Here is a 110,322-nt window from a genome sequence, read left to right as displayed (position 1 = left end):
GTTGTCGCGAATGGCGCGCTCGGCGGCCTCGATACTGATGCGCTGGAGTTCGGCGGTGGATTTCTCCAGCGTTTCGATGTCGCGGGTGCTGAAGCGGTAGTGCGCGGACTCGTCCCAGTAGAGCTGGCCGTCGATGGTGTGGTAGGTGAGGCCGAGGGATTCAACCTGGGCCTGCCAGTCGGCGCGGGGGCTTTGGGTGATGCGTTTCACAACAGATCAGGAGCCGGAGAAGTGGCCTGAGGAATATCCGGTGTGGCCGAAGCCGCCGCGGCTGGTGTAACTGGAGCCATGAGAGGAAGACGAGGGTGCGAAAGCGGCGCGTGTGGCTGTCGCCTGACTCTGTGGCACTCCATTGTGGACGGGCGCTCCAGAAGGCTGGAGTGCGTAGTCCTGAAGGGCAGGCGGCGCGGTGCCGGGCCTGGCAGTGCTAGTTGGCTGGGAAGAATTCAGAGGTGCTGATGTGCCTGAAAAAATGGGGCCGGAGCGATAGTAGGAGGACGAGGATGAGTAGGCTTGGGTGCTGTGATAGCGTGACCACCTGCCGCAGCGGTAGTAGCCCCAGCGCGAGTCGTAATGATCGTAGGGGTAGGGAAACCAGCCTGAGCATGGCTGATGGTAGTAGCCGAGCTGGGGATCGTAGGCGTTGTGCGGAGGTGACTGGTATGAAGTGTCATATCCTGCCGCAAAGGCGGGCAGGGTGGCACGCATGGCCGGGCTGAGAGAGCCGGGGGGCAGCACGGCGGTGCTGTGGACATTGACAGGTCCGGCAGCGGGTGTGCGATGACAGCGGGTGGCCGCCAGGCTCACTCCTGCGAGCGTCAGGATGATGACGTTGCTTCGTTTCATGAATGAGGCGGGAAATGCCTAGCTGCTCATGGCTGCCGCCAGGATTAGCGAGACGCCGATGATGACGCTGCCCGCGAGGATGGCGGCGGCGATGTTCTTCTTTTCGAAGATTTCGCCGTGGAGATCGCCGGGGGTGAGCTTGTCGAAGAGCTTGTAGCCCAGGATGGTCATGAGGATGCCTGCGAGACCGAAGATGAGGAAGAGCTCAAGGCCGTGGGCGATGGAGTATTCGGCAAGGACGAGATGTGGGAGGGAGGGCATGAGTGTGGGCTTGGGATTGGCAGGGGATGGCTGAAGAGAGGGTGAGTGGTGAGCCTATGAAATGAACGCGGGCGGGGAAAAGATAAATTACAAGGCGAAGGGATTTTTGTCTGGGAGGGGGGCGGGCCGTTAGAGTCGCTGAAGGGCTGTGCGTCGGGGAGCAGCGAAGGTGAAGGCTCATTCGAAAGGACATAAAGGACAGAAACGACTGAAAGGACGCAGCGCTCCACGATAGATGGATATTTGGGTGCTGTTCCGTAAGCCCTGGCGACGAGGTATTCGAAGGGGGCGTATAGGTGGGTGCTTTCAGGTATGTTGTGGTATGCGCGAGCCGGCAGGCCTTCGAAAGCGGTAGCTCCGATGCAGGCTTGCGCCGTGCATCTGCGCGACCGCACTCCTTATCAGAGTGCTTGGGGTGGATACTCGACTTTTACCAGGTAGAGGCCGCAGGCGGGTGCGGTTTGGTTGCTCTGAGGGGCGGTGGGATCGGTGAGGAGGTTGGCGAACCATTCTTTGGGTTCGCGGCCGCGGGCGACGTGCATGAGGCTGCCGACGATGAGGCGGACCATTTTGTAGAGGAAGCCGTCTCCGGAGAATTCGAGTTCGATGAGGTCGCCGGTTTCGCGCATTTCGGCGCGGTGGATGGTGCGGGTGGTTTTCTCGGTGCGCTGGCGGCGCTCGGTTTCGGGCATGTCGCCACGATTGGCGGAGAGGCGGACGAAGTTGTGGGTGCCGACGAGTTTTTCGCAGCACCAGCGCACGGCATCCAAATTGAGCGGGCCGTAGACGTGCCAGGCGCGGTCTGCCTCAAAGGGGGAGAGCATGCGGGGGCGCCAGATGCGGTAGCGGTAGGTTTTGCCGATGGCGTCAAAGCGGGCATGGAAGGCGGGCAGGCATTCCTCCACATTCAGAATGCGGATGGTGAGGGGGAGGCAGGCATTGAGGGCGTGAGCCCAGGCCTCGCCGCTCATGCGGACGGTGTCGGGGACATCGCAGTGGGCGGTCTGGGCGAGGGCGTGTACGCCGGCGTCGGTGCGGCCGCTGCCCTGCACGTGAGTGATGATGCGGGTGGCTTTGCGGATGGCGGCGTTGATTTCATCCTGCACGCCGCCGCCGCCTTCCTGGCTCTGCCAGCCGCGCCATGGGGTGCCGCAGTAGGCGAGGGTGAAGCGAAGGCGTTTAAATCCTGGCTCAGGGCCATGATTTTTACCGGCCTTACTTTCGACGTCGCTTCGGCTCATCGGTCCATGAGAGTTCGTATGACTCGTCGGGGAGCAGGAAGCCGGCGGGACCGCGCTGCTGGTTCAAATATTCTTGAAGGATGACTACGGCCGCGAGCTGATCGACGATCTCGTTGCGCTCCTTTTTGCCGGTGATGCCGGCGCGGGACATGGAGGCCTCGGCCTCGACGGAGGAGAGGCGTTCATCGACGAATTCGATGGGAACTTCATGCTGCAGTTCTTTGCCGAGGCTGAGGGCGAATTTTTCCACACGCTCGGCCGCGCTGCCTTTCTCGCCGCTCATGCGGAAGGGCATGCCGATGACGATTTTGCCGATGTGCTTTTCCTTCACGACACGGGCGATGGCGCGCTCGGGTTCGTGGCTGGCATCGATGGTTTTGAAGGGACTGGCAACGATCTCGGTCTCGTCACTGAGGGCGAGACCGATGCGGACGGTGCCGTGATCGATGGCGAGGATGCGGGGCATGGCTGGATGCTAGTTTCTAGATGCTAGATGCTGGATACCAGAGCCAGAGCCAGAGCCGGATGCGGATTAGCGGAGTTCTTGAGGGAGGCCATCGACGATCTTTTTGATGTTCTCGGCCTTGCTGCGGGTGGCAACGAGGAGACCATCTTTGGAGGCGACGACGATGAGGTCCTGAACGCCGATGAGGGCGACGTGCTGGCCGGTCTGAGTGAAGACGATGTTGTTGGTGGCGTCCTGCTGAGAGAGGGCGCAGTTGTGCTGGTTCCCATCTTCATCGGACTTGAGGTAGCGGCCGACGCTGGTCCAGTTGCCGACGTCGTCCCAGTCAAAGGTGGACTCGATATTGAGCACGCGGGAGGCGCGCTCCATGAGGGCGTAGTCGATGGAGAGCTTGGGCAGTTTGCCAAACTGGCGGGCCACGGTGGCGTTGAAATCCTTTGAGCCGCGGAGTTCGGAGATGAAATCCGCGAGTACCGGGCAGTGACGGCTGAGCTCGCTGAAGATGGCGGGAATGGTCCAGATGAACATGCCGGCGTTCCAGAGGAAGGTGCCCTGGCTGATGAAGTGCTCGGCGAGATCGGGATTGGGCTTTTCACGGAAGCGGGCAACCTCCCAGACGGGGAGGTCATCGAGACCGCCGATGCTGGCGCGGCGGCCGCGCTCGACGTAGCCGTAGCTGGGGCAGGGCCAGGTGGGGGTGATGCCGACGGTGACGAGGCTGCCGCTGTTTTCGGCGGCGAGGGCGGCATTGGAAAGCACGCGCTGGAACTGGGCGTGGTCTTTGATGAGATGGTCCGCCGGCAGCACGATCATGGTGGCGGTGGGGTCACGTGAAACGACCCAGCCGACGGCAAGAGCGATGGCTGGTGCGGTGTCGCGCTTCTCGGGTTCGGCGACGATGTTTTCCGGGGGAAGGTCTTTGACCAGCGCACGTACGGAGGCCTCCTGCTGCTTGTTGGTCAAAATGAGGATGTTTTCCTTGGGCACAAAGCCGTCCAGGCGCTCGATGGTGAGCTCAAGCAGGGTTTTTTCTCCGAAGAGCTTGAGGAGCTGTTTGGGCAGGGCATCGCGGCTGATGGGCCAGAAGCGCTGGCCGCTGCCTCCGGCTAAAATAAGGGCGTAACGTTTTTTGGATGCGGCTTGGGACATGTGCAGAGATTTTGAATAGTCAGCCATCCCTTAGCCGGAAAGCCTTATGCGGGCAAATTCCTCTTTGGTGATTCTCGCGGAGAGGTTATGGTAAAGCATGCAAGAGAACACCTCCGCCCCCGGCTACGAAACCTATGCTTCACTGATCGCCCCTGCCGCCGCGGGATGCGCACTGGGCATCTTGTTTGGCCGGGGTATGCGCCGCGGCTCGTCCAACATGATCGCGCTGACTTTGCTGGCTGCGAGCGCTGCGATCGCAGCTCCCGTGATCACTGAAATCGTCCAGCGTACAGCCAATCGCCCAGGCAGCGAGCGAGGCAGCCGCCGGAGGCTGGAAGGCATTCGCAACCACGGCATGCCTGATGGCGATGTGGGCGAGTTTTTTGCGGATCCGCCGGAGTCGTTTGGCAACAAAAGCCGGTGAGACGGCCTCTGTTTAATCCGTCCTTTTTGGGCTGAAAAAGTGCTCCCCTAGGCTCGGTGTGGGAGCTGCATTTTGAATGGATGTTTAGGTGTGGGACGTGCTGAACGGATGCGTCCTAGGCCCGAGGCAGGGCCGATTTGGGGGCATGAATGGCTCATTCACTTTTGCAGGCTGGCTCAGGCGGGCGGGGACGACGCTGCTGCCTCTGCTGGCCGCGTCCTGCCTGAATGGGGGAGGGAGATTTCAGAAAGAGATGTGCGAAGGGCCGCCGCTGAGTGATGAGCCGCTCAATTATTGGCGGGCGTCTGACGGGGTGGAGGTGCCCTGCTGCCGCTGGCTGCCGCCGAGAAATGTGAAACGGAAGGGCATTGTGATCGCGGTTCCCGGAATGGATGAGGGATCTGACGACTGGGGACAGCTGGGCAGGCACCTTTCGGCACGGGGATATGAGGTGTATGCGAGCGACCTGCGCGGCCAGGGACGGGATGTGAACTGTCCGGAGCGGGGAGACTACCACCGATGGCAACGATGGGTGGAGGATGTGAATGAATTTGCCGCGCTGGTCCGCGGGAAACGGAGCCTGCGGGTGGCCTACATGGGGCACAGCCTGGGTGGGATCGTGGCGCTGCACGCGGCCGCTTCCGCCGAGGGGCGCGGGCCTGACGCGCTGGTGCTGTACGCGCCGGCTTTTGTGCTGGCTTATCCTCCATGGTTTGCACGCCCGGCGGTGACGCTGGCCAAGGTGGCGACTTTGAACTGCTGCCGTGTCACAGGACCAGCGGTGTTTAAGCTCATCGGCCGGAATCTGGTGTCCAATGTTGAGGACGAAGCTGCGTGGGAGAGATCCAGCGACAGGATGCGCAAAGGGATGTCCATGCGCTACGTCCTGGCATGCCTGGATGCCGGGAAGCATGCGCGGGACCTGCCAGGCCAAGTGACGGTTCCCGTGCTGCTCGAGTACGGCGGAAGCGATGCCACGCTCTACATGTGCGGACGCAGCCCGAGAAGCCTCTGCGATATGTTTCAGTCTCCGGACAAAGAACTCTGGTGGCACCCAGACCGTGAGGCGAACCACGACATGGTAAATGACCGCCTGGTGCGGAGAGAGATGCTGGACAAGACGTATCTGTGGCTGAATGACCGACTGCCAGCGGGAGCTGCGCAATGAGGAAGGCGGAGCCGTGGCTCAGCCGGCGGAGTTCAGGCGGATGTTTTGGAGAAGTTCGGTGAGGTGGCGCTGGGCGCGTTGCACCGGCTCTTCTTCACCAAAGGCGAGCTCGAGAACCTGGGTCGAGTGGTTGATCCGGCTCTCCAGGGCTTCATCCTCGCTGTCGTGATCGAGGGTGTCCGCGGCATCTGCCAGCATGATGAGACGTGTCTGCCAGTCGCAGGAACGGAGGCGCTTGAGATGCAGTTCGGTATCCTCCTCCGTCTCGTGGCTGAGTCGCTCGACGCGGGTGGCAATCTGGCGGCCAAACTGATCGCAAAGCTCCTCAAAAGAGACCTCGGATTTGTCCATCACATTTTGGAGAAGCGCCGTGGCCAGGACTGGAGCCTCGGGGCAGTGATAGCGGGAGGCGATGGTGAGAGCCACGCGTGTAGCCTTGGCGAGAGAAGGGGGCGTTTCACCTCTCGGGACTTCAGAAGCATGGACATGGGCTGCAAAGGCGGCGGCTTTTTGCCATAGAGGCTGGGTGATCGCCTCGACGATGCCTTCCTGCTGTTGTTTCAGCTGCTCGTCCAGAAGTGTGGCCATGAAGTTCATACTTCGTGTTTTCGCAGGGCCGGGACATTGCGGATGTAGGGATCGAGATGAGGTAAGCGTAGGGTGTGATATGGACGCTGCAATTTGTTATTGTTCTTCCGATATTTAACAGAACTGATGTCGCGATAGTAAGCGCTCCTATTTTCCAAGGCCGCGGCGCAGGGGGGGCGGTGAGATCAAACGCGAGAGGCGCGCCAGTGGTGACCGCGTGTCGTTTGTGGCCAGAGAGGGAGCGGTGGCCCGTCCTTCGCTCTTCGAGCTATGGAGGGCATTTTTTGCCGCTAAGGCGGCGGAAAATGGCGGAGAGGGTGGGAGAATACCCAAACGCCGTCTTTTCCTTGGAAATCAAGGGCTTAGGCCCGTGACATCGTGAATCAGTGTGCCGCTTCGGTGTGACACTGCAACCGTTTTGTGACTTGCTCACTCACTCGCGCAAGGGAGCACGCTTGGGCTTCGTCTGCTTTGTGTTCAAAACGAGCGGCGTTTGCAGCGTAACGGCTTCTCTTTCGGCCTTGGCATCTTCTTCCCGCTGGCGCTTCTTTTCCAGAATGATGCTGCCCAGCTTCTTGAGCAGTTCGGCAATCCCCCGCTGTCTCTTCATCCGAATCAAAACCTCAGGCGTTACGTCGGGGTCAGGCATCCAAGGCTTCGCATCTGACACGGCATGTTCATGGTGTTGCTGTCTGGCGAAGTCTTCCGGGAACCGTCGTTCCAGCATCCATGCTGCGGCCCGCCAGTCGCGCTTTGCCGCGTCACAGATGGATGAAACATGCACCTGCATGGCGACGGCTTGAGATTGCCGAAGTTGCTGGTAAAACTGGCAATATTCAGGCGGGGCACTTTCATTCTCTCCCCGCTTTTGCCAATGATTGAGCGTGTCGTATGACATGCCCGCGACTGCGGCAGCTTGCTTGAGCGGCATTCCCTGTTCAATCGCCTCCAGAAGCGCGGCTTGCCTAGTGGGGTTCAAAAGCGTGGGTCTGCCGGGCTTTTTGGCAGGATTCTTGGGAATGTAAACGGGCTTGGGCATGGTGGGGCATCAGGCGATGTTCAATGCCCGGAACTACCATACGCAAAGCCAAACCAAGGCACGGAGAGGATAGCACGGTGCCCCCCTCGATTCAAAGCATGTATGCGCCGCAAAAAAGGACGCTCTGACTAGTGGCAGATCAGGCTTCCCGGCAAGTGAGCACCGGTTGCAACAAGGGGGCTTGAACACATGTGCGAAAGGAAGGCTTTTTAGGTGGCATTGTCGAGACGCTTCAAAAGGCGGTGAACTGATGTGCTGTGCCATTGCTTGCCTTGCGGGGTGGCAATGCCACGAGCATTCAACGCAGTGGCAACTTCACGAACGGCGGTGATGCCTTCGGATTTGAGGGCTTCAATCGTGGCCTCCAAGTTGTGTGCTGTCTTCACAGCTTGCTCGTGATTGGCCTTGCCCAGCTTCGCACCGTGTTTGCCCAAGACCACGCCTCTTGCCTTGGCACTGGCGAGAGCGGCTTTGGTGCGGGAGGAGATGGCACGTGCTTCCTCTTCTGCGACGGCGGCGAGAATTTGCACCGTGAGGCGGTTAGCGGTCGGGTTGTCCACTGCCAAGAACTCAATCCGGGACTCCATCAGGCCGGAAATGAAGTGGAGATTGCGGGCCAGTCTGTCCAGCTTGGCAATGATGAGCGTTGCTTTCTGCTTCTTGCATAGAGCGAGGGCGGCGTTTAGCTGCGGGCGGTTCTTGCGCTTGCCGCTCTCCACTTCCACGAACTCGCCAACGAGGTTCCACTTGCCGCCGTTCAGGTAGCTTTCAACGGCTGCCTTTTGGGCTTCTAGTCCAAGGCCGCTCTGGCCCTGTTTCGCTGTCGAAACGCGGTAATAAGCTACAAATTTGCCATCCATGTTCACACATATATGCTCGTATATGTGTGAACACAAAAGGAAAGTGTTATTTTTGAATGTGTCGAAGACGAAATGCCATGTGCGAAGCGGTTGATGGCTTTAATTGAATGGTGTCCATTCTTTTCATCTATGAAAACTATTCTCTGCGCACTCACAACACTCCTGCTGTTCGCGAACGCTCATGCAGACCCATCTCAACCCAATCTTGTGAAACCATTGGGCCAAACCGGTTTGTGGGAGCAGAAGCCCGCGTTCTCAGATGAATTCGATGGCGCGGCAGTCGATCCTAAGAAGTGGACAACAAATATTGCGAGTTGGGGACCCTGGACATGGGATGAGAAGAACGCGGTTCAGAAGGACGGCAAGCTAGTGCTGAGCATGACCTATGAACCGCATACACGGAAGAACGGTCTATCGCTGTCTTACAAGTCGGGCATCTTCCGCTCGAAGCTGAAACGCACCTACGGCTATTACGAGGCGCGAATCAAAGGTTGTAGCCTCTTCCCTGGGGCCTGTCCCGCGTTCTGGATTTACAGCGATGGCAAGACCTCAACAGGCGAGGTGCGCTATTGCGAGATCGATTTCGTCGAACTGCAAATGAACGAACTCAATCGCGAAACCAAGGTGCGCGACTCCGTGAATCAGATCGACATGAATCTTCATCTGCGACTTGCAGACAAAGACGGGAAGGTCCGCTGGGTCAGGCCGGGAACGGACCCTGCGCTCTGTAAGAATGCTTGGACGGCTCCTTGGGACCCGCGTGAGGATTTTCACGTCTATGGCTGCGATGTCACCCCTGAAAACATCATCTGGTATATCGATGGCAAGGAAGTTGCCCGGAAGCCCAACCAATACTGGCACCTGCCGATGAACCTCACTCTCTCCCTTGGACTAAGGTATCCGCACATCGGTTGGGTGGGGCAAGAGATGAAACCCCAACCACTGGCAGCAACGGAGAAGGGTTTTCCCACATCAATGGAAGTGGACTATGTGCGTGTGTGGGAGCGCAAGTCCTAGAGCGCGATTCTTGCCAGAAGCAACAGCCTCGCGCTGTAGGCCTTAATAAAATAGTGATTTCGAGAACACACATTCAGATTAGCCCTTCCCACGGAAAACCGGGCGATTTCGGGGCAAAAAGCGGGCAACGATTGTTTGAACACACTTTCAGAAGCGGAGACGGCCAAGTTGAACACATGTGCGAGCCTTGGCGGCAGAGCTAAGGCCGGGGAATGTCACTCACGGACACGGACGGGAGGCGAGAGGCTGGTGGGTTGCAGGACGAATTCGGATAGGTCAATGCCCATCAAGGCTAAAAGAGGATCACCTGCTATCGAGGAAAGGGCGTCTGCGGCGTCCTTATAGGCGTCGGTGAGCACATAAAACTTCCGTTTGTGGTCAAATCGGATGATTCCGCGCTCCGCCAGCGTCTTGAGGGCATCGGAATACGGCCCTTTCTTGATGCCACCACGGTAGCCTTTGTGAAAGCAGAGCCAGATGAGCATGGTTTGAATTCGATCCATGCGTGTTTGCTTGAAAATCGTGGGGGGAATGGCCTCAAAGACGGCGGTAATCAGTTCCAAGAGCGTCTTGGGCTTCAATTCGGGCGTTTGCACGGTTTGCAAATGCTCCATGACGTTGTTCATGTGCTTCGCCGCCCGTTGCCGGAGTGCTTTGAGCAGATGCGGAACATCGTCCCAAGAGCGCCCGCCTGCTTCCGGGTTCAATCCGGCCTCTTTAAGAAGCGCGGCCCGCTGATTGTAGAGTTCGGAATGCACAATCTCGAATCGAATGCGCTTGTTGGTCTTAGCGTAGAGCTTCAAACGCACGTTTTCGGCTATCGGGATGCTGAAACAAGGAGAGTTGTAGAAGCGCCCGGCTTCCTTCACCTGCATTTTGTGCATGGCAGCGGTTCCCTCTGCTTTGGAAAGGTGCATGAGTTTCGTTCCGATCTCCCAAACAGTGGTAATCGGATTGTCTGCGGGGAACTCCCAGAGCGTTTCCACTTCGCTAAGGCTGTATGAGTCTTCCCGATCCCAGCCCATGTGCTTCCAATCGGTTTCCGGGTCATTTTGAAGCACGCTCGTTTCAATAATGTCGCAGGCGCGGGACAATTCCTTGCCCATTTGATCCCCGATCAACTCCAGATACTTCGGCAAGTGTTCTCTATTGGCATACTTCTGCCATTCGGGAGTGGAGGGCAACCAGTTGTCCTGCTCATCAAAGGATTGTTCATCTCCGTGAACACAGCGTTTGCCCTTCCGCCTTTGAAGACGCGGCGTGTGCGGCCTTTTGGGGTTGTCCTGTGGCGGCTGATGCCGGATGAAGCGTTGCAAATTCAGGGACAGTCTCAATCTGGCAAGATGGACATGATCTCCCGTGATAGGCAGGCGGTATTTGTCCTCGTAGAAAAGGCAGTGACCGCCACACAAAGGAGGCTCTTGGCGGCGTGAATCCTTCGGGTGAACGAGGGCTTGTTTCCGAATCACTAGCTTGTTGGAATTCTTGTCAGAAATGATCCGGCGAAAGAAGGCTCCATACAGCGGCTTGCCACCCGGAACGATGTCGGACTCCCATGCGAAATCATTCAGGTAGCCTTTTTCCGCCTCCTCTGAATCGTCTTCGGGTGGGGAACCCAGGTAGCTCTTGAATTCATCCACCATCTCATCACCGGGCGTCAGGCCAAGCACACGCCACGTCCCTAAGTCCAAATCAATTTTATCCTCTCCGGCATCTTCGGGAAGGAACTGCGTAGCGAGGGAAAAGGGCGATGAATTCAAGGCTTGAGCAGGGGGACTGCTTCAAAAATGGCATATTCGATGGTTTTTGCTCGTGTGACTTTGTTCTATAGTAGGCTCGCACATGTGTTCAAAATCGGCTGGTGAGGACTACTCCGCCAATCTGCCACCGTGAGGGAGGTTCCGTGCTTTTGAAAACGAGGGGGCGTGCCATGCGGCACTCAGTCCGTGCTTTTCCGTGGCTTGAATATCTGAACTTTGCTCTCCCCCTCCTGCCGCATGAGCTTCCAATCTCCGAACTCGTCACGGAAGAAGAAGTAACGATAGTGCCCGCCGTAAGGGTCGGGGTTGCTGCGAACCGGGAAAAGTAAAGTGCCAGCCGGAACCCGCCCGCCAGTAGAAATCATGGTTTCACCGCGCTCAAATTTGCCACGCGGCCCTGCATATGAAAACCTTCTGATGATCTCATCGCTTGGGCCGCCGTCGTTGTTTTCGACTGCTGGCGCTTGCTTGACCTCCTCCGGGCGAGGAGTGAACAAGAACATGACAAGTGGAAGTCCTGAATCTGATTTGCCAGTGGAAACCATTGATACGCTAAGGTTGCGCAACGACTCGCCCGAACCTTTTACATCGTCAGAGCCGTCAGCCTCTTTTGTCAGACGGTCCACCAGTCCCCAAGCCTCGCCAGTATTCGCTTCCGGGGACAGAACAAAAATCACCGTATTGGCGAGCAGATATGATTCCTGACTTCTCTCTGGCGGGTGCTTGGTAAAAGCACACATCAATGTGCAAATCCGTTTCGTCTTCGGTTCAAGGTTGATTTTGATGTCGCTTCCATCATCGAACACGCATGACACCCACGGTTCGCCATCAATCGTCTCCTCTTTGAAGGACTCGATTTGCAATCGCTGTTGTTCCTTGTTGAAGGCCGTGCGGAATTCCTCGGCAGTCATGGCAAAAGTCCGCTTCTCTGCGACTGCATCCGCTTTGTCTCCCCCAAAGAAACAGCTTTTCAAAAGCATCATCACCCCCAAGGCAACGATAATGAGGCAACCGCAGCCAAGAATCTCGTCCTTCTTTGTGACAGGCGGCTTTGAAGGCGCTGCTTCTCGTGTTTGAGTTGGGGCTTCGGGGAGGGCTGGCGGTTGCGTATTGTCCATTTGTTTGAGGGGCAGAAAATCAATCTCTGCCACCGCGCCCGGATGATCCGAACGGGTGGCCGGAGAGTTGATAAGCCGCACAAGGACGACCGCGACGGCCTTTAAGCCGGAGGCTCTGGACATAACCGCCGCCTCCCGGCCATTTTCATGGTGGGAAGCGGCGTGTTTCGCGGCACACGCCCGCCGCCTTATGCGAGGTTATCAAGACTCGGCTGGCATCTCTGCCAGCAATGCGAAACTACAGAGTCAGCGGAAAACGCGCAACTGTGAAAAGCGCGTTGCTTCAATCCTCACGGGGGACTGGTTGAGGTTTTGTCCTTGCCGTGTGAAGATGTGACAAATCGAGGCCGGGGTATTCGATCTTGATGATGTCTTCGGCGAGTGTGCGGAGGTAGCCCGCCCCTCTGCCGTAATGGTTCATTTGACGGCTTGCCGGGCCTTCACCGTCTTCCCAGCCTGCGAGGCGTGCCACCGTCTCAGCGGGGAGCCGTGCCGCCCTTGTGGCGTCCCTAAACTGGTGCCTGAAACTGTGCATGGTTGCCCGGCACCCGCTGCCCACGGTCAATTCCACGAAGCGGGCGAACCATTTGGAAAAGGCATCGGAGAAATAGCCCTTGTGACCCGGCGTGAGTTCCGGGAACAAGCGAGGGGATGCACTGTCACGCCTGCGTTCTTGAACGAAATCCATGAAGCCAAGCCGCACCAATTCAGGATGCAATGGAACCTCGCGCTTGCTCTGTTTTGTTTTGAGCTTCTTTTCGCATTTGCTGCCGTCTTCCCGTTCCTCGCGAATGGCTATGAAGGTGATGCCTTCAACGGTCTTCACGTCTTCCGTGTAAAGCTGGCAGGCTTCGTTGCAGCGGAAGCCGTGAAACAGAGACAGCAATGGAACCCAAAAGCGCCCGCCGCGTTCCTTGCCTTGGGCGCATTCCATGTGAAGCGACGAGCGGAAAAGGCGGTTCAGTTCCTCAATCGTGAACTGTGGGCGGGGGGCCGAAACAGCGCCACTTTCAAAAGTTTTGCCAAGCCTTCTGTTTTTGGCCGGGTTCTCAGGGATCATTTTGAAGTCCACCGCCAGATTGAACAGGGCCATGATTTGAATATGGTTATTGCGGAGAGTTTTGGGACTCAAGCGCCTACGGTCTTCCGCTTTGTCCGCTGCCTCCACGGCCTGCGCCAAAGTCATTCCCTTGTAACGCTTCGTGGCGTTTGGTGGAACGCGACGCAACAAATCGAAAAGTTGCCAAATGTCTTCTGGCTGAATCGTGGCAAGCTGCCGTTGCCCTCCAAAAAATTCGCGGATGAGACGGCAAGCCAGCTTGGAAGCATCCTCACTTTTGAGGCTGAGATTTTCGTCTTTGATGATCCGCTTCCGCAGTTCCAAAAGATCGTTCACAGTCTTCCCTTTGGGCTTCTCCGCTGCCGCTTCTGCGTAGGGATGAACGCCTTTGAAAAGGGGATCATGTTCCTTCACGATTTCGCCCTTGAGCATGTCTTGAGCGCGGCGGTAATACTCCAAAAGCGCCCGCAAGAAAACCGGGCGGAGCGTCTTGAAAGCGGGGCTTGTCACTGCGCATTCAATGTTTTCCGCCTTGAGGAACCGCTGCAATTCGCGGGTGCCGTCCAGCGGCTTGCCTTGGAAGACCTCGCCGCGTGCCAAGTCGTATTCATCATCTTGAACATTAGAGCGCATTTGCTCGCGTTCGTGCTCCGAGAGAAAGCGGCCCTCCTCCTGCATCCATTCCTCGAACTTGTGTTCAAAGCTGGCGAGGTAGCGGACGGCCATTTGATAGGCTTCCTTTTCAGGAATGACCGTCAAAAGCTGCTTTTCCTCCTTGGCCGGGGGAGCCTTTGAAGCCCGAAGTTTGTTCCTTGTGAGGTCAAAGATTTGGGCGGCTCGCTCATGTTCGGCAATGACTTTGCGGCAGGCTTCCCGGTAGTCGGATGTTCTCAAAGCCTTGCGGAGCATCTTCTTTCCAAGGGCGGCTTGGAGTTCGAGAGGCACTTTGAAGTTGGTATAGTAGCGCTGTTTGCGAAGCAGCAAACCCTGTTGGCGGGGCATGTCTTGGAAGGGGGCAAGTGTGACAGTTCGGGGTTCCATGTCACTACCTTACCCCTTGATCCCCAAGGCCGTCCAAGCATCTAAGGTGCTCGAAAACGGGGCGGCGGAGAGGGTGGGATTCGAACCCACGGTAGTTGTTACACTACGTCTGATTTCGAGTCAGGTGCCTTCAACCACTCAGCCACCTCTCCGGATCATTTGCGAGGACGGAGAGTACCGCGTCTGTGAATGAATGCAAGGCGCGGGTTGAGGTGGGGGTGGAGTTTTGAGGGGGAGGGGCAGAGAGATGTGAGGGCTGGTGGAGCGTGGCGGAAGCGGTGAGCTCATCTCGACGGAGCGAGATGGCCACTTTTGGGGAGCTTTACCTTGCCGTGTTTGACGCTGAGGTGGGGGCTGTGGCGGGAGAGGAAGCGCCAGGGGTAGTCAATGGCCTGGCTGATGCCGACGCGGATGTCGGTGGCGATTTCGTGATCTGATGAAGAGTGCTGGATGAGGCCGCAGCCGGCGGGGCGGCCTTTGCCGGTCATGGGGAGGCCGTGATGGGTACCATCAATGCCGAGGGCGAGCGCGAGCTTGCCGGGGCCGGAGCAGAGTTCGTGGAGTTTTTCGCGATGGCGGCGCTGCTGCATTTGCGGGATGCCACGGGTGGGCTCGAGGGCGCGGATGAGGATGAGGCCGTCCTGGGAGCCGCCTTTGACGAGGAGATTGAAGAGCCAGTACATGCCGTAGTTGAAATAGACGTAGGCGGTGCCCGCGGGGTGGGTTTTGACGAACTCGCGCGCGCTGGGGCGGGTGGCGGTGTGGCAGGCCGGATCTCCCTCCACGGTGTAGGCTTCGGTCTCGACGATGACGCCGGCGCTGCCTTTCCAGACGAGTTCGACGCCGATGAGTTCGCGCGCGACGGTGAGGACATCGCGCTGGAAGAAGGAGGTGCCGAGGTAAGGCATGCAGAGGAATCACTCGCTGCGGAAGCAGGAGCCTACGCCGCAGGTGGCGCAGGAGTTCAAAGGGGTGGCTGGTGAAGGCTCGGCGGGTGCAATGGGACCCCGGGGCAGTTTCTCCGAGCAGCGGATGCGTACCTGCAGCTGAGTGTCTGTGACCACGACTTCCATGCGCCAGGGGAGACGGGCACGCATGCGGAGATCGACATAGTTCCAGAACACGGTGGCATCCCGACCGATGCGGGCGAGGGAGCCGACGGAGGAATTGGTATGGGCGTGGCGTTCGACGATATCGAGGCCTGCCTCGAGAGCGGCATTGTAAATGGCACCGGAGAGCTGGCAGAGGCCGCCACCTATTTGGGGGATGAGGCAACCTTCGCGAAGCTCGCGGCCTTCGGCGTAGCCTTTGCGGCGGGTGATGCGTCCGAGGTGCGCCCAGAAGCTCCAGATTTTACCGGCGGGTATTTCGACGCCGTTGAGCGCGGCTGCGGCCACGCGGAGGTTTTGCACCTTGCCGTCCTGCAGCTCCTTTTCGCGAGGAGAGGTGTGCTGGTCGCGTCGTAGATCGGACTGCCACTGGGCGACGATGGGCAGAGCGGCCAGAGCGTCCGTCTTTGCGTGGGGGTGAATGCCTTCGCGCTGGTTTTTGATGCCACGGCGGAGTTGGTGGACTTTGGCCTTGGCGAGAAAAAGAAGTGCCGTCCAGCGGGTGGGTTCAGGATGGGCGTGCAGAGGTGGGTGGGCAGCCGCAACATTCATGGCGGGATGATCTCACAAACCGGTGGGGTGGTCCACAAATTCCCAGGGGATGCCGAACTTGGATTCGATGTAGGCGGAGAGGGCCTTCACGCCGAAGGTCTCGGTGGCGTAGTGGCCGCCATAGATGAGGTTGACGCCGATTTCTTCTGCGAGGGTGTAGCTCCAGTGGGGGCCTTCGCCGGTGATGAAGGTGTCGATGCCGGCCTTGGCGACGGTGGCGACTTCGGAGCCTGCGCCGCCGGTCATGATGCCGATCTTGCGGCAGGTGGCAGGGCCGCCGGGGCAGAGATGAACGCGGGCGCCGGTGGCGGTGGCGAGGCGCTGCACGAGTTCGTCGCGGCTGATTTCGGTTTCGATTTTCGCGCCGTTTTCAGTGCCCTTGGTTTTCATGAAGTTGCCGCAGGGTTCGAAGCCGAGGGCGCGGGCGAGGACGGCGTCGTTGCCGAGCGTGGGGTGGAAATCGAGCGGGAGGTGGCAGCTATAGACGGCGAGGCCGGCATCGAGGGCGGTCTTGATCTTTTGGAAGACGGGGCCGGTCCAGGTTTGGAGGCCGGTCCAGAACATGCCGTGGTGGACGATGAGGAGGTCTGCACCTGCGGCGGCGGCTTTGGTGATGACGGGCAGGGTGGCGTCGACTGCGGCAACGATCTTGGTGACTTGGCCGCTGCGGTTTTCGAGCTGGAGGCCGTTGAGCGCGTTGGAGTAGTCGGGGATTTCTGAGATGCGCAGTTCGGTGTCGAGGTGGGAGACGAGGTCGGCGAGATTCATGCTGGACAGGGGGTGGTGCGGTTCGATAGCTTGGGACATCATGTGCTGCTTCACAGGAAAAGTCGAGGAGGTCAAAAACACGCGCATCTTTGGCCGGGTGGGTGAGCGTGGGAATCAGGTGATCATCTATCAGATGTCGGCGAAGGTGCCGCAGGATCTGGCGATGGTGCTGCCGGTGCCGGTGAAAAAAGGCACGGGGGAGAAAGAGGTGAAGTTTTTTGACTTCTCGAAGTATGAATCGGTGTTCGATGATCTTTGGGAGATGTTTCCCGCTCCGAGGTCTACTTATGGGGATCCATTTGGGGCGGTGCCGGCAGCTGCGCCGAGCCGGTCTCTTCAGGTCGTCTCAGTGGGGGCCTATGATGCGAGCTTTGTGCCGACGGCGGCGGATTTCAGCCGGCTGGATGAGCGCTTTCGGCTGCCCGAGGGGACATGGGACAAGCTGCCGGGATACGCTGACTTTGGCTTTGCGGTGTTCAAGCTGAAGCCGGGGAATGCGCAGGTGCATCCGATGGCGTTTTCATTTCCGACGGCGCTGGCGGGGACGGTGTTTTTTCCGACGATGCACATTCACGACGGGAAGATCCATGCGAAGGAAATTTTTGACCACACGCTGTATCTGCAAGGCTCTGGGCTGGATGTGATGGGTGGCGGGTGGGCAGAATCGCCGGGGCTGGCGGTCACCAAGGTGAAGTGTGGCTACACGCATGGGATGGTGAGGCCGGAGATGCATGTGTATCGAAGCCAGATCCGTGGGAAAAACGAGAATGGCGACATTTTGGTGAAGCCGAAAAAGGCGTGAGCATGACCATGGCTGAGGTGACGCGATTTGCCCCGAGCCCGACCGGATGGCTGCATCTGGGGCATGCGTATGCGGCGCTGTTTGCGCATGAGCAGGCGGCTGGCGGGAGGTTTCTGATCCGGCTGGAAGACATCGACGGCACGCGGGCGAGGCCGGAATATGAGGCGGCGATCTTTGAGGATCTGGCGTGGCTGGGGCTGGAGTGGGAGAAGCCGGTGCGAAGGCAGTCGGATCACTTTGACGATTATCGGGCGGCTTTGACAAAGCTGGAGGGGCTGGGGGTTCTGTATCCGTGCTTTTGCACGAGGCGGGAGATTCAGGAGGAGATCGCACGGGCGGGGAATGCGCCGCAGGGGCCGGACGGGCCGCTGTACCCGGGGACGTGTCGGGGCCGGAGCGCGGAGGAGCGTGCGCAGCGGATGGCGGCGGGAGAGCAGTATGCGCTAAGGCTGGATGTGGCGAAGGCGGCGGGGCTGGTGGAAGGCGAGCTGAGCTGGAAGGATCGGGGGCGCGGGGTTTTCAAGGCGCAGCCGGGGGTTTTTGGAGATGTGGTGCTGGCGCGGAAGGACACGCCTGCGAGCTACCATCTTGCGGTGGTGGTGGATGATGCGCTGCAAGGGATCACGCTGGTGACGCGGGGTGAGGATCTACTGGAGGCGACGCATCTGCACCGGTTGCTGCAGGCGCTGCTGGGACTGCCAGTGCCGGAGTGGCGGCACCATGGGCTGATCGTGGATGAGAACGGGAAGCGGCTGGCGAAGCGGGATGATGCGCGGTCGCTGAGGAGTCTGAGGGCGGACGGGTGGACCCCCGAACGAGTGAGGAATATGATCAAAATTCAAACAGATCACGTCAAGCTAACATGATTCACTTCGAAGACTTTCCGTATGCTCAGCTTCGCGAAGCGATGAACACGATTGCGGGTCGTATGGCCACGGTGTTTGTCGCCATGGTGCTGGGAAGTTTGCTGGCATCGTTTACCGCCACGGAGTCATGGAGTGACATGTTCGGGTGCATTCCTCCTATCAGCTGGTTACTGGAACTTTTTAATGGGCGCGGTTTCATCGTACTGCCCGGCATCGTTGTCTTTGCCATCCTGTTTGTGAGGATGCAATGGCCCCTGCCGCTGGTTTTACTGGTGACTGCAGTCATGTGGTGGGATGGCCATGGTGCCATCCGTTGGGCAAGGTACGACAGCCCTGCCGTCAAGCGGGGGCAGGAGTTCGCGTGGCCGATGGGGCGTGGCAGCCAATCAAAGTAATCGATCCCCTGTTTCAAAACCCGACGACGGGAGGGGGGACGGTGCGGGCACCGCCACCGCCGAGGGGATTGCCCTTGGACTCTTCGATTTCGGAGACCACATTGTCCTTGAAGCTGATGCTGAGGGTGCCGACTTCGACGCGAACATAGACCACGGTCTGGACAATCTGGCCGAAGGAATTGACGCCGGTGCTGGTCTGCGGGACCTGGTCGTAGATGGCGTATTCCACGCGCTCCTCCTTGCCTGCGGCGGTGACTTTGCTGGACTTGCGGGAGGGCTTGCCCATGGAGGCCTGGACTTCCTCCCGGGTCATGCCGAGCGCGACCTGCTTGTGCTGGATGAGCTCATCGACCAGCTTGGTGCGCTCATAGAGTTTTTTGAGGTTCGTGTTTAGATTGGGGTCGGTGGAGAGCATGTCGGCCATGCGGACCCAGCCGGCGACATCGCCGTGGCGGGCGCGGCCGCGGACCCGGTAGGCGGTGTCAGACATGGCCAGCAGCGTGACGACGGTGCCGGGGGCGAAGGAACCAAGAGCGCCCTGCAATTTGCTGGTGGGGTAAACGGGGGCTTCCAGCTGTACTTTGAGTATGATGGGCTTGGGGGTCATGCCCTCCAGCGCAAAAGTGCCGGGCTCGACGGTGGGCAGGGAGGAGCGATTGCGCGGGGAGGAGGCGGCAGACTGCCCCGGGGCGGCCTGAGTGATGCAGAGGGCGAGGAGGACCAAACAGATCGCTTTCATGGCAGGGTGGCTGGGAATTCGGCTGAGAGTAGCCGACTCAGACGGTTATGAGCAACCTTTTGTTCGACGCATAAAATCTCCCGCGTATTCCTTTCCACCCCCAGCCATGCCAAACGGACCCCTTTCCACCAAGCTCTTCGACCTCGCCAAACAGTACATCCCCGGAGGTGTGAACTCGCCTGTGCGCGCCTTCCGCAACGTGGGCGGAGATCCCTTCTTTGTGAAACGCGCCAAAGGCTGCCGCATCTACGATGTGGATGACCGCTGCATGATCGACTACGTGGGCACCTGGGGGCCGGCCATCCTGGGGCATGCGCCCATTTCAGTCATTGAGGCGATCCACAATGCGGCGAAGGAGGGGGTGAGCTTTGGCATCCCGAACCTGTATGAGGTGGAGATGGCGCGGACAATTTGTGAATGGGTGCCGAGCATCCAGAAGGTGCGGATGGTGAGCAGCGGCACGGAGGCGACGATGTCGGCGATCCGTCTGGCGCGTGGATTTACCGGAAGGGACCGGCTGGTGAAGTTTGACGGGTGCTATCATGGGCATTCGGACAGCCTGCTGGTGGCCGCGGGCAGCGGGGCGCTGACGCATGGGAACCCGGACAGTGCGGGGGTGCCGAAGAGTTTTGCGGAGCTGACGAGCGTGCTGCCTTTCAACGATGAGGCGGCGCTGGAGGAGCTGTTTGAGAAACAGGGGCATGAGATCGCGTGTGTGATCGTGGAGCCGTATCCGGCGAATGCGGGTCTGATTTTACCGAAGCCGGGCTTCTTGCAGAAGCTGCGGGACATCACGGCGAAGCATGGGGCGCTGCTGATTTTTGATGAGGTGATGACGGGTTTCCGTCTCGCCCGTGGCGGGGTGCAGGAGCTGGAGAAGATCACGCCGGATCTGACCTGCCTGGGCAAGGTGATCGGCGGTGGCCTGCCGGTGGGTGCGTTTGGGGGGCGTGCGGATGTGATGGACAAGCTGGCGCCTATCGGGCCGGTGTATCAGGCGGGCACGCTGAGCGGCAATCCGGTGGCGCTGGCGGCGGGCCTGGCGCAACTGCGTGAGCTGGAGAAGAAGAATGGCTACGCGCTGCTGGAGAATCTTGGGCAGATCATGGAGGACGCTGTGCTGGAGGTGCTCAAGAAGAAGGGCCTGAACTACCGGTGGTATCGCAAGGGAAGCATGTTCTGCCTGTTCTTTACGGAGAAGGAAGTGCTCAGCCTGCAGGATGCGAAGACGTCAGACTTGGCGGCGTTTCGGAAGTTCTTTCATTACTGCCTGGACCATGGGGTGTACTTTGCGCCGAGCCAGTTTGAGACGGGATTCATCAGCATGGCGCACAGCCGGGATGACCTGGAGCAGACGGCGGAGGTGGCTGCGGCGGCGCTGGGGGCGTTGTAAAATTGGGGGTGTAACCCGGCGGAAACAGGTTATTCTTTTTTCATGCCACAGCTCACCATCGACGTTCCGGAAACGCTCATGCCGCTTCTCACCCGCAAGGCTGAAGGCGTGCGGGAGACTCCGGAGGAATTCATCGTGAGCTATTTGTCGGTGAACCTGGACCAAGATGACTCTGCTCTACCGCAAGGCATGACGTCGGAAGAGCAGAAGCGTCTGGAGGACATTTTGGAGGAAAGGGACAAGGGGCCGTTTGTACCCGTGCCCGATGATTTGGTGGATAGAGTCATGGAGAAGGCCATGGCACGGGTTCATGGCCACAAGGTGCATGTTTGATCCTTTGCGGCATATGCACCCCGATGTGGGTGAGGTCGATCTGGTCGAGATCGCAGAGCACATTGCGATGGATGATCCCGATGCCGCAAGGAGGGTGGTGAGTGCAATTCGTGACATGTTTATCCTTCTGTCGGGCCATCCTCTGCTGGGAACTGAATACCATCCGCTCCGTCGCTCTCTCCAAGGCATTCGTATGATCACGGTTCCTGAGTATTCCAACTACCTCATCTATTACCGCCCGCTCTCGGAGAATAGCGGGGTGCGTATTTTGTATGTGCTCCACGGTGCCCGTGATGCTGTAGCATTTGCCAAAGTACACAGCCGCCAGTAATCCTTCGTCATTCGGTTTTACTCATTTGTTTTTATGTCTGAACCTCGTTTTGCCGTTGCCCAGCTGGATGAAATCACGCCGACGCCTTGTCCTTGTGGGCAGGCGAGGAGGGCGTTTAAGGAGGACTGGAACACGCTGGCGACGGTGCACCTGACGGACATCCATGCGGACTCGAAGGCGCACTACCACAAGAAGATGACGGAGATCTACATTGTGCTGGAGGGGGAGGGCCATCTGGAGGTGGATGGGCAGATCGTGCCGCTGAAGCCGATGACGACGGTGATGATCCGGCCGGGGTGCGTGCATCGGGCGGTGGGGAAGCTCAAGATCATCAATGTGCCGATGCCGCCGTTTGATCCGGCGGATGAATTTGAGGTGTGATTTTATTTCTGCGGACGATGAAGCGTTTTCTGTCTCTCCGCTTTTTTGCCAAGCTGGTGGCAGGCTTGGTGGTGCTGTGCGTGATCGGAGTCGGTGTGGAAAACTGGACGGGTGCCCGTGCTCTGGCGGAGGCCAGGGAAGACTTCATGGCGAAGGGCGGGGTGCTCGAATTTGCGGCGATGCAGGCAAAGCCTCTGCCGACGGAAACAAACTTTCTCGCGATTGAGCAGTTGGATGGCATTTCGGTCCCTCGAGAAGAAGAGGAGTTGCCGATTCATCGCAAGCTTCTGGCATTGGACTGGGCGTATGCGGCCATTGATAAAAATCCCAAAGCGCCGCGCCCGAATCTGAATGGCGGCAGCGCGACGAGCGTGCCTCTGGATGTGCAGGGCACCGCTGCCTACCTTTCTGAAACCTCCTACATCGATACCGCGCCGGATGCTGATGCGGCTCAAGTCCTGGCGGCGATCGACAGGCTGCATCCGCTGCTCAAGGAACTGAGTGACGCCGCGGTGGACCGGCGCGAGGCGTGCTTTGATCATTCCGCCTCACTGGGTTATGTCCGTGCACCTTATAAGCTCGCGACACTACACTTGAACGGGGCGTTGCGAGCCGCCAAGGGTCTTGAATTGCGGGCGCAGATGGCTGCGGCAGCCGGCGATGCCGAAAGCGCAGTGCGATCCGTCCAAGCCTCGATGCGCTTTACTCAGGCGCTGTGTCAGGAGCCGCTGCTGATCGGCCTGCTCTCTGGCACCGCGACGGCCGACTTTGATGTGAACTCCCTATGGTACTTGCTCAGTCAACATACGGCTTCCGCAGAGCAACTGGCACGGCTGCAGGCGGATCTGGAGCGGCTGGACCTCATGCGTGCGCAGTTCCAGGCCATGCGTGGCGAACTGGTGTGGCAGATGGAGAGCATCGAGTGGTACAAGGGGCATCGCGATGACTTCCTCAAAGTCTTTTCGGAAATGCAGTTCATCAAGGAGCAGACGGAGCCGGCGTGGCATGTGTCGGCGGCCCTTCACATGATTCCGTCGGGGTGGTTTGATCATAACGGGGCCACTGCATTGCGGCTGGGGTCCGTGTATCTGATTGAGCCGGCGATGAGCCGTGACGGGCGCGGAATGATGCGCGCCTTTGATGAAATATATGATTTGTTGAAGAAAAATCATGGAATGGCTTCGCCGCATCATGCGTGGAGCGTGCTCGGCTTTTCCTCGTTCCGGATGATCATTCAACAGGCCATCTATTGTGAAGCTTTGAGACGTCAGTGCCTTGCCGCGATTGCGATTGAGCGCTACCGGCTGATGCATGGGAAGCTGCCTGTGGCGCTGAGCAATGTGGTGCCGGAGTTTCTTGCCAAGGTGCCGCAGGACATCATGGACGATGCGCCGATGCGGTACCGGGCAGAGGGGGACGGAAAGTTTGCGCTTTGGTCCATCGGGTGGGACGGGAAGGACGATGGTGGCATACGCCCGGAGGGCAAAGAAGCGAAACGCGCCAACAAGGCAAACTACGTCGGAGACTGGGTGTGGAAAAACTGAGGTGAGAGGCTGGTGAAGCCGGGGCAAAAAGGAGGTGTGAAAAATTCGAATCGCGACTCGTTTGAGGTATGTTGGAAATGTCAGGCGGCCAAACCTGAATGATGAAGACTATGAACAAGCTTGCTCCCCTTTTGCTGACGATGCTACTGCCGGCGCTCTCACATGCTGAAACACCGAAGGCAAAGAAGTCGGCCATGCCCGAGGGATTTCACGAACTCAAGATCGGGGATACAGCGCCGGATTTTGATCTCGTCGGCATTGATGAGGAGAAGCACACGCTGAGGAATTATGAGGACGCCGATCTGCTCATGATCGCTTTTTTGAGCAATCACTGCCCGACATCCCAGGCGGTGGAGGGGCGGATCAAAAAACTGCAGAAGGACTTCAAGGGGAAGGGGCTGAAGGTGGTGGCGATCAATCCGAATGATCCGGCGGCGCTAAGGCCGGATGAGCTGGGCTACTCGAAGTACAACGACAGCTTTCCGGAGATGAAGCTGCACGCGAAGGAGCAGGGCTTTACGTTTCCCTATCTCTACGATGGGGACACGCAGAAAACGGCGCTGGCGTATGGCTGCCTGGCGACTCCGCACGTGATGATTTTCGACAAGGAGCGCAAGCTTCGCTACCAGGGGAGGCTGGATGATTCACGCTATGGGGATGACAGCACGGTGACGTCTCCTGATGCGCGCAATGCCATCGAGGCGCTGCTGGCGGGCAAGCCGGTGCCGGTGGAGGTGACCCCACCGCATGGGTGCTCGACGAAGTGGATCGACAAACGGAAGCAACTGGTGGCTGACAACGAGAAGTGGGAGAAGGGGGAGGTGGAGGTGGAGCTGATCGATGCGAAGGGCGTTGCGGCGTTGCGCAAGAATGACACGAAGAAGGTGCGCCTCTTCAATGTGTGGGCCACCTGGTGCGGGCCGTGCGTGAAGGAGTTTCCGGAGCTGGTGGCGACGTCGCGGAAGTTTGGCCTGCGGGATTTTGAGTTCATCAGCATCAGCATGGATGACCCGAAGACGATCGATGAGGTGAAGGCGTTTCTGGAGAAGCACAACGCGGTGGTGCCGGACAAGCTGAAGCCCTCCCTCAAGGCCGAGGGACGCAAAGGCAACGCCTACGTCTTCAATGGAGCAAGCCAGGATGAACTGATCAAGGCGCTGGATTCCGAGTGGCCCGGCCCGATCCCGCACACCGTGGTGGTGGCACCGGGAGGCGAGGTGATCTTCCGTCACAACGGCCAGATCGACGGGGACGAACTGCGCGCGAAGATTTTGGAACACATGGGCCGGTTTTACAAACCGGAGGCGGAAGCGAAGCCGTGAGGCTGGGCAACGCATGGTTTTCCACCAAGTATTGTTGTAATGCTTTGAGATGAACTCGGGATCTTTTTAGCATTCTGTTTGTGTTTGTTCCTCAGCGGATGCAAGCCAAGAGCTGCCCAAACTCTGCTGCCGCCGCAAGCTAAAATGCCTATGAAACCAGAACTTCTGTATCCCTACATCGTCACCAAGGAGTATCTCGAACATGGTGCTCCACAGCCTGACGGATTTACAAAACCTCTGGGGCAAGGTGTGTATGCCACACTTGTCTGCGACTTGAACGGCTTAGTTAGGAATGTACTTCCGACAGAACTGGCACAAGCGGGGCTAAGCTCCGACGAGGCGCTCGCGCGAGCCCAAGCCAATCTGGAGAAGATGATTCAGTCCCAGACGATTCACAGTGCGGTTTTACCCAAAGGTCCTCATGGAAAGCCATTCGTTCTTTTCGGTGGCCACTGGGGCGCGGCTTCTGTTTGCACATGGAGCGGACTTCACAGGATCGCTGCGAGAGCGCTCGGGACAGAGCGACTGGTTTTGTCGATCCCGCACAGGGAGGCGCTGATCATATTTGCTGATGGTGAGTCTGATTACATCACGGCAATGCAAGAAATGATTCGAGAGAACGAAGCCGATGGGACAAAGCCTTTGACCTGGGATTTGTTTGTTTTGGCCCCGGATGGCCTCAAGCCAAAGTCCTGAACAGGAATGTTCAGGACTTTGGCGAAGATTTTGGAACACATGGGCCGGTTTTACAAACCGGAGGCGGAAGCGAAGCCGTGAGGCTTATCAAGCTGCTGGCAGCGCATTCAGATCGATGACTTTGGTGTCGGCGATGTCATCGTGGAGGGTGTTGTGCTGGGTGCGGAAGATGCAAAGAGCGTCCACCAGAGCGAAGATGGCTCCCACACAGGGGATCATGACGATGAGCTGCACCGGCAGGAGGCGTTTGAGGATGATGTGGGAGCGCTCCACCGGGGTGCCATTTTTCCGCACGATACGCAGGCCGAGGACGCCTTTGCCAATGGTCTGGCCGCGGCCCAGGTGACCCCAGTTCAGGGCAAGCATGACTAAAAGCCCCACAGGCGCCCAGAGCAGCTGCTCCGGACTCCATGAGCCACCGCCATGGGAGGCGCGCTCCATCGTGCGCGCGAAGTAACCACCGAACCACATGAGGGGAAGCATGATGACCGACGAAATCAATGAGTCGAGCACGCTGGCCCCAAGACGCCGCCAGGGAGAGGCCAGAGTCTGATTTACCTCCGGAACGGCCGGAATGATGTTTGCTTGGGGCGGCGCGTAAGGATTGACAGGATCGTTCATGGTGTGGGCATTGTGGGCCACACAGCATTTTTCTGTCCAGCTTAAAATGAACCGCAGACCAGTTTCACAAAATTCAATCCATCCGGCGTCAGCTTGCCAGTGCTGCCACTGCCAGAAACACAGCCACGGGTGTTTGTGTAATGAGGGATCCCTGCGTCCCTGACCCAGGTAAGGACGGGCGCTGCAACCGGGGCGGTGGAGGCCTTGACCGCCAGTGGCAGCCCCCAGCGGCTGAAGGTGACCTCCCAACTGGCGGGCCTGCCCATGGGCCGGGAGCCATCCAGCAGCCAGGGGTAGTTCTTCAGAATTTCCATCTCGGCATTGCCAGGCACCGCGACGCGGTAGGCGCTCTCCGTAGCCTTTACGGCGCCAGCCACGGTGAGGGCTGGGTTCTTTTTCTGCGCCAAGTAAAGCGACTGGAGATCGAGTCCGATGAGATTGAGGCCGTTGTAAAGACCGTGATGATTCGGGGTGGCGAAGCTGGCATTGTGCCAGGCCTCGAAGCGGCTGGAGAGGAAGAGGTTCAGCTCCACATGCAGATGGGCGCGACGCTGGTCGATGCCGCTGCCGGTGTAGCCAAGCAGGCCCAAAACCGTGCCAGCCTGCACCTTCTGTCCGGTGCTGACATTCGCCACGGCCAGATGTGCGTAGAGAGAGAAGTAGGGGCTGCCACCCCAATTGTGCTGCACCACGACATAGCGGCCGTAATTGCTCAAGCCCGAGGCTGCGGCGACATAGACCACGACGCCATCGGCGATCGCCCCGACCTGATCCTGCGGATTGCCTTTGGCATCCCGCTGCAGAGGCTTGATGTCGAGACCTTCGTGGAAACGTGCGTAGGCGATGCGGCTGCCAAAGCGGCGGGGATCACGGACAAAGCCAAACTGTCCGCCCTCCCAGGGGGTGGTTTTGGAGCCCTCGAAGTCGCGGTCCACAAACTGGAAAAACTCCGAGGGAGAGTCATACAGTGCGTGGTTGGCGGTGGGAAGCTGCAGCTGCTGTGCTGGCAGGACGCCAGCGAGCAAGGAGAGCAGAGAAAGGGAAAGCGCGAGACGCATCATCATCATTATCGTCATCAGGTGCCGGGGAGCTTGTAGCCTTCGAAGGGCAGGTCCTTCGGCTTCTTCGGTGCAGGACGGACCACGCCGCGCTCCTTGGCCTGTGCCGCGGCTTTTTCAGCAGCCTCCAGGGCTTTGGCATCTCTGCGGGAGTTCATTTTTTCCTTGCCTGTGGAGGGCAGCATGTCGTCCATCAGACGCGAGGAGGACTTCATGTATTTGAGGCGCGGGTAGAACTTGTCCATCTCATCGATCGTCTGCTGGGAAAGCCCGCGCCAGATGATGAAACGGCCGTTGGTGATCGGCTGATCGATCTCGACCATGTCGATGGGAAGGCCATTGACCATGGTGAGGATGTACATGCCGCGGTACTGGCGGGTGGCGAGATCCAGCGCCGTACGGCCTTTGGTGTCGAGCTGCAGGAGCACGCCAAAGTAGCCGACATCCTTTTCATCCGGGAAGGGCTCGAATCCCGAAATGCTGCGCTGGCTGAACTCGGGAATCTTTTTGAAGATCATCTCCTGGCCGAAGATGGGCAGCTTCATGAGCTCGTGGGGATGCTCGATTTCATTGGTCTGCACGTGCGCAGTGATGAGGAGTTTGTTCTCCCGGAGGGTGTCACAACTGGCCAGCAGACCTGAAAGGGACAGCACGAAAACGGCGCGGAAAAGGAGTCGCATGCAGGCATCAAACCAAAGACGCGCGTGCTTTGCAACCCTGGAGGCGCAAACTGGCGCGAAACTTCCATGCGGGCAGGGGCATCCGCCGATTTGACAAGGCCGCGAATCGCCGGACTGTCCGCGCACCCGCACCATGCCAGACTTTGTACGCACGCTCCTCACGAAGGCCCAGATGGCCGATGGTGTGCGGGCATTGGCGGAAAGCATCGTGACGGCCAATCCGGGGGCCGAAAGCATCGGACTGGCGGGTGTGTTCACGCGTGGGGTGCCGCTGGCGAAGCGGATTGCGGCTGAGATTGAAAAAATAGGAGGTCCGAAGGTCTTGATCGGGACCATCGACATCACGCAATACCGCGATGATCTGAACACCTTTCAGATGGTGCCGAAACTGGAAGGGTCTGACATCGCCTTCGACATCGACGATCTCAACGTGGTGCTGTGTGACGAGGTGATCTACACCGGGCGCAGCGTGCGCGCGGCGCTGGACGAACTGCTGAATTTTGGCCGGCCCAAGCGCGTGCAGCTGGCCGTGCTGGTGGACCGCTGCGGCCGTGAGTTTCCTGTGCAGCCGGATTTCTCCGCCCTGAAGGTGACCCTGGCCCCCGGAGAGCGTGTGGCCGTGCGATTTGAAGAAGTGGACGGCCAGGACGCCTGCACCGTGCAAACCCAAGCCCCCGCAAGATGACCCCGCGCAAAGACCTTCTCGATATCGCTTCGCTCACCGACGAGGAAATCTCCTTCGTCCTGGACAACGCCGGGCCGTTCAAGGATCTCTTCAAGCGCAGTGTGAAGAAGGTGCCGACGCTCAAGGGGCAGACGGTGCTGACGCTTTTCTACGAGCCCTCCACGCGCACGCGCTCCAGCTTCGAAGTGGCGGCGAGCCGCCTGTCCGCGGACGTGACGCACTTTGACATCGAGTCAAGCAGTGTGGTGAAGGGGGAGTCGGTGCTGGACACGGTGGAGACCCTGGAGGCCATGCGGGTGGACTACATCGTGGTGCGGCACAAGCAGTCCGGCACGCCGAATCTCATCGCCAAAAATACGCGGGCGAGTGTGATCAATGCGGGTGATGGCTGGCATGCGCACCCGACGCAGGCGCTGCTGGATGCCTTCACGCTGCGGGAGATTCACAAGGATCTGCGCGGCTGCCGTGTGCTCATCGTGGGAGACATTCAGCACTCACGCGTGGCGCGCAGCACGAGCCTCATTTTCCGACGACTGGGCATGCAGGTGGCGTACCTGGCCCCAGGCTCGATGATGCCGCGCGAAGTGCCTCAGGAGATCCCGCAGTTTGGGAACTGGACGGACGCCTTCGACTTTAAGCCGGATGTGATTTATCTGCTGCGTGTGCAGGGCGAGCGCATTGACGAGCCCTTTGTGCCGAGCTCCGCGGAGTACCACCGCAACTACGGGCTGACGGATGAGCGGGTGAAAGTGCTGCGCGAGCGCGGGCTGCACCTGATGCACCCGGGGCCGGTGAACCGCGGCGTGGAAATCACGGATGCGGGGATGAACTATGAGCGGTGCCTGATCAACCAGCAGGTGGAGAATGGAATCGCGGTGAGGATGAGCGTGCTGTACTGGCTGAGGCCGGGGGCGGTGGAGTAGAGCTGAGAGGCGTGGACGAATAGCGATCCAAGAGCTGTCTGGCTTAGGGAAGTCTTGTCTGGATGCGACTTCAAGATGGCGGCCATCCTTTTGGCAATGGAGCAGGCGCCTCACACGAAGAGGAACGACAGGCCGCCGCCGGAAAGATCCTGTGCCAATGGGCCGTGAAGTACGGGGCAGTGCCGCTTCATCCCGACCCGAGCCCATTTATGAAACACTGTCTCCTTGGTCTTTCTCTGGCTGCTTCGCTGATGGCTGCGGATACTGAAAACTGGCCGCAGTATCGTGGTGCGAACTCCGACGGCCTTGGCGAAGGCGCGACGCTGCCGGAGACGTGGAGCGAGACTGAGAATGTCGTGTGGAAGACGAAAGTGCCGGGCTGGGGCTGGTCGTCGCCGATTGTGTGGGGAGACAAGATTTTTGTCACGTCGGCGGTGGGCGAGAAGGAACTGCCCACGCCGATTTTGGGCGGCTATCCGGGCGGTCATGTTGGGACCAACGAGGTGCATCGCTGGATGCTCTATTGCCTGGATTTCGAGACAGGCAAAATCCTGTGGGAGTTCGAGGCGCACAAGGGCATCCCGCCGCAGATGCGGCATCCGCGCAATTCCTTTGCCTCTGAGACGCCGGTGACGGATGGCGGGCGGGTGTATGCCTGGTTTGCGAACATCGGGCTGTTTTGCTGTGACATGAACGGCAGGAAACTGTGGGAGCGCCGCTGGCCCAGCTACCCGATGCGGGACGGCTGGAACACCGGCACCTCGCCGGTTCTGCATGGTGACCGCATTTTCATCCAGAATGACAACGAGCAGGAATCCTTCCTCGAAACGCTCGACAAACTCACTGGCAAGACGCTGTGGCGCGTGGCGCGAGAGGAACGCAGCACCTGGTCCACACCCTATGTGTGGGAGAGCGGCAGCCGCAGCGAACTGGTGACCATCGGCATGAATAAAATCCGTTCTTATGCGCCTGAGGACGGTCGCGTGATCTGGGAGCTGAGCGGGACTGCCGGGCTCGTCAGCCAGACCCCGCTGTCGAAGCACGGGCTGCTCTATGCGGGAGCGGGCTATCACTACGGCCCGCTGTATGCCATCCGTCCTGGTGCGCAGGGCGACATCACGCCCGCCGATGACGCGACGAGCAGCAAGTTCATCGCATGGTCGCAGAAACGCGGATCGAGCATCCACCCTGGCTACCTCATCAGCGGCGACCGGCTCTTCGTCTGCTACGACTCCGGCCTGCTAGGCTGCTTTAATGCCAAGACCGGTGAGGAGATCATCGCCAAACAGCGGCTCAACACGAAAGGGGGGCGTTTCTACGCTTCGCCCTGGGCCTACAACGGCCGCGTGTTCATGCTAAATGAAAGCGGCGACACGTGGGTGATCGAGGACGCCGCCGAATACAAGCTGGTGCGCAAAAATTCTCTCGGTGACGTCGCATGGGCCACGCCAGCCATCGCACGCGGCAGCCTGTTCATCCGCACCTACTCGGCGCTGTTCAGGCTCCAGAACAAGAAGTGACCCGCCAATGAAAGCAGCCCGCATTCTCTTCATCGCCGCGGCCGTCAGCGCCATGCTGAAGGCGCAGGAAGCCACGGTGGTCAAAGCCGTGGGGGACCGCGCCCAGCGTGGTAAATTGAGCGATCAGCGCCAGTTCGTGCGCGGTGACACCGGCAAGTGGAGCGATGCCGCCACGCTCCAGCACATCCCGCCGCTCGCGCAGAAACCGCAAGGACTGACGCTGGACGAATGGTCCGAGCAGCTGGCGGAGAAAGAAACCGCGACCACCGCCACCGACGACAACTGGCTTATTTTCCGCTCCCGGCAGTACGACGACAACGACCGCATGTGGATCGAGAAGATCGAGCGACGCGGCAATGAATTCACGGTCACGATGCACGAGGCGATCTGGCACGGAAAATACTTCAAAACCTTCACTTATTACGAGGTCACCGCCGTGAACTTTGGCCGGCTGCCGCCGGGAAACTACGCGGTGAAGTGGCTGGTGAAACCGCTGACCTTCAAACAGCTTGAGAAGCCCGCGCAGCCCAACAAGGACAACAAAGACAACTGGCCGATGGACGAGCAGCCAGCAGGAGGCAAGCCGGTCGAGCTGCATGCCGTGTTTTCGGTCCGGTGATCCATGGCGGACGGCAGGCCTCTTCAGCGAAGTGCATTGCCGAGCCGTGAGAGGCGCTGTGATCCTGGAGCCCTGCAAGAACCCCGGTCCCCCGTCGTTCAGGCTTCAAGCAGTATTGCTCTCCCAACATGCACCGGCTCTTTTTGATCTGCTTCATCTCCTCTCTTCACGCCGCCGACTGGCCGCAGTTTCGAGGGCCCACTGGCGACGGTGTCACCACTGAGACGAACCTGCCGCTGAACTGGAGCGAGAAGGAGAATCTGGTGTGGCGCACCGAGCTGCCGGGACCGGGTTCATCAAGCCCCATCGTGAGCGGTGACCGGGTCTTCCTCACGAGCTACAGCGGCTACGGCCTGGACATCAAAGCCCCTGGCGACATGACCCAGCTGACACGCCACGCGTTGTGCCTCGACAAGCGCAGTGGGAAGATTTTGTGGGATTACCCGGTCAAGACCGACCTGCCGGAAACGGTGTACACCGGCAGCTACATCACCATGCATGGTTATGCCTCAAGCTCGGCGGTCACTGATGGCAAGGGCGTGTTCTTTTTCATGGCCAACGCGGGAGTCTTTGCCTTCACCATGGACGGCAAAAAAGTGTGGGATGTGAGCGTGGGTGAAAAGCCGCATCCCTGGGGTGTCGGGACTTCGCCGATCCTGTATGGCGATCTGCTGATCGTGAATGCCGCTCTGGAAAGCAATCAACTGCTCGCGCTGGACCGCAAGACGGGGACGACGGTCTGGAGCGCCAAGGGCTTCCCGGCTTCATGGAACACGCCGACGATCGTTAAGGTGGGAGATCACGATGAACTCGTGGTGAACTCCAGCGGCAAACTGCGCGCCTTTGATCCGAAGGATGGCAAAGAACTGTGGTCCTGCGACAGCATCAAGGCTGCGGAGCTGTGTCCGTCGGTGGTGGCACATGATGGTGTGGTGTTTGTGCTCGGTGGCGGTGGCAAGGCCCTTGCCGTGCGCGCCGGTGGCCAAGGCGACGTCACTGCGACGCACATCGTCTGGCAGGTGCAGAAGGGCTCGAATGTCGGCTCGCCGGTGTATCACGAGGGTCACCTCTACTTCGTCAATGACACGCGCGGCACCGCGACGTGCCTGGATGCGAAGACGGGGGCTGTGGTCTATGAGCAGCCGATGCTGAAGGAGAAGCGCGACCGCTGGTATGCGACTCCGCTGCTCAGCGGCGGCCGGCTGTACTACACGAGCCGGCAGTCGGGTTCCGTGGTGCTCGCCGCCAAACCGCAGCTTGAGGTGCTGGCAACGAACGTGATCGCAGATGACACCAGTGTGACCAATGCGAGTCTCGCGGTGTCGGATGGCCGGATATTTTTGCGCTCGGACAAGTTTGCGTATTGTTTTGGGGTGAAGCAGTGAGAGCGGACATCGCGGTGAGGATGAGCGTGCTGTACTGGCTGAGGCCGGGGGCGGTGGAGTAGAGAAGTTTGCTCAATCTATGGATGAACGCCGAGGGCGATCAAAGCTTGGCGCAGGCCCATCAAGCCGGAACGATTGAGGCGCAGTGTTTCCACCGTCGCACGGCCGGAGGGTGAGATGCCAATCAGGCGTCGCGCATCTGGCAACCAGGCAAAGTGGTCGCTCCATATCTGCCTTCTTGGATTGTAGAGCGCCACGGTGAGTTCGGTCACGGGATCGAGGGCACGAGTTCGAGTAAACTTGTGGTTGTTACAACCTTGGCATGATAGCGCCAGATTGTCGGCGGAAGTAGAGCCATGCTTGCTGAGAGGCAAGATGTGCTCCACCGACAATGCCTGGGTAGCATAGGCCTCGGGTGTCTGGCAATATTCACAGCGTGCCTGTGCACGGGCGCGCACAAGCCGTCGCAACGCTGCACCGACGTGCTCAGGCATGGGTTGCCAAAGATTTCAATCCCAGTTGTTCCATCAGATCTGGCAACGAGATCTTGCGCAGAGCGGCCAGTTTGACGAGGCTTTGCATGCGCTTGGCATGCAGCAATTCCACCGCATCAGAAAGCCGTAAAAGTTCACGATGGTCTGACGGAGTGAGGGACTCGTTTTTGCGCTTGAGCGAAAGCCGGCGGTAAGCCGTGCGCTGATCTGCTGGCAGCGTCTCATTAATGATTTCCAACAACCTCGCTTCGTCTGCTTTGAGAGCGCCCTTTTTCGTCGCAGCAAGCATCTGCAGCTTGTGCAGGACGCCCTCCATGTCAGCCGTGCTCAGCTTGCCTAATTCTCGAAGAATCAGCGCCGGCGTGAAATGTGTGGCAGTCATCGACATGGGAGAAAGTGGATGATTCAGTCAAAAACTCAAGCGCTTACACCATGGCCTCAGACCAGCTGAGCCAGATGAGGGAAAATGGCATCGCGGTGAGGATGAGCGTGCTGTACTGGCTGAGTCCGGGTGCGGCGGAGTAGGGACTATGATCCGTATCGGCGCTTCCAGTCAAATTTTGGAATGTGGATGCGGTGGTTGCTTGTGCCGTCCCACTCCAAGGCAAAGCCAGCGCGTTCCAGTTCTTCTTTCAAGGTCAAGGCCACCTTGAGTTTGTCGGGGACATCGCCATCCACATGATCAAAGGCCAGGGTTAAGCCCTCATTGGCGACTGCCCGTTCAAGATCTTGTCCGTGATAGAAGCAGTAGCCGAGGTAACGACCTTTGGGGTGGTTCGAAAGTGCTTCACATGCATCGGAGTGTCCGTCTGACATGGTGTAACCGGCATTGTGCAAACAAAGCACTCCCTGATTGTCCAATGCGTGAAAGGCTGCGTTTAGGAGGTCGCAGTCGGTGATCTTTGGCCAAAGCTTTTCCGCTTCTGCTTTTTGATTGAATTCGGGTTCGACAGCATTGCGCAGCATCTCCTCATTGGCATCTTCCTCGAGGATATCGTCAATCATTTGATCCACCTCTTCGGGAGAATAAAACCCTGACCAGACCCAGGTGTGGATGGCGTCGAGAATGTATTTGTCTGTCTCGTTCAGCTCAGATGCCTGTCTTGTTCGAAGACTGGGTGGAACGAACTCACCAGAGCCGGCGCATTTTGCGCCGAGCCACTTTTTGAATTGAGACCAGTAGCTCATGGCCAGTGTCAAAACTTCCCATCCCGCGACTCAAAATGCGTGGGCTTCCCCAGCGACTCGCCGCCGGTGGAGATCCAGTGGGCGACCCATTCGATGAGTTCTTCGTCGCGGACGAAGGGGATGCCGAGTTCGACGAAGCTGCGGTAGGGGTTGCTGAGGAGGGCGTCGGGGGCCTCCTGCCCGGTGATCTGGGCCGGCTTGCCGAAGATTTCGCCGAAGCGGGTGGCGACTTCACGGACGCTGAGGGTGGTGGTGCCAGTGAGGTTCACGGTCCAGGCGGGGCTTTGGGCCTTGCCGAGACTGAGGAGGGAGAGGGCATTGGCATCGCCCTGCCAGATGGTGTTGAACCAGCCCATAGTGACGTCCACGGGGGCGCCGTTCCAGACCTGGCGCGCGATATCGACCATGACGCCGTAGCGGAGGTCGCAGGCGTAATTGAGGCGGATGAGGGAAACAGGCGTGCCGCGGGTCTGGCTGAAGTATTCAAAGATGCGCTCGCGGCCCAGGCAGCTCATGGCGTATTCGCCCTTGGGATTGAGGGCGTCTTCTTCGTGGCTGCCACCGCGCTCGACGGGGACGAGACCGTAGACGTTTCCGGTGGAAAAGGCTGCGATGCGGCTGCGGTGGTAGCGCTCGCAGACGAGACCGGGGAGCCAGGCGTTCATGGCCCAGGTGAAGGCCTCCTGCCCAGTGGAGCCAAATTTCATGCCGGCCATGTAGATGACATTGGGCGCATGCGGGAGGTAGGCGACGGCATTGGCGGCGAGGAGATCTGTAGAGATGACCTCGATGCCATGCTGAAGAAAGGCCGCCTCGGAACCTGGGGTGCTGAAGCGAGACACGGCAATGACGCGGCGCTTTGTGCCTGCTTCATCGCTGGCGCGCCTGGCCATGCGCGCGAGGGAAGGGCCCATCTTGCCCGCCGCGCCCAGAATGACGATATCTCCGGGAATACGGCTCATCATTTCGATAACCGCAGGCGTGGGGCGGCTGAGGCGTTCTTCGAGCTCTTCGTGGCTGGTAGGCGACATGCGCGCACCTATGAACGCGAATTCAACAATGGAAAAGTTTTTGGTGAACAAGGCGCGGCCGGCCCGGCAAATGGAAAATCATCCCAGAGTTTGCCGAGGCGGCAATTCCCGCTAGCATCGTGGCCCGATGATCGCCAATGCCGCCACTGCCGTAACCGCCAACTTGAATGTGCTCGACTTTTCCTGGGTTGCCAGCCCCGAGGCGTGGATCGCGGTCCTGACGCTGTGCGTGCTGGAGATTGTGCTGGGCATCGACAACATCGTGTTCATTTCGATCCTGGTGGGCAAGCTGCCGGCGGCAGACCGGCCGCGCGGACGTTTCATGGGACTGGGGCTGGCGATGCTGACGCGCATTCTGCTGCTGCTTTCCATCACGTGGGTGATGTCCCTGACGAAGCCGTTGTTTGAGCTGTTTGACCATGCGATCACCGGCAAGGACCTGGTGCTCATTTTTGGCGGGCTGTTCCTGATCTACAAGAGCACGAAGGAAATCCATGAGAAACTGGAAGGCGACCCCGAGGGCGAGGTGAGCAACAGCGTGGGCAAAGGCGCGGCGTTTGGCGCGGTGATGGTGCAGATCGCTCTGCTGGACATTGTGTTCTCGCTGGACTCGGTGATCACCGCCGTGGGCATGGTGAAGCACATCTCCATCATGGTGACGGCAGTGCTGATTTCCGTGGGCTTCATGATGCTGTTTGCCAAAGCCGTGGGCGATTTTGTGGCCCGGCACCCAACGGTGAAAATGCTGGCGCTGAGCTTCCTGATTCTCATTGGCACCGCGCTGATCGGTGAAGGCTTCCACTTCGAAATTCCGAAGGGCTACATCTACTGCTCCATGGGCTTTTCGATGGCCGTTGAACTGCTGAATTTGAAGGCCAAAAAGAAGAAGACGGCTGCCTGATTTTGAATTGGAACGAATTGTCTCACTGATGACACAAAGCGTGCCGTTTCTGGCACAGTTTGGGTGCGGGTGCTTGAACATGGTTTGTTTTTAAATCACTGATTTTCAGTGACTTGATGGGTGAGAATGAGGTCTGGCATGGCTGATGCATGAGTAATGGGTGGAACGAAATCCAACTCCCAAAACTCAAACATCAACTCATCCAAAACCATGAAACTCATCCGCACCAATCCCTTCAGCCTCAATCGCGTCTCCGACTTTGACGAATGGTTCCGCCATCCGCTTGCCGGACTGCCTTCCCTGAGCACGTTTTTCAACAACCTCGGCGAGGTTTTCCCCGGCGTGGCCAATGACAAGCTGGCCGTGGACGTGCATGAGGATAAAGACAACTTCCTGGCCAGCTTTGAAGTGCCGGGGGTGAAGAAGGAGGACGTCAAAATCGAGCTGCACAACGGCATGCTGAGCGTGGCCGTGGAAAAGCGCGAGAAGGACGGCGAAAAGGAAAGCTCCTACAGCATGACCCGCTCCGTGGCTGTGCCTGAAGGAGTGAACGCCGACGCCATCTCCGCCAAGCTCGAAGACGGCATCCTGACCGTGACGCTGCCCAAGCAGGAACGCAGCAAGCCGCGCACGATCGCCCTCAACTGAGCCCCACCTGTCCCAATTTAAACCCAAACCATCCATCTATTTTACTTTTAAAACGACCATGAACACCACCTGCTCTCCCAGCTCCTGCGCTCCCGCTACGTCCGGCGTGACCGAATCCCTCCGCAAGCCCCTCTACAACGTCAATGGCATTGCCGAAGCGTACGAAGTGCGCGTGGAACTGCCTGGCGTTCCGAAGGGCGGCGTGAAAATCGACCTCGAAGACAGCATCCTGACCATTCGCGGCGAACGAAACGCCACCGTGCCGGAAGGCATGAAGGCGCTGCACCGCGAGCTTTCCCCGCTCAGCTACCTCCTGCGCCTGCGCCTCAACACGCCGGTGGATGAGGAGAAAATGACGGCCAAGCTCGAAGACGGCGTGCTGACGCTCCGCCTGCCGCTGAAGGAAGTGGCGAAACCACGCCAGATCCCCGTGGCGTAATTTCCGCGCACAGCCGCAGTCCCAGCCCGCATCGCCAAAACAGGTGATGCGGGCTTCTTGTGTTTGCCCGAGCTGCGGGTACGGGCCATAAGGTCGGCCCATGTCCCAACCTGCAGCATCCAAAAAGTCGCACGGAAACCACTGGCCCATTGTCATCGCACTGATCGCCGGAATCGTAGTGGGAGTGATCTTGCAGCAGTTTGCCCATCCGGCAGATGGCGCAGCGGCGCCAGGCTGGCTGACGGGCACGATGGAAATCTGCCGGTTTGTCTCGGATCTGTTTTTGCGAGCGCTGAAAATGGTGATCGTGCCGCTGGTCGTGGCCAGCATCATCAGTGGAATTGCAGGACTGAAGTCGCTCGATGGCTTTGCGCGGATGGGGCTGAAGACCTGGGCGTACTACATCATCGGCAGTCTGGTGGCGGTGTGCGTGGGTTTGCTGATGGTGAACACGATCAAGCCGGGGCTGGTGGATGGCAAGCCGAACGCCACGCTGAAAGCCGCGATGGATTCTGCGCTCAACAGCAAAAGCGCCGCCGAGGTGGGAAATGTGATGAAGAAGGCCGAGGGCGGCGCCAGCTCGCTGCTGGACATCGTGCGCCGAATGATCCCCACCAACGTGGTCGAGGCCTGTGCGAACGGAGATCTGCTGGCGATCATCTTTTTCAGCATCCTGTTTGCCGTGGCGATGGTTCTGGTACCGGGAGGGCCGCCGATTGCCCTGCAGGACTTGTTTAACCAGCTGACGGATGTGATGACGCTGGTCACCACGTGGGTAATGAAGTTCACACCGCTCGCGGTGTTTTGCCTGGTTATTCCGGCAATCGCGGAAGTAGGGGTGGGCATCCTTCAAAATCTGGTGCCGTATGTGCTGACGGTCGTCGGGGCGCTGGCGCTGCATACCTTTGTCGTTCTGCCGCTGGTGCTGAAGGCGTCCGGCGCATCGCCCTTGAAGCACTTCCGCAATATGAGCGACTCGATGCTCATGGCGTTTTCCACAGCTTCCTCGACGGCCACGATCCCAGTGACGATGCGCTGCGTGCTGGAGGAGGCGAAGGTGTCGGAGCGCGTGGGGAGTTTTGTCATTCCGCTGGGTGCGACGGTGAACATGAACGGAACCGCGCTGTATGAATGCGTGGTGGTGGTGTTTGCCGCGCAGGTGCTGGGCATTGACCTTTCCCTTTCGCAGCAGTTCATCGTGGTGCTGCTGGCGCTGGTTTCGAGCATCGGGGTGGCGGGAATTCCGGCGGCGAGCCTGGTGGCCATCATCATCATCATGCAAAACGCCGGCTTCTCCGAGGACATGATCAAGGCCTCGCTGGGACTGATCCTCACCATCGACCGCCCGCTCGACATGGCACGAACCACGGTCAACGTTTTTGGCGACACGGTGGGCGCCGTGGTGATCGCAAAGTCCGAGGGAGAAAAGCTGGACGAATAGAGCAACGACGCGTTGTTTGTCCGGCCTATGAGCCAGACCGCCAACCTTCACATTGCCTCCAACATTCCGCTGCCGTCGCCGCGTGGGATGATCAGTGACATCGCGCCGACAGAGGAGCAGACCGCGTTTGTGGCGCAGTCACGGCAGGAGATCCGGGACATTCTCACGGGCAAGGATTCGCGCTTTTTGGTGATCCTGGGGCCGTGCTCCATCCATGATCCCGAGGCGGGACTCGAGTATGCGAGAAAGCTGGCTGCGCTGGCGCAGGAGGTGAAGGAAAAGCTGTGCATCGTGATGCGCGTGTATTTTGAAAAGCCGCGCACGACGGTGGGCTGGAAGGGACTGATCATGGACCCAAGGCTGGACGGCAGCTGTGACATCCCCGAAGGGCTGCGCCTGGCACGGCGGATTTTGCGCGATGTGCTGGACCTGGGACTGCCAACGGCGACGGAGCTACTGGATCCCATCACGCCACAGTACATTGCGGACCTGATCAGCTGGAGCGCGATTGGCGCACGCACGACGGAGTCGCAGACGCACCGGCAGATGGCGTCCGGTTTGTCGATGCCGCTGGGTTTCAAGAACGGGACGTTTGGGCACATCACGCCAGCGATCAATGCGATCAAGGCGGCGATGCAGCCGCAGACTTTTCTGGGCGTGAGCGAGGATGGCGTGGCCTCCGCCGTGACGACGAGCGGGAATCCTGACTGCCACATCATCCTGCGCGGCGGTGAAGACGGGCCGAACTATGGCGCGGACAACGTGATGGAAACGATCGACGGGCTGGAGGCGGCAAAGCTAAAGCCGGCGATCATGATCGACGCGAGCCACGGCAACTGCGCGAAGGATCACCGCCGGATGCCGGATGTGTTTCGTGAGATCGTGCGCCAGCGTGCGGCAGGACAGAAGGCGATCATCGGCGCGATGCTGGAGAGCAATCTGGTGGGCGGGAACCAGAAGTTTCCGCAGCCGCTGGACAAGCTGGTGCGCGGGCAGTCGATCACGGATGCGTGCATTGACTGGGAGGTGACGGAAACGTTGCTGCGTGAGGCCTGTGCGCTGTTGTGACTGGCTGACTTTTCCTCCTCCCATGAACGCGCACCTCTTCACGCTCTCCTCCGGCAGAAAGCTGGCTTATGCGGAATTTGGAGATCCGGCGGGAGTACCGATGTTTTATTTTCATGGGTGGCCCGGCTCGCGACTGCAGGGCGAGTTTTTGGATGGGGTGGGGAAGAAGCGCGGACTGCGAGTGGTGGCGCCGGACCGCCCTGGCATCGGGCGTTCGGAGTTTCAGCCGGGTCGCAAGCTGCTGGACTGGCCGGCGGACATCACGGAACTGGCGGCGCATCTTGGCTGGACGAAATTTCATGCACTGGGTGTGTCAGGCGGAGGTCCGTATGTGCTGGCCTGTGCGCATGCCATGCCGGAGCGACTGCTGACTGCGGGGGTGATCTGCGGCGCGCCTCCATTGAGAGAGGTGGGCACGCAGGATCTGATGTGGACGTATCGACTGGCGCTGTGGGGGCAGCAGCATGTGCCGCCGCTGCTCGGGGTAGGGCTGGCTGCGGCGGGACAGTTTATGCGGCTGCCGGTGGACGCGCCGCTGATGGCGGGGTTTGTGCGGAAGATGTGCGAGCGGGATCAATTCGCGCTGCACCAGCCGGAGCTGTATCGGATTCTGATGGCAAGCGGTCGAGTGGGGGTGACTTCGTCGGTGCGCTCCGTGAGCACGGACGGGAACATTTACTCGAGCGACTGGGGCATCGATTTTAGCAGTGTACAGTTCCCTCTTCGTTACTGGCATGGCGGTCGGGACAAGAACATTCCAGTGAAGATGATTGAGCGATTTGTGGGTAAGATGCCAAATGCAAAGCTGACGGTGTTTGAGGAGGACGGGCATTACTCGCTGCCGATGCTGGAGAGTGAGGGGATCGTCGATGCGCTGCTGGCTGAGGCGCGCGGGGCTGCGAATTAGCCTGCACTTCTCACACTCCCAGAGTTGACATGCGGCGATGTGGCGCGGAGCCGTGAGACAGCCGAAGGCAATTCCGATTCCGCGAAGGTGCCGACTCGGTATCGGAATACCGAGCTACATCCAAGCTTGCAACACGCTGTTCGCGGATTCCCAGTGGTGTGAGAAATGCAGGTTAGCGCGGATATTGCTGCTGCCGAAGAAGGCGCTCGCGGGCAGGAATGCACGCACTACTTTGGGACATGGACGACCTGGCTGAACGCATGCGCGCCGATTTTGAGGAGATCGGAAGGACGTTCATGCCGTTTGGGAAATATGGGCCGCAGCATTTTCCGCCGAACGGGGTGCCGATCTATGACATCCCGGCGGAGTATCTGGGGTGGTTTGCCAACAAGGCCGGGTTTCCTAAAGGGCGGCTGGGGAAGCTGCTGCAAATGGTGCACCAGATGAAGGCGGACGGGTCCGACATCGTGTTTGATGTGTTCCGGAAAAAGTACGGACGCACGGACCTCAAACCGGCAAAGCAGAAGTCGTGGAAGTTTGAGGAGTGAGGCGTGTTACCCCCGGATGGGAGGGCCGTACCAAACGTAGCACATGAGATAGACGATGATGCCGGTGACGGAGACGTAGAGCCAGACGGGGACGGTCCATCTGGTCATGCGCTTGTGCTTGTCGAAACGGCCGCGCAGGGCGGGGACGACGGTCATGATGATCATCGGCAGGCTCAGCACGGCCAGGGGGATGTGCGTGAAGAGGATGAAGAAGTAGATGGGGCGGGTCAGGCCCGTGCCCGCAAACTTCACGTGGCCGGCATGGTAGTGGTAGTAGAGGTAGCAGCCGAGGAAGGCGGTGGAGAACAGCAGCGCGATGATCATGCTGACGATGTGCGGCTTCTTCTGGCCGATCTTGATCATCGTCAGGCCGAGCAGGATGTGCACAAGGGCACAGCCGTTGAAAATCGTGTAGAGCTTGGGGAGTTCGGTGACGTCCATGAGTTATTTGGCTGCCGCAGGCGGCACGTAGGGGGACTTTTTCTGTTCGTTCAGCAGATAGCGCAAGTCCTTGCGGATCTTTTCATCCCAGAACTTCTGGGCGTCGGGGTCTGCATTCAAAATGTCTTCGAGTCCGCGGACATGGCCGCGGTGGTCGATGACGGCAACGCGGAGGTCGTGGATGTATTTGTCGTCCGGGGAGAGGCGGTCTTTTTCCGGCATGTCCTGCACGGGGCGGAACTGGACCTGGCTGGTCATGAACTTGCGCACGGCTTCCTTCTCGCCGTTCACAAACCACCAGTTGGCGTCGTCCTTGATGCCGAGGCCGGAGGCAAATATTTTCATCATCTCCGGCGTGTCGTCGGCATCGAGGGTCACGCTGATGAACTGGAGGCCCGGCTCATTGGCAAATTCCTGGTGCAACTGCTTGAGCTTGCCGATGACGGCGGCACAGCCGCGCGGGCAGCGCGTGAAGACCCAGGAGATGACGAGGACCTTGCCCTTCAGTTCTTCGAGGTGGACGGTCTTGCCGTTGCGCTCAGTCAGCTCGAGATCCTTTTCGAGGCGGCCGTAGATGGGCGGACGGTCCACGTCATTGTCGATGCGGGAACGGTAGATGAGGTAGTTGTAAAAGACGACGAGGCCGAGAGCAGCGATGATGATGGGCACCCAGATGGACCAGGGGTTCAGAGGCGCTTTGGCGGGGGGGGATTCGTTCATGGCGGGGCAGTTTGCTACTACGCGTGCTTCCAGGCGAGGATGGATACGGTCAGAATGCCGGGGAGATACATCAGCGTGCAGAAGAAAAGTTTGCGTGCGGCTGGCCGCTCCGGCTGGCGGTTGAAGCGCAGTGCCAGCAGGCAGAGCCAGCCAGTGAGGAGGATGGCAGGAGGCAGAAACCACCAGGCATAGGCCACTCCGGCATACACTGGGTAGAACATGAGCAGCAGCGTGGCGATGGAATAACCGAGCGCATGAAAGCTGGTGCGGGTGCCTCCTTCATCGTCGTTGGCCAGCATGACGAAGCCGCCTTTGCGGTACTCGTCACGGTACATCCAGTTGATGGCCAGGAAGTGAGGGAGCTGCCAGAGGAAGAGCAGAAGGAAGAGGTAGATGGCTCCTGGCTCGAGCATGAGCTCCCAGCGGAAATGCGGCGTGGAACCTGCAGGCAGCGGGCCCGCGGCACCTGCCCAGCCGATGAGCGGTGGCAGCGCGCCGGAGACGGCGCCCACAAGTGTGTTGGTGGCGCTCTGACGCTTGAGCGGGGTGTAGATGAAAAGATACACCGCGAGCGTGAGCGCGGTGAGCGCCGCGGCTTCCATGTTCACCCGGATGGTCAGATGGATGAGCGCCATGGCGCTGAGCAGCCAGCCGATGCCAAAGGCCGCCGAAGGACTCACGCGGCCGGAGGGCAGCGGGCGGTCCGCCGTGCGCTGCATGCGCGAGTCGGGCTCGATCTCCATGAGCTGATTGAACACCGCCGCGCCGAAAGCAGCGAGGGTGCTGCCGACGATGGTGTGGATGAGCAGCCAGAAATCAAAGCCCTTGGGCGCGCGCAGCCAGAAGCCCACCAGCGTGGTGACGATGACGAGCGCGCTGAGGCGGAACTTCGTCAGGGTCAGGAGGTCGCGGGTGGTCATGAGGGAGGATTAACGGAAGAACTTTTTCGCCTTCTCGAAGAAGCTTTCCTCCATAGGGGAGGTCTGCTCGCCGAGGGATTTGGCGAATTCTTCGAGTTTCTCGCGCTGTTCGGAATTGAGCTTGGTGGGCACGGCGATCTGGACGTGGACGTAGAGATCGCCATGGCGGTCTTCGCCAAGGATTTTCATGCCCTTTGCGCGCAGGCGGAAGGTGGTGCCGTTTTGGGTGCCGGCAGGAACCTTGACGGACGCCTTGGACTCCATGGTGGGCACGGTGAGCTCACCACCGAGGGCGGCGATGGCGAACGAGAGCGGAATGTCGCAGTGCAGGTCGTTGCCCTCACGTTCGAAGATTTCGTGCGGTTTGACCTGGACGACGATGTAGAGGTCGCCGGAGGGGCCGTTTTTGATGCCGAGGTCGCCATTGCCGGTCGAGCGCAGACGGGAGCCGTCTTCGATGCCCGCAGGCACCTTGACGCGCACTTTGGTGCGCTCCTTGGTGCGGCCGGTGCCGCTGCAGGCACGGCAGGGATCGCTGATCGTTTCGCCGCTGCCGCTGCAGTCCGGGCAGGTCTGCTGAATCTGGAAGAAGCCACGGGAGCTGATCACCTGGCCGACGCCGCCGCAGGTGCGGCAGGTCTTTTTCCCGCCACCACTGGCGGAGCCGGAGCCGGAGCAGGTCTTGCAGGAGGCGCTGCGCTCGTATTCGATCTCACGCTCCACGCCATGCGCGGCGTCTTCGAGGGAGATTTCCATGCCATAGCGCAAATCGCTGCCGCGCTGGGGGCCGTCGCGACGGCGGCCACCGCCGCCTCCGCCCCCGCCACCAAAGAACTGTTCGAAGATGCCGCCACCACCGCCTCCGCCAAAGACATCGCGGAAGATGTCAAACGGATCGTGGAAGCCACCGCCGCCGGCGGAAGGCCCGCCCATGCCACCGGCAAAGGCGGCGTGGCCGTAGCGGTCGTACGCGGCGCGTTTTTGCTCGTCGCTGAGCACATCGTAGGCCTCTCCCACCTCCTTGAACTTACCTTCGGCAGTTTTGTCGTCGGGATTCTTGTCGGGGTGATACTTCACCGCGAGCTTGCGGTAGGCTTTTTTCAAATCCTCGGCGGAGACGTCGCGGGAGACGCCAAGGACTTCATAATAATCGCGTTTGTCGGCCATAACAGTGTGGAGAGGAGGTTACGCCTGTGCAGGAGCCTGGGGACCACTGGAAACGATGACGCTGGCGGCCCGCAGGAGGCGGTCTTTGAGTTTGTAGCCACGGCGGGTCACGCGGAGGATGGTGCCTTCGGGAACGGAGGCGCTGGCCTCCTGGGCGACGGCCTCATGAAGATTGGGGTCAAAAACTTTGCCCTGGGCTTCAACTTCCTGCACACCGCTCTCACGCAGGAAATCCTGCAACTGGCGGCTGACCATGCTCATGCCCATGAAGATCATGGACTTTTCCGACTCGGCGCGGGCGGCTTCGAGGCCCATGTCAAAATTGTCCAAAATGGGGAACAGCGCACGCAGGAGGTCGGCATTGGCGTAGGCTCGGGTTTCCTGGGCCTCGCGGGCGGAGCGCTTGCGGAAGTTGTCCAGCTCCGCCTGGCTGCGATAGGCCATGTCTTTCCAGCGTTCTGCTTCGAGCGCCAGCGCTGTCATGGGATCAACGGGCGCCGGATCTTCTGCCGGAGCAGTGGCTTCGGGATTCGGAACTTCTTCGAAAGAGGGCTGCTGGGTCGTATCGGGACTCGGCTCGGTCATAGGATTTCGCGGGTTTTTGGGGGGCCGCGACTATGCCGTCTTCTGGATGGCAATCAAGGTGATGTCGTCATGGGAACGCCGACCTTTCAGAAAGTGCTCCAAATCAAGGATAATCCCGCCGATGACCGCCTTGGGACCATTGGGGGCGTGCTTGGCGAGCTCCTCCTCCACGCGTTCCTCCCCAAATTCCACGCCTTTGGGATCCATGGCTTCGTTGACCCCGTCCGTGTAGAGCAGGAGGGTGTCACCCGGCTGCATCTCAAATTCGGCGTCTTTGGTGACGCGCTCAAAAACTGCTCCTTTGTCGATCCCCACGCCGAGTCCGGAAGGGTGGATGGCCTCGACTTTGCCAGTGGCCTTGCGCCACAGCAGTGCGGCGTTGTGACCGGCGCGAGAGAGGGTCAGTTTTGAGCCATTTTGCTCCATCACGACGTAGGACATAGTGATGAACATGTCCTCGCGGATGTCCGGGGCGATCTGCCGGTTCACCGCGGCAAGAACTGCGCTGGGAGACGTGGAGTTTTGGGATTTGGCCCGCATGAGAGTGCGGCACATGACAGTGATCATGGCGGCACCCAGGCCTTTGCCCGAAACGTCGGCAATGACAGCGCCGAAACGACCGTCCGGGAGTGGCAGATAGTCAAAGTAATCGCCGCTCAGCGTGCGTGCGGGAATGTTTTTGCCGGCAATGACAAAGCCGGGCACCTGGGGATCCGCCTCCGGGAGCAGCACCTTCTGGATCTGACTGGCGTTTTGCAGCTCCTGCTGGTCCATGCGGTTTTTTGCCGCTTCCTGATGGGACATGGCATTGGCCAGGGCGAACGCGGACTGCTCGATGAGGGAGTTGAAGACTTCGAAATCGTTGGCGTTGTAGCTGCGGCCTTCTTTGGGAGAAGTGACGGCCAGCACGCCAAGCCTGCGGGTGCCAAAGCTGAGGGGGCCGATCATGGCGGTGACATTTTGCTGCGACGGAACGAGGTGCTCGCCCAGGCGCGGATCCATCCCGATGTCGGGGAGCAGATCTGTTTTCTGCTGGGTGAAGATGCCGCCGAGAAGGCCCGACTGGATTGACTCAGCGTTCATGCGCAGTGTGCTCAGCAGGGTGGCCGAGTTCTCCTTCATCTGCTGGCGGACGCGCTCCGGCAGGGCAATGAGAGGGGCGCAAAAATCGGAATAGTGCCGGGGGACGAGCTGCTGCGAGGCGGCATCAAAGAGGTAGAGGGCGCCGCCGGTGCTTTGCGTGACACGTATGGCACCTTCGACAATGAGCCGGTACATGGAAGCCTGCTGATCGTCACGCCAGATGGCCTCTCCGAGATCGTGAAGGTAGTGAAACATGCGCCGTTCCTCGGCCACGATGGCCTCCTCCTCGGCACGGAGTTCGGCGATGGCATGGCGCTGCTGACGTGCAATTTTTGACAGCATTACGAGTCCCGCCGTCATCAGCAGTACGATCAGGACGAGGAGAGCGGTGATCATGGTTTCAATCGGCGGCCCGGCTCATCCGGGGGGCGCCCTCAGGCAGGAACAGGGGATGTGCCAGCCTCCAGCTCTTTTTCCAAAAATTCGATTACATCGTGAAAGCGGCTCTCGTTGGCGGCGCTGACATTGGCCAGAGCCTGGTGGGCGGAGAGCACATGCTGGGTCTGCGCCTCCTTGCATTCGACCATGTTTTCACCGCAGTTCTGCAGGGCGTCGCAGACGGCCTTGCGTTCGGCCTCCCAGAGCTTCCCGTCACGGTCCAGCTCAAGAATGTGGTCCAGGCCCAGGCTGGTGAGCAGCTGCAGGTTGCGCTGGTTGGCGTTGACGACACTCAAAGATCCGCTGCCAGACTCGCGGAGGTTCAGGGCGGCTCCCGTCAGCATGCCCAGGAAGGTGGAGTCCATCATGGGACAGCGCTCGAGATCGACGACGAGATTTTTCATTCCCTGCTCGATCACACGCTGAAGCGCTTTTTTGGCCTGGAGGCTGTTTTGGAAAGTGCCCCGGCCATCCACCCTCATCCAGAACACGCGTCCGATGGAGCCGACAAGAATATGAGTGGGAGGAGTCATGCGTTGCGGGGTTAGTTCCAGAGCGCGGATTGCTGGCTGACCAGCTCCTCCTTGCCTCGCAGGATGCTTACGCGCCATGCGATCACGCGGCCATTTTTTTGATACTCGGGGCCGACGACTTGGAATTTGGAAACATTGCTGCGGCGGACGTCATCCACGATCAGCTCTTGAACAAATTTGCGGAGACCGGACTGGGCCTGCTGGTATTCAAAGCGGACGGTCACTGGTCCGGTGCGCTCATTGGCCTTCCAGAAGAAGGCGTAGTAGTGGCCGAAACGGTCCACGATTTCTTTTTTGGTCACAGCACCGTAGATGTAGTGCTGGCGCTCAAACAGAATCGTCGGGTTCGTCGTCTGCGGCGTAAAGAACGGCATCAGGTGGTAATACTTCACCTTGGAAATCTTTCCTCCGGGGCCCACGACCGTGTCTGAACAGGCAGAAAGCGCAAAAGCAAGGATGGCAAGGCATCCGAGGCGGAGGCAGGAGGTGCGTTTCTCTGTCGTCATGAAGGAGGGGAATATTGAATCGGGACGCTTGATGTCAATGTTCCCTTGGATTCTTTGCGCGGCCAAAGAATTTTTATAAAAGTGAAACTGGATCAACATCCCACGTCACAATCACGTCGTCTGGCAGGCTAGTTGCTTGCATCACCTGCTGGATGTGGCGGCAGAGAGGGCGGATTTTGGCGGTCCGCAGCAGGAGCTGGAAGCGGAATTGTCCATGCGCCTTGGCCATGGCGCAGGGGGCCGGCTCCCCCATGAGAACGTCTTCGCCCAGGCCTTCCAGGAGGCGGCGGTGCAGTGTTTGCAGGGCAAATTCAGCCATGGCCTGGTGTTTTCCGCGGCTGGCGAGGATGACGACGTGGGTGTACGGAGGGTAGTGAAACGCGCGCCGCTGCTCCAGTTCCTGCTGGGCAAAGCCTTCGAAATCGTTGTGCCGGGAAAACTGCACCGCCGGGCTGTGGGGCGCGTAGGTCTGCACCACCACCTCGCCTTTAACCTCGCCGCGCCCTGCGCGTCCGGCCACCTGCACCAAGAGCTGCAGCGTGCGCTCTGCCGCACGGAAATCCGGCAGATTGAGCGCCAGATCGGCATTTAGCACGCCGACGAGGGTCACATTGGGAAAATCGAGGCCTTTGGCGATCATCTGCGTGCCGATGAGGAGATCCAGCTTCTGGGCTCGGAAATCCCGCAGGAGGTCGCGGAGCTGGTTTTTGCGCTGAATGGTGTCCGTATCCACCCGGGCGATGCGGGCCTGGGGGAAAACCTCACGCACCACCACTTCGACCCGTTCTGTACCATATCCCGCAAATTTCATGCCCGGCTCGTGGCAGAAAGGGCACTTGGAAGGGGGAAGCCGTCGTGAGCCGCAGACGTGGCAGACAAGCCGGTTTTCATGCTTGTGCAGCGTCATGGGGATGCTGCAGTCCTGGCACTGGATGGTTTCACCACAGGCCATGCAGGTCAGGGAGGTATTGAAGCCGCGGCGGTTTAAAAACAGGATGGTCTGCTCCTTTTTTTCCAGGCGGGAGGTGATGGCCGCGCGCAGCTTTTCGGAGAGGATGCCGGCGTTTGCCACCGTGGTGCCTGTGCCTTTCCGGCGCTCCATGCGCATGTCCACAATGCGGATCAGCGGCAGGGTGCGGCCATCGGTGCGCTGCAGCATTTTGAGCAGTTCGTACTTTCCGCTCGCTGCATTTTCAAAGGATTCCAGGCTGGGTGTGGCGCTGCCGAGAAGCACCACGCATTTCTCAATTCCCCCACGCACGACGGCCACGTCCCGCGCGTGATAGCGCGGTGTTTCGTCCTGTTTGAAAGAGGGCTCGTGCTCTTCGTCCACGATGATGATGCCGAGGCGCTCCAGGGGGGCGAAGATGGCGCTGCGGGCGCCGATGACGATGTCGGCGCGGTCTTCGTGAATTTTGAACCACTCGTCGTGGCGCTCGCCATCGCTCAGGTGGCTGTGCAGCACGGCGATGCGCTCGCTGCGGTCGGAAAAGCGCGCCTTGAAACGCTCGATGGTCTGAGGCGTCAGGGCGATTTCAGGCACCAGCACGAGCGCTGTTTTGCCGCGTTCCAGCACTTTGGCGATGGCCTGGAGGTACACCTCGGTTTTTCCGCTGCCGGTGATGCCGTGCAGGAGCAGGGGCCGGGGCTGCTCGGTGGAGTCGAGCGCGGCGGAGACGCGGTTGAACGCCACTTGCTGCTCTTCGGTGAGCTGGAGCGCCTGGCTGGGCAGAAAGGCCTCGTCGTGAAAAGGATCGCGCTCCACGCGGACTTCGCTGCGGGAGATCCACCCCGCCTTGAGCAGGGATGGTATGATGGAGGCCGCACGTGGCACATCTTTCCGGATCTGGCTCAGAGTCGCCTCACCTTTGCAACTGCGCAGGATGTCGAGAATGCGTGCCTGCATGGGGGCTTTGTGGCGGAGTTTTTCGTATTCGTCCGGCGGCGGCTCGCGCAGCTGCTTGAGATGGCTGTCCATGACAAAACTGCCCGGCTTGTCCCGCACGGCCTGGGGCAGCATGGTGCGCAGCACGGTGTGGACGGAGACGAGATAGTATTCGGCGATCCAGCGTGCCAGCCTGAGCAGGGCCGGGGTGAACATGGGGCGCTTTGCCACGACGGTGGCAACTTCCTTGAGGCGTCCACGGTGGGGTGACTCGTCCAGCAGAGCCAGCACCACCGCATTCATCCGGCGGTTTTGCAGCGGCACCATCACCCGCGATCCGACAACGACGGAATGTTCAAGGCCTTCCGGGATGGCATAATCCAGCTCCATGGCCGCCGCGCCTTCGAGCTGTACGCGGGCGATGCGGAGGGCGGGCGGAGCGGAGACCACCTCGGCCACAGGCGTGCCGAACAGATCATTCTGTCCGGGCGTGGGAGAGGGGTTCGGGCTGGCGGCTGGCATGCGTCCCACCCTAGCCGCCGTCAATCACAGGCCAAAACGATTCTTCTTTTGAGAAACAATCCGCCCCGTGCAAGTGTTTCCACGCAGCAGCACGGAGCGAATGGCATGTGGAACTTTCTGACAGAGCACTGGCGCGACGGCGTGGAGATTTTGATCCTCGCCGCGCTGGCGTATCATGGTTACCTGTTCTTCCGCGCGACACGCGGCGCACGCATTCTGACCGGGCTGCTGGTGCTGCTGCTGAGCCTGGCGCTGATCTCCCTGCTGCTGGAGCTTTCCGTCATCAGCAGCCTGCTGCAGCGTTTTTCGGTCTTCCTGGCCATCGCGCTGGTCATCATTTTCCAGCCTGAGCTGCGGCGCGTGCTGGCGGAGCTGGGCAGCAGCCGCATTTTTTCCTTCAACCGTCCCGATCCCGAGGCGCTGGATGTGCTGATGGAGGCCATGCAGCAGCTCTCCTCACGCCGCTGCGGGGCGTTGTTTGCCCTGAAGCGGGGCATTGACCTCAAGCCCTATGCCGAGTCCGGGGTGGAGCTGGATGCGGTGATCTCCAATGAGCTGGTGACCACGATTTTTCAGCCCAAAACCTCACTGCATGATGGTGGGGCGATCATTGACCAGGGCCGCATCTCGGCCGCGGGCTGTGTTTTTCCCGTGAGCCAGAAGGACATTCAGGACCGCGCGATCGGACTGCGCCACCGCGCCGGCATGGGCATCTCCGAGGAGACGGATGCGATCGCGCTGGTGGTTTCCGAGGAGACGGGCGCGCTCTCCCTGTGCTTTCAAGGCAAGCTGGAGCACGATCTGGAGCCTGAGGAACTGCGCCAGCGCATCAATGAAATCCTCACCGGCGGTGCTGCCGGTACAGTGGAAACCGCAACGGAGGGCAGTCATGAACTGGGGTCATCAGCTTAAAGAACTCGTCACGCTGAACTGGCGGGAGAAAATCATTTCTCTGGTGCTGGCGTTTTTGTTCTGGTTCATGATCAAGGCGCAGGATGCGCGCTATGCGCCGGCTTACACCATGCCGCCGCCGGCGCGGATCCCGGTTCCCACCTCTCCCGCGCCTTCGCAGCTGACGCCGGTCATTCCACCGCCGGTCCAGGTGCCGTCCGAGCTGGAGCCCACCCTTTCGCCCCCCAATGCCTCGACGAAGCCCGCAGACAAGCCAGCGGGAGCCATCGGCGGTGCCACGGGTCTTTGACACTTAGGAAGTCCTGCGCTAAAGCCGCCGTCCTATGTCTGAAAAGCGCCAGTTCTTCGGCACCGACGGCGTTCGTGCCGTGGCCAACCGTCATCCAATGACCCCTGAGTTCGTCATGCGTCTCTCGCAGGCCGCTGCCGTCGTGCTTGGCGGCAAACAGGAGGGAGGGGAACGCCCCAAGGTGGTGCTGGGCCGTGATACCCGCGCTTCCGGGGAAATGTTGGAGTCAGCGATCGCCGCCGGATTGAATTCCGCCGGTGTGGACGTGATCCTCGCGGGGCAGGTGCCCACCCCGGCGGTGGCCATGCTCAGCGCCCAGCTCGGGGCTAACTTTGGGGTGGTCGTTTCCGCCTCCCATAATCCCTTCAAGGACAATGGCGTTAAATTCGTGCATGGCGACGGGCACAAGCTCAACGACAAAACGGAGTCCGCCATCGAGCGCCTGGTGCTCGGCACCGAGGACACGCCGCGCCCGGAAGGCCGTGGCATCGGCCGCATCACCAAACTGGCGGATGGCGTGGACCGCTATGTGCAGCACGCAGTCGCCTCGATGGGTGGCATACGTCTGGATGGCATGCGCGTGGCGCTGGATAATGCGCATGGAGCCTCCTCTTTCACCAGTGCTCTCGCACTGGAGCAGCTCGGTGCGGATGTGCAGGTTTTCCACTCAGAGCCGGACGGTTTCAACATCAATGAAGAGTGCGGCTGCACGCATTCGGAGGAGATCGAGCGCATCGTGCGCCAGTGCCAGGCGCATGCGGGCATAGCCCATGATGGAGACGCGGACCGCGGCGCGTTGTGCGACGAGCTGGCCATTGCCTTGGACGGCGACGAACTCATGGCCATCGCGGCGGAGTCCATGCTGCGCAAAGGCACGCTCAAGCAGAACACGCTGGCCGTCACGGTGATGAGCAATTACGGCCTCGATGACCTCGTTTCACGCCTCGGTGGCCGGGTGATCCGGACCGGCGTGGGCGACCGCTATGTGCTGGAAGAAATGCGTGCGCGCGGCCTGAACTTCGGCGGCGAGCAGAGCGGCCACATCATCTTTGGCGACTGGGCCACCACCGGGGACGGCCTCATTTCGGGCCTGCAGGTCCTGCGCATCATGAAGGAGACCGGCGAGCCGCTCAGCGAGCTGCGCAAGTGCCTGAAAAAATTCCCGCAGTGCTCGCGCAATCTGCGTGTGCGCACCAAGCCGCCCGTGGACCAGCTCGTCGAGGCGCAGAAGATCATCAAGGAGACGGAGAAGAAGCTGGGCGACTACGGTCGTGTATTGCTGCGCTACTCGGGCACGGAGTCGCTCATCCGCCTGCTGGTGGAAGGTCGTGACGTGGAGTATCTTGAAGCGCAGGCGGACAAGATTGCTTCTGCAGTTCTCGCCCAGATCGGCTGATGTCCCATTACTTCATCACCGGCACCGATACTGATGCAGGCAAAACCTACGTCACCTGCCTGCTGCTGGAGGCTTTGAAGCGCGAAGGCAAAACCGCCGCCGGCTTCAAGCCGTTTGTCTGCGGCGGGCGTGAGGATGCGGTGCATCTTGCGAATGCCAGCAGTGAAGGGCTGACTGTGGAGGAGGTGAATCCGGTGTGGCTCAAAGTGCCTGCCGCGCCCTATGCAGCGGCGATGATGGAGAACCGGCGGTTTGAACTGAACGAGGTCATCGCCCGTTTTCAGGAACTGGCGCAGCGCCATGAGCATGTGCTGGTGGAAGGTGCCGGCGGATGGGAGGTGCCGCTGAATGAATTCTCCACCATGGCGGACTTCGCCCAGCGCCTCGCGCTGCCAGTGATCGTGGTGGTGAACAACAAGCTCGGCTGTCTGAACCACACCATCCTGACGGTGCGCAATATTCAGGCGCGGGGGCTGATCTGCGCGGGAGTCATCCTCAACTACGTACAGGAGGAGCGGGACGCCGCGAGCATCAGCAACCGCATGGTGCTCGAGCAATTCCTGGATGTGCCGGTGCTGGCGGAGATTATGCACGGAGAGACTGAGATCGAGTGGCCGATGTAGGAGGGTCAGATAAAGGATTCAGCTAGTGTGCCCTTGTTGACAATAATTCGGTCGAGAGGGTTGCTCTGCGCTTCGGCGGGCACAAGCCCGTCTCTTCTCCTAAACACCATGAAAATCGCGCTTCTTCTAGGTCTGGCTGTTCTCCTTTCTGCTCCTCTGGCTTCCGCGGCTGACAAGGCCGTGGATTTCCCCAAGGAAGCTCCGCTTCTCTCCTTCACGCTGCCAGACACCTGGGCGGTGAAGTATGATGACGGTGACCTGCTGGCCACGCCCTCGAAGGATGATGAAAGCGTGATCGTCGAGGTTATTGAACTCGAAGCCGGGCTGGACAGTTTTGACGCAGCGGTCAAAGAAGCGAAGGAGACCATGTCTGACTTCAAGAACATGAAGTATGACGAGATGCAAAAGGGAGAGAAGGACGGCCTGGGAATCGCCATCCTCAATGCACAGGGTGAAGACGAGGACGGCAAAGCCTTCATCAACCTCGTGCTGCTGGCCAAGCCGGGCGCCAAGAACTACATCCTGCTTTCATGCATTTCCTCCAAGGAAGGCAGCGACAAGCACGGCGCTGCGATCAGCGGCGTGATCGGCTCCTTGAAAGCAAAATAAAACCTCCCGTCCTTCCATCCACCTCAACAACCCCTTTCTCCGAATACGAAAAAGGGGTTGTTCGTTTAGAACCAAGCTCGCCTCTCCAATCCATGAAAAAATCCCTCCTCTGCTGCCTCCTCGCACTCGTTTTGACGCCCGCCATGTCTGAAGACCAGGTCTTCAACTACCCGGAGAAAATGCCGGTCTTTTCCATCACCTTTCCCGAATCTTGGAAGATCGAGCTTGGTGATGGGTCGCTCTCTGCCTCCTCTCCGGATGAACTGGTGAACATGGAGCTCATGGCCCTGGATTCGGCGGAGGCTGCCACGGCCATCGACGACGCCAAGGAAGGCCTGGAAGAGGAGCTCAAAGGCATCAAGTGGCTGGGTGAACCCGAAAAGGGCGAGCTCAACGGCTTCAAAGTCACCTTTCTCAACGGCAACGTCACGCTCGAAGGCGTCAAGATGGCGGTGAACTGCGCTGTGTTTGCGCCCAAATCTGGCGACACGTTTTTCATGCTCTTCAATGTCGTCCCGCTGGAGTCCTTGAAGAAACATGGCGACGAGGTCAGCAAGGTGCTGAACTCCATCAAAGGCAAGTAAGGGGAGACGCTCCGAAAAACGCAGCGGTGATTGATTGGGCCGTTTTCTCTTTCACACTTGTGCTCGTATGAAACCCATCGTTGTCTGCTTCTCCATTCTTGTGCTGGGCATGACTCTTCATGCCCAGGACAAAGCCGCTCTGAATGAGATCATCGCGGCGTTTGACGAGACTGACGCCCATTTCAAGGAGTGGCAGCACTACTCCTATGGCGCCGAAAATCTGGAAGGGGGAGCATCCAGAATCATGTGTGGAAAAGTGACGGGGACAAAGGCTTCGTCAAAGTGGAGATGATCAACTCTGATGATCATGGGGAGACCAAAGTGCAGTATTATTTCAAGGGCGACCGCCTGCTCTTCACGCTAGACCGTTCTGAAACCTGGCGCATGATTCCGAAAGCGCCCACGGATGTGGTCGAAAAGCGCTACTACTTCGCGAAGAACCAGCTCATCCGGCTGCTGGAAAAAAAGGCGCAGTTTCCCGCTGGTGCGCCTGCGGACACTACGGGCATCAAAAACCTCGAGCTGCCCTTGAATGCCGATGAGACCGCCGCCGAAACCTACACGACCCAGCATGAACTGGCTGCCTCAGTGATCGAGCGTGCTCGAAAACTCGAAGAGGAAGAGGAGCCTGCCGGTGCTGCTGCGGCTACACCCGCCGCCATGACGGGCGAAGGATGGCGCATGATCGCCGGGACAGAGTCGCGGGACGGCAACTACGCACTCGCCTGGGGCCTGAAGGGAAAAGCGGTGACTGAGGGCGATGCCGACGAGGAAGGCCGTCTTTCGGTGGATCCCGATGATCCGGACCTCCTTAACTACGTCGTCGATCTGAGCACGAAAAAGATTATCGGCACTCTCCGGGGAAAACACTTTGGCGACAGGGCGCGGTACAATCACATGAGCTGTGAAGCCGAGTGGTCGGGTGATTCCCAGTTCGTCGTGCAGACATGCAATGCCAAGTGGGACACCACGAGCGCTTTTGTTTACCTGCTGCAGGAAGGAGACGCGGTAACGCCTGGCACTGATCTGCTGGGTCCTGCGAAAGCAGCAGCTTTTAAGAAGCTGAAAGACGGCCCGCAGCTCAAGAAATTCAAGCCCGATGCCTTCGCCATCACCCTGAGCGAGGTGCGCATCGCGCAGCGTGGATCTTCCGTGGTGCTGCAGATGAATGTGGACGGCGTGATACCGAAAAGCGACGCCGATGCCGCCTCCTTTGGCTGCACGGTTTCCTTTACCCTGGCTCCTGGCGATGGTGGTGTGCCAGTGGTGAAGTGGCTCAGCACGGAGCTTTACGAAGATTGAGTCTAGACTCCGCGGATCGTTCGCCGGGCCACGCCCACCAAGGCGAGCCCCACCAAAATGCCCAGGGCCATGGATGGCGGGATGTCGCTGGGCCAGTGCGCGCCGCAGTAGATGCGTGAATACGCCACGGCAGCGGCCAGCAGGTACATGACCATGCCGGCACGCCGATAAAAGCAGGCGATGACCGTGGCGACGGCGAAGAGATTGACGGTATGGCTGGAGGGAAAGGACTTGCCGTGGGTGGCGCCATTTGGCTCGCTCGGTTTGACCACCGGCTTTTCAAACAATCGCATGAAGGCGGGTGAGCCATGGCCGAGATCCCGGATGATCACATCGGCCCTGGCATCGCGCGGACGCACGCGGCCGATGGTTTTTTTGAGGGTGTTGGAAATCACGCCGTCACCCAGTGCGACCGCAATGCCTGCGCAGAGCAGCATGACGCGCGCTCGCTTCCCGCCGCGCCATGCGGTGATCAGCACGGCCACGATGATGAGCGGCAGCCAGGCCTCGATGGCGGACAGCGCCGGCATGAGCCAGTCCAGCACCGGATGAGACCATGCGGTGTTGATTTGATGGAGGAGGCTGAGATCCCAGGAGAAGGGCATTAACGGGGGAATGATGAATGCGGGCTGCCGTAGAGATCACCCGTCGTTTCCGGTGCGGACGGGCTTCCAGCTCTTGAGATTGCGGCCCAGATAAACGCTGAGCTCGAGCGTGGTAAGGCCGCAGGGGATGCGGATGTTGCCGCGGTAGTCGAGTTTTTCGAAGGCGGTGGTGAAGACGGGATTTTTCAGGAGGGCTTCGGCGGGGCCACGATCGATAATGAGGGCGTCAAAGCCGATGCGCTCCTCGGGCCCGGGCCAGATTTCATACTGGGACTGCACGGTGCCGCTCGGCTCCCAGCGATAAACGTGGGGATGGGAGGGCATGTAGAAGCCCATTTCGGCCGCGGTGTAGCGATGACCGAGCGCCATGACGAAGGTGTTTTCCGGATCTGGAACAAGCTCAAAAAATTCCTGGGCTTCGATGCCGGCCTCGCGCCAGCCGAGCATGTCTTCGAGTTTGTGAAGAGCGCCGAGGACTTTGTCGGTGGTTTTGTCCCCCAACTTGGACCGGGAATAACTGAAAGTGGCGTCCCAAAATGAAACGGGGGCAGAGATGAGGCCGACGAGCAGTACGTAGCAGGTGAACGTGAGCGTCTTCCCCACCCGCAGGGACCAGCGCTCCCAGCCGGGGTGTGCGGTGAATGGAGGGAGGCCCCGCAGCCAGGCAGCGGCGAGAATAAACGCGGGAACAAAGAAGACCGCAGGCCAGTTGGGATTGATGCGCTGGCGCAAGGCGAGGAGTGCGAAACATGCGAGCCCCGGGGCGGAGGCCAGCATGACAAACCGCATGGGACGTGTGAGCTGCCTGCGCAGCTTCCATGCTCCGACCATGGAGGCGATCAAGGCGGCAAACGTCACCGGCGTGTAGATGAGAGCCTGCAGGCCGAGGTTTTCGAAAGTGCGGCCCAGCCAGTCGTCGAAGCCGAGATCCTTTCTGGCATCGAAGTGATGCTTGGTGTGCTCCAGCGTGATCCAGCCGTGCTGCTGATTCCAGAGGAGCACGGGAATGATGAAAGTCATGCCGCAGAAAATGGCCAGCCACATCAATGGATTGCGCAGCAGGGCACGGTCCTGGGGCGAAACAAAGGCGAAGACGAGCATGAGGGCGGGAAAGACCAGCATCATCTGTTTGCTCAAAGTTCCAAAGCCGATGACGAGGGTCAGCGCGAGCCAGCGAATGATGCTCTCCGGCTTTTCAGCGGCCCGCCAGAAAAGGAGCAGGCCAAGCGTCCAGAACAGAAGCAGCGGGGCATCGATGGTGAGAAGAAGGTTCAGGCCCGCATTGGCCAGTGTGAGGAGCACCAGCACGGCGGTAAGGAAGGCGGTGCGGGCGTCAAAAAGCAGAAGAGCGATGCGGTGCATGATGATCAAAATGACCGTGCCCAGAAGCAGGGAGGCGAAGCGGATGCCCCACTCGGCATTGCCTGTGAGCCAGCCTATCGCCCCCATCATCCAGCCGATCAGGGGGGGCTTGCTGTAGTAGCACCAGTCCGGCCGGCGGCCCCAGTCCCAGTAGTAGGCCTCATCTCCAATGAGATCCACATTCTGAACAAAGAGCAGCATCAGTCCGAGACGCGCGACGAATACGGCGGCCAGCAGCCACCAGAAGCGTTTAATCCAGGTCGGGGAGTCAGAAGCGGGAGTCAAAACCATGCGCGGGCATGATAGCGGTGACTGGCGGGTGGGAAATGAGAATCCAAGGGGTTGATCTTGTTTCCTGCCCCTGCCATGGACACTTATCCGGACCCCATGACCCACGGCACCGCGCAAAAAGAAATCGACTGGCTCTACAGCACGCAGTTTTACGGCATCAAGCTGGGGCTGGAGAATGTGCAGCGTCTGCTGCGCGAGCTGGGCCTGCCCGCGGCGGGACAAAGGTTCATCCATGTGGCGGGAACGAATGGCAAGGGCTCGACCTGCGCTTTCATGCATTCGATTTTGAAAGCGGCGGGCATCAACGCCGGGCTGTTTACTTCGCCGCATTTGATTCATTTTGGTGAACGCATCCGGGATGCGGAGCGGATGATCACGCCGGAGGAGATCGCGGCGGGGGTAAGCCGGCTGCGTGAGCGGGCGGCGGTCTGGGAGCCGCATCCGACGTTTTTTGAGCTGACGCTGGCGCTGGCGCTGGAGTGGTTCGCACAGCGTGGCAATCCGTGGGTGGTGCTGGAGACCGGGCTCGGCGGGCGGCTGGATGCGACGAATGCCATCACGCCTGCGGTGAGCGTCATCACGCCCATCGGCTGGGACCACATGGAGATGCTGGGAAACACGCTGGCAAAGATCGCAGCGGAGAAGGCGGGCATCATCAAGCCCGGCGTGCCGGTGGTCACGATGACGCAGTGCGAGGAAGCGATGGAAGTCATCACACGCTCTGCGAAGGAACGCGGCTCAGCGCTGACAGTGGTCGATGCGCCCTGGGCTGGGGAAACGGGGCTTGCGGGACCGCATCAGCGCTGGAATGCGGCGATGGCTGTGGCGGCGCTGCGGGCCGCGGGACTAGATTTTGATGAGCAGGTGATCGCACGAGGCCTGCGGGAGGTGCAATGGCCCGCGCGATTTCAAAAAGTGGGCGGCTGCATCATCGATGGTGCACATAACATCGATGCCGCGCGTGTACTCGCCCAGACGTGGCGCGAGCAGTTCGGAGGTCAGAAGGCGGAGATCATCTTTGGCGGTGTCTCCGGCAAGGACACGGCTGCGGTGATGCGCGAGCTGGCGCCCATCGCTGGTGGCTGGCATTTCACGGGCTTTGATTCACCGCGCGCGCTGCCACCGGAGAAACTGGGCGAGATCTGGCAAGCGCTTGGGCTGGGCGAACGACCGGTGAGCGTGCATGCGCGCATCGCCGATGCTTTGCCGACGGTGAAGACGAATGTGCCGGTGCTGGTGGCGGGATCGTTGTACCTGGCAGGGGAGACGCTCGCGCTGCTGGAGGGCAGGGCGGGGGCGTTTGAAAAGAGTGCGCAGTGAAGGCTACTCCTCGGACGAGGACATCTTGATGCGGTAGCCGTTTTCGTTTTTCTCCAGCTTTATGAAGCCGAGGTCTGCGGCGGACTCCAGCAGGGCGCTGAAGGAACTGAAGCCGTAAAAACGCTCGTCAAACTGGGGCTGGCGGCGGCGGATGGCCTGCTTCACAGGGCCTGCCCACACAGTGTCGTTGCCGCTGCGGGAGAGCATGGCCTCGACCGTTTCCACGACGGTCTGGATGGCTTTCTCGGGATCGCCGCCGGGTTTTTTTTCCTGCGTGGCGGCAGATCTTGCAGCCGCCGGTGCGGGCTTGGCGCGGGCAAGGCGTTTGCGGGTTTTTTCCTCTTCGCGCACAAGGTCGTCGTAGAAAATGAATTCGTCGCAGTTGTCGATGAAGAGGCCGCTGGTGGACTGCTTCACGCCGACACCGATGACGGTCTTGTTGTTCTCCCGCAGCTTGCTGACGAGGGGGGAGAAATCAGAGTCCCCGCTGACGATGGCGAAGGTGTCCACGTGCGGCTTGGTATAGCAGAGATCAAGGGCGTCCACGACCATGCGGATGTCAGCTGAATTTTTGCCGGACTGGCGCACATGGGGGATTTCGATGAGTTCAAAGGAGGCCTCGTGCATGCTGCCCTTGAAGCTCTTGTACCTGTCCCAGTCGCAGTAGGCTTTCTTCACGACGGTGCTGCCTTTGAGCAGCAGGCGGTCGAGTACCTTGCTCATGTCAAACTTGTCATACTGCGCATCCTTCACGCCGATGGCGAGGTTTTCAAAATCACAGAAGACTGCGATGGTGTGAGTACGGTCGGTGGTGGGGAGGGCCATGATGACAGACCGTCCGCTCTGGCAGAGCGCTGGTCAACCACCGTTCCTGCCGCTCTGATAAAACGGCCATTTGGAAAAAGAGGGCCGCCCGAGTGATTCCTGTTCGAAGTCTCCTTTGCTATTTGCAATGAGCATGGCCTGCAAGGGTGTGTGACAGTCTGTCATGCGGGGATCAGCGAGAAGACGACCGATGATTTGGAGCTCGGCCGGATTCAAAATCTCAGAGCCCACGCGAGGCCGGTAGTGCATGTGGAGCGGCTGGATGCCGAGGCCTGAGCGTTCACGGAGATCGCGGAGGATGTCGAATCCTGCGGGGTCGGCATCGCCGAAATGATGGATGGGCAGATGAGATGGCAGGCGGGCGAGCAAGGCAAGTACGGCGCGGCCGGGGTAGCTGGTGTGAATGAGGAGGGTGTCGCTGTGCAGCTTCGCGAGTTCCAAAAAGGTGGTTTCGTTTTCCACGGTGAGCACCTGAGAGGCATCGCAGTGGATGGCGATGGCTCGATGGATGTCGGTTTCCGAGATGGAAACCGGTGCATGAAGCAGCCCGAGATTGAGCGTGCCTTCAGGCAGTTCGAGGCGCAGAGGGCCGCAGATGAAAACGCGGCGTGGTTTTTCCAGCAGGCCGAGTTCTTCGAGCGATTGAATGCCGCCGTTTGTTATCTGGCGCAGGGCGGATTCGAGGCGCGGGCGCAATTGTTCCAGCCGCTTCGAGTCGTGGAAGATCATGCAGCTGGCGAAGCGGAGCAGCGATTCGCCCTGCCAGTCGAGAATACGTGGAATATTGGTGAGGAGTTCGCGGTTTCCTGCCAGATCATCGCGGGTGAAGGGGGTGACGGGGCTGCCATCGAGCGCGTGCTGCGCCAGTTGCAGGCACCAGTTTGACCATGCAGGTGAAACAGATGAACTGGGAAAGGATTCAAACAAGTCAGCCAGCTGCCTGCGCTCTTCGGCCGGTGATGATTCCTGCAGGTGATTGAAGAGCCAAGCTTCACCCCCTTCACGAGACAGGCGGACGATGTGAATCAGGCGCTCGTCACGAGGATGGGTGTCGAGTTTCAGCTTTCCTTGTGACTGGTCTTCGGCTTGGCGGAGGCGGGTTTCGGCATTGATGCGGGCCTCTGCGGAGTCGGCGCGCGCGGCTTTGAGGAGCTTGTGATAGTCAAACGTGAAATCTCCGCTGCTCACACCAGTGCGGCCTGCCTGGGAGTCGCGATAGCGGTCGGCGAAAACCTTCAGGATGTCTGGATGCTCATGAGCCATGCTTGTTCATCCATTCTTTGCCTTCGGGCGAATCGCGGAAGAGGACGGCGGGAATGTTGCGGATGCGGGTTTTACCGCCTTCGCGCTTTTCGGTTTTGGTCACGACGATCAACTCGTCACACAAACTGAAGGCGAAGGGGATGTTGCCGCTGGACATGCTGAAGACGCCCTGGAGATCAAGCTCCTGCATGGCTGCGAGACAGTCCTGGATGCGTTCGCCGCTGAGTTTGCTGAAGGCTTCGTCAATGGGCACGAGCGCGAGGCTGGGCTCTTTCCAGCGGGTTTCGTGACGGTTGTAGGCGTGCAGGTAGCTGGCGAGGATGGCCACAAAGTAGGGGCTCTGATTTTCACCACCGCTCATCTTGCCGCTCTGCTTGTCCACGCTCACCGATTTGGCATCGGGCTGGCGCACATCGGTGACGAGCAGGTCGTAGTCGAAGTACTGGCGGTAATCGAGAAGCTTGGCGGCTTCGGGACTGTTTGCCTGCTTGACCAGGGTTTGCAGGAAGTGATCGAGCGCGGTGCGCAGCTCGCCTTCGAGGCTGGAGAAGAAGAGATCGTCAGGATCTCGGGTGGAATTGAGGTCGATGAGATGACGGTAGAAACGGAACTCGGGATTGGGCTCTTTTTTGATGTGATACACATCGTTGCCGATCTGCCGTTTGAGCTGCTTGTTGAGCAGGAAGATGATGTTGTCGATGTCCTTGAGCGCCTTCTGCATGCGGCTCAGCACCTGCGTGCGGAAGAGGCTTTCCCAGCGCTTGCGCTCGGCCTCGGCCTTCTTCTCGAATTCAGGGATGCCCTGGCCATCGATACGCTTGAGCAGCTTCTCGTAGTCCTTGGTGCTGCGGCCGTCTTCCGGCAGATCGTCGAAGCGTGGCGAGAAGGTTTTTTTGAACTCGACCATCGCGGCTTTGAGATCGCCCTCGGCCTGCGCAGCCGTCACGGCGGCTTTGCTGGCTTCCTTGTCAAATTCCTTCGCAGCAATCTCCGGCGAGAGATATTTTTCGAGCATGTCGTGCTTCCAGCTTTGGTAGCGGTCGAGGTGTGCGGAGATGTCGATCTCGCGTTTGATGCGGAGCAGATCGTCTTCGCGCTTGGAAGCATCCTCGCGGCGAACGGCCAGATTTTTTTCGGTCTGCTCAATCTCACGCTGCATGCCTTTGCGGGCGATCTCGAGGCGCTCTTTTTCCAGGGAATCGGACTGTGTGAGCAAATCGTGCGCCTGCTGCTCAAGTTCATGCAGCGAGCCGGTGTCGATCTCCTGGAGCCGTTTCATCAGCTCCTCGTGATCCTGTTCGAGCTTCGGCAGCGATTCCACGCGCACCAGATCCTGGGCCAGCGAGCCGTGGTCGGGCATCTTGCTGTCCTTGTCCGCGATGATGGCATTGATCTCGGTTTCGAGCGGTTCCAGACGGCGGATGTTCGCAACGATGTCCTTGAGCTTGTCCTGCTTGATCTCCTGCTGGCGTTGCAGGCCGCGCTTGCCGACAAACGGCACGCCATCGTAACGACGTGGCCGCAGAGCCAGGCCATCGCGCAGCATGAGGCCGTCGGGAAGGATGGCCGCGTCATGCTTGTCGAGGTCGGCAAGTTTCTGCACGCATTTGACCTGGCCAAACCATGAATCCACGCAGGCGCGTGCCACGGGATCGTCCGTTTCGATTTTCTCCGCGAGCGAGCCTTTGGCGGCTTTGGCTTTCAGCGCGAGCATGTGTGCCGGATGAATGAGCGACTCCACGGCGGCTTTCGGCCCTTGCGCGGCGGCCTTGAGTTCGTGGAAGTGCTTCAAAGCCTCCGGATAATGCTCTTCGCTGACGACGATGGCGAACTTCTCGCTGAAGGCGACCTCGATGGCTTCACGCCAGTTCTCATCGGTCACTTCACACACTTCGCGCAGCGCCCTGGCAGCGGAGCGGCCCTTCAAGTGCAGCAGGTTGTCATTGAGCGTGTGGAGCAACGGTTGCTCGATCGGAGGAAGGCCGGCTTTGAGCGTGTTGATCTGAGCTTCGAGATCGTTGCGTTCATTGCGCAGGCGGCGCAGATCCTCGGCATCGGCGGCAAAAGCCTGGCGCAGGTTTTTGCAGACCTGGTCTGCGGCATCGCGCAAAAGACTGAGGGCATTCGCGGTGGTGGCTTCATCGCAGCCTTCGAGCATCTCGATGGCGTTCTCCAGGCGGTACACGTCCACGGGTTTTGGAAGCGGTGCCTGCTTCACATCCTTCAGCCACTGCTTGGCGTCCTTGACGCGTTTGCGCAGACGGTCGCTGAGCTTGGTGCCGAGTTCGCGCAGGCGCAGGAGTTCGTTCTCCAGTTTGCGGCCCTGTTCGGTGAGCTGGTGGTAGAGCCGGCCTTCAGATGACTCGTTCATGAGTCCCAGCAGGCGATCACGATCGATGCGGCAGCGGGTGATGCCTTCTTCGATCTCAAGCAGCCGCTGTTCGTCTCCGGCGAAGCTTTCGCGCAGCTCTGCCAGCCGTTTCTCCATGCTGGTGACGAGGCTGTGCGCGTGCTCGTGATTCAGCTCCGTCGCAAGGAAGCGCGCCACATCGCGGTCACGCTGTGCCGCGACACGTATTTCGGAATGCTGGCGGATGGTTTGCAGACGCGTGAGCTGACCGCGCAACTGGCGCAGCTCGTTCTCGTAGGATTCAAAGTCGCGATAGCTCGCCACGACATCCTCCACCGGCACAGCTTCGCCCGGCAGCACGAAGCGACGGCAGAAATCGTCGAAGCTCTTCAGGTTGGTGAAGGACATCGCGCTGGGCAGCAGGCGGTCGAGGACTTCACGGTTGAAGTTGAGATGAGCGCTGTTGCTCATGTCGCGCAGGTATTCGCGTGAGGAGGCAAACACGCGCCCATTCCGGCCTTCGACGAGCTGGCGGAAGCCGAGGATGTCGAGCGTGCGGCGCTTGCCATCTTCGGCAGAGGTTTGGATGAAATCGCTCTTCTCCAGCGCACCTTGACAGAAGAAAGGCGTGATATGGCCGTCATTCTCCGCGGTGTTGCGAAACTCGACCCGCAGGCCCCAGGTCTCGATGCGTTTGCCATCCGGCCAGACGAACTCCGCCGCGACGTAGGTGGTCACGCCTTTGTCATGAAAAAACTGCGGCTGGCCGCTCTCAGACTGCTGCTTGGTATCGAGCAGGCAGTAGCCTTTCAGGGTGCGGTCTGACTGAGCGCCGGTGGCGCTGCGGTTGAAATGATGGCGTGCTTTCTCCGGCCCGACGAGCACCAGCATGAGCATGTCCATGAGGATGGATTTCCCCGAGCCGGTGACGCCGGCAAGCACGAGATTTCCATTCACGGGCAGGGTGTCCTGATAGCCATACCAGTTGATGGCATGCAGGCGGGAGAGGCGGATGGCGCGGCTTTTGGTGCTCATGCTTCGGCCTCCTCTTCAGGGCTGGGAATGGCGGCAGCTTCGCTGCGCTTGAAGGCGCTGGCGGATTCGGTCCACTCTGCGAGTTCGCGGAACGGTACGACACGGCGGATCGCGGGCAGGACCTCGATGCCGGAATCTTCGAAGGGTTCCGCCAATTGGAATTTGATGAGATTGTAGCGGGCGGCCTGGCGCAGGATTTCACGCAGGCGGCCGCGTGAGATCTGGCCGACGGCATCGGAAAGAAGCTGGTCTTTGAGCAGTGCGTTCAGCTCCGTGACGGTGAGAAAGGCCTGGGTCTCGCCTTCATCACGCCAGCGCACATCCCCGGCATACCAAAGCGCCAGCCAGATCAGCGTGGCATCCTGCCGCAGGTGCAGCACCATGGAACTCACGCGTGGGATGGCCTGCACCATGCGCTCTTCATGCAGCAGGGCGACATCGAGGCCGGCGAGCGCGGCGGTTTCGCGCAGCCACTCGAAGTTTTGACGGCACCAGTTGTACAGGCCGGTTTGGCCGCTCTCCAGGCCGAGGAGGGAACCGTGGGCCAGCAGCTCCTGCAACGCCTCAGCAAGCCGGGAGCGATCCTGATCCTGCAAGCGGAGCAATGGCTCCGGGGCGGACAGTTCATTGAGGTTGGGATCGGCTTCGGTCATTTCTTGATAAGGTCAAAGTGCTCCACGCGGGCGCCGGGCAGGGGATCAAGCGCGATCTCGCCCGCTTCAGCGCGGCTGCGGGTGGATTCCAGCTTGTAGGCGGCTTCATTCGACTCTGCGTGGAGCATGAGGGCGATGAGTTCGGTGAGATCGGCTTCGGAGGCGACGGGTAGATCAGCACTGGAAATACGCGCTCCTTTTTCACCGGGCAGCCGCTTCACAAATTCATTGGCACGGCGTACGGAAAGGGAATCACGCAGGGCGCGCTCCATGCCGCGCAGTCCTTCTTCGCGTTCGGCATCGGTGACTTCGTCATCGAGCGCGGCCTGCTCGCCAGCAATGCGGCGAATCTGCGGTGCATAGAGGCTGTCGAGTCCTGCGGGCATGCGGGTTTCTGGCAGGCGCAACGCGGGAAGCTCCGGCAGCTCCCATGAACTGGAAAGTCGTTTTCCGGCGAGCATCTCGTTCGCCTTCATGAAGAAGTCACGGATCTCGGTGCGGCGCTCGCCGGTCACATCCTGGAGATAGCGGAAGCGTGAGAGCGAGCGGCGCGTGAAATCGGCAGTGCGGCGGTCGATTTCATCCGCCATGGGCTGCACCAGATCGAGCAGATGGGTGAGTTCATCCAGGCGCTGGCGGACGCGGGCGCGCGCTGTTTCGGCACTGAGGGTGGAATCGCGGCGCAGGAGTTCCGTCTGCATTTCCGCCAGCGCTGTCGAATCATCCTGCAAACGTTCTTCGATGCGACGTACGGCCTCAGGCAGGCGGGCGGGCAGGCGGGCGCGGATCAGCTCCGCATAGGCGCCATGAGCGATCTGCTCCGCGTAGTCTTCAAACACGAGCGCAAGATTGCCTTTTAGCGTGTCTTCTTCGAGCTGACGCCGGGTGAGGCGCTGCACGGACTTCTGCATGGTGCGCAATTCGCCGAGGCCCTGGCGGGTGTTGGCCAGGCAGACGTCCACGGTTTGCAGAGGGCGTTCGATGAGTTCGGGCTCGTTGGCCAGCAGGGCGCAGACGGCGGTGAGCTTGTCGGTGAAAACCGCTGCTTCGGGGTGGGCGATCTGGCGCAGCGCGGCGATCAGCGTGGAGCCATGGGCATCGAAATAGAGCCGGCGCCGCCAGTCCTTGCGCGGGGGTTCTTCCAGCCAGCGGCAGCGGGACAGGTGATCCAGCACCCGGCGCGAGGTTTCACGAGGGGGGAGGGTGCTTGTCGGCAGCTCGCCTTCGGCGTGCTCTTCGTCGGCTTCCGGCTGAAATTCGGGATGCTTGGTGAGGACTTCGGCGATGATTTCGATGGCGTCGTCGCGTTCCAGGCCGTCCGGTTGCTCGGTGCATTCGCGATCCAGCGCATCCAGCACATCGACGTAGGTCGGCGCGTTTTTCCCCGTCAGCACCCGGAAGAACGCGGGATCGCGCACTTCACGGTAGAGGCTGGCGGAGAGGAGTTCGGACATGGTCAGCCGCCCACCATGCGGAGACTTGGTGCCGAGGCAACCCCCCGTCCAACTCCGCCGTCGTGCATGGACGATTCCGCCCTTGGGCGGCCGGGGCGCAAGAGATGGCTTTGCGCGGGCGTTGTCCCGGGCTGCCCTGATTTTGTCAAAAAACGCTCCACGCCAACCCATGAAGACACGTCTCCTCATTCCTGCGCTCTTCCTCGCCGCCTCTGCGCATGCCGCACCGCCGAAGAAGGAGGAAGGCATTGACCCGAACAAGCCGGTCTCTTTCTACAAGCACATCCGCCCCATTTTCCAGGCCCAGTGCAACGGCTGCCACCAGCCCGCCAAGAAAAAGGGCGACTACATCATGACGGATTTCGTCGCCCTGCTCAAAGGGGGCGAGGAAGGCCACGCGGTCATTCCGGGCAAACCCGCCGAATCCAACCTGCTGAAGCTCATCAAGCCGGACGAAAAGGGCAAGGTGGAGATGCCACAGAAGGCCGATCCGCTGCACGAGACGCAGATCGCCCTCATCGAGCGCTGGATCACCGAAGGAGCCAAGGACGACACGCCGGCCTCCGCCAAGGCGGAATACGACATGGCCCACCCCCCGGTCTATGTGAAAGCCCCGGCCATCACCTCCATTGAGTATTCACCGGACGGCAGCATGATCGCCGTCGCGGGTTATCACGAAGTTCTCGTTCACAAAGCTGATGGCAGCGGCGTCGTCGCTCGTCTCGTCGGTCTGGCTGAGCGCATTCAAAAGCTCGCGTGGTCGCCGGACGGCAAGAAGATCGCCGTCACCGGCGGCAGCCCGGCGCGCATGGGAGAAATCCAGATCTGGGACGTGGCTGGCAAAAAGCTGGAGCTCTCCAAGTCGCTGACCTTTGACACCCTGTATGGCGCAAGCTGGTCGCCAGATGGAAAGTATCTGGCCTTCGGCTGTGGCGACAATGCGGTGCGCGCCATCGAGGCCGCCACCGGCAAGGAAACGCTCTTCATGGGCGGCCACAGCGACTGGGTGCTGGACACCGTGTGGGGCGTGGATGGCAAGCATGTGGCCTCCTGCGGCCGTGACATGAGCGTGAAGCTCACGGAAGTGGCCACCCAGCGATTCGTGGACAACATCACCTCCATCACCCCCGGCGCGCTTAAAGGAGGCGTGCAGGTGCTGGCGCGGCATCCGCTGCGCAATGAGGTGCTGATCGGCGGCACCGACGGCGTGCCTGCCATCTACCGCATGGAGCGCATCACCAAGCGCGTGATCGGCGACAACGCGAACCTCATCCGCAAATTCCCCGCCATGCAGGGCCGCATCTTTGGCGTGGATTTCGCGCCGGATGGCAAGCGCATCGCCGCAGGTTCCTCCAATGAAGGCGCGGGCATGGTAAACATCTACGCCAGCGACTACGACAGCGCCATGCCCGAGGGCGTGAAGAAGATCGTGGAAACCGTGAACGGCAAAGGCCCGGAACTGGACGAGTGGATCGTCAAGGGGGTGAAGCAGCTCAGCAGCACGCCGGTGCCCTGCGGCATCTTCAGCGTGACCTTCAGCCCGGATGGCAAAACAGTCGCCGCAGCCGGTCAGGACGGCATGGTGCGTGTGATTGATGCCACCACCGGTGCCATCGCCAAGGAGTTTGTTTCCGTGCCGCTGGTGAAGGAAAAGGTGCTCGCCGCCACGGACGTGATCGCGGACGACAGCGTGCGCGCGGTGCTCGAAAAAGGCACGAAGGTCGAAACCCTGCACACCGGGCCGACCGTCGCCTCCATTGATGTCGAGCCGACCACCATCAAAATCGGCAAGCCCACCGAGTATGCGCAGCTTCTCATCACCGCCCGCATGAGCGACGGCACCCGCGCGGACGTCACCCGCATGGCCAAGATCACCGCAGAGAACACCGATGTGGTGGACGTGAACACGCGTGGCATGGTGCGCCCTGACAAGGACGGTGCCACGAATGTGAAGATCTCCTTCCAGGGGAAGACCGCCAGCATCCCGGTGACCGTGGCCGGACTGAACGTGGCCCTGAAGCCCGACTACGTGCGCGACATCATGCCCATCATGTCAAAGCTTGGCTGCAACCAGGGCACCTGCCACGGCGCCAAGGAAGGCAAGGCCGGCTTCAAGCTCTCGCTGCGCGGCTATGATCCCGTGTATGACGTGCTCGCTTTCACCGATGACATCTCCAGCCGCCGCGCGAACGTCGCCTCGCCGGAGCATTCGCTCATGCTGCTGAAGGCCAGCGGCGCCGTGCCGCATGAGGGCGGCCAGCTCACCGTCCCAGGAGAGCTTTACTATGAGTCCCTGAAAGCCTGGATCGGCCAGGGTGCGAAGCTGGAACTCAAAACACCGCGCGTGACCAGCATCGAGCTCTCTCCGAAGAATCCGGTCATTGAACGCATCGGCGGCCGCCAGCAGCTGCGCGTCATCGCCCACTATGCGGATGGCTATGTCAAAGACGTGACCGCGGAAGCCTTCCTGGAAAGCGGCAATGGGGATGTCATCGAGGCGGACAAAAAGGGTCTCATGACCAGCCTCCGCCGGGGTGAAGCGCCGATCCTTGCCCGCTTTGAAGGCGCGTATGCAGCCACCACCATTACCGTCATGGGAGACCGTACCGGCTTCGCCTGGAAGGAGCCTGAGAAGTGGAACAAGATCGACGAACTCGTGGCGCAGAAATGGCAGCGCATGAAGATCGAGCCCAGCGGCCTGTGCAGCGATGAAGATTTCCTGCGCCGCATCCATCTGGACCTCACCGGCCTGCCGCCCAAGCCCGAGGCTGTGGCTGCTTTCCTGGCCGACACCCGCGATACCCGCACGAAGCGCGGCGAGGTGATCGACAAGCTCATCGGCAATCCTGATTTCGTCGAGCATTGGGCCAACAAGTGGGCGGACATGCTGCAGGTGAATTCCAAATTCCTCGGTGCAGAAGGCGCCAATGGGCTGCGCACCTGGATCAAGCAGCAGGTCAGCGACAACACGCCGTATGACCGCTTTGCCTACCGCATCATCACCGCCAGCGGCTCCAACAAGGACAATCCACCCGCCGCTTACTTCAAGACCGTGCGCACCGCCGAGGACATCAGCGAAAACACCACTCACCTTTTCCTGGCCACACGCTTCAACTGCAACAAGTGCCACGACCATCCTTTCGAGCGCTGGACGATGGACCAGTATTATGAAACCGCGTCCTACTTTGCGCAGATCGACTTGAAGGGCGACCCCGCTGCCAAGGGACAGACCATCGGCGGCACTGCCGTGGAAGGCGCGAAGCCGCTGTTTGAAATCGTCACCGACAAAAAAGACGGCGATGTGATGCACCTGCGCACGAACAAGCCCGTGGCGCCCCACGTGCCGTTTGAGGCCGAACTTGTGAGCAAGACCGCCAGCACCCGCCGCGAGCAGTTTGCCACCTGGATGACCAGCCCGCAGAATGACTACTTTGCCATGAGCTACGCCAACCGCATCTGGGGCTACCTCACCGGCACCGGCGTCATTGAGCCGCTCGATGACATCCGCGCCGGCAATCCGCCGAGCAATCCTGAACTCCTGCAATACCTGACCAACGAGTTCATTCAGAGCGGCTTCAACGTGCGCCATTTGATGAAGATCATCGCCAACAGCCGCACCTACAATCTGAGCCTGGCCACCAACAAGTGGAACGAGGACGACAAGATCAACTACAGCCACGCCAAGGCGCGCCGCCTGCCGGCCGAAGTGCTGTTTGACTCCGTCTTTGCTGTGACCGGCAGCATGCCAAACATTCCCGGCGCGCCAAAGGGCGCCCGCGCAGCCGCGCTGGCCGATGGCCAGGTCAAGCTGCAGGATGGCTTCCTCGCCAACTTTGGCAAGCCCGCCCGTGAATCCGTCTGCGAGTGCGAGCGCAGCAATGAAGTGAATCTCGGCCCCGTCATGGCCCTGATGAGCGGCCCGACCGTGGGAGACGCCATCAGCGATCCGAACAACGCCATCGCCAAGCTGACCAATGAGATCAAGGACGACCGCCAGCTGGTGGACGCCATCTTCATGCGCGTGCTCAACACGCATGCGAGCGAGAAGGAAATCAATGCCGCCCTGGCCTCGATGCAGGAGATTGACCCGGAGAACAAGCAGCTCGCCGCCACATTGCAAGCCAAGGAGGCCGAACAGAAGCCGATCATCGAAAAAGCTGAGCAGGAGCGTCTTGCCGCCATCGACGCGGCCAAGAAGGAGCTGGAAGCCTACAAGGCCAAAATCGCGCCGGAAGTGGCGAAGAAGGAAGCTGCACGCAAAGCCGCCATCACGGCTGCCGAGGCCAAAGTGAAAGCCGCCCAGGACACAGCTCCGGCGAGCCAGCCCGCTTGGGAAAACTACCTGGACCTCACCACCGAGTGGCAGCCCTTTGACAACATCAAGGTGCAGCGCGCCGGCGGCGTGGAGAAACTGGAAGTGCAGCCGGATGGCAGCCTCTTTGCCACGGCGATGCCTGCAGGCCGTGAGACCACCGGCAACTACCTGCTCATCGGCAAGACCACGCTGACCAACATCACCGCCATCAAGCTGGAGATGCTGCCTGACGACCGCCTGCCGAGCAACGGCCCCGGCCTCGCACCCGATGGCAACTTTGTCATTGGAGAGATCACCGTGCGCACCGATCCCATCGACGCCAAGCGTAGCAAGCGCGGCGGAGAGGAGCAGCTGCTGAAGAATCCGAAGGCCGACTTTGAGCAGACCAATTTTGTCGTCACCGAGGCGCTGAAGAAGGGCAATCGTGACCGCGGATGGGCCGTGAGTCCGCAGGGAGGCTTCCGCCATGAGGCCACGTTTGAGTTTGCCAAGCCCATCGCACATGAAGGCGGCTCACAGTTCAGCGTGCAGATCACCTCCAACTTCCAAAACGGGAAGTACAATCCCGGTCGCTTCCGCCTGTGGGTGACCACCAGCCCCACCGTGCGCTTTGGTGCTCCCGCCGCTGTGATCGCTGCGCTCAAGACGCCTGCCGCCGCGCGCAAGCCGGAGCAGAAGGCGCTGCTCGTCCAGCACTTCCTGGATCAGTTCAAGGACTTCCAGACCCAGAAAAAAGTCCTGGCCAACGCCCGCAAACCGCTGCCGGTGGACCCTCAGCTCGTGACCCTTGAGGCTGGTTACAATGACAGCCAGAAGCCCATTGTGCTTGATCCCAAGCTCATCCAGCTCCGTCGTGACGCCGGCCTGAGCCAGACTCAGCTCGGAAACAAACGCCTCACCGCCGCGCAGGATCTGGCCTGGGCGCTGATCAATTCGCCGGCGTTTTTGTTCAATCACTAAGTTGCCCTCTCCAAAGTTGCCCAGTTGCGCCGCAACTGGTTCGGGAAAGCGGTGCCGTCGCTGCTTGTCTGTCAGATTGACTCGCAGTGTGCGGTGTCGTATCTTTCTGCCAAAGTGAGTTCCGAAAAAAAACAGCTTCAGACAGCCGGCAAGGCAACGAAGGCCATTCGCTTGAAGCCTTCCACCACCGACTACGCGACCTTTGCGGCCACGACGGACAAAGTGCTGGGAGTGATCGCTTCAAACGGGCCCAGAACGAAGCCGAACAAGCGCATGCTCTGGCTCGCGAATTCGAAATCCTGAGGAAAGCGGACCAAACATTCGACGAATTTAAGGCATCAGCTCCAGAGCTGCGCCGTGGCACTGAACACCTGATCGAATTCGATGACGAAGTGGGACGCGTGGTGAAGATCACCGTCCCTCCCAAGTTCGGTCTCATCCCCGCCATCGGTTCCTCTCCGCGGGCCAATCTTCGTGATGATCCGACGCTGCCCGCTTTCAAAGAGCAGATTGAATTCATCCATGCCACACCGCTGGAATATCAGGAGCGGTGGATCGCTGCGAACGACGTTTTCGAAGATGACGTGAGGCTGACTTCGGTGGTGGAATGGTCGGATGGCCGCATCTCTTTCTCGATCAGCCAGCCCCAGTACCATGGTGAACCGGCCACGCATCGTGAGATTGAGGGCTTCTTCAACGCCGCCGGTTGGAAACGTATCTTGGACGACTCCGGCCATCTGCTTTTTTACAACTACGTCTTCGAGGTGCTCGCCATTGATGCACTGCCGCGCAATTGCTACATCAAGGACGGCAGTCTGCTGCCGTTTGATGTGATCCTCTGCCGTCCGGATGACAGGCTGCAGGATTTTCTGAAACCCTATTGAAACATGGACGCATCATCTCTTCCATCCACTTCCACCGTCGTCCTCATTCACGGACTCGGCCGGTCACGGCGCAGCATGTGGATGGTGGGACTGTGGCTGAAATATTGCGGCTATCGGGTGAAGAGCATCGGCTATCCGTCCCACCGCAGTTCGATTGCGGATGCGGTGCAGAAGCACATCAATCCCGCGCTGGAGAAGCTGGAGATTGAGGAAGGAACGCAGGTGCATTTCGTCACGCACTCGCTCGGTGGTATCGTGTTTCGCGCCTGGGCGGCGCAGCGGGACCCGAAGTTTCCGCTAGGACGTGCCGTCCTGCTGGCACCCCCAAATCAGGGCAGCCAGATCATCGATGAACTGCGTCAGTGGGGCTGGGTTCGCTGGCTTCTGGGGCCTGTCTCCGCAGAGCTGGGCACCGATGCGAACAGCACGCCCAACACCCTCGGACCGCTCCCGCCGGACACTGGAGTCATCATGGGAAACAAAGACACGCTGCCCATATTCCGCCGTTTCCTCGGCGACGATTCGGATGGTGTCGTCACCATCGCCAGCTCCCATGGAGAGGGAGAGGCAGACTTCGTGCTTCTGCCGACGAATCACGCCACCATCATTTTGCAGCCTGCGGTGTTTCGCGCAGTGACCCGGTTTTTGAGGACGGGGAGTTTTAGGGAGTGAGGGCGAGCAAGACTTTCGTCAGTCGAGGGCGTATTCCTCGACAGCCCCATGTCCAAGTGATGTTAAGAACTGGAGGATTCTTGTGCGATCATGTTCCGTGAAAGGCAAAGATCTTTTGAAGGTCACTCCCCAGCGATTGAATGTGCCTGATGTTGGAATGCCCTGATCAGAGGAAGGCATGCTGAATTGGAGGGTAGGTCCTTGAGCAATCTGTTTCCCACGGAGCTGCCTTAGCATGTCTTTACGTTGATCTGCACATATTTGCTGATCCTCCAAAAAATCCTCCAGGCGAGAGTATTCGCCGATTTCAAACCAATCTTCTCCAATGGTCAGCTCAGGAAACGTTTCCGTGAGCTTGGCTCCCAATCCGCTGTACGCAAAGCATACTAGGGAATCATAAATCGGGATGCCGACTCGAAGGATGAAATCCATGACTTGTTATTTAACGGAGCAACTCAGGTTCCAGCTCACGGCGCCGCCAGCTTCGTCACCACGTGGCTCATGTACGGAAACAGCTGCTTCTTGCGGCTCACCACTCCAGCCATGTCATAGACATGCTCCTTCGCCTGCGGGTAGTCGATGGCGTCGATGACACGCTGGTCTCCGGCCACCAGCAGCACGCTGTGGTGCCGCGTGATGTCCGTAACCATCAGGCAGGCGAAGTGGAGATTGTGCTTGGAGAGCAGGGCCTGCAGCGCGCCCTGGAGGTCAGCCTCGCGCTTCCAAAACTCATCAAGTCCGAGCTCCTCGATCTGGGAGATGCTGATGTGCCAGCCGTTTTCCTCGAAGACCTTGCGATCGCTTTCCAGCGCGCGGTCGGGGGTGTTTTCGCGCAGCATGGAGCCGGCGGCGAAGAAGTCTTTCACGAACTGCGCGCTGTCGATGCCGCCGATGCCGCTGAGCCACTCCAGGATTTCCTTGTCCGTGTTCGTCGTCGTCGGGCTGGTGAGGTGCAGTGTGTCGGAAATGATGCCAGCACAGAGGCAGATGGCCGTGGCCTTCTCCGGCGCGGCGCCACGCATGCGGTACATGATGCCCACAATCGTGCAGCTGCTGCCCACCGGCTCGTTGATGAAACGGATTGGCTCCTTGGTGCGCAGATTGCCGCTCAGGCGGTGATGGTCGATCACCTCGATGATCTCGGCCTCATCCGCACCGGCCACGGCCTGGGCGAATTCATTGTGATCCACCAGCACCAGTTTCATGCGCGGCAGGTCGATCAGGTCGGACTTCGAAAACACGCCGAGAAGCTTTTGCGTTTCTTCATCCACCACCGGAAACAGCGGCTGGCTGGAATGCTGGGCCGCCGGGACGATTTCACGGATGGGAGTGCGTGAGCCAAAGGAGAGAAACTCATGTGTGAGGGCCTCGCCGATGGGACGCGAGAAACGCAGCAGCTGCGAGGTGCTGGCAGTGTCGTAGGGCGAGTAGATGATGGCCACTCCCTGCTCCGCCGCACGCCTCAGAACGCTGGGGTCGGCTTTGAATTTGCCTGTGATGATCAGGCAGCGTGCGTTCATCTCGATGGCCAGTTCATGAATCTCAGGCCGGTCGCCCGTGACCATCACAAGAAGATTCGCCGGGAACTGCTGCGCACGTTTGCGCGTGGTCTCCAGACTGGAGGCGGCGACCACCAGCACAAAATCCTGAATCGTCTCCAGCTCAGGCGCGGCACCGCCCAGAATGCCATCGAGCGCGTTCACAATATTGAGCAGGCTGCTGCGTACCTCACGGTTGGCGGCATCCGTCTTGTCATTCGTCTGCGCTGGTAAAAACAGCTGCCCGAGCTCCTGGATGGCAGGCATGCCCAGCAGGCGGCCTTCATCATCGACGATCGGGATGCTGCGGAAGTTGTGGTCCATCATCATCCGGTACACCGAGAGGAAAGTCTGGTGCGGGCTGGCGGTGAAGACATCGCGACGGCAGATGGTGGAGGCGGTGGGCCTCACATCCAGCAGCAGCCGGGGGCCGGGCACGCCGGCGGTCTGCAGCACCCAGTTGGTGCGCACACTCAGCTCGCCACAGCAGGCTGCCTCCGCCTTCATCCCGCGGACATCGCGCAAAAACGCCGCGTAGCCGATGGCGGAGCAGATCGCATCCGTATCGGGATTGCGGTGCCCGATCACATGAATCGTGTCGGACGACACAGACTGCCGCAAGGCCGACGAAAAGCGGACGAGATGCGACGAATTATCCGTCGCGGCTGTTTCAGAAGCGGCCATGCGAGATGCAGCGGTGGAAGGGCGAACTCAGGCTGTGGCAAAACCCAGCGCAGTGATGCGGGCATGCACGGCGTCCTTGTTCTCAAGGAGTTCGGCGATGGGGTCCCACTTGCCAGTGGTCAGTGCTTCATGAGCCGTGCCGGGCAGGGTGATGCCAAACTCCTGGTCTTCAAAGAGCACTTTTCCAGCGGCCACGTCGATCGTGATTTCCAGCTTCGGATTGCGCTCGATCTCATTGGCCAGAACCTTGATGTCCGCCGCGCTGGCGCACACGCAGGGGATGCCCAGCGTGGTGCAGTTGCCAAAGAAGATTTCTGCGAAGCTCTCGGCGATCACGGCACGAATGCCGAAACGGTACAGCGCCTGGGGGGCGTGCTCACGGGAGCTGCCGCAGCCGAAATTGGTGCCGGAGAGGAGGATGTTTGCGCCTTTGAAGCGCGGATCGTCCAGCGGGTGGCCGGTGGGCTTGCCATCCTTGTCGTAACGCACGTCGTAGAAGGCGTATTCGCCGAGTCCGTCAAACGTGACGCATTTCATGAAGCGTGCCGGGATGATGCGGTCGGTGTCGATGTCCGAGCCGGGGACGTAAACGCCGGTGCCGGCGACTTGGGTGATTTTTGCGAGTGCCATGGGGGCCGCCATACTAGCGGAATTCGGCGCGAGGGCAAATAAATGCACGCCTCAACGTCCCTGCTGCTGGATCAGGGCCGCCCGGGCCTGCTCGGCCTCCAGGGCGGTCTGGCGCAGAAGTTCGCGGTAATTGTCCAGCCAGTTCACGGTGCCCTCGGGGTTCAGCGCCTTCGCCTGCCCGGCCCAGAGGTAGGCCTGTTCGGCCTCCGGATACTTTTTCAGGCGGTGGTAGTGCATGCCCAGGGCCATGCGCGGCTCCTCGTAGAGCGGGGCCAGGGTCAGCGCCCGCTGGATCGCCTGGAAAGCCGCGTCGTAGTTCCCGGAGGCATCCAGGGTGTCCGCCAGGGCGAGCTGGTAAAGGTAATTGTATGGGTTCAGCGTCGTGGCCCGGCTGAGCTCCCTCATGGAGGCGTCCACCGCCCGGAGGTAGGCGTCCTTGGTCATGCCTGGGTTGATCGAGTCCATCAGCGCCATCCCATGCTGGTAGGCCAGCACGGCGTTGCGCGGGTCCATTGCCGTCGCCTCTGCGAAATGCTCCAGCGCTGTTGCGGTGTGACCCCAGCCGTTTTGGACGCGCGCATAGGCCGCATGGCCGTCTGCCGTGCCAAAGACCGCCGCCGCACCCACCAGCGTGGCGGAGGCCACCAGCAGCGCCAGTTTCATGAGGAAGCGCAGTCCCCAGATACGGCGCGGTTTGTACACCTCGCTCTCGATGCCCGGATTGGCCAGCAGGCCGAGAGACACCGCCCCCAGCACCGCGGTGATGGGGATATGCCCGTGGAATTCAAACACCGCATGCACCAGCGTGGCCGCCAGCGCGGCCATGCTGCCGAGCGTGAGCGCCATCGCATTGCTCCCGAGCATGCCGGTCGCCGGGAATTTTTCCGCAGCAAACCAGCGCAGGAAGCGCAGGCCATTCAGCAGGTGAGCCAGGATCACCACCACCACCAGCGCCAGCCCCGCCCACCCATAGTCTGCCAGCGTCTGCAGGTATTCATTGTGGGCAAAGAGCGAATCCCCCGTGTGCGCGGCGGAGGCCGGATCGCGGTGGGTGATGCCGCCCTCATAAAACATGCGCGATCCCACGCCAATCCATGGCGAATCCGCATGCTGCGCCAGTGCGGCACGCCAGATGTGCACTCGCATGTCTTCGCCCAGCGGCGTGGCCAGCTGCCGGGTCAGCATCGAGTCCTCATTCACCTTGTAGAGCGCGAAAGCAGCCGCACCGCCGACTAAAAGGAGGGCAATGACCAGCCATTTGAACAGCGACCGTTTTGTCCGCCACACGATCCACAAAGCCAGCAGCACAAACACCCCGCCACCCAGGGCCAGTCCCAGCATCGCCGCCCGGCTCATCGTCAGCACCACTCCGGCGAGCATGGAAAGAATGGCAAAACCCAGCAGCAGCCGCGAGGCGATGTGAATGCGCGCGAAAAGCATCACCCCTGCCGAGAGAAAGGCCGCAAAGGAGAGGAATGCCGCGAGGTGATTTGGATTATTGAAGAAGCCGCCGATGCGTCCCGCAGGGAAGGAGCGCGAAAACCCCGGCACCAGATGAAAGTCCCAGCGTCCTTTGAAGTGCACCCACCCTGCCGTCAGGTTGCCGGCCACCAGCACCAGCAGCACGCAGACGATGCCCAGCCGCCATTTCGACTGGCTCAGGGCCGTGACAGTCAGCAGGTAGGTCACAAAGCAGGCCAGCAGCACCGCCGCGTCCTCACGTGCATACACCTCCACCGGAGACATCCATGCGCGCCAGCCAACATAACCCGCCATGGCCAGCATTGTGAGCAGGCACCAGTCGCTCGGTTGAAAGCTCACCCGCAGCTTCCACCGCAGCACCGCCACCACCCCCGCCAGGCCGATAAGCATGCACCCCGGCCAGAAGAACAGCAGCCGCGTCTCCGTGCCGAGCAATCCGGTCACGAACAGGCCGAGGAGAAAGAGAATGAGAACGAGTTTCTGCATGCCAAAAGAACCGTCCTGAGACGGAACAAGCTGAAAATGAACACCGATTCCCCGAAGTTGGACACTGAAAAAGTGCGCCGAGTTGTCAGACGTTTGTCACAGCGGCAGCGCATCTGCGGCAGATGGCGCTTGCGCGTCTTGCCGGTCGAGGTTCCCGTCTCCCATGACCCGGGCTGCCAGCATGCTCATTGAATCGACAGACGTTCTCCAGGATGCCGAAACCGTTTTTGAGCGTGTGTTTCGCACTGACTTCACCCAGCCGGGCTTTGCCGTGCTCGTTTTGCCTGCTGCCATGGGGTCCCACGATTTGAGACACAGCATGAAGCTCCTGAAAGAGCGCCTTTCAGCGCTGCATGCGGAGCGGTGGAGCGAGCCGCTGGAGTATCTTTCGCTTGGCCGTTTTGATCAGCAGGCCACCACGCGCCTGCATCTTGATGGTGCTCCAGAACGGTCCTTTTTGATGCTGGGCTATGAACCTACGCCGGTGTGCAGTGATTTTCACATCGCGGACTATTCCCGCTGCGCGCATGATCTGGGGATCACCCCGGCTGATTTTTTGCAGAAGCATAATCCCATGTTCAGCGCCGGTGCGGAGATGCTGAGGGACTATCTCATCACCATTTCAGACTGGCAGGAGAGCAGGCCTCGCATTGTCGTCATCAACAACGGCATGGCGGAGCCCGGCACGTCCGGAGCCACTCATGGCGTGCTGCACGGCGCCACGATCCTCTCGCCTGACTCCCAGGCCTCCAGAGTCATCAACTCCACCATGATCGCGCCTGCCTGCTTTGCCACGTGCGACCCCGCCATGCACGTGCAGCAGTTCGTCTCCACCGATGAGATCTCCGGCCAGATTCTCAGCTAGGTCAGTCTCACAGCGGCAGCGGCTGGTCCTCGCCAATGACTTTCACTTCCATCTCCAGGGTCACGCCCCGCTCGTGCATGGCGGTCTCCTTGATCTGGCTCACGAGGTCGAGCACTTCGCGGGCGGTGGCACCTCCTTGATTGACGATGAAGTTGGCGTGCACATCGCTGACGATGGCTTTGCCCACACTGCGGCCTTTAAGGGCCAGGTCGTCGATGAGTTTGCCTGCGCCGCAGAGTTCGGGGTTCTTGAAGGTGCAGCCGGCGCTGGCGCCCACCGGCTGGCTGGTGCGGCGCTTTTGGTGTGAGGCGGCGAGCTTTGTGTCGATCTCGGCCTGAGGGGCAGGGGTGCCTTTCAGCACGGCGGAAACGACGTAGCGCTCTTCAAATTCCGGCACGCTGCGGTAGTGGTGCGTGATCTCAGCGAGCGGCTTCTCCTTGATGGAGCCATCAGTGTCTATGAAACGCACGCTGACGATCTGGTCAAAAGTCTCGCTGCCCATCGCTCCGGCGTTCATGCGGATGGCGCCGCCTAGATTGCCGGGGATGCCTTCCATCCATTCAAACCCGCCAATGCCCGCATTGCGCGCTGCACTGGCGATTTTCTTGAGCCTCGCTCCGGCGCCGGCGGTGATGTGATCTCCATTCACCGTCACGTTTTCAAAGTCGCCCTTGGTGTGAATGACCGCGCCGCGGATGCCGCCGTCTTTGACCAGCAGATTGGAGCCACGACCAATGACACGGATGGGTATAGAGGCCGAGCGCAAATAACGCACCACTTCGGCAAAGGCCGCTTCGTTGCGCGGCTCGATCCAATACTGCGCGGGTCCGCCGATGAGCCAGGTCGTGTGGCGGTTCATCGGTTCATACAAGCGCGCCACGCCGCCGCCATTGGCGTCTAGGATGGCGCAGAGTTTTTCCAGCACCGGCAGATCCCGCGCGATGCAGCGGCCGACTTCATGCACATTTCCCGCGCCAAGCGTGATGAGCAGATCGCCGGGCCGCAGCGCATTGCCCACTTTGTCTCGCGCTATGGGCATCGTCGGCGTGCTGCCGGTTTTGGTGTGGTCGTTTTGCAGCCGCACTTCTTCGAGAATGGTCTCACCGCTCACACCAGGCAGCGGCTTCTCGCTCGCGGGATACACATCGGTAATAAACAGCTCGTCCACATCGCCAAAGCTTGCGCCAAATTCCTTCTTCAAAAGCTGCGTGCGGCTGTAGCGGTGCGGCTGGAACAGGCAGACGATGCGCTTCGCATTCAGGCCCTTGGCCGTGGCCAGTGTCGCGGCGATTTCGCTCGGGTGGTGGCCGTAGTCATCCACCACCGTAAACCTCTCGCCACTATGGCGGATTTCAAAGCGGCGCTTGGCCCCACGGAACGTGCGCAGAGCGTGCTGGATGGCCTCAAAGGTGACCCCGCATCGGGTCGCCAGCGCGATGGCTGCGAGCGCATTGGAAACATTGTGCTTCCCGGGAATGCCGAGCGTGGCCGTACCGAGAAGCTGGTCCTTCTCATACACTTCAAATTCGGAATGATCCGGCTTCATCGAGAGGATGTTCGCCGAGAAATCGTGCGCACGGCTCCAGCCGTAGCTCACACCCTTCGGCCCGGCGCAGACTTCGCTGGCCACGGGGTCTTCAGCGCAATACACCCAATGCGTGCGCGTCTGGCTGAGCACCTGGCGGAACACGGCCTTGATGGCCTCGATGCCGTCATAGAAATCGAGATGCTCAGGCTCGATGTTCAGCACAATGGCGTGCTCCGGGGTGAAATTGACCAGCGTGCCGTCGCTTTCATCGCCCTCGGCCACAAAGAGTTCACCCTCGGCATCCCAGTGCGCGTTGGACCCAAGGATTGGAATCTCCGCACCGACATAGTGGCTCGGCTTCAGCCCGCCCTGCCGCAGCACATGCGCGGTGAGCGCGGAGGTGGTCGTCTTCCCATGCGTGCCGCAGACCACGACACCCTGCTTGTTCGCCATCACTGCGGCCAGCGCCTCCGCGCGGCGGATCAGCGGGATGCCCTGCTTGTAGGCCGCTTCATAGGCCACGTTGCCGGGCTTGATGGCGCTGGAGTAGATGACCATGTCGCAGTCCTCCACCTCCTTGTCCGTGTGGCCGTGGAAAAACTGCAGCCCCAGCTTTTGCAGACGCTCCGTCTCCAGCGTGGTCGCCTTGTCCGAGCCGCTGACCTTGTGCCCCAGCCCCAGAAGCAGCAGCGCCAGCCCGCTCATCCCCGAACCCGCAACCCCAATGAGGTCGATGCGCATGGGGTGACGGCTTTCTTTGAGGAGGCTGAGTACGGCGTGGGTCATGATGGATGAGCGCGGAAGCTAGGCCGTGATTCGCCCGCGGGCAAGGGATGCGGTTAATCCAACTGGAAGGATTCGGCAGAACAATATATCCTCATTCGCGGTCCGCGTCCTCCCGCAGGCGGGCCGGAATGTCCATTTTTTCGTGCAGCACGCTGAAGACACCCAGCCGCTATTTGGAAAGTTCGCGGAAAAAAATGTAGTGGTGGCGATGGCGGAAGAAAAAGACGCCTTTTCAGGGACTCGTCCAAAACGGGCCTCCAGCGATGGCGCTGACCTGCTACGGCCTCAATTTCAGCGACCAATTCGCTTACATAGGCGTTCGCCTGTATTTTCCTTCGGTGTAGTCCCAGATGTCTAGGATGCGCTCTTGTGCGACCGGGTAGATCTTAGCGGGCATTGGCCTTTTTACGTTTCTTTGCTGCGGCTATCAATTGCCCGGCATCCAAATCTACAAATTCCGATTCTTCGGCTTTGGCGCCTGCGCTCAATTCACTTCTGAGCCGTGCCCATTTGCGCTGTTCCTCCTGCTCGTAGTCACGACGAACGAGATCGCGTATGTACTCGCTGGTGGAGCTGTAAAGGCCTGATTTGAAAACACGCTGCTGGATGAAGCTTTGAAACTCCCCGTCAAATCGAACGTTGACGCCTGCTGCCATGATGATTGCTCAATGTTCGAAGTCCTCAAAATTGTCAAATTTGTGGGACGGAAGAATAGGCGGCCACCCTCCCCAATCACTGACAATCGCCCTCACATTTTCCAATCGCCCACCTCACACGCCTCTGCTCTCATGGCCGCGGGATTAAAAACATTCCCAATCATGAAACCAGACATTCAAATCATTCCGAAACTGTGGGCCACCATTCCTGAGGCGATTCGCAACCGGGTGGGGCGGGAGGCAGGAACGCAGCGTGCGATCTTTGAAGAGGGGCATCTGCTCATCATCCTCCACCAGCTTCCAGGGCCGCACGATGTGGAGCGCAGGCCGGCGCTGTTTTGGCGGCAGCCGGACGGTTCTTGGAAATCCAGCCCGGAAAACGGCGGCAGCCTGGCGCTGCAAAACCACCTGGCAGCCTACGCGACGCGGCTGGATGAACTCGACAAACAGGAGCACGCTGCACAGACCGCCGCCGAATACCACAAGGTGCTGGAGGCCATCGCCCCCGTGCTGCGCAGTTCACGCAGCATGCACCGCGCCATGCAGCAGGCTCGCGAGTTTGTGAAAGCGGACCGCGATGTGATCAATCTGCGCGACCAGGCCGCCGCTGTGGAGCGCACCGCCGAGCTGCTTCTGCAGGATGCGCAGTTTGGCCTGAACTTCACTGTGGCCAAGCAGGCCGAGGCGCAGGCGAAAAGCGCGCAGATCATGGCCAACACCTCGCACCGCCTGAATGTGATGGCCGCTCTCTTCCTGCCCCTCACCGCGCTCACCGGTTTGTTCAGCATGTATGTGAAGGCAGACGTGGCCGACACCCCGACGAACTTCTGGCTCATCGCGGTGGCGGGTGTGGCCGTCGGTCTGGTGATAAGCGCGTTTGTGGCCAGGCGCTAAGGCCTCACGCCATGGGCCGCGGCGTTGCTGCCGGGGCGGGTCAGCACGGCGCCTGTGCTGTCATCGACACTGACGATCCCAAGGGACTGTGGACTGAAGGTGCCTTCCTTGCCCACAGGGCAGAAGTAATTTCCGTGGAAGCCGTAACCCGGCGGGAAGGTGCCGCTCTCAGTCCCGCCGTAGCCACGGGACACAATGATGTTGTTCTTGAAAATCACGCCTTGCAGCGTTGAGGCCGCCTGGTTGACGGACGCCAGCCTTCCGGTTGGAAACCACAACAGGTTGTCACGGAAGGTGAGGCAGTCGGGTATGGCTGTCAGCTCTGGCCCGACGTAGATTTTGCAGCAGCCCGGACGCCAGCCCAGCTTGTCATTGCCCCAGAGCGCCGCGCCATCGCGGGTGAAGGAGACCGTGTTATGCTCGAAGACGATGCTGGCAGGCCAGGGCTCACGATCCAGCGGTTGGTACGAGAAAGGCTCGAAGCAGTCCACGATGAGGTTGTCATGCACGAGAAGACGCTGGGCGTGGTTTTCCGCTTCGATGGCATTGTCCACCAGGCGCTCAAAGCAGTTGCCGCTGATCTCGCAGTCCTCGCTCCAGCTCAGTGCCATGAAGCTCAGGCCGTCAAAGGTGTCGTGCACATGGTTGTTACGCAGTGTCCAGTGTCTGCCGGCGGCGGTGACAAGACCGATCTCCGCGGAGTACGCTCCGCCTTTGCGATGCCACCAGTAGAAGCGGGCCATCGCTTCCCGCTGGGCCTCAGGCAGCGCCGTGACTTCGCCGATGATCTCGGCCACGTCCGCATAGGTAGGGTGCTCGGTGAACTCACAGCGCTCCACGATGACATTCTCGGAGAGGTGGTTCGGCCTTTTTTCCGCATGGTCCCATCCGCGTACGCCCGTGCGGCATCCTAGAAAACGGCAGCCGCGCACGACGGCCCCACCATCGCGCACCCACACACCGCAGAAGCCGGGAGATTCAAAGGTGAAGCCTTCCAGCGCCACATGAGACAGGCCCGGAGTGACGAGCGCAACATTGGCCCGCGTGCGCGCGTCGATCTCATCGCCGCGAAAGCCGGGGCCACGTGCGGGAGAGGCTTTCATCGTCCGCGTGTTCGGATCGGTGCTGCCATATTTGCCCGAGGGGTGCAGCCGGAGATAGACCATGCCCTCGGACCAGGCCCAGCCATGCTTGGGGCCGGGACCGGTCCTCTTTTGTCCGGCGACATCCTGCACGATGCCAGCGCGCAGCTCCACCACCGAGGGGTAGCGGTAAAGGTTCAAGTCATCGCACAGCATCGTGGCAGGCTCTTCAGGCAGCGCCACACGCCACAGCCCTTCGGCGAGAGGCTCCCATTTGAGAGCACCCTCCCGCAAAGCCCGATGTGCCCCCGTGATGATGGTCTGCCGCGGCCCGTCCACCGCCTTGAAAAGAATCGGCGCGGCCTCCGTGCCAGCCCTCTCCAGCTTCACATGCTCAAAATAAACCCCGGCATGCACGAGCACCGTGTCACCAGGATTCACCAGCTTTGCCGCCTGCATGATGGTGCGGAAAGGACTGCCCTCACTGCCGTCATGCGCATCATTTCCATTGCTTGCATCCACATGCCACACAGCGGCCTGTGCGCTGGCGGAAAGCAGCAGGCCGGACAAAGAGCATGCTAGAGTTAGGATGAAGCGGGGGAGTTTCATCATGCGTTGAATATCACGTCAGGAACTTTGGATTGCGCGGCTAAAAATGATCGGTCGCAGTTCGCCGCCATTGGTTAGATTGTTTTTCTCCCACCTGCCATACTCTCTTTCTTCGGAAGGCGGTTCAGACTGCCGGCCACAAAGGCCCGATGACCTCCTCCAGCCTGATATCTTTCCCAGGCCCGGTCCCATGAGGTGTTGTGTGAATGGTAATTGTAATAAGCGATGCTTTTGTCACATAGCAGCCGATCTCCGCGCAGGACCACGAGGCTGTCATACCCGTAACACTGGCATTTCGCCCAGACATCCGTGGGCACCACCAGGTTCCGCCATTCGGGAACGTCTTGCCGGGTGATGGACATGTCTCGTTCTGGAGGCAGCACCTCGGTCAGGATGCCGTTCCAGTTGAAGGCATAATCTGCTCCCAGCGCCTCCAGTACATCCTGCTCCTTCAGGTGCAGGGCATATGCCCAAGTCATAGCCGTCGCTCGATCCGTCTCATGAAACAGACAAAAGTCTTCCAATAATCTGCACACAGGAGAGTGTCCTGCGGACCGCATGAATGAATCGCGCACAAGATTGTATGCTTCCAATGTGAAGGAGCCGTGGGCCAGAAAATCCGGCATGTCTTTGTGAATCGCCTTCACGCGGAAACACTCCTTCACCTCTGGCTTCAATGACGCATTCAAGAATTCAAACACCACATTCAGCGATGCAGTTGGGGAATTGTTCATCACAGAAGTCATATAAGAAGCCAGTCTTTCGCACCGCAAGAAGTTCGAAGCGGCGGATGATGCCTGGAGCTGTGAAACCTACGGATGGCAGGGCATTACTCCCCGCTCTTCTTCCGCGCTTCCAGATAGTGCGTCATGGCATTCATGTTTTTGACAAACTCACCGCAGTCGATCTGGTCGTCTTTGATCCAGCGCCCTTCACTGTCGAGCGATTCAGCGGCTCTTTTGGCCTTGGAGGCGGCGCCTTTGGCGCGGCTGGCCCACTCTTTCGGGGTCTGCGGCCCGGCGAGGTTTTGCTTCAATTCTTCACGACCTTTGGCCAGCTGCTTTTTGAAGGTGTCCAGCTTGCTCTGCTGGCTGGTCTTGAAGGAGTAATGCGTGGGAATGTTGCTGTCGTCATAGGTCAGCACGTAGGTGTCCTTGACGAAGAACAGCGGCTTGTTGGTCTGCAGTTCGTAGAAGCGCGCATGGCTGCCATCGGCCAGCTTGGAGCGCTCAAACCAGGAGAGCGCGGGCTGGATGGGGCGCAGGTATTTGTCATCTCCCGTCACCACCCAGAGCTGATGCAGCACCTCCATGGCGCCGAGACTTTCGTAGCCGGTGACGGATGGCGGCTCAAACTTGCGCGCCCAGACCGGGTGCATGTCGCGGTCATATTGCTGTGCCCACACGGGTTGCGGCTCGGGCATCTGCGCCAGCAGGAAGAACTCGCCGAGCTTCTTCAGGGCGGCAAGATAACGCTCGTCCTTTTCCAGGTCGTAGGCACGGAAGAGAACTCTGGCAATCTGCTGCAAATTGTCGTCATTCAGCGTGTAAAACCCGGTGTACTTCACGGCGGGGAAGGTGCGGCTCCAGGTTTCCGGATAGCTGGCTTTGACCACTGGAGCGCTGGCATCCGCCGGGCCGGTGAACTGCTGTGGCCATGCGCCGATGGGTGACTGCGCAGCGAGCAGACAATCAAAGGCAAACTTCGTGCAGCGCTTCAGTTCCGCATCGTCTTTGCATGCGGGCTCATGCACCATCTCCAGCAGGAAAAGCAGCGCGGACTCGGTCTTGTTGTCGTCCAGCGTGGAGGAGTTCCGGCGTTTGCCAGGCTCCTTGTCTCCGGCGTCGAGATCGCTCCGCAGATGGTATCGTTTCATCTTCTCCGGATCGAAATCAAAGTCGCTGTCCCATCCACCGGTGGCCAGCTGGCACTTGATCAGGGATTTGGCGGCGTCCTTGGCCGCAGTGAGGAAAACTTCATCACCGGTGGCCTGATAGGCCTTTAGCATCACCAGCCCCATCGTGGTGGTGCCGTGTGGCTGGATGGAGGTAAGCGTGGCTGATTTTCCGTGCTCGACCTCGCCGATCTTGCCCTCTTTGTCATAGGAGGAGGCATAGCCGCCCGCTCGCGCCAAATGCGTATGAGCATAGGTGACGGCTTTCTTCATGGCCGCCGTGATGGCAGCGGGATCCGGCAGCTCGGCGCTGAGGGCGAGCGACGACGAAAGAGCGAGGAGGAAAAGAGGGCGCATGGCAGGGAATGCGGAAACGTCCGGATCAGCTCCACTCCTTCAGCCTTTCCGGAAAGGGGCAGCTAGCGCAGGCGGAGTCATCTTCCAGACAGAAGTCTTCATAGATCTGCAGCAGCCCCTGCTGATGGTGCAGTTTTTTGCTGAAATCCCTCGCCTTGGCGTCGTCGCCAAACAGCCGCTGCACCGCCAGGCGCACCTTTTGATTGTCCAGAAGGGCGGGGAGCTCGAGATACTCGGCCCACAGCCGGGTGCGTTCCGGCACCAGCAGTGGGTAGGCCACATTGGCCAGCATCTCCTGCACCCGTGTTTCACCGATCAAGGCCACGGGCTTCTGCGCCGCTTCCGCCAGCAGCGTGTAATGAGTCGCCCAGAAATCATGATTGAGAGCCAGCAGGGATTCGCGCCAGGCGGCCTGGCTCCAGCGCGTGGCGTCTGCCAGCGGTGTGACGATGGCAGGCCAGGAGCCCAGCATGGCGGCCAGTGCCCCCAGGCGGCGCTGCGGGTGGTTTCCGGGGCGGATGGCGTTGAGCTTCCAGCGCAGCGCCTGGCGGTCATCCAGCCAGCGCTCCACGCCGCTGCGCAGCCGCCACCATTCGCTCCAGAGCTCGCGCAGGTAGCTGCGCGTGGCCGGCTCGGTGTCGTCACTGCGTATGCCTTCGAGAAAGCCGGAGATGCCAAACAGCCAGGCCTCGCGCCTCGCAGCATCCAGCTGCGTGATCTTTTTCACCGGCATCCGCTGCGCGAGAATTGCAAACGGCTGCTGGTTTTTGCGATAACCCAGCGTCTGCGCCAGCGCCTGATAGATCGCCTGCTCGCGGCCTTGGGCCGCCACGTTGCGGTGCAGCCGCTTTGACTTGAGATCGAGGCGGTGCTGCGCGGCGGATTCAATGATGGACTGCACCCTCGCGGCCTCCATTTCTCGCAGAGGCGTCGCGCAGCGCCCCAGCCGTGCCGGCGCCAGGTTGTGCTTAGGCTTGATGCCCTCCGGCAGCATGTCGGCGCGCAGCAGCACCTGAGGCACCGCATGGTGCGCGCTCGTGCGGGTGTAGAAGCGCTCCTCCGGCGTGTGCAAAAACAAGTGCAGCACCACACGGTTGAAGTTCTCATTCGCCCCATGCGCATGCCGTTCCCAGTCACGGGCATCGGGGTCCAGCTCGATGTCCCCGCGCTGCGTCTGGCCATCGATCACGACGGCGCAGTGGTTGAAGTCCGGGCCTGCGCCCGAATTCCACACGCCGAAATCAGCGATCCGTACCGCTTTGCCATCCGTGGTGGTGAACTCACTGCCAAACGCTCCGGCAAACCACAGGCTCTGCAGTTCCATCTCCGTCATCGGTTCGGCAAATCCTGGCAGCACTTCGGCCACCCCGGCAAACACGGAATCGCGAAAGCGTGCATACTGGTCGGCAAGCGGGAGCGGCGTCATGGCAGGACCGGCACCAAGGCGGGTCTGGCATGAAATGCCACCGGATTTATGATTTCGTGCGCGGCGCGGTCTGAAAGTGTGAATCCGGCTGCATCCTGTGCGTTATTGCTGCATGACGACTTCCACCTGGAGACAAGCTGCCATCGCACTGGCGCTGTGCCTTCTGGTGGCGGTCGCGTGCCTGGCCGTGCTGGTGGTGGTGCGGCTGCACGAAGTGGAGCAGCTGCGCGTACTCGCGCATGAGGAGCAGGAAATCGGCCTGCGCTTTCATCGCGATGGCGCAGCCATGGTGCTGGACCTCCACAGCGCCGCGCTGCGACTGGGAGACGGCGAGGTCAATGTGGGCAAGCAGGACCAATACGCGGTGCTCTTTGCCCGCAATGAGTCCTTTTTCCGCCACCCGCCGGTGTCCCTGACGGGCGCCGAAGCCACCTCTCTCGAAGAAGTGCAGAAGGATCTGCGCATCTACGGCGAGCAGGTGCAGACCTGGCTGGCGCTGCCAGACAAAGAACGGCTCGCGGGCGTGATGCGCGCGGATGAGCCTTTCCGGGAAATGCTGAGAGATTTGCAGTCCCTGCGCGATGCCTGCGGCGCCCGCCTGCTGGACCGCGTGACTGAAATGCGGGACTCCATGCACGAGATGCAGTGGCAGGTGGTGACTGCGGCGGCGGTCATGGCACCGCTTCTGGGCGTGCTGCTGTGGCTGATCCATCGCGGCTGGTTCCAGCCGCTGCAGGAGCAGGCGGCCCAGGCGGAGCATGCCAGGACCGCTCGCGATGAAATGGCCTCCCTCAGCAGCCTCGCCGCCGGGCTGGCCCATGAGATCCGCAACCCCGTAGGTGCGCTGAAAAACCGCGCCTACGCCCTCGGCCTCCTGGTGGATGCCGAACTCCAGCCCAAAGTGGCGGCACAGGTGAGCAGCATGAACCGCGAGCTGGACCGTGTGGAGCACATCGTGGGAGATTTCCTCATCTACGCCCGTCCTTCCGAACCGCGCATCGTCACCTGCTCGCTGGCGGAGCTGGTGGACACCTTTCACCACGACCACCAGGCGGAGATGCAGCAGCGCGGGGTGCGCTTTGAACTCGGCGTCGTGGAAGAGACAAGCTTCCATGCTGACCCCGAGCTGCTTCGGCAGGCACTTCTAAATCTGGTGCGCAATGCCACGGACGCCTGCGGCGGTCGCGCCGACGGTTTGGTTCTGCTGGAGGCGCTGGCGCTGGAGCGCCGCATCGTGCTGGCCGTCACGGACAATGGCCCCGGCGTGCCGGAAGATCTGCAGGAGCGCCTGTTCAAACCTTTTGCCACGCTCAAGCGCGGCGGCACCGGGCTGGGTCTGAGCATCAGCCGCGGCATTGCCCGTCGGCACCAGGGCGATTTGGTATTGGTCTCCACCTCGCCGGAGGGCACGCGCTTTGAGATCCGGCTGCCGCGCATTTGAGGTGCTTGCAAGAAGTTGCAGGCGGCGCACCATGCCGCATGTCTGAACACAGCGCCCGGCTGCTGCTGATCGATGATGACGACGACTTCGCCTCGTCGCTTCTCACCGTGCTGGAAACCAGCGGTCATCAGGTGCGTCGTGCCAGCGATGGCACCACCGGCGTGCAGATGGCCATGACCGAGCCGTTTGACCTGGTGATCAGTGACTTCCGCATGCCCGGAATCGGCGGCATGGATGTGCTGCAGCAGCTCCACGCGGCAAAACCGCGCCTGCCGGTGATTTTGATGACGGCATTCAGCACCACCGAGCGCGCCATCGAGTCGATGAAAGCCGGCGCGTTTGACTACCTGCTTAAACCTTTTGATCCACCCGAGATGCTGCGTGTGGTGGAGCGCGCGCTGCACATGTCCTCCGCCGCTGCGCGTCCCGTGCCGCTGCGCGAAGGGGAGGCGGGGAAGGCTGCGCTCATCGGTCGCAGCCGCGCCATGCAGGAAGTCTTCAAGCAGCTGGGCAGCTATGCGGCCACCCCCGTGCCTGTGCTGATTTTGGGAGAGACAGGCACAGGCAAAGAGCTGGTGGCCCGCGCGCTGCACCTGCACAGCAGCCGCGCCGGGCAGCCCTTCATCGCTGTGAACTGCGCGGCAATTCCGGAGAACCTCATCGAAAGCGAGCTCTTCGGGCATGAGAAAGGCTCCTTCACCCATGCTGTGTCGCGGCGTGCGGGGCGCTTCGAGCAGGCGCAGGGCGGCACCCTGTTTCTGGATGAGATCGGCGACATCCCGCCGCCGGTGCAGGCAAAGCTGCTGCGCGTGCTGCAGGAGCGCCGCGTCAGCCGTGTGGGCGGCAGTCAGGAGATCGAGCTGGATGTGCGCGTCATCACCGCCACGCATCGCGACCTCTCCGCCATGATCAAAAAAGGGGAATTTCGCGAAGACCTGCTCTACCGCCTGAACGGTGCCGTACTGCGCCTGCCGCCGCTGCGGGAGCGCACGGAAGACATCACGCCACTGACCCGCCATTTCCTCGCCAAGGTGGCGGCCCAGCTTGGCATCGCCGAACCCGCCATCGAGCGCGAGGCCATGGAACTGCTCAAGCAACACCCCTGGCCTGGCAACGTGCGTGAGCTGGAAAATGCGGCCCGCACTCTTCTTATCGAGGCGCGCGGCTTTCCCATCTCGGCGGAAATGGTGTGCGCCTTGATGAAAGAGCCGGCACCGGCGGAGTCGCATGGGCGGACGGTCACGCAGCTGGTGGAGTCCTGCCTTCATTCCGCGCAGGCCGGCACGCTGCCCGGCGGCGCGCTGAATGCGGCGATGGAGGCGCTGGAGCAGACGCTCTACGCCAGCGCCCTGCGACTCGCCGCCGGAAATCAAAGCCAGGTGGCCGAATGGCTCGGTGTCTCCCGCGTCACGGTGCGTGAGAAGCTGGACCGTTATGACCTTCTTCCCAAGCGGGCCAAAAAGTAGCCCCCGGTTGGTCTGGGGGGGGAACGCTTTGGAAGTTTACACCGGGTGCTTTGAAACTTTACAACCCGGCAACAAATCGAAGTGGTCGCGAGATGCCTGAAAAATTCTGGAGCCCAGCAAAATCAAGGCCTCCAGCGTGTGGCAGTGCGGCTGGCATGGAACTGGCAATAACAGATGAGGCAATCTAGGAACGCTTCGCCGCATCAACCAACGCATAGGGCCGTCTCCCGGATGAGATCCAGATCCAACCAACCCAACCAAAGACAATACCAGCCATGAAAACGAAACTCTTGCTCGCCGCTTTGCTGGCCTCCGTTGCTGTCGCACAGGCCACTCCTGCAATGTCCACCCCGAAAGGAAGAACGCCCGGCTCATCCCAGCGCTCCGCAGGACGCAAAGTTGCCAGCGGCCCGTTCCTGAACCATCCGGACTCCGCCCCTGGACCTCATTAAGAGGAAGAGGAAAGCTCGGCCGGAGTTGTGTCCGGCGCGTTGACACTGCTCATGGGCGGTGCAGCGCCGAAGAGGGCCGCCGCCGCGAGGTGGCGGCCTCATTCTTTTCGCCCCCATAGGGTCCAAACGCGAGGCGTTGCAACGCGGTTGATCCTTGCTACCTTCACCCACGAATTTTAGGAACATCGCCCTGCAAAACCATCGGCGCATGGCTGTTTTCTGAATGAAATTCACCTCCCAACCCACGATCATCACAGCCATGAAAACGAAGCTCATGTTCGCCACTCTGCTTGCCTTTGCCGCCATCGCCCAAGCAGGTCCGCCCATCTCCCCGGCGAAGATCAAAAAGCCTCTGCACATCAGCCAGATCAAGAGCATCTTCCCCCAGGCCCCGCCCAGCGCTCCGGTGCAGCCCGCTCCTGCAGGCGGCGCGGCCACCACGACCACCGGCGCAGCCGCTTCCAGCGCTGCTGCTCCCGTCGCCGAGCCCAAGATCAGCAAGCGGGCAAAGCTCAGAACCTTCCTCAATCATCCGATAACCGCTCCAGGACCGCACTGAGGGGCGCCGCAGGCCGGCTGAGATTTCCATTCATCCCATGAGACCGCCGCTGCGAAAGCGGCGGCTTTTTTTCGGCACGGCAGAAGTGGGCTATGGCCGCGAGCGAAAAGGATCTTCCGAAATTTTGTCTGCCTTGGGAGCCAGCATCACGCGATGTCTAAAAATGGTCAGGCGCAGGCCGGACTGCCGGGCCACCTCTTCAAGGGCGTCTCGAAAAGAGATGTTTTCGGCATTCAGGGAGATCTTTGCCGCGGTGGCTTTGTCATCACACCTCACCACGAGATTCACCCCTCCCATTTGTTCTCCTGCGGCAGTGTGCATGTCGCGGCATTTGATTCCCAGGTAGGAGACGGCATCTCCGACATCTTCATTTTCGAAGAGTAGTTTTGGAAAAATCGTGCGGTTCAACGCCTGCTCCGTAGCGCTCGGTTGGAAATCAAGAATCCCGATCCGCCACGGAATGCTGCCATACTTCTTGGCCTTGTAGCCTTCATCATCCACGCCCTGAAAAACGAAGCGGAGGTTCGCGGGATCGACTTCCAGCATCTCGTCATTCTCGCTGCGGATGAGTTCGCCGTGGCTGATGCTCGTGGTCCAAGTCCACCTTTGCGAGACGTTTGCAGCAGAGGCGAAAGGGTGCTCGCGGGTGGCGGCCAGCGGCTTCCATGGACCTTCAAGTTTGTTCGCCAGCCAGGCTTTGTAGTAGCGCTGCCCGGGTGCCATGGCCTCGATGAGGGTCAGGTATTGCTCGCGGCCTTTGAGCTTGTAGGTGTGGGAGGCTTCAAAGAGTTCGTCCTTCGTGTCTTTGAGCAGGAGTTCGGGTTTGGACCAGCCGAGTGGGAAGCTTGCCTTCGTCGTCTCGCGCCGCCAGAAGTGGCCGTCATCACTGGTGTAAAAGAGGTGCGCCTTGGTGGCGTCGCAGATCACCCAGAAGTCGATCCACCGGATCTTGTCGCCGCCTTCCGGCAGCGTGTCGATCATGGGCTGCGGTTTCGTCCAGGACTTCGGATCGCCCAGCGTGGAGGTGGTGGAGAAAAACGGCCCCATCTTCGGCGCACGGCGTTCATCCGCCAGCTGGTAGATGAGATACCACTTCTGGTGAGGCGTGAAGTAGAACACCTGCGGCGCGCAGTGATACTGATCGTGGAAATCCAGCGTGTGGCGCGTGGCCTTGCCCGCATCCTTCCAGTCGGCAAAGCTGAGGTACTGCATGTCCACCTTGCCGGAGGCACGCCGGTGCGTGGCAAACAAATGCCACTTCCCCTCATGAAATACCATGGTCGGGTCTTTCAGCGCCACATCCGGGTCCGCGGCATCCGTCGCGGGGCCGATCAGCGGCGGCGTGCTCTCCCACTGAAATTCTCCCGTGCCCAGCCATGCTGGATCAGCCGCATGCAGCGTGCCGATAAGACAGAGGGCGAAGATGGCAGAAAGCTTCATAACACGAGTTCACTGAGCGAGACATGCGCCAGGGACTCGACCTGCTTCAACGCACCTGAGAAGTCCAGGTGCCGCGTCATAGGTCCGGGTGCCACGATGCAGCGGATGCCGGCGGCCACCGCAGCGCGGAGGCCATTAAGAGAGTCCTCAAAGATGACGGCCTCTTCAGGCGCGACGCCGAGATTTTCCGCCGCATGCAAAAACAGGCTGGGATCAGGCTTCACCTTTCCCGTGTCATCCACGGTGGAGATGTGGTGAAAATGATGGCGCAGGCCGAGCTGCTCCATCCACGAGTCGATCCACACGCGCGGGCTGCTGCTGGCAATGGCGATGCGCAGTCCGAGCGCGGCCGCTTCCTGCAGACGGTCCGCCACACCGGGCAGCAGCGTCAGATGCTTGCGCAGTTCACCCTCCCGGGCCTTGCGTTCGAGTTCCACGGCTACCCAGTCAAAATCGCGACCCGTGAGCTGCTCAAGGTCACGCTTGGGATCATAGGCGCCGGTGAGGAAGTCGGTGCCCACCGCCTGCTGAAGATTTCTCTCCAGGTGTGGTAACCGGTGCTTTCAGTGTCAACGATGAGGCCGTCGAAGTCGAAGATGACGGCGCGAATGGGTGGGGGCATGCGCATGGATGGCCGAAAGTGTCGCAAGATGCAAAAGATTCGAAAACCGTGAAAACTGACCGCGCACTTTTTGTGCAAATTCGCTTCGTCTGCTCTCCAGGACATGGCAGCGTGCGGGCACGATGCTCAGCCTGAAACGCCCCGCCCCCGAAGACCTGCACCGACTGCTGGAGTCATGGAAAAATGAGCCGCTAAGTTACACGCCGCCGTTTGAGGGTGGCTTCATTGCCGATGAGCATGAAGTGAGGCTGGGCAGTGGGGAGCAAGTTTATCGTGCCGCCTGCGAAGCCTTGGACGCATGGGTCATGTTTCCCACTTGGGCGGAAGTGGACCGCTTGGAAGTGAAGGGCCAGCAGCCCGGCCAGATCGTCGCCATGGTCACGCGCATCTGCGGCCTGTGGTGGGCGAACCCCTGCCGCATCCTGCGGCGCTGTGACTCCGAGCATTCGCACGGCTTTGTGTACGGCACGCTGCCGCAGCATGCCGAGTGCGGCGAGGAGCAGTTCGTCATCGAGCGCAGGCCGGATGGCAGCGTCTGGTATGCCATCCGCGCATTTTCACACCCGCATCATTGGATGGCCTGGCTCGGCTTTCCGCTGGCCCGCTGGTGGCAATGCCGGTTTGTGCGGGATTCTCAACGGAGAATGAAGGCGCTATGAACCGGTATGCCTATGCGCTTCAATCCTGGATCAAACCGCTGGTCTGGGCTGCGGCGGTGTTGGCGCTGGCGTTTGACGATTTTGTCTTTGTGGAGGCACTGCTTCTTTTCTCGGCGCTGATGCTGATGCCCCTTTGGTATGGAACGAAAACCTGGCGGCACAGGCTGGAATACGCGGCTGCAGTAGTGATGGCAGGGTCGTTCTTGCTCAAGCCCGGCGTTGGGTCGGCCCTGTGTGCGCTGCCGTGGCTGGCGATGCGCGTCTATGCGCTGAAAGAGGTGTCGGCAAAGTGGCGCACCCTAGGAGTTCCTTCGGCGGGCGCTGCTTGCGAGCAAATGGCGGTGGTCTTCCCCGCCATCGGTGCCGCATGGCTGGTGGCCAATCGCGCCAACTGGACACCCTGGGGCTTCGATCCGCTGATCGTGCTGCTAACTGCTGCACATTTTCATCATGCAGGATTCACGCTGCCGCTGATGGCGGGCCTGAATGCCAAAGCGAAGCCGGGATGCTGGACGCGCTTTTCATGTGTGGCGATTCTGCTCGGTGTTCCTCTGGTCGCCATGGGCATCACTTGCACCCACTCCGGGGTGTGGAAATTCGTAGAACCATTTGGCGTAGTCGTGTTGGTGCTTGGAGCGTTGGGCGTGGCCCTTTCGCAAATGCGACGAGGGCTGGAGAGAAAGCATTCGGCGATGCCACGCCTCGGCTTCGTCATTTCAGGCGTATCTCTCCTGGCCGCCATGCTCCTCGCGCTCGGTTTTGGCCTGCGTTATGTGCTGCCAGACTTCGCCCTGACGATGCCGCAGATGTGGAAGATCCACGGGACGCTGAACGCCTTCGGCTTTGGCCTGTGCGGGATTCTGGCCTGGCGCAAAGTTCAGCCAATAAAGCCCTGCTGAGCGTCTCGGTGTAGCGCGGAGCCGGAGCGAAGCGGAGACAGCCGAAGGCAATTCCGATTCCGCGACGGTGCCGACTCGGTATCGGAATACCGAGCTACATCAAGCCTTCGAATTACCCTTCCCTCGCCCCCTTCAGCAAATCAAACAGCGTGATCATTCCCAGCAGCTTCTTCTCAGCGTCCACCACCACCGCCTTGCTCACACCACTGCGCATCAGCGTGCCAACGAGTACGGGCACGGGAGTGTCGGCGCTGATGCAGAAGGGCTTGGTCAGAGGCAGGGTCTGCAGCTTGTCCACGCAGGTGAGGCCGTGGTTTTTCAGCCACTCGTAGGCCACCGAACGGCGCAGCAGGCCGATGACGCAGCCGTTTGCGGTGACGGGATAGGTGCTGTGCGGATGCGCCTGGAATTCGGCCACGGCATCCTGCACGGTGACGCTGGAATCGAGGGAGGCGATGTTCTTTGTCATCACATCGGCGGCGCAGCACTGGCGGGTGGCTTCGGGGATCATGTTCACCGTCTGCTGGATTTCCTCCGGAAGGTGATATTGCTGCGCGGTGCCACGAAAGAGCGCATCAAGTGACCCGATGCTTCTGGCGAGGGTCTTGAAGGTCTCGCCATCGATGGCCACGAGTTCGCTGGATTCGGTGGCCTGCGCGTCGAAGCGCCAGATGCCGTCGCTCAGCAGGGCGCGCTCGCCGAAATGCTCGCCTGGGCCGGCGGCTTTGACGATCTGACCCTGCGCATCGGTGATGTTGACGTTGCCTTTCTTGACGGCGTAGAGGGATTGCGCCGGTTCACCCGCATGGAAAAGAGAATCGCCCGGTTCGAGATGCATTTCGCCGAGCGGTGAGGAAAAGCTGGGCGTGAGGAGGTTGATGTCGCGCGGGAAGAACAGTTCAAAGGTCCACTCCGTCATGACGCGCAGCTTGCGGTCAAAGCCGGGAAGCTTCATGAGGTAGATGCTGCGCCACATGAACCAGGCGATGATGCCGGAGAAGCGCATGCCAAACACCTGTGCGACCGCCTTGCGATGGCCGATGGTGGCCAGCTCTCCAAGACCCGTGAAGCGGAACGGCTTCAACGCGTGCCCGAGGAGCGTGGCGGCAATGTTTTTGGCCACCAGCGCGCCCTGCCGCATGGCAAACTGGGCGGTCTCAGGACAGTTCCCGCCATCGGCTTTGGGAAACACGGCGCAATCACCGGCAGACCACACATTGGTCAGGCCTTTGACCTGGCCGGTGGGTTCGACGACGACCTTTCCTTTCTCCACTGGAAGGGCACCCTTGGCACCCAAAGCGGTAATCTGCGGGTGGGGCGCATTGCCCACGGTGCAGACCACCAGCGTGGCGGAAAGGCTGGTGCCGTCTCCCAGCTGCACCGTGCGTGCGGTGACGGCGCGTACGCGGCTTTTGAAGAGGATCTTCACGCCCATCTCGGTGAGGCACTTGCCGGTGTAGGTGCCGAGGCTGTCGCTCAGCATGCCCAGCAGGCGCTCGCCGCTGTGGATAAGCGTGACGCTGGGCTCATCCGGCTCGATGTTTTCATAAAAACGACGCGCACCGACGATCAAATCCTGAATCTGACCTGCGGTCTCCACGCCTGAGTAACCACCGCCGACGATGACGAAGGAGAGCAGTTCCTTGCGCAGCTTGGCGCTGGTGATGAGGTTGGCCTCCTCCATGCGGCTGATGATGGCGGCGCGCAGTTTCATGGCATCGCCCACGGTGCGCATGAGGTAGGCGTGCTCCGCCATGCCGGGAATGCGGCTGAGGTCCACCCCGGCGCCGGGGGCCAGCATGATGTGTTCAAAGCCCACCGTAACCTGCGGCGTGAACATCCCGCCATTCAGCGTGATGATGCGGTTTTCCAGATCAATGTGCGTCACCTCGCCCTTCAGCACCTCGGCCTCCTGGCAGATCATGCGAATGGGATTGACCACATGCTGCGGCGAGAGGGAACCTCCGGCGACCTCCGGCAGCATCGGCTGGAAAACCATGTGGTTTTCACTGGCGATGATGGCCACCGTCATGCCCGAGATTTCCCGCGTCAGCTGCACCAGCTCCCGCGCGCAATAGACTCCTGCAAACCCTCCGCCGATGATGGCTACCTTGAAAATACGGTCGGGTTGCTTGGACATAGTCCGCATTCCGGACGCAGGCAGCGAGCCAGCTTGAGGGAAAAATGCGTCGTCTCAGGTCCGCTCACGCCTCAGGACGCGCTTCATCACCACCAATGCGTCTCCGGGCATGAGCATGGCGCTGGGGCTGGGGTTCATGTCGGTGGCTCCTTCCTTGCGCAGGATGGCCACGATCAGCATGCGGCCGCTGAGGCCATCTTCGATTTCGTTGACGCGTTTGTGCACCCAGGGCGAGTCCGCGCGGATCTCGATTTCCTCCATGTCGAGCCCCAGTTCCGTGAGGTGGTGGTCCAGATCGACACCGGCCTTCGTCTTGCCGCCGATCAGGTCCCGCGTGTTCGGGTGCAGGATCAGGTGGGCGATGCGGTCCGCGCCGATGTGCGCGGGCAGAACGACACGATTTGCGCCAGCCTGCAGCAGTTTGCGCTCCGTGGAAGGAACCTCGCCACGCGCGATGATCTGGATCTTGGGGTTCATGTTGCGCGCGCTGAGCGTGATGAAGACATTGGCCGCGTCGTTTGGCAGCACCGTGGCCAGAACCCGCGCACGGCTGATGCCAGCATGCTTCAGCACGGACTCGTCGGTGGCCTCTCCCTGCAACGTGAGGAAGCCCGCATCCCGCACTTCCGCCACGCGGTCAGTCGCCTGATCGACAATGACAAAGGGGATGCCGCCCGCCTGCAGCTGGGTGGCGATCATGCGCCCGATGCGGCCGTAGCCGCAGATGATGGCGTGGTTGTTGAGTTTTTCGATTTCGTTTTCCATGCGTTTGCCTCCCAAAGCTCGTTGAATCTGCGCCTCCGTCAGCCACTGCACCAGCGTACCAGTGACGAAAATGATGCCGGTGCAGCCGAAGAGAATCAGCGTTACTGTCCAGGCCCGCAGCCAGGGATCGGTGATGGGCACCACCTCACCATAGCCCACGCTGAAGGCGGTGATGACGACCATGTAGAAGGCATCACTCCACGACCAGCCCGCCAGGCGGTAGCCTACGGTAAAGACCGCCATGACCAGGCCGACGAAGGCAAAGGCATACAGAACATTTGTCTGCGGGCGGCTTTTGGAAATGGACATGGGCTGGGGTAAAGGAAACTAGTAGCGAAAGGCGTGCCAGATCCCGTGCGGACCCAGAAGATCAGCGGAGCTTCCTGAAATGCCGCGTGCGTTTGGGGCGTTTGCTTGCCACGTTCCTACCCCAATCTATGAAGCAACTGCTCACCGGCCTTCTGGTCTTCTCACTCATCGGCTCCGCATTTTCGGCGGACAAGAAAAACATCGTAATGATCGCTGGGAAGCCCTCCCACGGCCCGGCGCAGCACGAGCACAATGCGGGCATCCAGCTTTTGAAAAAGTGCCTGGAGCAGAACACGGCGGACGCGGTGGACATCAAGTTCCACCTGAACGGCGAGTGGCCCTCCCAGGAGGAGCTTTCGGCTGCGGACACCGTCGTCATCTACTCAGACGGCGGTGGCGGACATCCAGCCCTGCAGGGCGATCGACTGGCACAGCTGGACAAGGAAATGAAGCGCGGCTGCGGATTCCTGACCCTGCACTACGCAGTGGAGCCCACCATTGAGAAGGGTGGCAAGGAATTCATCGACTGGATGGGCGGCTGTTTCGAGATCAACTGGAGCGTGAACCCGCACTGGGATGCCAACTTCAAGGAACTGCCGGTGCACCCCATCAGCTCCGGGGTGAAGCCCTTTGGCACCAATGACGAATGGTACTTCTACATGCGCTTCCGCCCAAACATGCAGGGCGTGACCCCCATTCTGAGCGATGTGGCCCCTGATTCCACCATGAGCCGCCCTGACGGCGCACACAGCGGAAATCCAGCTGTGCGCGAGTCCGTGAAAAACAAGGAAAAGCAGCACGTGGCCTGGGCCTGCGAGCGCGCCGATGGCGGCCGCGGCTTTGGCTTCACCGGCGGCCACTACCACAAAGGCTGGGCGAATGACGACCAGCGCAAGCTGGTGCTGAACGCCATTCTCTGGACCGCGAAGGCGAAGATCCCTGAAGGCGGCGTGGCCTCGGCCGTGACGGAAGAAGACATGAAGGCGAATCTGGATCCAAAGCCCGGCCAGGGCCTGCCAGAGAAGCCCAAGCCTGCACCGAAGGCGAAGTAACTTTTTTGCCGTCAGATTCCATGAAACGCCGTCATTTTCTCCGACAGGGTACGGCGGGCATGCTGGCCGCCAGTCTGGCCTCCGGGCAATCAGTGTCTCCGCTGATCGCCTCGGTGGAAAAGATCACGCTCAAGCGCGGGCGTGATGGCAGCGGGCCGTCGTGGTTCCATCCGCGGCCCTGCCTCATGCCGTCCAAAGACGGGCCGGTGGTGCTGATGACAATGCAGGAGATCCGCGGCTCGGACTTTTTTATGCCGGTGCACTGGATGGAGTCGCGCGATCTGGGCAAAACGTGGTCGGAGCCGCAGCCCATTCCGGCACTGGGACGTGACCCCACCACGGACGGACGTGGCGAGGAAGGTGTCTGCGACGTGGTGCCGCAATACCACGCAAAAAGCGGCACCGTGCTGGCACTGGGGCATAATGTGTTCTACCGCGGCCCCAGGTTTGAGCGCGAGCAGCCGCCGCGCTGCCCGGTGTATGCAGTCTATAAAAACGGCCAGTGGTCCGGACGGAAACGACTGGCATGGGATGATCCTCGTGGTGCAACAATCTACACCAACAACTGCGGTCAGCGCGAGGTGCTAGAGGACGGCAGCATCGCCTTTGTGATGTCTTTTGGCGCTCAGCAGACGGGCCGCTCCGCCGCAGGCGTACGCTGCTCGTTTGATGGAGAGACGCTGGCCATTCAAAAAGTGGGCCGTGAAATGAAACACGCGAAAGGGCGCGGACTGCTGGAGCCGTCGCTGGTGCGGTATCGCGGGAAGTCTTATGTGACGCTGCGGGCCGAGGACAATCGCGGTTACGTGGCGGCAAGTGATGACGGGCTGGACTTTGAAGAGAAGCAGCCCTGGTGCTGGGAGGATGGTACGCCGCTGGAAATGAGCACCACACAGCAGCACTGGCTGCCGCACAGCGAGGCGCTGCACCTCGTTTATACGCGCAAGGATGCCAGTAATCTCAACGTCATTCGCTGGCGTTCTCCCCTTTTCATGGCGCAGGTGGATCTGAAAACGCTGCGCCTCATCCGGGAGACCGAGCGCGTGGTGCTGCCTCTGGAAGGAGACGGCATCAAGGCGCCTGATGAGGTGCCGCTGATGGGGAATTTCCAAACCACGAACATCTCGCCGGAGGAGTCGTGGGTGACCGATGGTGGCATGCTGCCGAAGTACGGCTTCAAAGGTGACCTGCTGCTGGGAAAGATTCGCTGGAGCCGGCCCAACACTCTGGTCTGAATCAGGCGGAGTAGCCGCCCGAGATGTAGGCGTTCAGCTGCTCGATGGTCATGCGCTGGGTGGCGATGGTCCATTTCACCAGGTCGCCAATCGACACAATGCCGAGCAGTTCGTCCCCATCCACCACGGGCAGGTGGCGGATGCGGTGCTCGGTGATGATTTCCAGGCAGTGGGAGACGGTTTGATCCGGCCCCACGGTGACCACGTCACGCACCATAATTTCGCTTACTGGCGTTGCTTTCGAGGATTTGCCATGCAGCGCCACTTTGCTCATGTAGTCGCGTTCGGAAATGATGCCGACCAGCTTGGTGCCTTCCACCACGGGGAGCGCACCGATGTTTTTCTCCGCCATCATCTGAATGGCCTGATAGACAGTGGCGGCGGGACCGATGGTCCAGATATCCCGGCCTTTGTGCTCCAGCAGGGTTTTGGCGGCGGTAGGAATGTCCATGGCGTTGGTGTTATTGGTCATTTTCTGAAATTGGATTCTCATAAGCAAGCTTCGTTTTCCCGCCCGGTCTGGCCGGGGGAAAAGCGGGATTCAGTGCAGCTTGGTGCTTGAGAATGACCTTCCGTGCCGTTTCATGCGTTGCCATGAGCACCCAACCCACGCCTCTCTCCCGCCGCCGCTTTGTCGGCGCCGCCGGCCTCGTCGCCGGCAGCATGATCACCCGTCCGCTGTTTGGACAGAATGCCCCCAGCAACAAGCTCAACGTCGCCCTCATCGGCGTGTGGGGCCGCGGACTGGCGCACTACGACTCCATCTCGGAGGAAAATGTGGTGGCGCTGTGCGACATCAATGAAGCACGCTTCCCGGATGCTCTGAAGCGCTTCCCCAATGCCACGACTTACATTGACTGGCGCAAGTGCCTGGACCACAAGGGTCTGGACGCCGTGGTCGTCTGCACGCCGGACCATACGCATGCGTTCATCGCCAACTGGGCGCTGAAGCGGAACCTGCACTGCTACTGCGAGAAGCCGCTGGCCATCACGGTGAATGAAGCACGCACCGTGCGCGCCACCTGGGAAACCAAGAAGGGCAAGCTTGCGACGCAGGTGGGCATGCAGCGCCATGCGAACCCGAATTTCAACCGTGTGCGCGAACTGATCCGTGATGGCGCCATCGGGGAGCTGAAGGCCGCCTATGCCTGGGGCAACCGCCAGATTCCGAAGCCCGGCTACTTCCCCGAGGAAGGTCAGCCGCCTGCGGGATTCCACTACGACCTGTGGCTTGGCCCCTCGCCTTTCCACCCCTACAATCCGGCCTACTTCTCCGGCGGAGCCGGCGCCAACTGCCTCTCCTGGAACATGTTCTGGGACTTCGGTGCAGGACAGATCGGCGACATGGGCAGCCACACGATGGACCTGCTGTGGAACGCCGTGGACGGCGGACTGCCAACCTCCGCCGAGGCCAAGGGAGACGCCTACAACTCCGATGTGACGCCGGTGAAATGCGAGTCCCACTTTGAACTGCCTGCGAACGACTGGCGCGGACCCATCACCGTGGCCTGGTATCAGGGCGGCGCGATGCCAAGCTCACCGAAACCACAGATCGACCTGACCAAGATCAGCCACGGAGCGATGTTCAAAGGCACGAAGGGCTTCCTCATTGCCGACTTCGACTCACGCCTCATCCTCCCTTACGGGAACGACGCGGACATGAGCTACTACAAGCCACGCAAGAAGGAAGACATGCTGCCGGACCTCGGCCACTTCCAGAAGCAGTGGTTTGACGCCTGCCGTGACCCCAGCAAGCCCACCGCGTGCAATTTTGGCTACAGCGCGGACATGATCGAGATGATGCTCCTCGGTCTGGTGGCCTATCGCACGGGCAAGAAGATCCAGTACGATGGCAAGACCGGCACCAGCCCGGACACGCCGGAAGCGAACGCCTTCATGAAGAAGGAATATCGCGACGGCTGGAACATCGACGGCTGATTTGAGCAGGACAGCGCATATAAGCGCATTGACGGGAGAGAACGGTCAAAGCGACACGTTTTCTCCCGTCTTCTATGCCGACTCTCAACTCATTGTGCGCATGGTTTTGTCTCACCCTCAGCCTTGGTGCGGCGGAGCGGGAGCTGTTTGTGGACGAGCACATCATCGACCGCATGGAGGGTGCGGCTTTGAAACTGCACAAGCCGGAGGCGCATGATGTGGCGCTGAGTTGCACGGAGTTGTGGGAAGGAAACACTTCAGGCTACTTCACGCTGTTTCAGGATGGTGATCTTTTCCGCTGCTACTACCGCGGCTCTCATCATGGTGAGGAGGGCGGAAGGCCCAGCCAGCCCGGAGTGACCTGCTATGCGGAGAGCCGTGACGGCATCACCTGGGTGAAGCCGAAGCTGGGGCTGGTGGAGTTTAACGGATCGAAGGAGAACAACATCATCCGCATGGGAGAGGGTTGCTCCAACTTTGCGCCGTTCAAGGATGCCAATCCGAACTGCCCACCTGAAGCGCGCTATAAGGCCCTGGCGAGCACTGGAGATGAAAAGACGCGCAAGCTGAAGCCGAGCCTGCAAGCCTACCAGTCGGCTGATGGGCTGCACTGGACGCGCATGCGGGAGGAGCCGGTGATTACAGCGGGGTCGTTTGATTCGCAGAACACGGCTTTCTACGATGCGGAACGTGGAGAATATCGGGCGTACTGGCGCTACTTCACCGGGGGCTATACGGATGAGCGGGGGTGGAAGCCGAAGGGAGTGCGGGCGATTCGGACGGCGACTTCGAAGGATTTCCTGCACTGGGAGAATCAGAAGGATCTGGCCTATGGGAAGGATGCGCCCGAGGTGCAGCTGTACACGAATGCGGTGCGACCGTATGCGCGGGCACCGCAGCTAATGTTCGGATTTCCAACGCGTTACCAGCCGAAACATTCGCAAGTGGAGCCGGTGTTTATGAGCAGCCGGGACGGGGTGAACTTCAAGCGGTGGGAGGAGCCGCTGATTCCAATTACGGCGCCGAAGGACAGAGACTGGAACCGGAGCAACTACATGACGTGTGGGGTGCTGCAACTTCCTGGAAGGGAGCGGGAGCTGTCCGTTTATGCGAGCGAGGCTTACTACCAGGGGCCGGGAAGCAGGATCCGCCGGTTCACGTTTCGAGTGGACGGTTGTGTGTCGGTTTCGGCAAAAGATGGGGTGGTGGTGACGAAGCCTTTGACTTTTGATGGAAGCAAGCTGGTGCTGAATTTGATCAGTCGGGGAGAGACGCGGGTGGAGGTGTTGGATGTGGAGGGGAAGGTGATACCGGGATTCGCGGCGGGTGATTGCAAACCGATCCAGGGCGACCACATCAACCATGAGGTGGTGTGGAAGGGTGGGAGTCTTGCCGGGAAGAAGGTGTGGCTGCGATTTGAACTGAAGGATGCTGATCTCTTTGCGCTGCAATTTGTACCATGAAACTGATCTTTGCTTTTCTAATGCTGCCATTGCTCTGCTGTGCCGAACCAGTGTGGATGGAGAAGATTCACCGGATCACGTTTGAGGAGTATGATGCGACGCTGAGGTACTGGGCGGAGCAGAATCCGGGTTTGTTCACGCTGCAAAAGCGTGGGGAGTCGCATGAGGGGCAGCCGGTGTATCTGGTGAAGATCACGGATGCGAGTGTATCGGATGAAGACAAGCAGGTGGCGCTGGTGTCTGCGCTGCATGGCGGGCCGGAGAGATCTGGGACGACGACGACGCTGAAGCTGATCGAGTGGCTGCTGGGAGATTCTGAGATGGCGAAGGAGACGCGGCAGAAGCAGGTGGTGCTGATCGTGCCGATTGCGAATCCGTATGCGTTTTTCACGACGGATCGTTTTAACAACAAGGAGAAGATCGACCTGTATGATTCACAGATTGGCTACTGGGATCTGCCGAAGCTGAAGCTGGCGGTGCCGAAGCGGACGCCGGAGCTGAGCGCGTTTCTTGGGATTGTGGACGAGTTCCAGCCGGATGTGCATCTGGACCTGCATGGGACGGGACTGCAGGCGTTTCCAGACGACAAGATGGGCGACCGCACGATGCTGAAGGGACAAACGATGTTTGAGGTTTCAGCGTGTTCGTATTCGAACTGCGGGGTGAGGCCGTGGGACCCGCGGGTGACGGAGGCGATGGTGAAAGCGGGGCAGGATGCAGGGTATGGTTCTGACCGGGCGGAGGCAGATGCGCAGCGCTGTTTTTACAATCCGGATCATGATGTGTTTCGCAGCCGGCTGTGGAATGCGCCGAGGCCGCAGCGCTTCCGGACCATGTTCTATGGCTACATGAAATATCATACCATGATCTCGACGACAGAGATCGGGTGGGAGGAGAGCGGGGTGGCGAGGGTGTGCGGGATTCTGGCGCTGGGAAACAAGCCATGGGTGAGCGAGAAGTTTTCGGGGTATCCGGTGACGCGGGTGCGGGCGCGGGCGGGGCGTTTTGTGACGGCCTACGGCGAGACGGCCACGCAGCGGCGTGAGAGCCGGGCAGAGCTGTGGAATCGCCAGCCGACTTTTGCGGATGGCATGATGTATCCGGAGTATGACGGGCGGGCGACTTATGTGTGCGCGGTGACGCCGAAAGGCCTTGCGGCGCTGGACAATGATCCGGCGAAGTTTGTAGCGAACCTGAGAGAGCTGCCCGGTGTGGATGCGGATGCGATCGAGAAATTTGTCAAAGCGGGACCGGAGTATGAGTTCACGTCTGATCCGCGTGAGGCGACGAAGGGTGAGCCGATTCAAAAGGGAATCGGGTTTCGGCTGCGTATTCCCTACAAGTCGCCGACGCTGCGGGATGTGGCGGTGAACGGGCACACGCTGAAGGAGAGCGCGACGGATGGCTACCAGGCATGGTTTGCGGATGGGTACACTCAGGTGCAGATCAACCTGCCGCCGGAGAAGACGAAGGCGGCGGATCTTTTCGTGGTGACCTGCGCCTACAACGGGAATGAGAAGCGCAGCTATGGGTGGGAGCCGCCTGCGGCGGTGATGGAGAAGCTGAAGAGCAAGTGAGCCATGAGCACCGCCAAACGATACCGATCCTGCATCCTGGCCACGTGCTGTGTGCCATGGAATGAGTGCTTCGAGTTTGAGGAGGAGATTTTTCGGAGATCGGTGCGGCATCAGATTGAGAGCGGCATTCGTGATCTCTATATCTTTGGCACGGCGGGGGAGGGGTATGCGGTGACGGAGTCGCAGTTTGATGAGGTGACGAATGTGTTTTTGGATGAGACGAAGGGGGATGGGGTGCAGGGGATGGTGGGACTGATCAGCCAGTCGCTGCCGACCGTCATTGAGCGGATTGAGCGGGCAATGGAGATGGGAGCGACGCGGTTTCAGATCAGCCTGCCGAGCTGGGGAGTTTTGAATGATGCGGAGATGCAGACCTTTTTTCGGGAGACCTGCGGGCGTTTTCCGAAGGCGGAATTTTTGCACTACAACCTGATGCGCACGGGGCGCATCATCACGGGGACGGAGTATGGCCGGCTGGCGGGGAAGTTTCCCAACCTGGTGGCGACGAAGAACAGCACGGCGGATGAGGCGCGGCTGAAGAGCTTGTTTGCGGATGCGCCGCAGCTTCAGCACTTCATCACGGAGGCGGGTTTTGCGAAGGCGGCGCTGATGAGTGAGTGTGGCTTTTTGATTTCGTTTACCTCAACGAATTTTGCGCGGGCGAGGGAGTATTTTCACGCGGGGCGAGATCGGGATGCAGCCAAGATTGAAGCCATCGCCGCGGACTTTGGAGGGCTCATTGATGCCTTCAAAGAAGCGGTGGGCAGCAGTGCGCATATGGATGGTGCGTATGACAAGCTGTTCTGCCGCATTCATGATCCGGAGTTTCCGCTGCGGCTGCTGCCGCCATACGAGGGGGTGAGCGAGGAGTGGTTTGGCCATTATCTTGGGCTGCTGCGAAAACATCAACCAAGCTGGCTGCCATGAAACCGCTCTGCCTTACAACCGGGCTGCCGTTTATGGAAGCCGCGCCGGGCGCGGAACCGGTGATCGATGAATTGGAGGTGCGGGTGCTGCGGGGACTTGCTGCGGGAGACGCGTGGCCGGAAGAGGAGGCGGAACGGGTGGAGGTGATGTTTGCCGCGCAGCCGCCGCCGAATCTGGTGGCGTTTAAAAATCTGAAGTGGCTTCAAATTGAGTCGGCGGGTTATTCGCATTTGTTTCCGCATCGGCTGGGCGAGCGTGGGGTCATGGTGACGAATGCGCGGGGGATTTTTGACTGCCCGATCGCGGAATGGAATCTCGCGATGATGATCAATCTGGTGCGGGATCTGCGCACGCTGATCCGGCATCAGGATGCGGCGATCTGGGAGCGGTCGGCGCAGTTTACGGGTGAGATTCGAGGGAAGACGGTGGGCATCTGGGGCTATGGAGGCATTGGCAGGGAGACTGCGCGGCTGGCGAAGGCCTTTGGCATGAGGGTGCATGCGCTGACGCGTTCGGGGGTGAAGTCGCGCGCGGATTCGACCTGCATCGAAGGCACGGGCGATCCGGATGGTTCGCTGCCGGACCGGTATTTTACCGAGCAGGAGAAAACGGCGTTTTTGAGCGGGATTGATTTTCTTGTGCTGGCGATGCCGCTGACGAAGAAGACGGATGGCATCGTGGGCGAGGTGGAACTGCGGACGTTGAGGAAGGGGAGCTTTGTGCTGAATCCTGCGCGGGGGCCGCTGATTCAGCAGGAGGCGCTGCTGGCGGTGCTGCGGGACGGGCATCTGGGAGGCGCGGCGCTGGACACGCATTATCAGTATCCGCTGCCGGCTGAGCATCCGCTGTGGCGCTTTCCGCAGGTGATTCTGACGCCGCATATTTCGGGGACTTCGTTTTCGCCGCATTACAGCAGGGATCTGCTGAACATTTTTCGGCAGAATGCGCGGCGCTATGCTGCGGGTGAAGCGCTGCTGAACATCATTCCACCTGACGACCTCCAATGAAAATCACCGCTGTTCGCACCCTGCTGACCACCGCGCCGCAGCGGGACATTTTCATGAAGTCGCGTGTGCGACGTTCGGCGGCGCTGATCCTGATCGAGACAGATACGGAGCTGACGGGTCTGGGAGAAACGTATGCGGGCTACTTTGTGCCGGAGATGGTGCCGGAGATCGTGAAGTTTTATGAGCCGATCCTGGTGGGGCAGTCGCCGCTGGAGGTGGATGTGCTGAGCCGGCGGATGTTTACGGCGGGGAAGTTTTGGGCACGGGTGGGGCTGGGCTCCATCGTGCTGAGCGGGATTGAGTCTGCACTTTTGGATCTGAAGGGGAAGGCGCTGGGGGTGCCGGTGTATGAGCTGCTGGGCGGTCGGTGCCATGAGACGCTGCCGTGCTACGCGACGGGTGGCACGAGTCCGCATGATCGCGGTGAGCTGGAGGGCAAGGTGGCGCAGTATCTGAGCCTAGGCTTTCACGCGGTGAAGCTGGGCGCGGGATTGTACCGGCCGGGGCATCCCATCCTGGCCTCGCGCACGGCGCAGGAGGCGAGGGATGTGGAGGTGAGCAAGGTGGAGTTTTTGAGGGAGCGTTTTGGTGACACGTTTCAGCTGAATCTGGATGCTCACATGGATTTTCTGGGTGAGGCGGATCACATCTGGAATTTGCCCACGGCGCAGTTTGTGCTGCAGGCGCTGGAGGCGTATCCCATCGGGTTTTTTGAAGAGGCTCTGCCTTATACGGACATGCGGGCGTATGGTGAGCTGCGGCGCTCGACGACGATTCCGGTGGCGGGTGGTGAAACGCTGACGAGTCTGGAAGAGTGGCGCGACTGGCTGGAGCACAAGCCGTTTGCGCTGGCGCAGCTGGATGCGTCGTTCATGGGAGGGATGATGAACTTCATCAAGATCGCGCGGCTTTGTGAATTGCAGGGAGTGTCTATCGCGACGCATGCGTGGTCGGCCACGCCGGGTGTGGCGGCGAATCTGCATGCGGCGTTTGCGAGCCGGAACACGGCGGTGTGCGAGATGGCGGCGTATAATCCGACGCGGCCGGAGCTGAACACGCACATCGTTGCGCCGCTGCTGACGGATTTGTGGATTGAGCCGCCGGTGATTGAGAACGGGCGTGTGCGGCTGGCGGATACGCCGGGGCTGGGAGTGCGGCTGCCGGAGGCGTTTTTGGAGAGGTATCCGTTTGAGCCAGGGAGCGGGGAGTTTAGCTCGGTGACGGGGAAGGTGCTGCGGCCGTGAGGTGGGGGACGGTGATCAGTAGTCAGTAGTCGGTGAGCGGTGAGCGGTGGAGTGGTGGAGTGGTGGAGTGGTGGAGTGGTGGACGGGCGGGCTGTGGGACGCGCGAGGTGTGTTGGCCTGCGGAAAGCGGTAGCTGCGTTCATCCCGGATACCGAAGTTAAAAGAAGCATCGTTTGGAGCTGAGAGCGTGGTTACTTGGAGTTGCGACACAAAAAGCACCCGACGACCATGCACCAAACGATGCAGGGGACATTGCACCCCGTTTTCAACTCCCGCCAGCT

The 110,322-nt window shown here is 60.3% G+C and carries 109 protein-coding genes and 1 tRNA gene (1 of these 110 only partly in view); 54 read left to right on the top strand and 56 right to left on the bottom strand.

Going from position 1 to position 110,322, the window contains the following annotated elements; all coding sequences use genetic code 11:
* From ACILSR_RS20460 to ACILSR_RS20435, 6 genes are all read right to left on the bottom strand, one after another.
* A protein-coding gene (locus ACILSR_RS20460) for a glutathionylspermidine synthase family protein (RefSeq protein ID WP_395751648.1) crosses the window boundary here: on the bottom strand, window positions 1-210 show its 5' portion. Its footprint begins 906 nt before the window's first position; the window shows 210 of its 1,116 coding nt (coding positions 1-210); its start codon is at window positions 208-210; the stop codon falls past the left edge of the window.
* 6 nt (window positions 211-216) lie between these two features.
* Window positions 217-846: a hypothetical protein gene (locus ACILSR_RS20455; protein WP_395751647.1), complete on the bottom strand. Its 630-nt coding sequence runs from the start codon at window positions 844-846 to the stop codon at window positions 217-219.
* Window positions 847-864: 18 nt separating this feature from the next.
* Window positions 865-1,107, bottom strand: a complete 243-nt coding sequence (locus tag ACILSR_RS20450) for a DUF350 domain-containing protein (RefSeq protein WP_395751646.1) — start codon at window positions 1,105-1,107, stop codon at window positions 865-867.
* Window positions 1,108-1,508: 401 nt separating this feature from the next.
* Entirely contained in the window at window positions 1,509-2,348 is an 840-nt protein-coding gene (truA, locus tag ACILSR_RS20445; RefSeq protein WP_395751645.1) for a tRNA pseudouridine(38-40) synthase TruA, read from the bottom strand.
* A complete protein-coding gene (ruvX, locus tag ACILSR_RS20440; RefSeq protein WP_395751644.1) occupies window positions 2,323-2,814 on the bottom strand; it encodes a Holliday junction resolvase RuvX in 492 nt (163 codons plus the stop codon). The genes truA and ruvX overlap by 26 nt, the downstream gene beginning before the upstream one ends.
* A 66-nt stretch (window positions 2,815-2,880) precedes the next feature.
* Complete coding sequence (locus ACILSR_RS20435; RefSeq protein ID WP_395751643.1) at window positions 2,881-3,963, bottom strand: mannose-1-phosphate guanylyltransferase; 1,083 nt, start codon at window positions 3,961-3,963, stop codon at window positions 2,881-2,883.
* A gap of 97 nt (window positions 3,964-4,060) precedes the next feature.
* On the opposite strand from ACILSR_RS20435, the gene ACILSR_RS20430 reads away from it, so the two are divergent.
* Window positions 4,061-4,387, top strand: a complete 327-nt coding sequence (locus ACILSR_RS20430) for a hypothetical protein (protein WP_395751642.1) — start codon at window positions 4,061-4,063, stop codon at window positions 4,385-4,387.
* A gap of 145 nt (window positions 4,388-4,532) precedes the next feature.
* Window positions 4,533-5,555: an alpha/beta fold hydrolase gene (locus ACILSR_RS20425; protein ID WP_395751641.1), complete on the top strand. Its 1,023-nt coding sequence runs from the start codon at window positions 4,533-4,535 to the stop codon at window positions 5,553-5,555.
* A gap of 18 nt (window positions 5,556-5,573) precedes the next feature.
* On the opposite strand, the gene ACILSR_RS20420 is transcribed toward ACILSR_RS20425, so the two are convergent.
* The 3 genes from ACILSR_RS20420 to ACILSR_RS20410 all read right to left on the bottom strand — a co-directional run bounded on the left by ACILSR_RS20420 (window position 5,574) and on the right by ACILSR_RS20410 (window position 8,042).
* Window positions 5,574-6,143, bottom strand: coding sequence for a hypothetical protein (locus tag ACILSR_RS20420; protein WP_395751640.1), 570 nt, complete (start codon window positions 6,141-6,143; stop codon window positions 5,574-5,576).
* A 433-nt stretch (window positions 6,144-6,576) separates the two neighbouring features.
* Complete coding sequence (locus ACILSR_RS20415; RefSeq protein ID WP_184208840.1) at window positions 6,577-7,182, bottom strand: hypothetical protein; 606 nt, start codon at window positions 7,180-7,182, stop codon at window positions 6,577-6,579.
* A gap of 209 nt (window positions 7,183-7,391) precedes the next feature.
* Complete coding sequence (locus tag ACILSR_RS20410) at window positions 7,392-8,042, bottom strand: recombinase family protein (protein WP_184208838.1); 651 nt, start codon at window positions 8,040-8,042, stop codon at window positions 7,392-7,394.
* A gap of 129 nt (window positions 8,043-8,171) precedes the next feature.
* Between ACILSR_RS20410 and ACILSR_RS20405 the strand changes: the two genes are divergently transcribed.
* Window positions 8,172-9,059, top strand: a complete 888-nt coding sequence (locus tag ACILSR_RS20405; RefSeq protein WP_184208837.1) for a kappa-carrageenase — start codon at window positions 8,172-8,174, stop codon at window positions 9,057-9,059.
* A gap of 215 nt (window positions 9,060-9,274) precedes the next feature.
* Here the strand turns inward: ACILSR_RS20405 and ACILSR_RS20400 are convergent, their stop codons facing one another.
* From ACILSR_RS20400 to ACILSR_RS20370, 7 genes are all read right to left on the bottom strand, one after another.
* Entirely contained in the window at window positions 9,275-10,243 is a 969-nt protein-coding gene (locus tag ACILSR_RS20400) for a hypothetical protein (RefSeq protein ID WP_395751639.1), read from the bottom strand.
* A gap of 755 nt (window positions 10,244-10,998) precedes the next feature.
* The gene (locus ACILSR_RS20395; RefSeq protein ID WP_395738312.1) at window positions 10,999-12,060 is read right to left on the bottom strand and encodes a hypothetical protein; all 1,062 of its coding nucleotides are present in this window, start codon (window positions 12,058-12,060) and stop codon (window positions 10,999-11,001) included.
* Between the two features lie 160 nt (window positions 12,061-12,220).
* Window positions 12,221-13,999, bottom strand: coding sequence for a DUF6538 domain-containing protein (locus ACILSR_RS20390; RefSeq protein ID WP_395738311.1), 1,779 nt, complete (start codon window positions 13,997-13,999; stop codon window positions 12,221-12,223).
* Window positions 14,000-14,103: 104 nt separating this feature from the next.
* A tRNA-Ser gene (locus ACILSR_RS20385) sits at window positions 14,104-14,190 on the bottom strand.
* A gap of 132 nt (window positions 14,191-14,322) precedes the next feature.
* Entirely contained in the window at window positions 14,323-14,946 is a 624-nt protein-coding gene (locus tag ACILSR_RS20380; RefSeq protein WP_395751638.1) for a DNA-3-methyladenine glycosylase, read from the bottom strand.
* A 9-nt stretch (window positions 14,947-14,955) separates the two neighbouring features.
* A complete protein-coding gene (locus ACILSR_RS20375; RefSeq protein WP_395751637.1) occupies window positions 14,956-15,699 on the bottom strand; it encodes a VanW family protein in 744 nt (247 codons plus the stop codon).
* A gap of 12 nt (window positions 15,700-15,711) precedes the next feature.
* On the bottom strand, window positions 15,712-16,467 hold the full coding sequence (locus ACILSR_RS20370; RefSeq protein ID WP_395751636.1) for a Nif3-like dinuclear metal center hexameric protein: 756 nt from the start codon (window positions 16,465-16,467) through the stop codon (window positions 15,712-15,714).
* Window positions 16,468-16,507: 40 nt separating this feature from the next.
* Here ACILSR_RS20370 and ACILSR_RS20365 point away from each other — a divergent pair, with 40 nt between their 5' ends.
* From ACILSR_RS20365 to ACILSR_RS20355, 3 genes are read left to right on the top strand one after another with little or no spacing between them, the layout of a single operon-like run.
* On the top strand, window positions 16,508-17,269 hold the full coding sequence (locus tag ACILSR_RS20365; protein ID WP_395751635.1) for a hypothetical protein: 762 nt from the start codon (window positions 16,508-16,510) through the stop codon (window positions 17,267-17,269).
* A gap of 2 nt (window positions 17,270-17,271) precedes the next feature.
* Window positions 17,272-18,135, top strand: coding sequence for a tRNA glutamyl-Q(34) synthetase GluQRS (gene gluQRS, locus ACILSR_RS20360; RefSeq protein WP_395751725.1), 864 nt, complete (start codon window positions 17,272-17,274; stop codon window positions 18,133-18,135).
* Window positions 18,132-18,530, top strand: coding sequence for a hypothetical protein (locus tag ACILSR_RS20355; protein WP_395751634.1), 399 nt, complete (start codon window positions 18,132-18,134; stop codon window positions 18,528-18,530). The genes gluQRS and ACILSR_RS20355 overlap by 4 nt, the downstream gene beginning before the upstream one ends.
* 13 nt (window positions 18,531-18,543) lie before the next feature.
* Here ACILSR_RS20355 and ACILSR_RS20350 read toward each other — a convergent pair whose 3' ends face one another.
* Entirely contained in the window at window positions 18,544-19,269 is a 726-nt protein-coding gene (locus ACILSR_RS20350) for a hypothetical protein (RefSeq protein WP_395751633.1), read from the bottom strand.
* Window positions 19,270-19,375: 106 nt separating this feature from the next.
* On the opposite strand from ACILSR_RS20350, the gene hemL reads away from it, so the two are divergent.
* The 7 genes from hemL to ACILSR_RS20315 all read left to right on the top strand — a co-directional run bounded on the left by hemL (window position 19,376) and on the right by ACILSR_RS20315 (window position 25,269).
* The gene (gene hemL, locus ACILSR_RS20345; protein ID WP_395751632.1) at window positions 19,376-20,662 is read left to right on the top strand and encodes a glutamate-1-semialdehyde 2,1-aminomutase; all 1,287 of its coding nucleotides are present in this window, start codon (window positions 19,376-19,378) and stop codon (window positions 20,660-20,662) included.
* Window positions 20,663-20,704: 42 nt separating this feature from the next.
* Window positions 20,705-20,995 (top strand): hypothetical protein, encoded by a 291-nt coding sequence (locus ACILSR_RS20340; RefSeq protein ID WP_395751631.1) that lies wholly within the window; start codon window positions 20,705-20,707, stop codon window positions 20,993-20,995.
* Window positions 20,988-21,326, top strand: coding sequence for a type II toxin-antitoxin system RelE/ParE family toxin (locus ACILSR_RS20335; protein ID WP_395751630.1), 339 nt, complete (start codon window positions 20,988-20,990; stop codon window positions 21,324-21,326). The genes ACILSR_RS20340 and ACILSR_RS20335 overlap by 8 nt, the downstream gene beginning before the upstream one ends.
* A 33-nt stretch (window positions 21,327-21,359) precedes the next feature.
* The gene (locus ACILSR_RS20330; RefSeq protein WP_184339700.1) at window positions 21,360-21,707 is read left to right on the top strand and encodes a cupin domain-containing protein; all 348 of its coding nucleotides are present in this window, start codon (window positions 21,360-21,362) and stop codon (window positions 21,705-21,707) included.
* A gap of 17 nt (window positions 21,708-21,724) precedes the next feature.
* Window positions 21,725-23,251 carry a hypothetical protein gene (locus ACILSR_RS20325; RefSeq protein WP_395751629.1) on the top strand — a complete coding sequence of 509 codons (1,527 nt, stop codon included), beginning with the start codon at window positions 21,725-21,727 and terminating at the stop codon, window positions 23,249-23,251.
* Between the two features lie 110 nt (window positions 23,252-23,361).
* Window positions 23,362-24,573: a redoxin family protein gene (locus ACILSR_RS20320; protein ID WP_395751628.1), complete on the top strand. Its 1,212-nt coding sequence runs from the start codon at window positions 23,362-23,364 to the stop codon at window positions 24,571-24,573.
* A gap of 150 nt (window positions 24,574-24,723) precedes the next feature.
* Complete coding sequence (locus ACILSR_RS20315) at window positions 24,724-25,269, top strand: hypothetical protein (RefSeq protein WP_395751627.1); 546 nt, start codon at window positions 24,724-24,726, stop codon at window positions 25,267-25,269.
* A gap of 87 nt (window positions 25,270-25,356) precedes the next feature.
* Here the strand turns inward: ACILSR_RS20315 and ACILSR_RS20310 are convergent, their stop codons facing one another.
* The 3 genes from ACILSR_RS20310 to ACILSR_RS20300 are packed head-to-tail and all read right to left on the bottom strand — an operon-like array spanning window position 25,357 to window position 27,628.
* Window positions 25,357-25,890 carry an RDD family protein gene (locus ACILSR_RS20310; RefSeq protein ID WP_395751626.1) on the bottom strand — a complete coding sequence of 178 codons (534 nt, stop codon included), beginning with the start codon at window positions 25,888-25,890 and terminating at the stop codon, window positions 25,357-25,359.
* Window positions 25,891-25,931: 41 nt separating this feature from the next.
* Window positions 25,932-26,954: a murein hydrolase activator EnvC family protein gene (locus tag ACILSR_RS20305; RefSeq protein ID WP_395751625.1), complete on the bottom strand. Its 1,023-nt coding sequence runs from the start codon at window positions 26,952-26,954 to the stop codon at window positions 25,932-25,934.
* An 11-nt stretch (window positions 26,955-26,965) separates the two neighbouring features.
* Window positions 26,966-27,628 (bottom strand): hypothetical protein, encoded by a 663-nt coding sequence (locus ACILSR_RS20300; protein WP_395751624.1) that lies wholly within the window; start codon window positions 27,626-27,628, stop codon window positions 26,966-26,968.
* A 133-nt stretch (window positions 27,629-27,761) separates the two neighbouring features.
* Here ACILSR_RS20300 and pyrR point away from each other — a divergent pair, with 133 nt between their 5' ends.
* From pyrR to ACILSR_RS20275, 5 genes are all read left to right on the top strand, one after another.
* Window positions 27,762-28,313, top strand: a complete 552-nt coding sequence (gene pyrR, locus ACILSR_RS20295; RefSeq protein ID WP_395751623.1) for a bifunctional pyr operon transcriptional regulator/uracil phosphoribosyltransferase PyrR — start codon at window positions 27,762-27,764, stop codon at window positions 28,311-28,313.
* Window positions 28,310-29,236 carry an aspartate carbamoyltransferase catalytic subunit gene (locus ACILSR_RS20290; protein ID WP_395751622.1) on the top strand — a complete coding sequence of 309 codons (927 nt, stop codon included), beginning with the start codon at window positions 28,310-28,312 and terminating at the stop codon, window positions 29,234-29,236. The genes pyrR and ACILSR_RS20290 overlap by 4 nt, the downstream gene beginning before the upstream one ends.
* Before the next feature lie 209 nt (window positions 29,237-29,445).
* A complete protein-coding gene (locus ACILSR_RS20285) occupies window positions 29,446-30,756 on the top strand; it encodes a PQQ-binding-like beta-propeller repeat protein (RefSeq protein ID WP_395751621.1) in 1,311 nt (436 codons plus the stop codon).
* Window positions 30,757-30,763: 7 nt separating this feature from the next.
* On the top strand, window positions 30,764-31,375 hold the full coding sequence (locus tag ACILSR_RS20280; protein ID WP_395751620.1) for a hypothetical protein: 612 nt from the start codon (window positions 30,764-30,766) through the stop codon (window positions 31,373-31,375).
* Window positions 31,376-31,503: 128 nt separating this feature from the next.
* Window positions 31,504-32,760 carry a PQQ-binding-like beta-propeller repeat protein gene (locus ACILSR_RS20275; RefSeq protein ID WP_395751619.1) on the top strand — a complete coding sequence of 419 codons (1,257 nt, stop codon included), beginning with the start codon at window positions 31,504-31,506 and terminating at the stop codon, window positions 32,758-32,760.
* Between the two features lie 77 nt (window positions 32,761-32,837).
* Here ACILSR_RS20275 and ACILSR_RS20270 read toward each other — a convergent pair whose 3' ends face one another.
* The 4 genes from ACILSR_RS20270 to ACILSR_RS20255 form a co-directional block, all read right to left on the bottom strand.
* Complete coding sequence (locus ACILSR_RS20270; protein ID WP_395751618.1) at window positions 32,838-33,254, bottom strand: HNH endonuclease; 417 nt, start codon at window positions 33,252-33,254, stop codon at window positions 32,838-32,840.
* The gene (locus ACILSR_RS20265) at window positions 33,247-33,642 is read right to left on the bottom strand and encodes a hypothetical protein (protein WP_395751617.1); all 396 of its coding nucleotides are present in this window, start codon (window positions 33,640-33,642) and stop codon (window positions 33,247-33,249) included. The genes ACILSR_RS20270 and ACILSR_RS20265 overlap by 8 nt, the downstream gene beginning before the upstream one ends.
* A 140-nt stretch (window positions 33,643-33,782) precedes the next feature.
* Complete coding sequence (locus ACILSR_RS20260) at window positions 33,783-34,442, bottom strand: DUF6891 domain-containing protein (RefSeq protein WP_395751616.1); 660 nt, start codon at window positions 34,440-34,442, stop codon at window positions 33,783-33,785.
* An 8-nt stretch (window positions 34,443-34,450) separates the two neighbouring features.
* Window positions 34,451-35,473 (bottom strand): NAD-dependent epimerase/dehydratase family protein, encoded by a 1,023-nt coding sequence (locus tag ACILSR_RS20255; RefSeq protein ID WP_395751615.1) that lies wholly within the window; start codon window positions 35,471-35,473, stop codon window positions 34,451-34,453.
* A gap of 127 nt (window positions 35,474-35,600) precedes the next feature.
* Here ACILSR_RS20255 and ACILSR_RS20250 point away from each other — a divergent pair, with 127 nt between their 5' ends.
* From ACILSR_RS20250 to ACILSR_RS20220, 7 genes are all read left to right on the top strand, one after another.
* On the top strand, window positions 35,601-36,374 hold the full coding sequence (locus ACILSR_RS20250) for a TerC family protein (RefSeq protein ID WP_395751614.1): 774 nt from the start codon (window positions 35,601-35,603) through the stop codon (window positions 36,372-36,374).
* 210 nt (window positions 36,375-36,584) lie between these two features.
* Window positions 36,585-37,022: an Hsp20/alpha crystallin family protein gene (locus ACILSR_RS20245; RefSeq protein ID WP_395751613.1), complete on the top strand. Its 438-nt coding sequence runs from the start codon at window positions 36,585-36,587 to the stop codon at window positions 37,020-37,022.
* Between the two features lie 58 nt (window positions 37,023-37,080).
* Window positions 37,081-37,461, top strand: coding sequence for an Hsp20/alpha crystallin family protein (locus tag ACILSR_RS20240; RefSeq protein ID WP_395751612.1), 381 nt, complete (start codon window positions 37,081-37,083; stop codon window positions 37,459-37,461).
* A gap of 100 nt (window positions 37,462-37,561) precedes the next feature.
* Window positions 37,562-38,902, top strand: a complete 1,341-nt coding sequence (locus tag ACILSR_RS20235; protein WP_395751611.1) for a dicarboxylate/amino acid:cation symporter — start codon at window positions 37,562-37,564, stop codon at window positions 38,900-38,902.
* Between the two features lie 27 nt (window positions 38,903-38,929).
* Window positions 38,930-39,970 carry a 3-deoxy-7-phosphoheptulonate synthase gene (locus ACILSR_RS20230; protein WP_395751610.1) on the top strand — a complete coding sequence of 347 codons (1,041 nt, stop codon included), beginning with the start codon at window positions 38,930-38,932 and terminating at the stop codon, window positions 39,968-39,970.
* 22 nt (window positions 39,971-39,992) lie between these two features.
* Window positions 39,993-40,877, top strand: a complete 885-nt coding sequence (locus ACILSR_RS20225) for an alpha/beta fold hydrolase (RefSeq protein WP_395751609.1) — start codon at window positions 39,993-39,995, stop codon at window positions 40,875-40,877.
* Window positions 40,878-41,095: 218 nt separating this feature from the next.
* Window positions 41,096-41,425 (top strand): putative quorum-sensing-regulated virulence factor, encoded by a 330-nt coding sequence (locus ACILSR_RS20220; protein WP_395751608.1) that lies wholly within the window; start codon window positions 41,096-41,098, stop codon window positions 41,423-41,425.
* 6 nt (window positions 41,426-41,431) lie between these two features.
* Here ACILSR_RS20220 and ACILSR_RS20215 read toward each other — a convergent pair whose 3' ends face one another.
* The 9 genes from ACILSR_RS20215 to priA all read right to left on the bottom strand — a co-directional run bounded on the left by ACILSR_RS20215 (window position 41,432) and on the right by priA (window position 50,225).
* Window positions 41,432-41,866: a DUF420 domain-containing protein gene (locus tag ACILSR_RS20215; protein ID WP_395751607.1), complete on the bottom strand. Its 435-nt coding sequence runs from the start codon at window positions 41,864-41,866 to the stop codon at window positions 41,432-41,434.
* A 3-nt stretch (window positions 41,867-41,869) separates the two neighbouring features.
* Complete coding sequence (locus tag ACILSR_RS20210; protein WP_395751606.1) at window positions 41,870-42,586, bottom strand: SCO family protein; 717 nt, start codon at window positions 42,584-42,586, stop codon at window positions 41,870-41,872.
* A gap of 17 nt (window positions 42,587-42,603) precedes the next feature.
* The gene (cyoE, locus tag ACILSR_RS20205; RefSeq protein ID WP_395751605.1) at window positions 42,604-43,506 is read right to left on the bottom strand and encodes a heme o synthase; all 903 of its coding nucleotides are present in this window, start codon (window positions 43,504-43,506) and stop codon (window positions 42,604-42,606) included.
* Between the two features lie 9 nt (window positions 43,507-43,515).
* Complete coding sequence (dnaJ, locus tag ACILSR_RS20200; protein WP_395751604.1) at window positions 43,516-44,673, bottom strand: molecular chaperone DnaJ; 1,158 nt, start codon at window positions 44,671-44,673, stop codon at window positions 43,516-43,518.
* Between the two features lie 18 nt (window positions 44,674-44,691).
* A complete protein-coding gene (locus tag ACILSR_RS20195; protein WP_395751603.1) occupies window positions 44,692-45,258 on the bottom strand; it encodes a nucleotide exchange factor GrpE in 567 nt (188 codons plus the stop codon).
* A 30-nt stretch (window positions 45,259-45,288) separates the two neighbouring features.
* On the bottom strand, window positions 45,289-46,737 hold the full coding sequence (locus ACILSR_RS20190) for a GAF domain-containing SpoIIE family protein phosphatase (protein WP_395751602.1): 1,449 nt from the start codon (window positions 46,735-46,737) through the stop codon (window positions 45,289-45,291).
* Window positions 46,738-46,775: 38 nt separating this feature from the next.
* Window positions 46,776-47,312, bottom strand: coding sequence for an STAS domain-containing protein (locus ACILSR_RS20185; RefSeq protein WP_395751601.1), 537 nt, complete (start codon window positions 47,310-47,312; stop codon window positions 46,776-46,778).
* A gap of 11 nt (window positions 47,313-47,323) precedes the next feature.
* Entirely contained in the window at window positions 47,324-47,818 is a 495-nt protein-coding gene (locus ACILSR_RS20180) for a hypothetical protein (protein ID WP_395751600.1), read from the bottom strand.
* A 73-nt stretch (window positions 47,819-47,891) separates the two neighbouring features.
* Window positions 47,892-50,225 (bottom strand): primosomal protein N', encoded by a 2,334-nt coding sequence (gene priA, locus ACILSR_RS20175; protein WP_395751599.1) that lies wholly within the window; start codon window positions 50,223-50,225, stop codon window positions 47,892-47,894.
* A 105-nt stretch (window positions 50,226-50,330) separates the two neighbouring features.
* Between priA and cdaA the strand changes: the two genes are divergently transcribed.
* The 8 genes from cdaA (at window position 50,331) to ACILSR_RS20135 (ending at window position 55,940) form a co-directional block, all read left to right on the top strand.
* Entirely contained in the window at window positions 50,331-51,137 is an 807-nt protein-coding gene (cdaA, locus tag ACILSR_RS20170) for a diadenylate cyclase CdaA (RefSeq protein ID WP_395751598.1), read from the top strand.
* Window positions 51,115-51,426, top strand: a complete 312-nt coding sequence (locus tag ACILSR_RS20165) for a hypothetical protein (RefSeq protein WP_395751597.1) — start codon at window positions 51,115-51,117, stop codon at window positions 51,424-51,426. Before cdaA ends, ACILSR_RS20165 begins: the two co-directional genes overlap by 23 nt.
* 34 nt (window positions 51,427-51,460) lie before the next feature.
* Window positions 51,461-52,822, top strand: a complete 1,362-nt coding sequence (glmM, locus tag ACILSR_RS20160) for a phosphoglucosamine mutase (protein WP_395751596.1) — start codon at window positions 51,461-51,463, stop codon at window positions 52,820-52,822.
* Window positions 52,822-53,445, top strand: coding sequence for a dethiobiotin synthase (gene bioD / locus ACILSR_RS20155; RefSeq protein WP_395751595.1), 624 nt, complete (start codon window positions 52,822-52,824; stop codon window positions 53,443-53,445). The genes glmM and bioD overlap by 1 nt, the downstream gene beginning before the upstream one ends.
* 108 nt (window positions 53,446-53,553) lie before the next feature.
* Window positions 53,554-54,054 (top strand): hypothetical protein, encoded by a 501-nt coding sequence (locus tag ACILSR_RS20150; RefSeq protein ID WP_395751594.1) that lies wholly within the window; start codon window positions 53,554-53,556, stop codon window positions 54,052-54,054.
* Between the two features lie 92 nt (window positions 54,055-54,146).
* Window positions 54,147-54,638 (top strand): hypothetical protein, encoded by a 492-nt coding sequence (locus ACILSR_RS20145; RefSeq protein ID WP_395751593.1) that lies wholly within the window; start codon window positions 54,147-54,149, stop codon window positions 54,636-54,638.
* A gap of 67 nt (window positions 54,639-54,705) precedes the next feature.
* Entirely contained in the window at window positions 54,706-54,930 is a 225-nt protein-coding gene (locus ACILSR_RS20140; RefSeq protein WP_395751592.1) for a hypothetical protein, read from the top strand.
* A complete protein-coding gene (locus ACILSR_RS20135) occupies window positions 54,927-55,940 on the top strand; it encodes a hypothetical protein (protein WP_395751591.1) in 1,014 nt (337 codons plus the stop codon). Before ACILSR_RS20140 ends, ACILSR_RS20135 begins: the two co-directional genes overlap by 4 nt.
* Before the next feature lie 2 nt (window positions 55,941-55,942).
* Here ACILSR_RS20135 and ACILSR_RS20130 read toward each other — a convergent pair whose 3' ends face one another.
* Window positions 55,943-56,545 (bottom strand): phosphatase PAP2 family protein, encoded by a 603-nt coding sequence (locus ACILSR_RS20130; RefSeq protein WP_395751590.1) that lies wholly within the window; start codon window positions 56,543-56,545, stop codon window positions 55,943-55,945.
* A gap of 36 nt (window positions 56,546-56,581) precedes the next feature.
* On the bottom strand, window positions 56,582-58,198 hold the full coding sequence (locus tag ACILSR_RS20125) for an ArnT family glycosyltransferase (RefSeq protein WP_395751589.1): 1,617 nt from the start codon (window positions 58,196-58,198) through the stop codon (window positions 56,582-56,584).
* A 75-nt stretch (window positions 58,199-58,273) separates the two neighbouring features.
* On the opposite strand from ACILSR_RS20125, the gene ACILSR_RS20120 reads away from it, so the two are divergent.
* A complete protein-coding gene (locus ACILSR_RS20120) occupies window positions 58,274-59,518 on the top strand; it encodes a bifunctional folylpolyglutamate synthase/dihydrofolate synthase (RefSeq protein WP_395751588.1) in 1,245 nt (414 codons plus the stop codon).
* 3 nt (window positions 59,519-59,521) lie between these two features.
* On the opposite strand, the gene ACILSR_RS20115 is transcribed toward ACILSR_RS20120, so the two are convergent.
* From ACILSR_RS20115 to ACILSR_RS20095, 5 genes are read right to left on the bottom strand one after another with little or no spacing between them, the layout of a single operon-like run.
* Window positions 59,522-60,343 carry an NYN domain-containing protein gene (locus tag ACILSR_RS20115; RefSeq protein ID WP_395751587.1) on the bottom strand — a complete coding sequence of 274 codons (822 nt, stop codon included), beginning with the start codon at window positions 60,341-60,343 and terminating at the stop codon, window positions 59,522-59,524.
* Between the two features lie 33 nt (window positions 60,344-60,376).
* The gene (locus ACILSR_RS20110; RefSeq protein WP_395751586.1) at window positions 60,377-61,606 is read right to left on the bottom strand and encodes a Wadjet anti-phage system protein JetD domain-containing protein; all 1,230 of its coding nucleotides are present in this window, start codon (window positions 61,604-61,606) and stop codon (window positions 60,377-60,379) included.
* Window positions 61,596-64,991: an SbcC/MukB-like Walker B domain-containing protein gene (locus tag ACILSR_RS20105; RefSeq protein ID WP_395751585.1), complete on the bottom strand. Its 3,396-nt coding sequence runs from the start codon at window positions 64,989-64,991 to the stop codon at window positions 61,596-61,598. The genes ACILSR_RS20110 and ACILSR_RS20105 overlap by 11 nt, the downstream gene beginning before the upstream one ends.
* Window positions 64,988-65,644, bottom strand: a complete 657-nt coding sequence (locus ACILSR_RS20100; RefSeq protein WP_395751584.1) for a DUF4194 domain-containing protein — start codon at window positions 65,642-65,644, stop codon at window positions 64,988-64,990. The genes ACILSR_RS20105 and ACILSR_RS20100 overlap by 4 nt, the downstream gene beginning before the upstream one ends.
* Window positions 65,641-67,098 carry a Wadjet anti-phage system protein JetA family protein gene (locus ACILSR_RS20095; RefSeq protein ID WP_395751583.1) on the bottom strand — a complete coding sequence of 486 codons (1,458 nt, stop codon included), beginning with the start codon at window positions 67,096-67,098 and terminating at the stop codon, window positions 65,641-65,643. Before ACILSR_RS20095 ends, ACILSR_RS20100 begins: the two co-directional genes overlap by 4 nt.
* 169 nt (window positions 67,099-67,267) lie before the next feature.
* Between ACILSR_RS20095 and ACILSR_RS20090 the strand changes: the two genes are divergently transcribed.
* The 4 genes from ACILSR_RS20090 (at window position 67,268) to ACILSR_RS20075 (ending at window position 73,929) form a co-directional block, all read left to right on the top strand.
* Complete coding sequence (locus ACILSR_RS20090) at window positions 67,268-72,373, top strand: DUF1549 domain-containing protein (RefSeq protein ID WP_395751582.1); 5,106 nt, start codon at window positions 67,268-67,270, stop codon at window positions 72,371-72,373.
* Window positions 72,374-72,487: 114 nt separating this feature from the next.
* Window positions 72,488-72,676, top strand: a complete 189-nt coding sequence (locus ACILSR_RS20085) for a hypothetical protein (RefSeq protein ID WP_395751581.1) — start codon at window positions 72,488-72,490, stop codon at window positions 72,674-72,676.
* Between the two features lie 101 nt (window positions 72,677-72,777).
* Window positions 72,778-73,257, top strand: a complete 480-nt coding sequence (locus ACILSR_RS20080; protein ID WP_395751580.1) for a hypothetical protein — start codon at window positions 72,778-72,780, stop codon at window positions 73,255-73,257.
* Between the two features lie 3 nt (window positions 73,258-73,260).
* Window positions 73,261-73,929, top strand: coding sequence for an esterase/lipase family protein (locus ACILSR_RS20075; protein ID WP_395751579.1), 669 nt, complete (start codon window positions 73,261-73,263; stop codon window positions 73,927-73,929).
* 18 nt (window positions 73,930-73,947) lie between these two features.
* Here the strand turns inward: ACILSR_RS20075 and ACILSR_RS20070 are convergent, their stop codons facing one another.
* The 4 genes from ACILSR_RS20070 to ACILSR_RS20055 are packed head-to-tail and all read right to left on the bottom strand — an operon-like array spanning window position 73,948 to window position 78,749.
* Entirely contained in the window at window positions 73,948-74,361 is a 414-nt protein-coding gene (locus ACILSR_RS20070; RefSeq protein WP_395751578.1) for a hypothetical protein, read from the bottom strand.
* 35 nt (window positions 74,362-74,396) lie between these two features.
* On the bottom strand, window positions 74,397-76,151 hold the full coding sequence (locus ACILSR_RS20065) for a putative manganese-dependent inorganic diphosphatase (protein ID WP_395751577.1): 1,755 nt from the start codon (window positions 76,149-76,151) through the stop codon (window positions 74,397-74,399).
* Window positions 76,152-76,178: 27 nt separating this feature from the next.
* Window positions 76,179-76,781, bottom strand: coding sequence for a 3-isopropylmalate dehydratase small subunit (leuD, locus tag ACILSR_RS20060; RefSeq protein ID WP_395751576.1), 603 nt, complete (start codon window positions 76,779-76,781; stop codon window positions 76,179-76,181).
* Between the two features lie 51 nt (window positions 76,782-76,832).
* On the bottom strand, window positions 76,833-78,749 hold the full coding sequence (locus ACILSR_RS20055) for an O-antigen ligase family protein (protein WP_395751575.1): 1,917 nt from the start codon (window positions 78,747-78,749) through the stop codon (window positions 76,833-76,835).
* A 163-nt stretch (window positions 78,750-78,912) separates the two neighbouring features.
* On the opposite strand from ACILSR_RS20055, the gene ACILSR_RS20050 reads away from it, so the two are divergent.
* Entirely contained in the window at window positions 78,913-79,614 is a 702-nt protein-coding gene (locus tag ACILSR_RS20050; protein WP_395751574.1) for a hypothetical protein, read from the top strand.
* Window positions 79,615-79,621: 7 nt separating this feature from the next.
* Here ACILSR_RS20050 and murC read toward each other — a convergent pair whose 3' ends face one another.
* A complete protein-coding gene (murC, locus tag ACILSR_RS20045; protein ID WP_395751573.1) occupies window positions 79,622-81,928 on the bottom strand; it encodes a UDP-N-acetylmuramate--L-alanine ligase in 2,307 nt (768 codons plus the stop codon).
* A 386-nt stretch (window positions 81,929-82,314) separates the two neighbouring features.
* Window positions 82,315-82,584: a type II toxin-antitoxin system ParD family antitoxin gene (locus tag ACILSR_RS20040; protein ID WP_395751572.1), complete on the bottom strand. Its 270-nt coding sequence runs from the start codon at window positions 82,582-82,584 to the stop codon at window positions 82,315-82,317.
* Between the two features lie 162 nt (window positions 82,585-82,746).
* On the opposite strand from ACILSR_RS20040, the gene ACILSR_RS20035 reads away from it, so the two are divergent.
* Window positions 82,747-83,478, top strand: a complete 732-nt coding sequence (locus ACILSR_RS20035; RefSeq protein ID WP_395751571.1) for a CorA family divalent cation transporter — start codon at window positions 82,747-82,749, stop codon at window positions 83,476-83,478.
* Here ACILSR_RS20035 and ACILSR_RS20030 read toward each other — a convergent pair.
* The 4 genes from ACILSR_RS20030 to ACILSR_RS20015 all read right to left on the bottom strand — a co-directional run bounded on the left by ACILSR_RS20030 (window position 83,475) and on the right by ACILSR_RS20015 (window position 88,846).
* Complete coding sequence (locus ACILSR_RS20030; RefSeq protein ID WP_395751570.1) at window positions 83,475-85,172, bottom strand: right-handed parallel beta-helix repeat-containing protein; 1,698 nt, start codon at window positions 85,170-85,172, stop codon at window positions 83,475-83,477. The two genes, ACILSR_RS20035 and ACILSR_RS20030, sit on opposite strands and share 4 nt — an antisense overlap.
* A gap of 71 nt (window positions 85,173-85,243) precedes the next feature.
* Window positions 85,244-85,906, bottom strand: a complete 663-nt coding sequence (locus ACILSR_RS20025; RefSeq protein ID WP_395751569.1) for a hypothetical protein — start codon at window positions 85,904-85,906, stop codon at window positions 85,244-85,246.
* Window positions 85,907-85,998: 92 nt separating this feature from the next.
* Window positions 85,999-87,420: a pectate lyase gene (locus tag ACILSR_RS20020; protein ID WP_395751568.1), complete on the bottom strand. Its 1,422-nt coding sequence runs from the start codon at window positions 87,418-87,420 to the stop codon at window positions 85,999-86,001.
* Between the two features lie 25 nt (window positions 87,421-87,445).
* Window positions 87,446-88,846: a DUF2851 family protein gene (locus ACILSR_RS20015; protein ID WP_395751567.1), complete on the bottom strand. Its 1,401-nt coding sequence runs from the start codon at window positions 88,844-88,846 to the stop codon at window positions 87,446-87,448.
* Window positions 88,847-88,958: 112 nt separating this feature from the next.
* Here ACILSR_RS20015 and ACILSR_RS20010 point away from each other — a divergent pair, with 112 nt between their 5' ends.
* The 4 genes from ACILSR_RS20010 (at window position 88,959) to ACILSR_RS19995 (ending at window position 92,764) form a co-directional block, all read left to right on the top strand.
* Window positions 88,959-90,287 carry a sensor histidine kinase gene (locus ACILSR_RS20010; RefSeq protein ID WP_395751566.1) on the top strand — a complete coding sequence of 443 codons (1,329 nt, stop codon included), beginning with the start codon at window positions 88,959-88,961 and terminating at the stop codon, window positions 90,285-90,287.
* A gap of 38 nt (window positions 90,288-90,325) precedes the next feature.
* Entirely contained in the window at window positions 90,326-91,753 is a 1,428-nt protein-coding gene (locus ACILSR_RS20005; RefSeq protein WP_395751565.1) for a sigma-54-dependent transcriptional regulator, read from the top strand.
* Between the two features lie 275 nt (window positions 91,754-92,028).
* Window positions 92,029-92,205 (top strand): hypothetical protein, encoded by a 177-nt coding sequence (locus ACILSR_RS20000; protein WP_395751564.1) that lies wholly within the window; start codon window positions 92,029-92,031, stop codon window positions 92,203-92,205.
* Window positions 92,206-92,464: 259 nt separating this feature from the next.
* Window positions 92,465-92,764 carry a hypothetical protein gene (locus ACILSR_RS19995; protein ID WP_395751563.1) on the top strand — a complete coding sequence of 100 codons (300 nt, stop codon included), beginning with the start codon at window positions 92,465-92,467 and terminating at the stop codon, window positions 92,762-92,764.
* A gap of 90 nt (window positions 92,765-92,854) precedes the next feature.
* On the opposite strand, the gene ACILSR_RS19990 is transcribed toward ACILSR_RS19995, so the two are convergent.
* From ACILSR_RS19990 to ACILSR_RS19980, 3 genes are read right to left on the bottom strand one after another with little or no spacing between them, the layout of a single operon-like run.
* A complete protein-coding gene (locus ACILSR_RS19990) occupies window positions 92,855-94,204 on the bottom strand; it encodes a non-reducing end alpha-L-arabinofuranosidase family hydrolase (RefSeq protein WP_395751562.1) in 1,350 nt (449 codons plus the stop codon).
* Window positions 94,201-94,725 carry an HAD-IA family hydrolase gene (locus ACILSR_RS19985; protein WP_395751561.1) on the bottom strand — a complete coding sequence of 175 codons (525 nt, stop codon included), beginning with the start codon at window positions 94,723-94,725 and terminating at the stop codon, window positions 94,201-94,203. The genes ACILSR_RS19990 and ACILSR_RS19985 overlap by 4 nt, the downstream gene beginning before the upstream one ends.
* Entirely contained in the window at window positions 94,644-94,826 is a 183-nt protein-coding gene (locus ACILSR_RS19980) for an HAD hydrolase-like protein (RefSeq protein WP_395751560.1), read from the bottom strand. Before ACILSR_RS19980 ends, ACILSR_RS19985 begins: the two co-directional genes overlap by 82 nt.
* A 122-nt stretch (window positions 94,827-94,948) precedes the next feature.
* Here ACILSR_RS19980 and ACILSR_RS19975 point away from each other — a divergent pair, with 122 nt between their 5' ends.
* Entirely contained in the window at window positions 94,949-95,485 is a 537-nt protein-coding gene (locus tag ACILSR_RS19975; protein ID WP_395751559.1) for a DUF1990 family protein, read from the top strand.
* Window positions 95,482-96,384: a YndJ family transporter gene (locus ACILSR_RS19970; RefSeq protein ID WP_395751558.1), complete on the top strand. Its 903-nt coding sequence runs from the start codon at window positions 95,482-95,484 to the stop codon at window positions 96,382-96,384. Before ACILSR_RS19975 ends, ACILSR_RS19970 begins: the two co-directional genes overlap by 4 nt.
* Before the next feature lie 112 nt (window positions 96,385-96,496).
* Here the strand turns inward: ACILSR_RS19970 and ACILSR_RS19965 are convergent, their stop codons facing one another.
* Both ACILSR_RS19965 and ACILSR_RS19960 read right to left on the bottom strand, forming a co-directional pair.
* Window positions 96,497-98,524 carry an FAD-dependent oxidoreductase gene (locus ACILSR_RS19965; protein WP_395751557.1) on the bottom strand — a complete coding sequence of 676 codons (2,028 nt, stop codon included), beginning with the start codon at window positions 98,522-98,524 and terminating at the stop codon, window positions 96,497-96,499.
* Between the two features lie 54 nt (window positions 98,525-98,578).
* A complete protein-coding gene (locus tag ACILSR_RS19960) occupies window positions 98,579-99,598 on the bottom strand; it encodes a potassium channel family protein (protein WP_395751556.1) in 1,020 nt (339 codons plus the stop codon).
* A 128-nt stretch (window positions 99,599-99,726) separates the two neighbouring features.
* On the opposite strand from ACILSR_RS19960, the gene ACILSR_RS19955 reads away from it, so the two are divergent.
* Together ACILSR_RS19955 and ACILSR_RS19950 are read left to right on the top strand one after the other, a co-directional pair.
* On the top strand, window positions 99,727-100,650 hold the full coding sequence (locus tag ACILSR_RS19955; protein WP_395751555.1) for a ThuA domain-containing protein: 924 nt from the start codon (window positions 99,727-99,729) through the stop codon (window positions 100,648-100,650).
* Window positions 100,651-100,670: 20 nt separating this feature from the next.
* Window positions 100,671-101,885 carry an exo-alpha-sialidase gene (locus ACILSR_RS19950; RefSeq protein ID WP_395751554.1) on the top strand — a complete coding sequence of 405 codons (1,215 nt, stop codon included), beginning with the start codon at window positions 100,671-100,673 and terminating at the stop codon, window positions 101,883-101,885.
* A 1-nt stretch (window position 101,886) separates the two neighbouring features.
* Here the strand turns inward: ACILSR_RS19950 and ACILSR_RS19945 are convergent, their stop codons facing one another.
* Window positions 101,887-102,336, bottom strand: a complete 450-nt coding sequence (locus ACILSR_RS19945; RefSeq protein ID WP_395751553.1) for a CBS domain-containing protein — start codon at window positions 102,334-102,336, stop codon at window positions 101,887-101,889.
* A gap of 143 nt (window positions 102,337-102,479) precedes the next feature.
* Between ACILSR_RS19945 and ACILSR_RS19940 the strand changes: the two genes are divergently transcribed.
* The 6 genes from ACILSR_RS19940 to ACILSR_RS19915 all read left to right on the top strand — a co-directional run bounded on the left by ACILSR_RS19940 (window position 102,480) and on the right by ACILSR_RS19915 (window position 110,041).
* The gene (locus ACILSR_RS19940; protein ID WP_395751552.1) at window positions 102,480-103,823 is read left to right on the top strand and encodes a Gfo/Idh/MocA family oxidoreductase; all 1,344 of its coding nucleotides are present in this window, start codon (window positions 102,480-102,482) and stop codon (window positions 103,821-103,823) included.
* Window positions 103,824-103,897: 74 nt separating this feature from the next.
* Window positions 103,898-105,286, top strand: coding sequence for a hypothetical protein (locus ACILSR_RS19935; protein ID WP_395751551.1), 1,389 nt, complete (start codon window positions 103,898-103,900; stop codon window positions 105,284-105,286).
* Window positions 105,283-106,863 (top strand): M14 family zinc carboxypeptidase, encoded by a 1,581-nt coding sequence (locus ACILSR_RS19930; protein ID WP_395751550.1) that lies wholly within the window; start codon window positions 105,283-105,285, stop codon window positions 106,861-106,863. The genes ACILSR_RS19935 and ACILSR_RS19930 overlap by 4 nt, the downstream gene beginning before the upstream one ends.
* 3 nt (window positions 106,864-106,866) lie before the next feature.
* On the top strand, window positions 106,867-107,790 hold the full coding sequence (locus ACILSR_RS19925; protein WP_395751549.1) for a dihydrodipicolinate synthase family protein: 924 nt from the start codon (window positions 106,867-106,869) through the stop codon (window positions 107,788-107,790).
* Window positions 107,787-108,797 carry a D-2-hydroxyacid dehydrogenase gene (locus ACILSR_RS19920; RefSeq protein WP_395751548.1) on the top strand — a complete coding sequence of 337 codons (1,011 nt, stop codon included), beginning with the start codon at window positions 107,787-107,789 and terminating at the stop codon, window positions 108,795-108,797. The genes ACILSR_RS19925 and ACILSR_RS19920 overlap by 4 nt, the downstream gene beginning before the upstream one ends.
* On the top strand, window positions 108,794-110,041 hold the full coding sequence (locus ACILSR_RS19915) for a mandelate racemase/muconate lactonizing enzyme family protein (protein ID WP_395751547.1): 1,248 nt from the start codon (window positions 108,794-108,796) through the stop codon (window positions 110,039-110,041). Before ACILSR_RS19920 ends, ACILSR_RS19915 begins: the two co-directional genes overlap by 4 nt.
* The last annotated feature ends 281 nt before the right edge of the window (window positions 110,042-110,322 follow it).

This window comes from Prosthecobacter sp. (assembly GCF_044222565.1).
Taxonomy (GTDB): Bacteria; Verrucomicrobiota; Verrucomicrobiia; order Verrucomicrobiales; family Verrucomicrobiaceae; genus Prosthecobacter.
Note: the sequence above shows the minus strand (reverse complement) of the source record. Positions and strands in the feature narration are given on the sequence as shown.

Excerpts from the sequence above, each read along its gene's own strand:
- ACILSR_RS20455 (WP_395751647.1), bottom strand. The coding sequence starts at position 846 with ATGAAACGAAGCAACGTCATCATCCTGACGCTCGCAGGAGTGAGCCTG.
- ACILSR_RS20450 (WP_395751646.1), bottom strand. The coding sequence starts at position 1,107 with ATGCCCTCCCTCCCACATCTCGTCCTTGCCGAATACTCCATCGCCCAC.
- truA (WP_395751645.1), bottom strand. The coding sequence starts at position 2,348 with ATGAGCCGAAGCGACGTCGAAAGTAAGGCCGGTAAAAATCATGGCCCT.
- ruvX (WP_395751644.1), bottom strand. The coding sequence starts at position 2,814 with ATGCCCCGCATCCTCGCCATCGATCACGGCACCGTCCGCATCGGTCTC.
- ACILSR_RS20435 (WP_395751643.1), bottom strand. The coding sequence starts at position 3,963 with ATGTCCCAAGCCGCATCCAAAAAACGTTACGCCCTTATTTTAGCCGGA.
- ACILSR_RS20430 (WP_395751642.1), top strand. The coding sequence starts at position 4,061 with ATGCAAGAGAACACCTCCGCCCCCGGCTACGAAACCTATGCTTCACTG.
- ACILSR_RS20425 (WP_395751641.1), top strand. The coding sequence starts at position 4,533 with ATGAATGGCTCATTCACTTTTGCAGGCTGGCTCAGGCGGGCGGGGACG.
- ACILSR_RS20420 (WP_395751640.1), bottom strand. The coding sequence starts at position 6,143 with ATGGCCACACTTCTGGACGAGCAGCTGAAACAACAGCAGGAAGGCATC.
- ACILSR_RS20415 (WP_184208840.1), bottom strand. The coding sequence starts at position 7,182 with ATGCCCAAGCCCGTTTACATTCCCAAGAATCCTGCCAAAAAGCCCGGC.
- ACILSR_RS20410 (WP_184208838.1), bottom strand. The coding sequence starts at position 8,042 with ATGGATGGCAAATTTGTAGCTTATTACCGCGTTTCGACAGCGAAACAG.
- ACILSR_RS20405 (WP_184208837.1), top strand. The coding sequence starts at position 8,172 with ATGAAAACTATTCTCTGCGCACTCACAACACTCCTGCTGTTCGCGAAC.
- ACILSR_RS20395 (WP_395738312.1), bottom strand. The coding sequence starts at position 12,060 with ATGTCCAGAGCCTCCGGCTTAAAGGCCGTCGCGGTCGTCCTTGTGCGG.
- ACILSR_RS20390 (WP_395738311.1), bottom strand. The coding sequence starts at position 13,999 with ATGCCCCGCCAACAGGGTTTGCTGCTTCGCAAACAGCGCTACTATACC.
- ACILSR_RS20380 (WP_395751638.1), bottom strand. The coding sequence starts at position 14,946 with ATGCCTTACCTCGGCACCTCCTTCTTCCAGCGCGATGTCCTCACCGTC.
- ACILSR_RS20375 (WP_395751637.1), bottom strand. The coding sequence starts at position 15,699 with ATGAATGTTGCGGCTGCCCACCCACCTCTGCACGCCCATCCTGAACCC.
- ACILSR_RS20370 (WP_395751636.1), bottom strand. The coding sequence starts at position 16,467 with ATGAATCTCGCCGACCTCGTCTCCCACCTCGACACCGAACTGCGCATC.
- ACILSR_RS20365 (WP_395751635.1), top strand. The coding sequence starts at position 16,508 with ATGTGCTGCTTCACAGGAAAAGTCGAGGAGGTCAAAAACACGCGCATC.
- gluQRS (WP_395751725.1), top strand. The coding sequence starts at position 17,272 with ATGACCATGGCTGAGGTGACGCGATTTGCCCCGAGCCCGACCGGATGG.
- ACILSR_RS20355 (WP_395751634.1), top strand. The coding sequence starts at position 18,132 with ATGATTCACTTCGAAGACTTTCCGTATGCTCAGCTTCGCGAAGCGATG.
- ACILSR_RS20350 (WP_395751633.1), bottom strand. The coding sequence starts at position 19,269 with ATGAAAGCGATCTGTTTGGTCCTCCTCGCCCTCTGCATCACTCAGGCC.
- hemL (WP_395751632.1), top strand. The coding sequence starts at position 19,376 with ATGCCAAACGGACCCCTTTCCACCAAGCTCTTCGACCTCGCCAAACAG.
- ACILSR_RS20340 (WP_395751631.1), top strand. The coding sequence starts at position 20,705 with ATGCCACAGCTCACCATCGACGTTCCGGAAACGCTCATGCCGCTTCTC.
- ACILSR_RS20335 (WP_395751630.1), top strand. The coding sequence starts at position 20,988 with ATGTTTGATCCTTTGCGGCATATGCACCCCGATGTGGGTGAGGTCGAT.
- ACILSR_RS20330 (WP_184339700.1), top strand. The coding sequence starts at position 21,360 with ATGTCTGAACCTCGTTTTGCCGTTGCCCAGCTGGATGAAATCACGCCG.
- ACILSR_RS20325 (WP_395751629.1), top strand. The coding sequence starts at position 21,725 with ATGAAGCGTTTTCTGTCTCTCCGCTTTTTTGCCAAGCTGGTGGCAGGC.
- ACILSR_RS20320 (WP_395751628.1), top strand. The coding sequence starts at position 23,362 with ATGAACAAGCTTGCTCCCCTTTTGCTGACGATGCTACTGCCGGCGCTC.
- ACILSR_RS20315 (WP_395751627.1), top strand. The coding sequence starts at position 24,724 with ATGAAACCAGAACTTCTGTATCCCTACATCGTCACCAAGGAGTATCTC.
- ACILSR_RS20310 (WP_395751626.1), bottom strand. The coding sequence starts at position 25,890 with ATGAACGATCCTGTCAATCCTTACGCGCCGCCCCAAGCAAACATCATT.
- ACILSR_RS20305 (WP_395751625.1), bottom strand. The coding sequence starts at position 26,954 with ATGATGATGCGTCTCGCGCTTTCCCTTTCTCTGCTCTCCTTGCTCGCT.
- ACILSR_RS20300 (WP_395751624.1), bottom strand. The coding sequence starts at position 27,628 with ATGCGACTCCTTTTCCGCGCCGTTTTCGTGCTGTCCCTTTCAGGTCTG.
- pyrR (WP_395751623.1), top strand. The coding sequence starts at position 27,762 with ATGCCAGACTTTGTACGCACGCTCCTCACGAAGGCCCAGATGGCCGAT.
- ACILSR_RS20290 (WP_395751622.1), top strand. The coding sequence starts at position 28,310 with ATGACCCCGCGCAAAGACCTTCTCGATATCGCTTCGCTCACCGACGAG.
- ACILSR_RS20285 (WP_395751621.1), top strand. The coding sequence starts at position 29,446 with ATGAAACACTGTCTCCTTGGTCTTTCTCTGGCTGCTTCGCTGATGGCT.
- ACILSR_RS20280 (WP_395751620.1), top strand. The coding sequence starts at position 30,764 with ATGAAAGCAGCCCGCATTCTCTTCATCGCCGCGGCCGTCAGCGCCATG.
- ACILSR_RS20275 (WP_395751619.1), top strand. The coding sequence starts at position 31,504 with ATGCACCGGCTCTTTTTGATCTGCTTCATCTCCTCTCTTCACGCCGCC.
- ACILSR_RS20270 (WP_395751618.1), bottom strand. The coding sequence starts at position 33,254 with ATGCCTGAGCACGTCGGTGCAGCGTTGCGACGGCTTGTGCGCGCCCGT.
- ACILSR_RS20265 (WP_395751617.1), bottom strand. The coding sequence starts at position 33,642 with ATGTCGATGACTGCCACACATTTCACGCCGGCGCTGATTCTTCGAGAA.
- ACILSR_RS20260 (WP_395751616.1), bottom strand. The coding sequence starts at position 34,442 with ATGAGCTACTGGTCTCAATTCAAAAAGTGGCTCGGCGCAAAATGCGCC.
- ACILSR_RS20255 (WP_395751615.1), bottom strand. The coding sequence starts at position 35,473 with ATGTCGCCTACCAGCCACGAAGAGCTCGAAGAACGCCTCAGCCGCCCC.
- ACILSR_RS20250 (WP_395751614.1), top strand. The coding sequence starts at position 35,601 with ATGATCGCCAATGCCGCCACTGCCGTAACCGCCAACTTGAATGTGCTC.
- ACILSR_RS20245 (WP_395751613.1), top strand. The coding sequence starts at position 36,585 with ATGAAACTCATCCGCACCAATCCCTTCAGCCTCAATCGCGTCTCCGAC.
- ACILSR_RS20240 (WP_395751612.1), top strand. The coding sequence starts at position 37,081 with ATGAACACCACCTGCTCTCCCAGCTCCTGCGCTCCCGCTACGTCCGGC.
- ACILSR_RS20235 (WP_395751611.1), top strand. The coding sequence starts at position 37,562 with ATGTCCCAACCTGCAGCATCCAAAAAGTCGCACGGAAACCACTGGCCC.
- ACILSR_RS20230 (WP_395751610.1), top strand. The coding sequence starts at position 38,930 with ATGAGCCAGACCGCCAACCTTCACATTGCCTCCAACATTCCGCTGCCG.
- ACILSR_RS20225 (WP_395751609.1), top strand. The coding sequence starts at position 39,993 with ATGAACGCGCACCTCTTCACGCTCTCCTCCGGCAGAAAGCTGGCTTAT.
- ACILSR_RS20220 (WP_395751608.1), top strand. The coding sequence starts at position 41,096 with ATGCACGCACTACTTTGGGACATGGACGACCTGGCTGAACGCATGCGC.
- ACILSR_RS20215 (WP_395751607.1), bottom strand. The coding sequence starts at position 41,866 with ATGGACGTCACCGAACTCCCCAAGCTCTACACGATTTTCAACGGCTGT.
- ACILSR_RS20210 (WP_395751606.1), bottom strand. The coding sequence starts at position 42,586 with ATGAACGAATCCCCCCCCGCCAAAGCGCCTCTGAACCCCTGGTCCATC.
- cyoE (WP_395751605.1), bottom strand. The coding sequence starts at position 43,506 with ATGACCACCCGCGACCTCCTGACCCTGACGAAGTTCCGCCTCAGCGCG.
- dnaJ (WP_395751604.1), bottom strand. The coding sequence starts at position 44,673 with ATGGCCGACAAACGCGATTATTATGAAGTCCTTGGCGTCTCCCGCGAC.
- ACILSR_RS20195 (WP_395751603.1), bottom strand. The coding sequence starts at position 45,258 with ATGACCGAGCCGAGTCCCGATACGACCCAGCAGCCCTCTTTCGAAGAA.
- ACILSR_RS20190 (WP_395751602.1), bottom strand. The coding sequence starts at position 46,737 with ATGATCACCGCTCTCCTCGTCCTGATCGTACTGCTGATGACGGCGGGA.
- ACILSR_RS20185 (WP_395751601.1), bottom strand. The coding sequence starts at position 47,312 with ATGACTCCTCCCACTCATATTCTTGTCGGCTCCATCGGACGCGTGTTC.
- ACILSR_RS20180 (WP_395751600.1), bottom strand. The coding sequence starts at position 47,818 with ATGACGACAGAGAAACGCACCTCCTGCCTCCGCCTCGGATGCCTTGCC.
- priA (WP_395751599.1), bottom strand. The coding sequence starts at position 50,225 with ATGCCAGCCGCCAGCCCGAACCCCTCTCCCACGCCCGGACAGAATGAT.
- cdaA (WP_395751598.1), top strand. The coding sequence starts at position 50,331 with ATGTGGAACTTTCTGACAGAGCACTGGCGCGACGGCGTGGAGATTTTG.
- ACILSR_RS20165 (WP_395751597.1), top strand. The coding sequence starts at position 51,115 with ATGAACTGGGGTCATCAGCTTAAAGAACTCGTCACGCTGAACTGGCGG.
- glmM (WP_395751596.1), top strand. The coding sequence starts at position 51,461 with ATGTCTGAAAAGCGCCAGTTCTTCGGCACCGACGGCGTTCGTGCCGTG.
- bioD (WP_395751595.1), top strand. The coding sequence starts at position 52,822 with ATGTCCCATTACTTCATCACCGGCACCGATACTGATGCAGGCAAAACC.
- ACILSR_RS20150 (WP_395751594.1), top strand. The coding sequence starts at position 53,554 with ATGAAAATCGCGCTTCTTCTAGGTCTGGCTGTTCTCCTTTCTGCTCCT.
- ACILSR_RS20145 (WP_395751593.1), top strand. The coding sequence starts at position 54,147 with ATGAAAAAATCCCTCCTCTGCTGCCTCCTCGCACTCGTTTTGACGCCC.
- ACILSR_RS20140 (WP_395751592.1), top strand. The coding sequence starts at position 54,706 with ATGAAACCCATCGTTGTCTGCTTCTCCATTCTTGTGCTGGGCATGACT.
- ACILSR_RS20135 (WP_395751591.1), top strand. The coding sequence starts at position 54,927 with ATGATCAACTCTGATGATCATGGGGAGACCAAAGTGCAGTATTATTTC.
- ACILSR_RS20130 (WP_395751590.1), bottom strand. The coding sequence starts at position 56,545 with ATGCCCTTCTCCTGGGATCTCAGCCTCCTCCATCAAATCAACACCGCA.
- ACILSR_RS20125 (WP_395751589.1), bottom strand. The coding sequence starts at position 58,198 with ATGGTTTTGACTCCCGCTTCTGACTCCCCGACCTGGATTAAACGCTTC.
- ACILSR_RS20120 (WP_395751588.1), top strand. The coding sequence starts at position 58,274 with ATGGACACTTATCCGGACCCCATGACCCACGGCACCGCGCAAAAAGAA.
- ACILSR_RS20115 (WP_395751587.1), bottom strand. The coding sequence starts at position 60,343 with ATGGCCCTCCCCACCACCGACCGTACTCACACCATCGCAGTCTTCTGT.
- ACILSR_RS20110 (WP_395751586.1), bottom strand. The coding sequence starts at position 61,606 with ATGGCTCATGAGCATCCAGACATCCTGAAGGTTTTCGCCGACCGCTAT.
- ACILSR_RS20105 (WP_395751585.1), bottom strand. The coding sequence starts at position 64,991 with ATGAGCACCAAAAGCCGCGCCATCCGCCTCTCCCGCCTGCATGCCATC.
- ACILSR_RS20100 (WP_395751584.1), bottom strand. The coding sequence starts at position 65,644 with ATGACCGAAGCCGATCCCAACCTCAATGAACTGTCCGCCCCGGAGCCA.
- ACILSR_RS20095 (WP_395751583.1), bottom strand. The coding sequence starts at position 67,098 with ATGTCCGAACTCCTCTCCGCCAGCCTCTACCGTGAAGTGCGCGATCCC.
- ACILSR_RS20090 (WP_395751582.1), top strand. The coding sequence starts at position 67,268 with ATGAAGACACGTCTCCTCATTCCTGCGCTCTTCCTCGCCGCCTCTGCG.
- ACILSR_RS20075 (WP_395751579.1), top strand. The coding sequence starts at position 73,261 with ATGGACGCATCATCTCTTCCATCCACTTCCACCGTCGTCCTCATTCAC.
- ACILSR_RS20070 (WP_395751578.1), bottom strand. The coding sequence starts at position 74,361 with ATGGATTTCATCCTTCGAGTCGGCATCCCGATTTATGATTCCCTAGTA.
- ACILSR_RS20065 (WP_395751577.1), bottom strand. The coding sequence starts at position 76,151 with ATGGCCGCTTCTGAAACAGCCGCGACGGATAATTCGTCGCATCTCGTC.
- leuD (WP_395751576.1), bottom strand. The coding sequence starts at position 76,781 with ATGGCACTCGCAAAAATCACCCAAGTCGCCGGCACCGGCGTTTACGTC.
- ACILSR_RS20055 (WP_395751575.1), bottom strand. The coding sequence starts at position 78,749 with ATGCAGAAACTCGTTCTCATTCTCTTTCTCCTCGGCCTGTTCGTGACC.
- ACILSR_RS20050 (WP_395751574.1), top strand. The coding sequence starts at position 78,913 with ATGACCCGGGCTGCCAGCATGCTCATTGAATCGACAGACGTTCTCCAG.
- murC (WP_395751573.1), bottom strand. The coding sequence starts at position 81,928 with ATGACCCACGCCGTACTCAGCCTCCTCAAAGAAAGCCGTCACCCCATG.
- ACILSR_RS20040 (WP_395751572.1), bottom strand. The coding sequence starts at position 82,584 with ATGGCAGCAGGCGTCAACGTTCGATTTGACGGGGAGTTTCAAAGCTTC.
- ACILSR_RS20035 (WP_395751571.1), top strand. The coding sequence starts at position 82,747 with ATGAAACCAGACATTCAAATCATTCCGAAACTGTGGGCCACCATTCCT.
- ACILSR_RS20030 (WP_395751570.1), bottom strand. The coding sequence starts at position 85,172 with ATGATGAAACTCCCCCGCTTCATCCTAACTCTAGCATGCTCTTTGTCC.
- ACILSR_RS20020 (WP_395751568.1), bottom strand. The coding sequence starts at position 87,420 with ATGCGCCCTCTTTTCCTCCTCGCTCTTTCGTCGTCGCTCGCCCTCAGC.
- ACILSR_RS20015 (WP_395751567.1), bottom strand. The coding sequence starts at position 88,846 with ATGACGCCGCTCCCGCTTGCCGACCAGTATGCACGCTTTCGCGATTCC.
- ACILSR_RS20010 (WP_395751566.1), top strand. The coding sequence starts at position 88,959 with ATGACGACTTCCACCTGGAGACAAGCTGCCATCGCACTGGCGCTGTGC.
- ACILSR_RS20005 (WP_395751565.1), top strand. The coding sequence starts at position 90,326 with ATGTCTGAACACAGCGCCCGGCTGCTGCTGATCGATGATGACGACGAC.
- ACILSR_RS20000 (WP_395751564.1), top strand. The coding sequence starts at position 92,029 with ATGAAAACGAAACTCTTGCTCGCCGCTTTGCTGGCCTCCGTTGCTGTC.
- ACILSR_RS19995 (WP_395751563.1), top strand. The coding sequence starts at position 92,465 with ATGAAAACGAAGCTCATGTTCGCCACTCTGCTTGCCTTTGCCGCCATC.
- ACILSR_RS19990 (WP_395751562.1), bottom strand. The coding sequence starts at position 94,204 with ATGAAGCTTTCTGCCATCTTCGCCCTCTGTCTTATCGGCACGCTGCAT.
- ACILSR_RS19980 (WP_395751560.1), bottom strand. The coding sequence starts at position 94,826 with ATGCCCCCACCCATTCGCGCCGTCATCTTCGACTTCGACGGCCTCATC.
- ACILSR_RS19975 (WP_395751559.1), top strand. The coding sequence starts at position 94,949 with ATGCTCAGCCTGAAACGCCCCGCCCCCGAAGACCTGCACCGACTGCTG.
- ACILSR_RS19970 (WP_395751558.1), top strand. The coding sequence starts at position 95,482 with ATGAACCGGTATGCCTATGCGCTTCAATCCTGGATCAAACCGCTGGTC.
- ACILSR_RS19965 (WP_395751557.1), bottom strand. The coding sequence starts at position 98,524 with ATGTCCAAGCAACCCGACCGTATTTTCAAGGTAGCCATCATCGGCGGA.
- ACILSR_RS19960 (WP_395751556.1), bottom strand. The coding sequence starts at position 99,598 with ATGTCCATTTCCAAAAGCCGCCCGCAGACAAATGTTCTGTATGCCTTT.
- ACILSR_RS19955 (WP_395751555.1), top strand. The coding sequence starts at position 99,727 with ATGAAGCAACTGCTCACCGGCCTTCTGGTCTTCTCACTCATCGGCTCC.
- ACILSR_RS19950 (WP_395751554.1), top strand. The coding sequence starts at position 100,671 with ATGAAACGCCGTCATTTTCTCCGACAGGGTACGGCGGGCATGCTGGCC.
- ACILSR_RS19945 (WP_395751553.1), bottom strand. The coding sequence starts at position 102,336 with ATGGACATTCCTACCGCCGCCAAAACCCTGCTGGAGCACAAAGGCCGG.
- ACILSR_RS19940 (WP_395751552.1), top strand. The coding sequence starts at position 102,480 with ATGAGCACCCAACCCACGCCTCTCTCCCGCCGCCGCTTTGTCGGCGCC.
- ACILSR_RS19935 (WP_395751551.1), top strand. The coding sequence starts at position 103,898 with ATGCCGACTCTCAACTCATTGTGCGCATGGTTTTGTCTCACCCTCAGC.
- ACILSR_RS19930 (WP_395751550.1), top strand. The coding sequence starts at position 105,283 with ATGAAACTGATCTTTGCTTTTCTAATGCTGCCATTGCTCTGCTGTGCC.
- ACILSR_RS19925 (WP_395751549.1), top strand. The coding sequence starts at position 106,867 with ATGAGCACCGCCAAACGATACCGATCCTGCATCCTGGCCACGTGCTGT.
- ACILSR_RS19920 (WP_395751548.1), top strand. The coding sequence starts at position 107,787 with ATGAAACCGCTCTGCCTTACAACCGGGCTGCCGTTTATGGAAGCCGCG.
- ACILSR_RS19915 (WP_395751547.1), top strand. The coding sequence starts at position 108,794 with ATGAAAATCACCGCTGTTCGCACCCTGCTGACCACCGCGCCGCAGCGG.